The following is a 110,145-nucleotide window of genomic DNA, read 5'->3' on the forward strand; positions in this document are numbered from 1 at the left end:
TATCAATAAAATTATTTCATCTTTTCCGCGTAAGATTCGGATGTTTGACATGGTGAGCAACACCCTTATCATGGCCATTATTATCTACTTTGGATCTCTTATCCTATCACTACTAGTTGCATGGCTGATAAGTAAGTTTATTGATATAGATATCGTTTTTTATACACTTATTTTACCGACAGTTGCTGTAAGTATCACCGTACCAATTCTTAAAGCCGAAGGAGAACTAACTCGACGATTTGGTCAGGTTTTGCTGATGCAGGGTGCCATTGCCACCGTCATGAGTATCATCTTAATTTCCATTTACTCTGGTGTTTTAAAGAATGGCTTTCAGGTAGAACTCCTGCTATTCTCGGTTATTTTCATCGTTTTTGTTATCACTTATATTCTTGGTAAAAAGCTTTTGCAGAATCGGGTTTTTCAGAAGCTTCTATACACTTTGGAACACGCAGCTAGTCAGATCAGAGTTCGTGGAGCTGTGGTTCTTCTCCTTCTCTTCGTCATAGTGGCACACCTCATTGATACTGAATATGTGATGGGGGCCTTCTTTGCTGGAGCACTTCTAAGCATGTTTGTTAGCAAAGAAAGATCTGCTTTGCTATTTAAGCTGGATGGAATGAGCTACGGTTTCTTCATCCCAATCTTCTTCATCATGGTAGGGGTTAACCTGGATCTTTCAGCTCTAAGCAACTTCAAGGAGTCTATTCCATTGATACTCATATTGGTATTTAGCTTCTACTTTATTCAAGTACTACCGTCATTGGTAATGACTCGAATCTTCGGAGTGAAGCGAGCAATAGCTGGTGGAGTTTTAAATACCGCTCGAATGGGCTTGACCATTGCTGCTGCTCAGGTAGGTTTATCCCTTGGTGTAATTACCTCCGCCGACAATGCCGGAATTGTAGCTTCTTCCATTATTGTAAGTCTGATTTCTCCTTTGATCTATCAGATGTTTAGCAATAAAAAAGAGGAACATCATGGCATCTACATCTTTGGTGGAAGCAGAGCTAGTTTATTTTTGGCTGAGCGATTAAATATGCATGACTCATCATCCATTACCTACCTTCAAAATAAAGACATAATTCACGAATTCGACAAGAAAGGCATCAAACATGAAGATGTCGATAAAATAGATTCGCAGTTTTTAAATACCCTTCATTTTAGACCGACTGATTTGGTTATAGTGCTTATGGAGTCTCGATTGTTGAATTTGGAAATTACCAGATACATCAAAAATGAACTTAACCACACAAAGATTATTACCCGGAAACAAGGAGCCTCACATGATCTCATTGATCCGCAGGGTCAGTTAAAGATTGTCGATCACGATGAAGTTTTGGCAAGTCATATTGAAGGTATGGTCACCAGGCCTAATTCTGTTGGTACTGTACAAGAAAGCTTCGGAATGTATCGTGTGGAAGAAATTCAAATAACAAAAAAAGAAATCCACAGAAAGTTGGTAAAAGAAATTGCCTTCCCTCCATCTGGTTCACTCGTGATACAGCGACGTAAAGATGAAATTTTCATCCCGCATGGAGATACCCATTTGCTGATTGGCGATGTGATGACAGTTATTGGCAATACCACCGCACTCACTGATTTCAGAAAGATTCTGGAGCACTAACTATTCTCTTCGGATGGCCTCAACAGGATCCAATTTGGAAGCTTTCATGGCGGGGTAAGTTCCAAATACAATTCCAACTAAGATAGATACCGTCATAATTATAAAGAGCGTATCTAGTGTATAAGCAGCTTCAAAAGGCATCTTGGTGAGATGCTTTACTATTGGTACGGCGACCATAGTAAATAATACGCCAAGTAATAAACCCAGGAAACTTCCAATGAAGCTAATACTTAAAGATTCGGATAAGAACTGAACGACAATATCCTTGCGTTTGGCTCCTACAGCTTTCCGCACACCTATTTCAGCAGTTCGCTCAGTGACAGATATAAGTAAAACATTCATCACGCCAATACCTCCTACCAATACTGAGATACCAACAATTAATCCCATAATTAACCTAAAAACCAAGAACCCTTGATTGGCTTGTTCTACACGAAACCCATTCGTCACGACCCTGAAATCTTCCGCTTTTGATCCGAATTTCTGTTTAAGAAAATCTTTTACCTCATTCTCGATCTCTGGAACTTTCTCAACAGTTGCTGCCATAAGAACCACACCTGGTGGCTTATCCATTAATTCTTCATCAGAAATCAATGTGATGGGACAAAAAATTTCCAGATTATTGGATGGAGCATCTATAATCCCTACAATATTGAATTCTGATTCTTTGAAAGAAATTTTACCTATTGAAGTTTCTTTGGTTGTATCTAAAGCCATTGCAATTGCAAGCTCATTAGAGATCACAACGTTGGACAACTTCTGCTCTAAATCATCCGTAGAAATAAACCTTCCCGAAATTTGCCTTAATCGATCGTTCCATCTATCCACTATCCCAGTTAGCAGCACGCCTCTTTGTGTAGTGTCATTCAATTGAATAAATCCAGAATCCTGATATTTTAAATATCCCTCGACCCCATTAAGGCCATCTAGCATCTCAACAAAAACAGGATAATCGAAGTACTGATAGTCAGTTTTCTTTACATTGATATTGTCTATTCTTTTTGTTGTAATCGTTGATACCGTCACACTTTCCAGAGAAGTGGTTCTTGATATTTGATCATGTGCATACTTCTCCATTCCATCAATTAATGATAGAATTGCAACGAGAGCTCCTACCCCAATAACCATCCCAAGTACGGATAATAGCGTATGGAAAAGGTTGCTCCTAGCATTATGAAAAGCAGTTTTAAACGTGTGGATGATGTTTAACATATAGTCACGATGAGGTGAGCGCCAAAAATGTTACTAACCTGCCTTTACAAATGTGATTTTAATGAAATCTGTAGACGCGTCAGAAATTTTGAAAGCTTCAGAAATACGCTTACCAACTAGCCATGCAATTCTCTTTTTGAATTCTAAAACCAAAACGGCTTTCTTGGAGGCAAGCGGTATTTTTTCATCTATTAAATAATCACTGACTTTCTTCTCTCCTTTCATGCCTAAAGGTTGAAACCTGTCTCCTTCTTTCCATGAACGTATCAAAAATGGATAATGAAGTTTATTAGCATCGAAATGTGCAATATGTGAAGTTCCAAATACAACATCTTCTTTTGCAACCTTTTCTACAATAAACCTTCCTTCTTTTGTGGAATACTCCCCTGCTGAATCAATTACAATTTCTGCTGTTTTCTCCATATCATCTTTATCAATAAAAATGGTACTCCTATCCATCGTGATCAACCAATCGTTTACTGGAAAACTCTTCCCTGCCTTACCTCGTGCCTCAAAAATTTCCTTGGCAGTTACATAGTTTACTCCAAATGGCACCAGAAGTTCAGCAAGGACAAGCTCATCTGATTGCGTATTTATCCAACTTAAATCAAGCTGAAATCCACTACCTTCTTCAAGTAAGAATCGTGTTCTTACCTCTCCTACTTTTTGCTCCACAATCTCTGAAGTATATGTCAGCCTTTCCATCGTTAAGCTAAAGGTCTTAAGCAATGATGGATTTAGCCTGAGCAATTCAGGCACTACATTATGTCTTAGCAGGTTGCGATCATAATCTGTTTTAGTATTACTGGAATCTTCTCTCCATTCCAGCCCTTGATCCATCGCATAGTCGTGAAGTCTTTTCTTATCCGCAAAAAGTAGCGGGTGAATTACATTGGTATTTTTAACAGAAATGCCTGCAATTCCTCTGATACCTGTACCACGTGTAAGGTTGATCAAGAGGGTTTCCAAGGAGTCATTCAAATGATGTGCGGTAGCGACTTTACCAAAGCCATACTCAGAAATCAACTCACTAAACCACTGATACCTGGCATTTCTGGCATCCAGTTGTACGGATCCGTTACTTATATCAAATGCCTTAACGTGGCAATTGATATTGTTCTTATCCGCCCAGTCCATAACAAAAGCTTCGTCACCGTCAGACTCTTCACCCCTCAATCCATAGTTGCAATGTGCGATTGCAAAAGGTATTTCCACAGCAAGAAATAGATTGGCCATCACCATCGAGTCTAATCCACCACTGACAGCCAACAGCACTTTTTCGTCTTTCTTCACCAAATGATTGGTTATAATGAAATCATGGAACTGTTTTTGTAAAGATTGCACGACTTGATAAGTTAATTTTGCCGAATGCGGAAGTTAATCCAAACCATTTTTGTTTTCATCATTCTTCTCACCGCTATGAGTACCCAAGCTCAAAACGTGGATCGAATCAAATACAAAGCTGATGATTTATTTGAATTTCGAAAAAATGGCGAGAAGATCAGACGCCTCATTGGAAACGTGGTTTTTGCACAGAAGACCTCAACCATGTACTGCGATAGCTCATACTACTATGTAAAGGACAATGTAATGGAAGCATTCGGCCATGTACGCATAGTAGACGACTCAGTAACAATCACTTCAAAAAAGTTGATTTACAATGGGCAAGACAGAACTTCTAAGCTTAGAGAAAATGTCGTTTACACCAAGGGAGATCAACGACTTACTACCGATTTTCTCGATTACAACATGGATACAGAAGTGGGAAATTACTACAATGGCGGTAAGCTAAAAGACTCTGTAAATATCCTAACAAGTAACAGTGGATACTACTATGGTCTTCAGAAGTATGCAATGTTCTACAAGAGTGTAGTTCTAACAGCTCCAGATTATGTGCTGAAATCAGATACGCTCAGATATAATACGGCGCCCAAAATAGCAGTGACAGAAGGCAAGACCACCATTATTACTGAAGACGAATCCATTTTGCATGCCAAAGGTGGTACATTCCGAACTCAAATTGATCAATCCGAATTTGTGAGTGGAACCGTTGAGACGATCGACTACTACATGGAAGGCGATGCGCTATTCTTTGATGATCTTCGCAAATACTATAAAGCTAAAGGCAATGTTAAACTCACAGCTAAAAATGAAGACATTGTCATTACGGGTAATGATGGATACTCAGACAAAAACAATGGAATAAGTAAAGTGTATGGAAATGCACTTATGAAGAGGTACTTGCAGAAAGATACGCTGTATGTGGCCGCAGACACACTCGTTTCCATTGAAAGTGAGTATGATTCCTTGAAGAGAATATTAGCTTTTAATAATGTTAGAATCTGGAAAACAAACCTTCAAGGTCTTGCGGATTCCGCTTCCTATTTCCTTAAAGACTCACTTCTCTTCTTTTATGAGGAGCCAATTTTTTGGAACCTAAACAATCAACTTGAAGGTGACACGGTAGTGATGGAGGTGACGAAGAAGGAGATTAAAAATATGTCTTTGCTACAAAGTGCCTTTTTAGCTACTGAAGATACCATTCAGAACTATAATCAAATTAAAGGAAGAACCATGAAGGCCATTTTTAAACAATCGAAAATTGATCGAATCTATGTGAATGGCAATGGTGAAAGCATTTATTATGTGCTCGATGAAAATGATCCAACAAACATTTTCGTATTAGGTATGAATCGAATTTTGTGCAGTGATATGACAATTCGATTTAAAAATGAGAAGCTAGATAATATCTCTTTTTACATTCAGCCCGAAGCCCGATTTATTCCACCACACGAATTGACGACAGATGTCCAAAAACTAGGTGGATTCGAATGGAGAGGTGATCAACGCCCTGAGCTAAAAGATTTGCTATACGATGAAATTCCAGTTCCCAATAAACAAAAAGATGTTGTAGAGCCCATTCCAAATGAGAAAATTGATCTGGAACGTAGATCCAAAAAAGATAGTAAAATGTTAAAAACCCTTAAAGGCAAGGGTGAATGATTCAATCCTTGTTTCCGTTTAATGTATAAGTCCTTAGTTTTGCCGACCTATTAAAAAATTATGAGGGAAATTCGAATACTTTTCTTGTTGATCATAGCCGTGAGTGTAGTTGGCTGCAGCAAATTTCGCAAGATTCAAAAAAGTGGAGACTGGAAAGTAAAGTATGAAGCTGCGCTGGCATATTATGAAAAGGAAGATTATCATCGAACAATCATTCTCTTAGAAGATATTCTGCCGATTATCCGAGGTACAGCGGAGGCCGAACTTGGTAATTTCTATCTGGCATACAGTTACTATTATCAAAAACAATACATCCTCAGTGCTCATCACTTTGATGAATTTGTGCGAATTTATGGCCGCTCAGAATATGTGATGGAAGCAGCTTATATGCATGCGTATTCGTTATATCTTCAATCACCAGATTACCAGTTGGATCAGACGGTGACCTATGAGGCTGTGGCAGCAATGCAAAAATTTATCAATAAGTATCCTGCTTCTGATTACGCAAAGGAAGCCGATAAGATCATTGATGAACTGCAGCAAAAGCTTGAAAAAAAGGCGTATGAGCAATGTAAACTGTACTACAAGCTTAGAAGGTACAAAGCTGCGTTGGTAGTTTATGACAACTTCTCCAAAGACTTTCCAGACTCACATTACAACGAAGAAGTGAGCTATCTACAAATAGAAACTTCTTTCGATTACGCTAAAGAAAGTATCAGAAATAGACAAGAAGAGCGGTATAAAAACACAATAGAATTCTACTTGACATTCCTGGATAAGAATCCAAATAGCAAATTTTTAAAAGATGCAGAGAAGATTTATGCTAATTGCATCGAAGAAATAACTAAATTTGCCGATTCAAATTAAAAAGCACGAAATGCAGCACATTATTTCTTCACTAATTACAAGAGACAACCAAGATATTTTAGAGCCAACAGGCAATTTGTATGAGTCTTTGGTAATTGTCGCTAAGCGAGCAAGACAAATCAGCGCAAATCAAAAAGAAGAGCTTAATTCCAAACTTGCAGAATTTGCTTCTTCAGTAGATAATTTGGAAGAAATCTTCGAGAACAGGGAGCAAATTGAAATCTCAAAATTCTACGAGCGCATGCCTAAACCAACAACTTCGGCAATCGAGGAGTTTTTGAATGGTGAGCTTAATTTCAGATTACCAGAAGAAGTAGACGAGTCTGGTTCAGAATTAGCATAAATTAGTCGCCATGTTGGCGGGTAAGAAAATATTATTAGCGGTTTGTGGGTCAATAGCGGCCTATAAAACCGCTTTTTTTGTGCGGCTTTTGGTAAAAGAAGGCGCAGAAGTAAAGGTCGTCATGACCGCAAGTGCTAAAGACTTCATCACTCCTTTGACTTTAGCCACACTTTCTAAAAATCCTGTTCATTCCGAATATTTCGATAAATCCACTGGTGAATGGCACAACCATGTCGAGCTAGGTATGTGGGCAGACTTAATGCTCGTTGCTCCACTGAGCGCAAACACACTCGGTAAAATGGCCAATGGCATTTGTGATAACCTATTGCTGGCAACCTACCTCTCCGCCAAATGCCCGGTTATGGTAGCTCCCGCCATGGATTTGGACATGTACCAACACCAAACCACTCTGGAGAATTTAAAAAAGCTACAATCTTTTGGCAATGAGGTAATTGAAGCTCGCGACGGAGAATTGGCCAGCGGACTTTCAGGTCAGGGCCGTATGGCTGAGCCTGAAGAACTACTTGAGTTGGTAAAAAAAAAGTTTGTTAATGCGGAAGCTTTAAAAGGAAAACGTGTGCTGATCACCTCTGGCCCCACATTTGAAGCAATAGACCCTGTACGTTTTATTGGTAACCATTCTTCTGGAAAGATGGGCTCAGCAATAGCCAATGCCTTTCAACAAGCTGGTGCAGAAATAATCATGGTGTCCGGCCCCGCCACTTATTTTCCAACAAACGGAACTTTGATTAAGGTGGCGTCCGCCCATGAGATGCTAGCTGAAACCTCCAAACATCACAACAAAGCTGATATAGTCGTGTTTTCTGCAGCAGTATCAGACTATCGTCCTGAAAATCCCGCCAAAGAAAAAATCAAAAAGAAGGAAAACACACTTCAGATCAATCTTGTAAAGAATCCCGACATAGCCGCTGAGCTAGGCAAGAAGAAAAAGAATCAATTCCATATAGGCTTTGCTCTGGAAACTAACAATGAGGAAGACAATGCCAAAGAAAAACTGAAGAAGAAAAATTTTGATCTCATCGTCCTAAACTCTTTGAATGACAAGGGTGCTGGATTTCAAGGCAACACCAACAAAGTGACCTTTTTTGATAAAAACAATAACGAACACAAATTTGAGTTGAAAAGTAAGACTGACGTGGCGCAGGATATTGTTGATTATGTTATAAAAAACTTCAAATGAAAATTCTCGGACTCGCTTTAATCTTCATAGCCAGCATCTCATTTTCGCAGGAACTCAACTGTCGGGTAATTGTAAATGCCCTGCAGGTACAAACTACAGAACGTGCAGTATTCACAGAAATGGAAACTGAGTTTGCACAGTTTCTCAATACCACAAAATGGACAAATGATGCTTTTGAAGAAGAAGAGGTAATAAACTGCAATTTGGTAATTACCATATCGGAAATGCCCAGTATTGGTGTATTTAAAGCTTCTGTACAAGTGCTCTCCAGTCGTCCCGTTTATGGTTCGGGGTACGAAACTGTACTTATCAATTTTGCAGACAGAGATTGGGATTTTGAATATGTTCAATCGCAACCCTTACGATTCAATGAAAATACGTTCACTAGCAACATCACATCCATGTTGGCATATTACGCCTATATGATTATTGGATTTGATTACGATACTTTTTCTGAGATGGGAGGAACACCGCACTTTCAGAACGCTTTCAAAATTGTTAACAATGCACAGCAAACAAGCTACACCGGCTGGCAACAATTCAATAGTGTGAGAAATCGATACTGGCTCATCGAAAATGTGCAAAACCCACAACTGGAGCCGATAAGGAAAGCATTATACAACTATCACCGAAATGGTCTTGACATCATCACTAAGGATCGTCAGCAAGCAGAAAAGGTTATTTTACAAGCACTCTCAGATATCCAACGAGCCAATCGAGCCAGGCCGAGATCTATTCTTACCATAAGCTTCATGGATGCTAAGTCAGGTGAGCTTCAGCAGCTGTTTTCAGAATCAAACCTGGCAACACGGAGACAAGCTTACAATTTGCTCAGCAATATTGATCCTTCAAGAACCGACGAATATAAGGCGTTGATTGAGTAGTCTCTGATATCTTTGTGACCCATTTATGATCAAGTCGCTCCAGATAAAGAATTACGCCCTCATTCAGGAATTGGAAATGTCTCCTTCTCCCAAGTTAAACATCATCACAGGTGAAACCGGAGCTGGAAAATCTATTATGCTTGGTGCAGTAGGATTGCTTCTCGGTAAACGAGCGGATACCAAGGTACTCTTGGATGAAACCCAGAAATGCATAGTAGAAGGTGTCTTTGATATTTCTTCCTACACATTGAAAAAAATCTTTGATGCTGAAGATCTGGATTATGAAACAGAATGTGTCATACGAAGGGAGATCAGTCCATCCGGAAAGTCCCGAGCGTTTGTAAATGACACACCCACCAACCTGAGCGCACTGAAAGCAATTGGCGAAAAACTCATGGATGTGCACTCACAACATGAATCGCTTCAGCTCGGTAGTAATACATATCAACTCAGTGCGCTGGATGCTTTTGCATCTCACCCTGAATTAATTTCCACCTATCGAGAGGCATTTAGAAGTTATTCGATAGCAAAAAAAGAATTGGATAAGCTTGAATCGTTTGCCGCGCAAAGTGCTGAAGATTCCGACTACAAGCAGTTTTTGCTGAGTGAACTTCAGGAAGCGCAACTTGATGATTTAAATCAGGAAGAATTAGAAAGTCAGCTTGAAATTTTAGAGAATGCGGAAGACATCAAACTCAAACTTTCACAAATCATTCACCTACTCGATGAATCGGAGGTCGCTATTCTTCAGCAACTAACCGAATCAAAATCGTTGATCAACTCGATTTCATCCTATTCCAAAGAGTTGGAAGAGTTGAGCAACAGACTGGAAAGTTCTTCAATTGAATTGACCGACATTTTTGGTGAAATGCAGCGTGTCCAGGATAAAGTAGCGCACGACCCTGAAAAGATTCAGGAGTTAAAAGATCGTTTGGATTTACTATTTAGGTTACAAAAAAAGCATAGTGTCTTGACAGTTTCTGAATTAGTAGAAATTCGTGATGACCTTGACAAGAGCCTAAGCCAAGTAGCTAACCTCGATGACGCCATTCTGAAAGCCAGGAAAGTCCTGAAAATTGCTGAGAAAGAAATGCTACAACACGCTGGCAAACTAACAGAATCACGAAAACTTTTCTCACTCAATTTCGCTGATGAAATCGAGAAGATTATTCATCAGATAGGTATTGAAAATGGTACAATAGAAATCAAAGTGGGCCCAACCGATCCATCCCCTTCGGGTATGGATCTGATAGAAATGCATTTCAGCGCCAATAAAGGAATCAAACCGCAAGAACTTAAAGAAGTGGCTTCAGGTGGGGAATTCTCACGTTTGATTTTTGCAGTAAAATTCTTAATTGCTGACAAAACTGCCATGCCTACCATCATCTTCGATGAAATCGACACAGGTGTCTCCGGAGAAGTAGCGCTACAAATGATACGCATGATGAAGCATATGGCAAGAAATCATCAGGTAATTAGTATAAGCCACCTTCCACAATTTGCCGCTGGTGGCGATGCGCACTATTACGTTTACAAAGATCACAGTTCCGACCGATCAGTCAGTCGAATCAAAAGACTCGCTGATCAAGAACGAATTACAGAAATCGCAAAGATGATTGGTGGAGAAAACCCGGGAACTTCAGCCATGGAGAGTGCAAAGGAGTTGCTACAGCTTTAATCAATTCCTATTTAGAGTGTCATCCTGAATTTATTTCAGGGTCTGTTCATACTGAGATATATTTGGATTCTGAAACAAGTTCAGAAAGACTATCTATCAAGAATAATCAAGAAATAACATGTCACATAATCTACTGAAAGGAAAAAGAGGGATCATTTCTGGCGCTTTGGATCAAAATTCAATAGCCTGGAAAGTAGCTGAGAAAGCTCATGAACAAGGTGCTACATTCACGCTAACCAACGCTCCTATAGCCATGCGAATGGGAGAAATCAATAAGTTGGGTGAGCAATGTAGTGCGGAGATTATTCCAGCCGATGCTACCTCAATGGAAGATTTGGAAAATCTGTTCAACAAGTCTCAAGAAGCTCTTGGTGGTAAAATCGATTTCGTTCTCCACTCAATCGGCATGAGCCCGAATGTAAGAAAAGGGAAAGATTACGGTGACCTAAACTACGATTGGTTCCAGAAAACGCTTGACGTTTCCGCCTTATCTTTTCACAAGATGATGCAGACTGCCGAGAAGCTAGATGCAATGAATGAGTGGGGATCAATCCTCGGCCTATCGTATATCGCAGCACAAAGAACCTTCCCAGATTATTCCGATATGGCACAGGCCAAAGCTTTGCTTGAGTCCATAGCCCGAAGTTATGGATATAGATTGGGAGTAAGCAAGAAGGTACGGGTCAATACCATTTCACAATCACCTACGATGACCACAGCAGGGTCAGGTGTTCCTGGCTTTGATGTATTCTTCAACTACGCAGATAAAATGTCACCACTTGGGAATGCAGATGCAGCAAGCTGTGCAGACTACTGCATCACTATGTTCTCGGATCTTACCAAAATGGTGACCATGCAGAACTTGATGCACGACGGTGGATTCTCTGCTTCAGGAATCACAGATGCGATGGTTGATGAATTATCAAAGTAACAGGAGGTAAGCTATAAATAGCTAGTATCTCTAAACTTGCAACTAAAATGATCACCTTCCCCAATGCCAAAATCAATCTTGGGCTCAACATTGTGAGCAAACGGGAAGATGGCTATCACAACATCGAAAGCTGCTTTTATCCCATTCCCTGGTGCGACAGTCTGGAGGTGATAGAAGCAGCTTCTTTTGCTTTTCACAGTTATGGTTTAGACATTCCAGGAGATTCCTCTGCTAACCTCTGTGTAAAGGCCTATGATTTAATCAAAGAAGATCACGGCATCCCTCCTGTTGAGATTCACTTGCTGAAAAACATCCCGATGGGTGCAGGACTAGGAGGTGGCTCAGCTGACGGTGCATTCACTTTGAAAATGCTCAATGATTTGTTTGACCTCAATCTGACTGACTTGCATCTTGAGGATTATGCATCAAAGCTCGGAAGTGATTGTCCATTCTTCATTAAGAACCATCCTGCTATCGCAGAGGGACGTGGTGAAAAGCTGACTCCAATCGAGCTGAATCTTTCCGACTATCACATAGCACTTCACAATCCGGGCATTCATGTATCAACAAAAGAAGCCTATGCTGGAGTTGCGCCTCAAGCAAATGAAAAATCAATTGCTGACCTCATTCAAAATCCAATAAGCCAATGGAAGAATTCGATTGGCAATGACTTTGAAGACTCTATTTTTCCTAATCATGGTGAAATCGGGCAACTCAAACAAGATATGTACGATACTGGCGCCACTTATGCTTCAATGACTGGCAGTGGTAGTACCGTATTTGGAATTTTTGAAGAGCCAATTAAGACTTCAGACTGGAAGTGGATGAAATTGTAAAAACAACTCATCATGATGAAAAAACAATCCAAAAGTATACTTAAAATCATGTTCATTATTGCTAGTATAAGCTCCTTATACTTTGTGCCGTGGCTTTTGGTAAAAGCATGGATTCTGCCGCTTCCAGATACAATTCAAGAACAATTGGATGAAGCCATCAATCATGGATTTGAAGGAATGATTGTGTACGTAGATCAAGCTGGAAAAGCACCCGAATTTTATGCTGCAGGCTGGCATGATCGCGAAAAGAAAATACCTGCCGACCCAAATGCCCTATTCAAAATAGCCAGCATCAGCAAGCTATACCATGCAGTTACTGTGGCTAAGCTTGTACATGACGATAGTTTGTCTTTGGACAAAACACTTGCTACCTATTTTCCTGAACTTGTGGGAAGAATTGAAAATGCTGAGGCAATCACCTTGCGAATGATGGTCCAACATCGAAGTGGCATTCCCAACTTTACTGATGCCCCAGATTATTGGGCACACCCTGCCGAAAGCACTGAAGCGGCACTCGAATTGGCGCTTGACTTACCTGCATATTTCGAACCTGACGAAGGCTATGGTTATTCCAACACCAATTATTTGCTTATTGGAGAGCTTATAGATAAAGTATTGGGCTACAGCCGTCATCAATACATAGAGGAACAGATTCTAAATAGGCTTGGACTGGAAAACACCTTCAGTTCGCTTAGGGATGTGAATATGAAAGATGTGATGAGTGGCTATCATATTGGGCATCCGCACGATTTAAAGACAGACGATCTCGGTATGTTAGCGTCAGCAGAAGACGTGGGTATCTTCTTGAGGGCCTTAAACGACGGATCCTTGTTTGATGGAAAAGAACAAGAAATCTATTCGTCCATTTATGAGCATGAGCATAGCGGCTGGGTTCCCGGCTATCAGAGTTTTGCTAGCTATCATGAAGACATTGATGCAATCGTCATTCAATTTTATAGCACAACAGATCCTAAACTGCTTCTGTGGAATACATCTGAAATTGTAAATAACCGTATTGCGAAAATTTTGAGGAGGGAACTCGTTCGTAGGGATTAGAAGTTTCCTCTCTGCGAAAGTTTTTTACCTTCAAAGAGCCAAACGGAATCCAAGAAAAGCAGCCCTTTCGTACTTAGGTGAAAGGTAAGAACGTTCCGTTACCCTACTAAATATTCCTCCGGCAAAACTGTTGCCACCACGAGTCACATGAACGGTGCCTGAAGATGGCCCCTGGGGATCATTGCTGTGCCTTTTTAAATAATAACCCTTTCCATACCAATCCTGACAAAATTCTGATACATTTCCACTCATATCATATAACCCCAACACATTTGGTTGTTTCTGACCGATCGGAGATGTCTTGAATTCACTATTACGTGCGTGCCAGGCCACTTCGTCAATATTATCACTTCCTACGTACTTAAATCTATGTTCACCTTTAGTGTGGCCTCCACGTGCCGCATACTCCCACTCGGATTCTGTAGGCAAACGGTAATTCATGCCTGTTTGCAGATTGAGTTTCCCAATAAAGTCCTGTACCTCTTTCCATGTAACACTTTCAACAGGGCAATTAGGGCAATCATCAAACTTACTAGGGTTATTCCCCATTACAACTTTCCATTGCGCTTGAGTAACCTCATACTTTGAAATGGCAAAGCCGCTAACGTATACATCGTGGGCAGGCTGCTCATCTTCTTCACAATCTCCCCAACCTGGTCTGATAAAATTGATACAACCCATTGTAAAAGTGCCGCCGGACACATTCACCATATTATTAAAAATTTCTGTTAATATTTTATTTATTTTTTGTTCAACATCTTGTCTTGTAGTCTCCGAAACAGCAGCGTCTTGACCCTTGAGAGTCGGCTCTCTTATAGCTTCAGGGTAATTTTGATCCACTTGTGGTTCAAAAGTAACTAGTGCTGCCTTTGCATCCGAGATATACTCTCCTTCAGCAAATGAATTGATATAGTAATTATAGGATTTGATGGTATTCTTCTCCTTAGCAATCTCCCAGGCACTAGAGTCTTCCTTAATTTTTATGATTAATTTCAGTGATGTGATCTTTTTAATAAGTACCTCATCGTTTAGAAGTTCATTAGCCTCTTCGTATTCCTCAAGAGCATCTTTGTAATATCCTTTATTCTCAAGTTTTTCTGCTTGGCCAACCGATTCAGCATATTTTTCTTGCACGTCATAATCTATCGTAGATTCTGAAGACTTTAGTACTAATAGTAATCCTCCTCCAAGTAAGAGGATTAATAAGCTCAGTATCCATATTAATAGCTTACGATTCTTTTTTCGTACTTCTTTCATTGACGATTTCTCTTCCGATCCTATTTGATTCATTATTAATGTTTCGTTAATTCATTCAAAGCATTGCTACGCGACCTTTAACTTCCCATCTATACTAACACATTCTTTGGTTTGAAGATAGCAGATCAAGTCTCTACAACGTCTAAAAAATAGAAACGCTGTTCACAACATCATATTTCTTTCGCCTGATTGATCCTAGCCAATTATACCTTCATAATAATTAAGAGTTTGTCCCATATATCAGCAGAAGCGATGTACTCCATGAACAACAACTGCACACTTTCCACAGCAAACTCATTCAGCCTCCACTTTGCTCAGCCATATTCCTTCACCTTTGTATAGTTCCGATTCATCGTAGATATACGAAAGGAACTATACCTTCTGATTCATGGAAGTTTACAAATAATGTTGATAAATAATCATTACAATCACGCTAGTGCGAATTTGTAACTCGTGCTTTAATTGACCTTCCGAAGATGCCGGATCAGGACCGACATGACATATTCAACCAACAACTTTCTTAAACTTTTAATAGAATCTAACTTCTCCAACAATTCCCAAATCACTGATTCGATTGAAGTGCTTAGGAATGTTAAAAAATTACCCTAAATAATTAGCTAACATCGAGTGAAACTGATGAACACCTTGTTCGCGTTTTGGTGAAAATCGACCTGCAGTGTAGTACTTTGACCTGAGTCCTTTCTGCACACCTTCCACTACAAACTCATCTTCACGTTCCACTTTGTCCAGCAATGCTCCAGCACCTTTGTGCAGTTTTGATTCATCATAGATATATGAAAGGAACGATACCTTGGTCTGATTCAAAGAAAGTGGACGAATAATGTTGACAGACAATCCCCATGGATAAAAGTTGAACATCATATTCGGAAATACCCAGAAGTAATAGGCTGCCACACGTTTATTGGCATGAATATGATCCTTCGGAAGTTCGAACGTATCCTCCGCGCCTTCTGAATAACCTACCTGAACATTGAAATGCTCATGGAGAATCGTTTCGTAGCTCCCATAGTCCAAAGCTTCATTGAGATCACTATGAACAAATGGTATATGGAATCCCTCAAGGTAATTATCACAGTAAAGTGCCCAATGTGCATTCACCAGATAATCCTTTGACTGAACCTCGTTGTAGACAAATTCATTTAGCGGTAAGAAACCAACATACCGATTCATCTCTTCTATCACTTTTGAAAAGTCTACTTCACCTCCAAGCTTTGCAAAAAGCAGTGGTCCCCACTTCGTAGATTCGAATCTGTGCAAATCTTCACAAGCTCTTGGAAATTCTTTAGCCTCCTTAAATTCCGGCATGGATTCAAATGATCCATCCAACCCAAACTTCCTCCCGTGATACATGCACACCAGTTTGCGCTGACTTCCCGGCTGGTTAGCGACAAGGTTACCTCGGTGTGTGCATACATTGCTTAAACAATGGATATCCCCAGACTCGTCTTTTGTTAGCAACATAGGTTCAGTAAGATATCCATCCATTAAAATGAATGGGTGTGTATGCCTGGGCAACTGTACCAGATTTTCGTCACCAATCCACTGCCATGAATTATAGAAAATCTTTTCTTTGATCAGTTCGAATGTTGCCTGATCTCGATAAAAAAAAGCAGGCAAAGTCTCTGCCTTAGTAATGTCTGGATTGATGTGATACCTATTCATTTATTTAGGGTATATTTCAAAAATACGGTTTTTTAAATGACTCCAACTTTGAATTCATGAGTAGAAAAAAGCTCGGCTTCTGGACCAGCTCATCTTTGGTGGTTGGTAATATGATCGGTTCAGGGATTTTTCTTCTACCTGCTACACTCGCATCTTTCGGTAGTATCAGCTTAATTGGTTGGATTGTATCTGCCTTCGGAGCTGCTGCACTTGCATTTGTATTCATTGAGTTTAGCAAAATGCTGCCAGGAACGTCTGGTGGACCTTATGTCTACTCCAGAAATGGTCTTGGTGATTTAGCTGGCTTTCTGGTGGCCTGGGGATATTGGGTATCTATCTGGTGTGTCAATGCCGCAATAGCCATTGCTCTTGTTAGCTATCTCGGGGTGTTTTTTCCAGTCCTTCAAGATAACAATGTGGTCGCTATTTGTACCGGATTAGCCATCGTTTGGGGTGTTGTTTGGGTAAACACCCTGGGAATCCGAGAAGCTGGAATATTCTCTTTAATCACGAGCATATTGAAGATCACGCCATTGCTAGCTATTGGCATATTCGGCTTATTCTACTTAAAATTTGAGAATTTTAGATCCTTCAATATTAGCGGTGTATCGGATATTCAGGCCATTACTCAGGCAGCTACACTTACTTTTTTTGCTTATATGGGAATTGAATGTGCCACTATTCCATCCGGAGATATAGAAAACCCAAAACGCACAATTCCCCGATCCACTTACTTTGGACTCGGAGTAGTCACAGTGGTTTACATGCTTGGCACCACTTCGCTGATGGGCATTATTCCACCGGAGGAGCTACAATATTCTCAAGCACCTTTTGCGGATGCCGCAGCAATTATTTGGGGGCCATGGGCTGAAAGTCTGGTGGCTATTGGGGCTATTGTTTCTACACTTGGAGCCTTGAATGGCTGGATTTTAGTACAAGGTCAAATCCCAGCTGCTATTTCCAGAGACAAGCTTTTCCCAAAGGTATTTGCCAGAGAAAATAAGAACGGTGTTCCGGCTGTAGGGATTGTTTTGTCCAGCATTCTCATTTCTCTTCTCATGATCATGAATTATGCAAAAGGACTGGTTTCGGCATTCAAGTTTGCATTGCTGCTTTCCAGCATGACAGCTCTAATAGCTTATCTCTTTACTTCAGTGAGTTATGTCATGATTACAGCAAAAAAAGAAGGCATCATACATGGATTCAGATTCAAGGCAATTCTTGCTTCAATCGCATTCTTTTTCTCCATTTGGGCCATCGCAGGCTCAGGTATGGAAATTGTTTATTGGGGATTTCTCCTCTTAATCGGAGGCCTCCCTGTGTTCGTTTGGATGAAGATTAAGAATGACTCTTCAAAGTAGATCCAATGCTAGCTTTGGCTATATGCGAGAGTGACAATGGATAAATAATCATGCTATCCTTACTCTCCATCTCCGAATATTCTATCTTTGCGCGCTTATTTGAAAAGACCTATGAAAAGATTATTTCGAAACTTCACCTTTAATCCAAAAAATGATATTCTTTCAGGGCTTACTGTTGCACTTGCATTGGTGCCTGAAGCTGTAGCGTTTGCATTTGTTGCAGGCATTGATCCGATGGTTGGATTGTATGGAGCTTTCATGATGGGTATTGTCACATCTATGTTTGGTGGTCGACCGGGAATGATCTCTGGTGCTACTGGAGCCATGGCTGTTGTGATGGTACATATGATTCAAAAGGGGAACGAAGTAGGCAATACACTCAGCACACCGATCGATAATCTTGGACTTCAATGGTTGTTTATAACATTGCTTTTTGTGGGAGCCATCCAAATCCTTGCAGGTGTTTTCCGTTTGGGAAAATTTGTTCGACTTATTCCACATTCAGTAATGATGGGATTTGTGAATGGTCTTGCAATTGTTATTTTCCTCTCTCAACTCGGGCTTTTTAAAGAGCGAATCAATGGTGAATATCAGTGGTTGGGTGGCTCAGATTTATACATCATGCTCGGATTGGTCGGCCTTACGATGGCTATCATGTATTTTCTTCCAAAAGTGACCAAGAAACTTCCCGCTGCTCTGGTTGGAATTGTAGTAGTAGCATCCATAACCATTTTTGGTGGAATGGACGTGAGCACCGTTGGTTCATTCATTCGTGAAGGAGGTGGGAATGGATTGGAAGGAAGCTTACCGTCATTCCAAATGCAGATTTTCAGCCTTTTGGATACGCTTGAAGGCCATTGGGGATTAATTATCTCCAGTGCTGTTTTACTAGCGGCTGTAGGTCTTATTGAGTCATTGATGACGTTGAATCTTATCGATGACATGACGGAGACACGAGGCAGTGGTAATCGAGAGTGTGTTGCTCAAGGTGGCGCTAATATCTTAAATGGTCTTTTCGGAGGAATGGGAGGTTGCGCTATGATTGGTCAATCCATCATCAATGTAAGCTCTGGTGGTAGAGGACGTTTGTCCGGGATCACTGCAGCATTGGCTTTACTCTGCTTTATATTATTCGCAGCTCCACTCATTGAGCAAATTCCAATTGCTGCTTTAGTTGGTGTAATGTTCATGGTAGTAATTGGAACGTTTGCATGGAGTAGCTTCCGAATAATCAATAAAATTCCATTGGCAGATGCCATTGTTTTAATAACTGTTTCTGCCATTACCGTATGGCAAGACTTGGCAATCGCAGTGATTGTAGGAGTAATCATGTCCGCACTTGTGTTTGCATGGCAAAATGCGACTAAAATCCGTGCGCGTAAATCAATCAAAGAAGATGGCACTAAAGTGTATGAGATATGGGGACCATTGTTTTTTGGTTCAGTCCAGTCATTCAATTCCAAATTCGATCCAGCCAATGATCCTGAAAGTGTTGAATTAGATTTTTTGGAATCTCGTGTGAGCGATCACTCAGGCATAGAGGCAATTTTTGCATTGGAGAAAAAATATAAAGATTATGGGAAGAAAGTGAAACTTGTACATCTAAGTCCAGAGTGCAAGACGCTGCTTCACAAGGCCAGTCCTGATTTTGAACACATGATCGTATCTTCAATTGATGATCCACGCTACCATGTGGTAACGAATTTATTGGATAAAGAGGTTTAGGTGTAACCCTTGGCGATTCACTCTCGTCCTAAGGTTTTCAAAACCTAATCGCTAACTGATGAAAGCTATTCATTGCGCCACATACGGCTCAGCAGAAAACCTTAAACTAATTGACGTAGCAAAGCCCACTCCAAAGGAAAATGAGGTGTTGATAAAAGTGCATTACAGTGCTGTCAATGACTATGACTGGAGCATGGTTCGAGGCATTCCAGGCTTATACAGACTCCTCTTCGGCTTATTCAAACCCAAGCGTCCCATTCCTGGGATGGAGCTTTCGGGAACTGTAGAATCTATCGGAGAAGGTGTTACTAATTTCAATGTTGGCGATCCGGTCTACGGTGATATTTCTTATCATGGTTTTGGAAGCTTCGCTGAATATATCAGCATCAGTGAAAAAGCGATCGTTAGAAAACCAGACAACCTATCTTTCACAGATGCAGCTGCCTTATCTCATGCTGCTAATCTTGCGTGGCAAGGCTTAGTTGATGTAGGTCAGATCGAAATGGGTATGAAAGTATTGATCAATGGGGCGGGTGGAGGCGTAGGGACTCTGGGTTTGTTTATTGCCAAAACGTACGATGCTGAGGTGACTGGTGTAGACACAGGAGAAAAGCTCAAGACCATGGAGGAAATCGGTTTTGATCACATATTGGATTATAAAAAAACTGACTTCACAAAAAGTAAGGAGAAATACGATCTGATTTTAGACGCAAAAATGACGAGGCCACCTAAATCATATATAAGAGTCCTGTCTCCCAATGGAAAGTACGTGTCCATTGGTGGTGAAATCAAAAACTTACTTCAACTACTATTTGCAAGAAAAGTCAGAAAGAAACCTGTTTACATGGTTGGTCTAAAAGCAAACAAGGATCTTGATAAGATTCATGCACTTTATGAAAAAGGTTTATTAAAACCGGTGGTAGACGGACCATATCCATTGGCAAAAACACCTTGGGCCATTCAACACTTTGGTGAAGGTAAGCACGTAGGAAAAGTGATTATATCAGTAATGGAATAACTAATCCATCGCATTGTAGACTTTTCTCACCATCTCACCTATTTGCGAAGGTTCCAGCCAACGAGTAACTATTACCAGATCATTTTGCTCGTCTACTACTATGAAATTCCCTCCAAAACCCGCAGCATAATACAGGTGACTGGGCAATCCATCCCACGACCGTGGACCCTTATTGAGCCACCACATGTATCCATAACTTTCATAGGCTGAAGCAGACGTTTGAATCATCCGAGTCCATTCTTCTGAAATAAGTTGGTCATTGTTCCATTGGCCTTTTCTGGCAAATAACAACCCAAATCGTGCATGATCTTCGGTACTTATAAAAACACCTCCACCATGATGTCCACCTCCACTCACTACCTGCATTTGCTGGCCATCCAATGTCATCCATGAATTATCATATCCATACCATCTCCAGGTTGTGCTTGCACCAATTGGATCCATGATGCGCTCCTTGAGTACTTGAGGTAAAGGCTTTCGCCAAACATTTAAAAGGGAATATGAAAGCACATTGACGCGAACGTCGTTGTATTTGTAGCTGCTACCAGGCTCTTTGAGCTCTCTATATCTCCAGTCGTCCAACTTTCCTTCACGATCTGGCCTGTCTGCCCAGTCATACAAACCGAAAAGCGCACCTGACCAATCGGAGGTTTGCTGCAGTAAGTGCTCCCAGGTAATCTTTGAATTGTGCTCGCCTTCAAAAGTATCATCCCAAACATAGTCTTTCACTTTGTCTTTAACGGATGAAATTAGTCCATCGTCAACAGCAAGGCCAGCCGTTGTTGAAAGATAACTTTTGGTGACACTAAAGGTCATATCTACGCGTTTGGTGTCTCCCCAAGAAGCCACTATAAAACCATCCTTAATGATCATTCCTGCTGGCCCACCCCGACCTTTGGTAGGTCCCTGCAATTCGTGATACGGTTCTCTACTGAAGCTTTGAAGTATTGCGAGGCGCAAATCTTTTTGTCCTGAATATTCATGATCCATTGCAAATTGGACTGCATCATCTATTCCGGATTGCTTTAAGCCAACTTGTGAAGCAGACTTGCCTTCCCATTGACTTTTGGTAGGATAATATTGAGCGCTGAGTGTTAAAGAAATACTCAGCGCTAAAAATAGGAGTGTTTTTCTTGCCATATTGGCAAGTTAATAAATGGGTGATTAATCCAGTTTTACAGCTGTTCCGCTTGCACTGACCATCATCATACCTCCATCTCTACCCAGTGTTTCATAGTCAAGATCAATGGCAATAACTGCATTGGCACCCAAGGCTTGTGCAGCTTCCATCAATTCCTGAACTGCAATATTCTTTGCGTCCTTAAGTGATTTTTCATAGGCGCCAGACCGACCTCCGACTATATCAGTAATTGACGCAAAAATGTCTTTGAAAATATTAGCACCGATGATAGCTTCACCGGTGACCATTCCATAGTAAGTAGAGATACTTTTTCCCTCTACATTGTTCGTTGTTGTAAGTAGCATATTTATCTAATTATATCAGTGGAAAGCGCCTTCTTTTTATAACGCCGATTCAATAACGGGTAGAGTAGCACCGAGGTTAGGATCAAAAATGTTCCTAAGTAAAATCCTGGGCTCATCTCTTCGCTATCGCCGAAAATAATCAAAGCCAATACAATACCATACACTGGCTCAAGATTTACTACAAGGTTAATTGAGAATGCAGAAAGACGCTTCATGAGTTCAACAGAAATAGAATACGCATATACAGTACAAACAATAGCTAGAACTGATAAATAAAACCAGTCTTCTGGTGTTGGATTCAGCACCAGCGTATCAACAAAGAATCCGGTATAGATTGGAAAAAATAATACTGTAGCAACACATGCACCTACCATTTCATAAAATGTGATGACATACGGATCATAGGTTTTCGTCAACCGACCATTGATTACTGTGAATACTGAAGCGATAAAAGCTGATAGTACCGCTGTAAGTAGACCGGACAAATAGTCAATCTCCACATTGAAGATGACGCCTATGCCTATAAAAGCAATGATGCTAAGTAGTACTTCAAAAGCTCTGATCTTACGTCCTTGTGACAATGGCTCAATTAAGCTTGTCCAAAGTGAGCAAGTGGCCATCCCCGCAAGACATACAGAAGCATTGGAAATGCGTGCGGAGAGGAAGAAGAGAATCCAGTGTGCAGCTATCAAAACTCCTGTTCCCAGTATCACTAAAAAATGCTTTCGGGAGTGGATCACTAAAGAGCGCTTCCAAAACTTCAACACGATCCAAAGTCCAACAGCGGTTATCAGCGTTCTGAAAAAGACAACTTCAACAGATGGAATATTAATGAGTAATCCCAAAATCGCAGTGAATCCCCAAATCAAGACAATGAAATGAAGGGTTAAGAAATCCTTCTTTTCCTGAATCATCGAGGTACTGTTTTGTAAAGCAATGATGCCACGCCTGTAAAAATGATATTTGGCATCCAAATGGCCAAAATCGTATTCATGGAACCTGCTTCAGCTATGGCAGTTGCCAAAATAAACGTGATGATGAATGCAAAAGCGATGACAAAACCCAGAGCAATTTGAAACCCGGTGCCTTGTCGTGATTTTTTTGCAGAGACTATTACCCCTATTGCCATCAGTATGATAACTGTAAATGGAGACATATACCTCACATATTTTTCAATTTCAAAAATATGAACGTCATCTGCTCCTCGTGATTTTTGCAGCTTTATGTGCCTACCCAACTCATCCATTGTCATTGTCTCCCAAATTCGATCTTTATTGCCAAAGTCATTTGGAGTTAAATTCAGCAAGGTGTCAAGCTCGTCCCCTTCAGTGATTATTTCACGCTTATTCTTAATTTCTCTTCTTTGCCATCGTTTCAAAGTCCACCGTCCTGTGGTATCCCAATTGATCTGTCTTGCTGTGATTTTCTCTACCAACTGAGTGCCTTTCACTCTTTCTAAGGTGACAGAAGATCCTACATCCCTTCTTACATCGTATCGATACAGATAAATATAGTCTTCCAAACTATCCTGCTCTGCGATTTTAATATGGATGTGCTTATCAGTATTGTAAAATGGATCCTTGAGGTATTGTAGTTCGAACTCGAGGCGAAATTTATTCGCCTCGGGAATGACATAACTATTGAGGTAAAAACTCGCCGATCCTATTAGCACCGAAGCTATTAGGTAAGGAAACAGCATGCGTTTGAAACTAACACCACTAGCCAGAATTGCAACAATTTCTGTTTTAGCAGCCATCTTGGCCGTTACAAAAACTGTAGCAATAAATACTGTAATAGGTGTAAGAAGACTAGCAATGTATGGAATGAATGAAAGGTAATACTGCCAGATCAACCCAGAGCTTAGTTCATTTTTAATGAAATCGTCGTTCTTTTCCGTATAGTCAATAACGCAAATGATGAGCTCAAGTAATCCCACCACAAAAACAAATGTGATGAGTATTTTTTTCAATATGTACCAGTCGAGCTTTTTCATTTTTCTCGTTGAATCACAAACGTTGGCTTACTTTTTTCACCATTTTTTCTTTCCAACTCGCGAAGTTATCATTTATGATTTGCTTTCGGGCTTCCCCTACCAGCCAGAGGTAAAATGTAAGATTTTGGATGCTTGCAATTTGTGCGCCAAGAATTTCATTACTTGTAATTAAATGCCTCAAATATCCCTTGGTGTAGAAAGCACTCGAATATCCACCTAATTCATCATCTATGGGAGTGAAATCATCTTTCCACTTTTCGTTTCGAATATTGATTATTCCCTGAGTGGTGAAAAGCATTCCATTTCTGGCATTTCTGGTTGGCATAACACAGTCAAACATATCAACTCCAAGTGCAATACATTCTAAAATATTAGCTGGAGTTCCAACGCCCATCAAGTATCTCGGTTTATCCTTCGGTAAGATGCCGCACACATGATCTGTCATGGCATACATATCCTCCGCTGGTTCGCCTACAGACAATCCTCCAATCGCATTCCCTTCACGATCCTTGCTGGCTATGTATTCTGCCGATTGTGTACGGAGGTCTTTATAAACACTTCCCTGTATAATTGGGAATAGCGTTTGATCAAACCCGTATTTACCTTCTGTTTCATCAAATCGATTCACACAACGATCGAGCCATCTGTGGGTCATGTGCATAGATTTTTCCGCGTAATCGTATGCACATGGATATGGCGTACATTCGTCAAAAGCCATCACGATATCTGCTCCAATGATACGCTGAATATCCATGATACCTTCAGGTGTAAAAAAGTGTCGACTTCCATCTTTGTGTGATTGGAAATGAACACCTTCCTCAACAATTTTTCGGTTATCGGCCAATGAATACACCTGGTAACCGCCGCTATCCGTCAGGATCGGACGATCCCAGCCATTGAATTTATGCAATCCTCCTGCCTGCTCTACAATATCAAGGCCCGGTCTCATGTAGAGATGATATGTATTGCCTAAAATGATTTGTGCCTTAATATCATCTTTAAGCTCTCGCTGATGAACCGCCTTTACAGTGCCTGCCGTGCCTACTGGCATAAATATAGGAGTCTGAATCTCTCCATGTGCCGTTTTTACAATACCAGCTCTTGCCGCAGACTTGCTATCAGTATTTTGTAATTCAAATTGCATTGGGACGCAAAAATAAGTTTAAAACAGCTGGTTGTGCGGTAAATCAAAATGGTATTCCTATTGCCAAATGGATTTATTTACTTCACCAAATGATTTTTATTGTTTCGTGTGTATTTGGTTTTATCCATCTGGGTATTACGCTTTTCCTTGCACTTGCATTCAGAAGGTATCAATCAGGTGCCAGCCGAAAGCCAAATTCAATCAGCGTCGTGATAGCAGCTCGAAACGAAGAGTTCAATCTTAAACAACTTGTCCCTCTCTTACTTGAACAGGATTTTGTAGACTTTGAGATAATTATTGCTCTGGATAGATGCACAGACCTAAGTAAAGCCTATTTAGAAAGTCTCAATAACCCGAAAATTAAAATCATAGAAATCCAAACAGTAGATGTGAATTGGAATCCAAAGAAATTTGCGTTGAATGAAGCAATAACCAAGACAAAAGGTGATTGGTTGGTCTTCACAGATGCTGATTGCGCTCCCGCTACCAAGAACTGGCTCAACTCAATAAGTCATCACATGATCGACCATAAGAACATCATAATCGGAATTTCGCCTTACCGGGTAAACGGCTCACTCCTTTCCAATTTTATTCGATTTGAATCATTCATGACTGCTTTCATGTATATATCAAGAGCTCTAAGAGGAAAACCATACATGGCTGTCGGTAGGAATATGGCGGTAAGAAAATCCTTTTTTAAAAACTCTGGAGGATATGAAGCTATTAAATCTATTGTTGGTGGTGATGATGATCTATTTATTCAACGCAATGCAACCAAAGACAACACCCAGGTTATGCTAGGTGTCGATAACCTTGTCTTCACAATGCCTCATACTAATTGGAAAGCGTATTGGAATCAGAAAATCAGGCATTTATCAGTTGGGGCAAACTATAAGTTTTCAGATCAACTTTTTCTTGGTTTTTCACATATTAGTCATTTACTATTTTTAGTAATGATTATTTTTTCCGCCGCTCACTCTTTTTTCTTTCCGATGCTCCTTTTTTACCTATTTATTAAATTAGTGAGTTATAGATTTGCTGCGGGTAAAATGGGAATCAATATCAACTATATATTGCTTCCGCTCGTTGACATCTTATACGCAGTGTTAATTCCTGTAATTGCATTGTGGTCAAAACTCGAAAAGGACATTAAATGGAAGAACTAAATCGTCAGTTTTCTGATAAAGCTCTGCGGGACTTTAAGCTTATAGATCTTGCTACAGAGGGTGAAGATCAAGCGGCTTATGCAGAGTTGATGCAGCGCTACAAAAAGCCAGTGTATCACATGATCTTAAAAATGGTTAGAAATGTAGACGATGCTGAAGACCTTACCATTGAAGCATTTGCTAAAGCGTTTAAAAACCTAAGCAGGTTTAAGAAGGATTACACTTTTAGCACGTGGCTTTTCCGGATTGCTACAAACAATGCTATTGACTTCATTAGAAAGAAAAAATTAAACACCTTTAGTCTCAACAGCACATTTACTGATGATAGCGGGGAATCAGTGAATATTGATGTGCAGGACAAAAACCTGACACCTGACGAGGAGACCATCAAGGATCAAAAAATAGAGTTGGTTCGAATGTTCGTAGATAAGTTGCCAGCTAAATACCAACGCCTTGTTAAGTTGCGATACTTTGATGAGCTCTCATATGATGAAATTGCTAAAGAACTAGAAGCACCTCTCGGTACTGTGAAAGCCCAGCTTCACAGAGCGAGAGAACTAATGTACGAGCTTGTTAAGGATAAAAAGAAACATATCTAATCCTTGATCTTTCATTCTTATCTTGCCATTCGCATTTATTTTGGAATCTTTGTAGCATAATTATTTAAGCTGAAAGTAATTCAGCTAAAACCCAATTCTAGCGAAATCAAAATCATTCATAAATATTTTCCTGATCTAGACAGTAATCAGATCGAACAGTTTAAACAGCTTCAAGAGTTGTATGTGGAGTGGAATGCAAAAATCAATGTCGTCAGTAGAAAGGACATAGATCAACTCTACGAACGTCATGTGTTGCATAGTCTGGCCATTGCTCAGTTTATTTCTTTTGCTCCAGAATCCCAAATTCTCGACGTAGGTACCGGAGGTGGTTTTCCAGGCATTCCTCTAGCTATCTGGTATCCTGAGTGCGGCTTTCATTTGGTAGATTCTGTTGGGAAAAAAATTACAGTTGTGAAAGAAGTAGCGAATGCCATTGACCTTAAAAACCTTACTGCGGAGCATCAACGAATGGAAAAAGTAACTGGCAAGTTTGATTTCATAGTTTCAAGAGCTGTAGCTCAGACCAAACAGCTGTTTATCTGGGCGCACCAGAAAGTAAGCCAGGAGCAACGAAATGAACTAGACAATGGCATGATCTTTCTAAAAGGTGGCGACCTTACTCAGGAAATGAAAGAGTTTGGCCGCCGATATATCGAGAAAGACCTTTCAGATTACTTCACTGAGGAGTTCTTCGAAACAAAGAAAATTATTTATGTGCCGGTACATTAAGGAAAAAACTTTTTCATATTGAAAAAAGGAGTTTCTTAATTTTCCCAGACATTGGTACTAAAAGTATAGTCTGAAACTCCACTCAGATTTAGTGCTTTAGTACCGCAAACCCAGCCATGCAAATCATAAAAAGTATGAAGAGAGAAATTGTTCATTTTGTATTGAATATCTGTTTGATGACTGAATTTAAAATACAAGCCAAAAAAAAACCCTTCCAAATGGAAGGGTTTTTAGTTTCTTATCTAAGGTATACTTAGAATGCGAAAGCTATACCAGCGTTGATCACTAGTTGACCATCACCAGGTGTAGCATATTTAACTTGTCCGTTAGCGAATAGGTTATCGCTAAGTGGGTACATAATACCAGCACCAATGTTTAGTCCACCTTCAGTAGTAGAAGCAGAAAATCCGCCTGATTCAGCCTTAGCTTTCACTGAAGAAAAACCAGCAAGACCGTAAACACCGCTATCACCGAAGTAATATCTTGCATCTACGTTAATTGCGCTAAGAGAAAAATCAACACCACCTACAGAGCTCTTGAAGAAGAACGTGTAGCTAGGCGCTAGGCTAATAACATCAGTAATAAGGTACTCACCACCAACATTGATTCCAAGTCCAAGTTTCTCTGAACCGTCATCATCAACACCAGCTTTTGTTCCGATAGCAAGTCCGGCACCAACTCTGATGTCACCTTGCTCTTGTGCGTTTGCAGAGAATCCGAAAAGTACGAATGCAGCAAACAATGAAAGGATAGTAAATTTTTTCATAGGATTAATAAATAATTTGGTTGTACAATGGGTGCAATATAGGCATACCTAGCGAAGTATGAAATACCACCATGTGGGTATTTTATCCGCTTATGTAATTATCCAAATACGTGCCTCATTATCAATTAGATAGCTTTTCAATAAAAAACCTATGCTTTTATATTTTTTTACCTTGTCATTAGATGACCTATATTTAATAGGATTTATAAAACTCACTAAACACAACTTAGATTATGAAACTCAAGATTTTACTAATTTTTATAGCTTTTTCATGTATGTCATTCATTTCAGTCGCTCAAAGTCAGGGAGACGTTAGAGCCGGTGCTGGCTTAGGATTTGGTGCAGGTCCGTTTGGCGGTGATGGTACCATTGGATTTGGGGCAAATATTGAATACCTATTCAAAAGTGAAATGTCTGGCTCCCTGGAGTACTATTCATACACTAAAGATAGTTTTACAACAAATGTGCTTGGCATTGATTATCGTTACTATTTTGTAACAGGGTCTACTCAAGTGTACGGAACAGCCGGTCTTTCCAGCCTTGGCGGTGATGTGGATAGCACCCTTGGCATTAGCTTAGGAGCTGGAGCCATCTTCCCAATGACTAGTAATATTGGAATCTCGTCGGCACTCAATTATAATATGGCTAAACCAGATGGTGCAAATGATCCGTTTGGCTTCACTTTAAAAGCTGGTGTGCTATACACCTTTTAAGTAAAAAAATGTCACTAGAGCCTTGGTTGAACGATCAAGGCTTTTTTATTTCTACTAAAAACTGTCTTTGATGAAAAGAAAAAAGATAGCAGTCTTAACAGGAGCGGGAATTAGCGCCGAAAGTGGATTAAAGACGTTCAGGGATTCTGGAGGGCTATGGGAAGGCCATGATGTAACTAAGGTTGCTACACCAGAAGCCTGGGCTAGTGATCGTGCTTTAGTCCTTGATTTCTACAATCAAAGACGAAAGCAAGCGCAAGAAGTCAAACCCAACCAAGGACACTATGCACTTGCCGATCTGGAAAAATATTTTGAGGTCGTAATCATCACACAAAACATTGATGCATTACATGAAAAATCGGGAAGTACTCAAGTATTGCATCTTCATGGAGAAATAAGCAAGGTCAGAAGCACATTAGATCATGAATTAGTATATGAGTTGGAAGGTTGGGAACTTAAGGAGGGAGATAAATGTGCGAAAGGCTCACAACTGCGTCCACACATTGTTTGGTTTGGTGAAGCGGTACCAATGATGGAGCCAGCTATGCAAGAAGTCTTATCTGCCGACATTTTTATAGTAGCAGGAACATCCTTAGTTGTGTATCCCGCGGCTGGCCTTATTGACTTTATAAGTCCGGAAATACCTAAATTCATTGTAGATCCTAAACTACCTGCAATAGCTGATGATACCAATTTTCATCTATTTGAGGAAGCTGCAAGCACCGGATTGCCAAAAGTGAAAGAATACCTAATTGAAAATTACCTATGAGTAAGAATACCTTGGAAAAATTCTATAAGGCTTTTCAAGCCCATGATGCTAGAATAATGGCTGAATGCTATCACAAAGAAGTGGTATTTAATGATCCCGCATTTCAAAACTTGAATTGGAAAGAAGTAACTGCCATGTGGGCAATGCTGATTGAACGATCAAAAGGTAACCTTGAGATCACATACGATTCTGTCATGGGCGATGAAGAAATGGCGCAGTGTATTTGGGAGGCAGATTATGAATTTTCAAAAACCGGCAACACGGTTCACAACATTATTCATGCTACTATGGAATTCAAAGATGGCTTGATTATTAAACACACTGATCATTTTAATTTTTGGAGATGGTCCAAAATGGCGCTTGGGCTGCCTGGTGCTCTACTAGGCTGGACACCTATCCTTAAAGGCAAGGTTCGTAAAATGGCCCGAAAATCACTAGATAAATATATGGAGGAGAATTAATCTTCCTCCATCAATACTTTCAGGAGTTTCTTATTCTTGCTTTCACTCAGACCCAACCAATCCAGTGTGGATTGGTAAAATATATTATCCAGGTCTTTTTGCGGCAGATCCATTTCAGTTATGAACTGACCAATTTCTAAATCCCCAAGCGGGAATGGATAATCTGATCCTAGACATACCTTCTCCGACCCTATCAAATCAATAACATACTTGAGGTAAGTCGAATCATGAGTAATGCTATCTACCCAAAATTTACCCAAGTATTCTCGTGGATTTACATCGTTGTGAACAGCTACCAAATCCGGCCGACAATTGAAACCGTGCTCCAATCGACCGATTGTTGCCAGCAAAGATCCACCCGAATGAGCAAAGCAAACTCTCAACTTTGGGTACCTTTCAAAAACTCCCCCAAAAATCATAGATGCAGCTGCTCGTGCCGTTTCTGCTGGCATGCCGACTAGCCAAGGCAACCAATACTTTTCCATGTACTCTTTACCCATCATCTCCCAAGGATGAACCAATATGGCCATTCCTAAACTTTCACATGCTTCAAAAAATTCGAAGAAACGTGGTTTGCTTAGGTTGTGATTATTGATATTAGATCCAATCTGAACACCGGGAATTCCCAGCTTCTTAAGTCGTTCTAGTTCTTTAACTGCCAATTCCGGATCCTGCATAGGTACAGTCCCGAGTCCGATGTAGTGTTTTGGATTTTCATCTACAACTTGAGCAATATGATCATTTAAATACATGGAAAGATCAAGGCAATCATGTGCATCTGCCCAATAACTAAACATGACCGGAATAGTGCATACTACTTGCACTTGGGTATCAAACTTCTTGTACTCCTCTATTCTCCTTTTTTCATCCCAGCAATTTGACTGTATCTCTCTGAAAAACTTATCACCTTTCATCATCCTAGCGGCCTCTGGCTTGTGATGAAGCAGATGGATGAAATCTCCATAACCAAATTTTTCAGCAAAATTTGGAATACTGTGAGGAAGGATATGCGTATGCATATCAATTTTCAAACTTGTTTGACTTGCCATCTTACAAAGGTAAAAAGAAAATCACCTATTGGCTATCACAATGTTCTCCTATCATATCGTCCGCTTGCTTCATTCCAAGTCGGCTTGCCTTTTGAAGATATTGACAGGATTTTTCTGGTTCTTTCATGTTTAAATAAGCCATCGCCGCATTAAACCATACATTTTCATAACCAGCGTCTAGTGATAAATATTGCTCATAAAATCCAATTGCCTCCTTGTATTTTTTCTCGTGAAATAACGAGTTGCCTATTAAATAAAAAGCTTCCATACGTGTTGAGTTGAGCTGTAATGCTTTAATAAAATCCTGTCGTGCTTGACCATACGCCCCGGTTCTTAATAGCGCTTTACCACGATTGATATAAGCCAGGTCATCTTCTGGGTTAGCTTCTATAGCTTTAGTGTGATACATGGCCGCTAAATCAAACTCTCCACTCTCATAGGCATTGGCGCCTACTAAGTTGAGCATCGGAGTAAATTCTTGATTGGTCAATAATGACATTGGAAGCTGAGCTTCCTCATCTAAAATAGCCAAATTATACCAGGCGTGATAGTTTGATGAATCTAAGCGAATAGCTTCTTTCAAGTCTTTGATGGCGTCCGCTTCTCTACCCATTTTCACATATAGTTGGGATCTGTTTACAAAGCAGTCGGCCAGGGAATCGTACGCAAAAGCTTGTGAAAAATCACTTAGAGCTGCATTCCAATTGCCCATTTTTTGATAAGCCATCCCTCGATATTGATGAACTCGACTAATCATTGATTGAAGGGTTGTTAAAAAGGTGCCTTTAGATCCGAAAGGATCATTACCATAATAGATGGCTCGAGTTTCAGACCCACTTTGATTTTCTATCACATATGTAAAATCCTTGATCGCTTGATCCGTACTTGCTGAGTTGTAATAAATGACTCCTTTTTGAAAGTAAGCCTCCAGATTGCTGGGATCTTTTTGAATGACGGCTTCATAATCGGCTAAGGCTCTAAGGCTTTTGTTCTGAGCTTCATGAATCATTGCACTCAAAAAATAGTCATCAGCGTCAGGCTTTCGAGTAAGGTTTTTATCAATAAAAAAACGTGCCGAGTCTAAATCATTTTCATTGAACTTGGCTCTTGCCTGATCATGATAGTCTTGTGAAAAAACTTCAAATGCTCCACATATTAATAGGAATGAGATAAGAGCTTTCATAAGGTTGTAGGATTTTCAAAGAAATGAACGAACCTTAGCTCTTTTAGGTTATAACACGCGCTGAATTTGCATGCTGCTCTCTTTGCACAAATGTTCGAACTTTCCGCCTTCTAATTTGTAAAAACTAATTGCCATGACTAGAAAAAGTCCGGTACCTTCTGGGATAATTCTATTATCAATGGAGATCATTCCAGTCATTGGCTCTGTAGGAATCTTAAGTAATGGTAACATGGAACTTTCGTACGTTCCATACTTTCCATGCAGATCTTTATTTAGTGGCTTATAGCCACCAGCTTTTTGATCAAACTGATAATCTGACAGGGCGATTAAACGAGCTGTGATTTTAAAATTTGTGACTCCATTCGGGCTTTTGAAAGTTTTTTCAGGTATAAATGCCGGAAAATGAAGAATTACTTGTCCCCTCTGAGATCCTGGCTTCACAAAATATTTAGCTCCAAATATTTTTTCGTATGGTGCTTTTGAGTTGAATTCAAAGCCATTCAGTAAATGACCGTGCTTGCTTAAAAACAAAGGCCGAGTACCGGTCTTCCCTTCTTCCATTTTGGCAAGGTTTCGAAACTGAGCAGTCAATTTTCCTGAAACGTATGTTTCGCAAATCTCTGACATTCCTGTAGACAATGACTGGCGCAATGTTTTTGCCATCATTGACGCTACCCCAAATTCTTTCTGATTATTTCTAAGCTCTTTGTATGATGCTTTCGTCTTGATTTGCCTGGCTGTTGGCCCTCCCTTTTTTGCGATGATTTCGCGATCTATTCCCTTCAATTTATATCTTCTGTACCCTTTTGGGATTTCTATATCCATTGGAGTTCGAGGTGAATCTTTCATTTTGCTGGCTTAGGTTTTCAGGTTGATTGCTCTGATTTTGGTTAAGGGCTGATGAAGATAGTAAATTGACCCGTAACAACAAAATTTCAGATTCACCAATAACTTAACGAATCCAAATGCTAACCATTGAATACTACCTACTTATGAAAATGGCCTACATAAAATTTCTTACAACGAATTTGTAATATGATTTTTTTAGCGATCTGTCGTTGTGTAGTTTCGATTCTGTTATGCTTAGAAAACTGCTTTTGGCTATGATCATACTCATTGGGTGCATGTCTGTTCCGGCATGCAGCACAAGTTCACATACTGTAAAGGTGGTAAAACCAAAAAAACACTGGTTTCCTTACGACCAGAAAAAGCACCGAAAACGTAAGCGTACCAAAATTGTTCGAATGAAATCGTAACCCTATGAAGTTCTTAAAAATCTTATTCCTGCTAGCTCTTTGTGCATGTCAGTCTACACAGGTATCCACTCCGAAGGAACCTGAGATTGGCCCTTTGGGAGAGCAAGCCATGATATCTTCTGCCCATCCATTAGCTACGAAAATTGGTGTGGAAGTTTTGAAGAATGGAGGAAATGCTTTTGATGCAGCTCTTGCAGTGAAGTTTGCATTGGCAGTTGTATTTCCAAGAGCTGGTAATATTGGAGGTGGTGGATTTGCTGTATTCCGAATGAATGATGGCTCAGTCGGATCTATCGACTTTAGAGAGAAAGCCCCGACGGCAGGAAAGAGGGATATGTTTCTTGACTCTGATGGAAATGTCATAGAAGGATTGAGCACAAAAGGGCATAAAGCTGCCGGAGTTCCAGGCTCGGTAGATGGCATACTTAAGCTTCATGAAAGATACGGCAGCATGTCGCTGACCGAACTTTTACAGCCTGCAATTAACCTGGCATACTACGGCTTCACCATCACACAAGATCAAGCCGATGAGTTTAATCAAAAACGTGGTGATTTTATAGAGGTGAATGGATCAGATTTCTTTCTGGTGAAAGAAGTAGCGTGGCTGCAAGGTGATACAGTCAAATTCACGGAATTGGCGGGAACGCTCATTCAAATTAGGGATACAGGCAGGGAAGGTTTCTATGGTGGGATCGTAGCAGATCAAATAGTGAAAGAAATGCACCGTGGTGGTGGTTTGATATCAGAAGACGACTTAAAAAACTACAGTGCTCAATGGCGCGATCCAGTAACAGCTAATTATCGAGGGCATAAAGTTATTTCTATGCCTCCGCCCTCCAGCGGAGGAATTGCTGTTTTACAATTATTGCAAGGTGCAGAACTATATGACATCACCAAAATGGGTCACAATACTGCACAAACCATTCATCTCCTGACTGAACTCGAACGAAGGGTCTATGCTGATCGAGCAACCTATCTGGGTGATCCTGACTACTACGATGTTCCTGTTGATATGCTCCTAGATCCGGCTTACAACAAAGAAAGATTTTCATCCATCTCGCTTAAAAAGAAAACCAATTCACAAGATATTAAGCAAGGTGATGTTGAGGTGATAGAAAGTGTGGAGACCACTCATTTTTCAATCGTTGACCCAGAGGGGAATGCAGTTTCTCTTACCACCACTTTAAATTCATTTTTTGGATGTAAGGTCTATGTGAGAGGTGCCGGCTTTTTCCTCAACAATGAGATGGATGATTTCAGCGTGAAACCCGGCGTGGCCAATCAATTCGGACTGGTCGGCGGCGAAGCAAACGCCATCAAGCCGGAGAAGCGGATGCTTAGTAGTATGACTCCTACTATTGTGGAGAAGGATGGAAAACTAAAAATGGTTGTTGGCACGCCTGGAGGTGCTACTATCATCACATCTGTATTTCAGGCGATTATAAACGTAATTGATCATGACATGAGCATGCAGGATGCAGTAAATGCAACGCGAACGCATAGTCAGTGGCTACCTGATCGTATTTTGATTGAAGAAAGACCAATTGATCCTAAGGTGTTAAAGAAATTAGAGAAGATGGGACATGCTATCGAAAGGCGTAAAGCGATGGGACGAATGGACTGCATTCTACTAAGAGAAGATGGTATGCTGGAAGGTGGAGCTGATTATTCGAGAGGTGATAATTACGCCGAAGGCTATTAAATACAGATATCTACTCCAATATTTCCATCTGATCGAGTGATTATGCGCTAGGTAACAACTTTGACGGTGGAAAATGGGGAACTTTAACCCTTAATGAAAAAACTGGACGGATCTCTGCTCAGCCACCAAGACTTCATGAATGGAAGCGAGATTGTTTTTGAGATGATTAACATGCCTAAATGAAAAACTACATCACCAACGCAGCACTACCCAACACAGCTGCATCATTTAATGGCAACCCGGATTTCATAATCTGAATTTTATTTCTATATAGGTTGTGGACGTTTGCTTCCAACGTCTCTTTCAGGGAAGGAAAAAACAGGTCACTCGCCTGAGCAATCCCCCCAAAGAAAATAACCGCCTCCGGACTTGTATAAGTAGCTGCATCAGCTAACTTCAATCCTAGCCACTCTCCAGTTTTCACAAAAGTCTCTTTCGCGTATTCATCACCTAATTGTGCCTTCATGGCGATTTCCTGCGGTGTGCTAGCTTTGCCAACTCCAAAATCGTGATACGTCTCAAGCAATCCACGAATGGAAACATACGCCTCCAAACAACCCTTTCGTCCGCACGTGCAATCTCTACCTTCCGGCACCACAATGGAATGCCCCAGCTCTCCGGCAAACCCATCGTGACCATAAATCATTTTTCCGCCAGATACTATACCACTACCTAATCCAGTTCCAAGGGTTATCAGGATAAAGTCATTGAAATTTTTGGCTACTCCAAACTGCTTCTCACCTATTGCTGCAGCATTTGCGTCATTGGTAAGAACTGTGCGACAAGCATTCTTCTTCTCCAAATAAGCTGCAACTTCATGCACATCCTTCCATGGCATGTTTGGAGCATACTCAATGGTGCCTCGATAGAAATTTCCATTAGGCGCACCGATACCAACACCTTCAATTGGCTGTCCATATTTAGTTGATAGCTCCCGAATACCATTTGCAATAGCATCCAGAAAAGTCTCGATGGGACCTGAAGCAAAACCTTCAATCAGAATAACTAATCGATCCAGAATTATACCTTCCTCAGACACCAATCCTATTGTTGTGCTCGTGCCGCCAATATCTATTCCTACATAGTGCTTCATCCTCTTAATGCTTGTATCCTTTCCATCCATACCAGGCGATATAAGCGAAGCAAACGATGGTAATCAAGAAGGAATTGTGTCGACCAATAAAACTATCAGAAATGAGCCCCTGAACTAAAGGAATAATAGCTCCGCCTACTATTGAAGCAACTAAAATACCAGATCCTTTACTAGTAAGAGGTCCAAGATCTGCAATGGCCAAAGTGAATATATTGCTCCACATGATTGATAGAAATAATCCAGTTCCAATCAGTAACCACATCGCCAAGTAGCCATCTGAAATATTAAATACCAGCATTAAAATAATGCAAACCAATGAAGCATTGGTCAAAAGCTTTTGACTGCTTACAAATTTCAAAATATATGAACCTGACAATCGACCGACCATCAATCCTCCCCAATAAAATGGAAGGTATCTCGCTCCTATTTCCCGGAACCTGGCCATTTGATCTTCTTGCTCAGTTAAACCAGCTATGTAACTCTGAAATTCCGAGAGATTGGGGAAAATATTTTCACTGAGATAAATCACGAGAAAAGATGCAATGGTGACCTCAGCGCCTACATATAGAAAAATAGCCACTGCTCCTCTGACTAAATGTGGCTGCTTCCACACACTCTGATGTTCTTCATTTGCCGACGCCTCTTGGGTTTCTACTACTTCTGGTAACGCTAGAAAGCTGAAGATAATAGCCAATAACAACAGCAACGCTCCCAAGACTAAGTATGGTATTTGAACTGATTCTGCTTGCTCTGCGGGAGACAAACCCGCGAGCCCTCTAAGTATGAAATAGCTCCCAGCTAATGGTGCTATCATCTTCGCCACACTATTGAATCCTTGCGCTAGATTTAGTCTGTTAGAAGCCTTCTCTGGATCACCAAGTCGAGCGACATATGGATTGGCCGCTACCTGAAGTAAAGTCACTCCCGAAGCAAGTACGAATATTGCCCCTAGAAATAATGGATATGAGATGATCGCTGCAGCTGGATAAAAAAGCCAGCTTCCTAATGCCATCACCAATAACCCCACAACAATACCTCGATGATAGCCTATCTTATTGAGCAGCCATGAAGACGGAAGGCTCACGCAAAAGAAAGCAATGAAAAAAGCAAATTGTACAAGTTGAGCTTCAAAGTCACCTAACTGAAACAGTCCCTTCAAATAGGGAATAAGCGCGCCATCCAGTTCAGTTAGAAATCCCCAGGTGAAGAAAAGGACCAGCATATAGAACATGGAGGCTCCGTGATTTTGCTTAGCCATTCAAGTACGATTTAGCATCTATTAATTCATTTTTCCCATCGACCATTTCTGCGTAATTAAAACCCGGATGAATAGCGTAAGCACCCGTATTACCAGCAATGTCCATAGCGAGGTAACCTACCTGGAAAGATTTGTAATCCAGTTTGTCTACAATCCGCTGAATAGCATCTTCACACGCTTCCTGAGCTGCTGCTCCTTGCCTAATTAGTTCTACCACCAAAAAAGAGCCGAGTGTCTTCATCATGAGTTCGCCCATGCCTGTGGCAACAGCCGCACCATAATCATTATCCACAAACAAGCCAGCGCCTATGATCGGCGAATCTCCAACTCGTCCGTGCATCTTATATGCTAGTCCACTCGTGGTGCAAGAGCCTGAAAGGTTGCCTTGTGTATCCTGACAAATCAGCCCAATCGTGTCGTGATTTTCTACATTAATGATTGGATTATATTCTGCTGATTTCAGCCATTCTTCCCAGGCTTTTTTGGAGCTTTCCGTCAACAGGTTTTCTTCAGCAAATCCTTGGGCTAATGCAAAGCGCTTAGCGCCTTCACCGGCTAGCATTACATGTGGAGTTTCCTCCATCACCTTTCGTGCTACCGCAATTGGGTGCTTGATGTTTTGCAAGAAACACACCGATCCAGCGTTTCCTTCATGATCCATGATGCATGCATCTAAAGTCACATTTCCATCTCTATCTGGTAATCCACCTAAGCCTACTGAACTACCCTTGGGGTCGGCTTCCACTACCATCACACCCTTTTCAGCACCATCTAATGCGTTTCCTCCTTCAGCCATGACACGCATTGCTTCCTCATTGGCTTCTATTCCATGCACCCAGGTACTGAGTGCTTTAGGCTTATTTGAACGGACAACCGTAGTTTGACTAGTTTCCGCACATGCTGTGCCAACCAAACCCACTCCTGCTGTTGCTGCGAGTGAGTTTTTTAAGAATTTTCTTCTGGTACTCATCGGTTTAGTTGATTACGATTTCATCTGCAAAAATCCAGGATTTTCCTCCCGCTCCCTTGTGATCAGGTGGACAAACGCCTCGATTCTTGGCTACTATTTTAATGTATCTCCCATTGAAGGGTCGATTGATTTTAAAGTCTTTCAGAATGGCTCCTTTCTCTTTGTATGAAATGTCATTGCTATCCACACCCAATTCTTCGAAATTTTCACCATCGTTGGAAACATAGAATCTCACTTCTGTAGGCAAGAAAATCCAGGCGTTTTCATCTTGCAAGAACCCAATCTTTGCTACGGTATAGTTGCTCACTTTTCCCATATCTACCACAGCTTCAAGATCCACTCCCTCATATCCCTGCCAGGAACCTGTACGGAAGTCCTCACCTCCGCGAATGAAGTCAATCAAGGCCATATTTCCGCCAGCGGTGTAATGGTTCGCATACACTGTTGCTAAACTAATGCTTCGCTTCTCCGGGATTTTGTAAAAAGAACTCTTAGCTTTCAAGCTTTCCTTTCCCCCTTTCTCTGCCCACACATACAGATCAGTAGATCGATCTATTGTGAACGGCACTTCATATTCTTTCGCTTGTCCACCAGCGGTGAACGCATAGTAAATGTTAGCATTCGAAGTAGGTGTAGATAGCGTTATTTCTGTGCTTTCCATAAATGCATGATTTCCCGTTTCTAAAGCCGGAATAGCGATTGCTTCGGTATCAATTTTTGAAATTGGACGGTATTCTTTTTTGCTCCCAAATTCCGATGGTTTGGACCGCATAGTAAAGGTTAATTTTCCCCCATTCATAATATCCTCGTGAGTAATGAAAGAAAATGGATGATCTGCACCATTCAAATCTACAGTGGCTACATACATATTATCAGGGTTATTGCCGTTTGCTTCTATCACAAACTGATTTCCATTTTCCAGATTGATGGTCGCTTTTTCAAACCACGGACTGCCTAATATATATTTTGTACTTCCTGGCGTAACCGGATAGAATCCCATCGCACTCATTACTAGCCAGGATGACATCTGTCCACAATCTTCGTTGCCGGAAAGTCCGTTTGGTTGATCAGAATACAATTCATCCATGATCTGGCGAACTAGTTTTTGTGTTTTATCTGATCGCCCAACGAAATTGTAGAGGTATGGAATGTGGTGACTCGGTTCATTACCATGTGCGTATTGGCCAATCAGCCCAGTGATATCTGCCTGCTCCCGTCCCATTGTTTCTGAGCTGGCTAAGAAAATATCGTCCAGCTTTTGCTCCGCTGCTTCGTCACCACCCAATAGCTCAATCCATGTCTCCACATCCTGAGGTACGTAATAGCTATACTGCCACGAATTTGCTTCCGTGTAATTGAAGTTCACCTCTGCTGGCTCGAATGGATAGAACCAGCGGTTGTTGTTCCGGGCACGCATGAATCCGGTTGTTGGATCAAACACATTTTTATAATTCTGTGCACGTTGATAGTAGACAGCTGCTATTTCAGGCTTGCCCATTTTGTTGGCCATCTCTGCGATGGTCCAGTCATCATAGGCGTACTCGAGTGTTTTGGAAACACTTTCTGCTTCTACATCCGATGGGATATATCCAGACGTACGAAAATCATCGATTCCCAATCGATTTTGCATGGAGCTGTGGATCATGGCCTCCAGCGCCTTCTCTGTATCAAAACCAGCGATTCCTTTCATGTAGGCATCCGCAATAGTGGGGACTGCATGGTAGCCTATCATGCAATCGGTATAGTTGCCGGCCAATTCCCACATAGGTAGTCTACCACCATATTCATATTGCTTAAGGAACGTTTGAATGAAACTGGAGGTGCGGTCGCGCTCAATGATTGTGTAGAGTGGATGCGTGCTGCGGTATGTATCCCACAAAGAGAATACTGTATGATTGGTGAAGCTTGTATCCAGGTGCACTTCCAAATCTGTGCTACGGTATCTCCCATCCACATCGTGGTAGAGGTTTGGAGCAATCATGGTGTGATACAAAGCTGTATAAAACACCTCCATTTGCTGATTGCTTCCGCCTTCAACATTGACCTTGTTTAGTTGTGCCTCCCAGGCCTGACGAGCATCATTCCTTGCATCATCAAAATTCCAATCAAGTATTTCAGCTTCCAAATTTTTCTTCGCGCCTATTTCATCTACTGCAGAAATCGCCACTTTCACTTTTAGCTGATCGCCGTTGCCAAATGAAACTGCTGCTTTCACACCACTGCCTTCTCCGCCATATTCCATGGATTGAATCGGTTGATCAAAGATGATTCTAAAGAACACGTACTGCTTTTGTGCCCAGGCCTTGCTGTGGCGAAAGCCGGAAAGTTCATAGTCATTTACTTGCTTGAGACTTGACAGCAACACTTCATCCCGATGCGTCAGGTCGATGATTAGCTGACGATCTTTTGTTCCATTGAAATCATATTGATGAAAGCCCACACGCTTAGCGGTGGTGAGTTGCACAGCGATATCATCAGCCTTCAGATTGACTGCATAGTAGCCAGGCTCAGCTACTTCGGTTTCCTTTAAAAATGGAGAACCATAGCCTGGCTCGCCATCTGCACCATTGTTGTAAAAAACTTCTCCTGTGAATGGCATGAGTAGCACATCTCCATAATCTGGAATGCCTGTCCCACTCAGATGTGTATGACTAAAACCATAAACGACCGAATCAGTGTAGTGATAACCTGAGCAACCGTCCCAGCCTTCCAGTCGAGTATCCGGACTGAGCTGAACCATCCCAAAAGGCATGGTAGCACCCGGGAATGTATGGCCATGACCGCCCGTTCCGATGAAGGGATTTACATGTTCAAAGGGTGTTTTTGGAGATTGTTGCATGCACGAAAAGAGCATAGCTCCAGCTAAAAACCAGGCAAGGGCTGTTCCGATTAGGTTTCGATTCTTCATACGGATCGGAAATTAATGAAAATGGGATTAAGCAGTAAATGGTTAATTGGTGGATTTCCATATGCCGAATAGGGATTGTGGATGGTTATTTGGTGTTTTATCCTGGGAATTATGCTGTAATGCTGAAATCACGACGAAGAAAATATTCCAGAAACCACCAGCCAGAGCTTACAGCTGGTGTCTTATCTAATCGGGGGATTCCTGAATTTCGCCGTACTGTATCAGGAATGACAACCTAGGAACTCCCTATAATACTTCATCACCTCATCTGGCGCTTCTACCTGTGGGTAATGACCAATTCGATCCATTGTCCAGATATTTTCGCTGGAAATGATTTCACTATACCGCTCTACCATCACTTGTCCGGAAATGGGATCGACCAGTCCGTTGATTAAACCAAGTGGTTGTTTGAATTGCTGCAACGCTCCAACCCAACGTTCGCGGTTTTGTACACGCTCGCCCATGTACTTTATGATCAGGTGTGCAATTCGGTGGCCATTGTTTTTGGATACCAGCTGCCAGTAGGTTCTAAGCTCCTCTTTTGTGAGCATTGTATCTGGTCCGAAAATTCGACCAAAACTCTTTTCAAACTTCTTCTGATTGAGCAGCTTACTCAGAAGAAACCCAATAGGACTCATCAGCATTTTCTGTATCGGCAACGGATGATGTGATTCTGGAAAGATGCCACCATTTAGCAAACAGACGGTTTTCAGATCAAGACCATTTCCATCGGTGTGTCTGGCTATCAACTCCTGTGCTACTGTGTCTCCGTAATCGTGAGCGAGCAGATGACACTCTTTGACGTTGATGTGTTTGGTCAAGTCCTCCACCAGATTGGCCTGCTGCATGATGGAATACGGATATGGGTTGGGTTTATCGGAGTATCCAAAACCGAGCATATCCATAGCAATTAAGGAAAATTGCTCGCTTAATGGCTTCCATATTTTGAACCAATCATAGGATGCTGTAGGAAATCCATGTATCAATAACAACCAGGGGTTTTCATTTTCATGAATCTTATAGACAATCTGATATCCTTTCCAATCAAATGTTGATGCATCTTGATACCAGTCTTCCAGTGTGGGATTATTCATTGAATCGGGTCTAATGATTAGGTATACTAGGAACCTCTCTCAAGATGGATATATTTTGGTTTGAAATGAAAGCATGCTAATATTCATTTTTTAATACATCTTTGGGTCAAAGAAATATACGATCATGGCAAAAGGAAAAAACGCACAGAAAAGTGTAAAAAAAGAAGCGGCTAAAACGCCAAAGGAAAAAAAAGCTGAGAAGCGAGAGAAAAAAGCGAAAAAGAAATAACTCATCTCTAAGTACTGGCAACTCACTATTTCACATTGTCCAGATACTTTAGAAACTCATTCCGTTCGATACGCTCGGCACCCATGCTTGCCATGTGGTCCGTATATGCCTGGCAATCATACAATTGCCCACCCTCTTCCTTGAACTTCTGTATAAACAGAATTAAACCTACTTTGGAAGCATTACTCACTTTCGAGAACATGGATTCGCCACAATAAATTGTCCCGAGGTGGATGCCGTACATTCCACCAACCAGCTCTTTATCCTTCCATACTTCTACTGACTGAGCATGTCCCAATTTATGCAGTGCGATATATGCATCGACCATTTCTTCGGTAATCCATGTGCCATCCTGACCAACTCTTTGCATCTGTTTGCAGCAGTTAATCACGCCTTCAAAATCTTCATTATAGGTGACTTTAAATTCTTCTTTTCGCAAGACACTACGCATAGATCTGGAGACATAGAGTTTGTCCGGCAATAGCACAAAGCGCGGGTTGGGGCTATACCACATGATGGGCTCATCGTCGCTATACCAGGGGAAAATACCGGAATGATAGGCCAGCATTAGTCTCTCAGCACTCAGATCTCCACCTATAGCTACACAACCGTCTTCTTCAGCTTCTGTGACAGGTGGAAAAAACAATTCGTTAGTTAATTGATGGGTTGCCATTGATGTTGTTTTACTTTAATTGGAATGTAGACCAATTTATCTCAAAACAACAAATCTTATACTCATTGAGACCATAGGAATTGATTAAAAAACGGGATTATCTATCCCAGATATTTTAGAAACTCCGTTCTGTCGATATTCTCAGCTCCCATACTAACTAAATGTTCAGAATGTACCTGACAATCGAATAGCTGTCCACCTTCTTTTTGAAACTCCTGAATGAACCGAATCAGGGCCAGCTTTGACGCATTGCTTACCAACGAAAACATGGATTCACCGCAAAAGACCTTTCCCATATCCACACCATACATTCCCCCTACAAGCGCTTCACCTTTCCACACTTCTACAGACTTAGCATGTCCAAGTTCATATAGACGGATATAGGCTAATTGCATTTCATCGGTGATCCATGTGCCTTTCTGACCTTCTCTGGGCACCTTCTTGCATTGGGCAATTACTCCTTCAAAATCCTGATTGAAGGTTACTTTCAGCTCATCACTATTCAATACACGTCTCATGGATTTAGAGATATGCAGCAGATCAGGAAACAATACAAACCTAGGGTCAGGGCTCCACCAGATGATGGGTTCTCCTTCGCTATACCAAGGGAAAATGCCAGAATGGTAAGCGATCATCAATCGCTCAGGCAGGAGATCTCCACCTACGGCCACAATACCATCTTCTGCGCCTTGTACAGGTGGGAAAATAAGATCGTCTGTGAGTCGATAAATTGGCATGCAGAAGCAAAATTAAACCCACTTCTTAAGTCTGCTCCCATACCAGCTATGCAATTCGCCATCGACCAACTCACACGTAGTACCTGGCCACAATTTTTCAACTGTTTGAAGATGATCTTTAGTAAACGGATAGGGTTCAGAGCTAAATAAAATTTTATCTGGATTTAAGGAAGTTATTTGCTCTTCTGACAATTCGGGGTAACGCTCTTCAGTAATCAAATTCTGGTATCCAAGGTGAGTCAGCAAATGATCGATGAATGTATTTGATCCCGCAGCCATCCATGGATTCTTCCAAATGAGGTAAATGACTTTACCTGATTTTACTCCTTTGACTTTGTTTGTTGCTGATTTACACGCCTTCACAATTGATCGGGCTGATTCTTGCTTCTCACAAATACGTCCGAGAGCATTCATCATGGAAAATGAATCTTCAAGCGTATAAATATCACTCATCCACACAGGAAAGTCATTGCTCAGCACTTCAATCCCTTCCTGATAGTTTTCTTCCTTATTGCCTATAATTAAGTCGGGATTGAGGCTGCGAATCTCATCAAATCTAAAGTTCTTCGTTCCTCCAACGATAGGAATCTTGGACACCTTGCCTTTTGGATGTATACAGAATTTAGTGCGACCTACAACTGGCGCATCTATATCTATTAAAAATTCTGTTTGTGAAGGAACCAGTGACACGATACGTTTAGGCGGGAAGTGGATCTCCATTTCCCGTCCCATCATATCTTCTAGTATTCTTACATTCGACACATCAATGTCCATGTCCATCATGAGAGCCTTCCATTCGTGAAAGCAGCTCCAGCATATTCTCTTTATTGGTTTCTAATGAGCCACTTAGTCTTGGTGTTTCACTAGAAACAAGAAAATAGGTTTTGAGCGGATTGACCTTGCCTTCCCCGATGAAAATAGCTTGAAAAAGTTCATCACTTGACTTTTCGACACGCAGCTGAAATTCATGCGCTTCTGTGATTCTGCTTTCTATTAGTGAAAAACTCAGGAGACTATCGTCCCGATTTAGTTCATAAAGCAAAAATTCGTCAATACTGCTCAAATAACTCATCGCTTTATCGTCTCCCAGCCAAAGCTCCATATAGTCACCGCTCTCAGCATATGTATACCATTTTCCAGTAATTGGTTTGTGATCGCTAGTGTTGCAGCCAAGTAAGATGACTGCCATCAAAATAACAACAGTTCTCATTTGAAATAGGTGAAGTCCTGACCAGCTTTAATCTGAACCACTGTTTCGTAAATCAACTTGATCACATTTTCCACATCGTCTTTATGCACGGTCTCCACTGTCGTATGCATGTACTTCAATGGTAGTGAAATCAATGCTGATGCTACTCCAATATCAGAATAAGCAAACGCATCCGTATCTGTACCTGTCGTTCTTGAGGCCGCCATTCGTTGGTATGGAATCTTATTTGTATCAGCGACCTTTAAGATCATATCTCTTAGGTTATTTTGAACCGCTGGGCCATATGTTACCGCTGGGCCACTACCTGCAGTCAGGTCACCACTTGTGATTTTATCATACATTGGTGACTGAGTATCGTGGGTCACGTCCGTTACTATAGCAACATCTGGTTTGATTCTTCGGGAAATCATCTCCGCTCCTCTCAATCCAATTTCTTCTTGCACTGAATTCACAATGTACAGTCCAAACGGAAGCTTCACTTTATTCTCGGAGATTCTTCGCGCCACTTCGGCAATCATAAATCCACCAGCACGGTTATCCAGTGCACGTCCAACAAAGTATTTTTTATTCATTTCAAACAGTTCATCCTGGAAGGTAGCTACAGTACCCACGTGGATTCCCATTTTCTCTACTTCTTCCTTTGACTCTGCACCTACGTCAATGCAAATGTTTTTCAATGTCGGATTGTCTTCTTTGTCTTTTCGCACGTGAATTGCCGGCCACCCAAATACGCCTTTCACCACACCTTTCTTAGTGTGAAGGTTTACTCGCATTGAAGGAGCAATCTGATGATCCGATCCGCCATTTCTCACTACGTAGATGTAGCCTTTGTCGGTGATGTAGTTAACAAACCAACTGATCTCATCCGCATGTGCTTCGATCACCACTTTATACTTAGCTTCCGGATTCACCACCCCATAAACACTGCCATAAGTGTCTACTACATAGTCATCCACATATGGTTTTACATAATCCAACCATATTTTTTGTCCTTCCATTTCAAAGCCGGTTGGTGCCGCATTATTGAGGTATTTAAAAAGAAAGTCTCTGCTTTTCTTGTCCATATTTATATCGATTTAACAAGACCACCGTCAATAAGGAAATCTTGTCCTGTTATGTATTCTGATTTATTGCTTGCTAAAAATAATGCGAGTTCAGCTACCTCTTCGGGCGTTCCCTGTCTCAGCATCGGTATTTGATCAATGATTTTCTGCTCTGCCGGATAGCTATCAATAAAACCAGGCAGAACATTGTTCATCCGAATTTTATTGGCTCCATATTTATTTGCAAATAGTTTCGTGAAGGCGCTTAAAGCTGTACGCGCTACGGATGATATTGGGAAGCTTAACGATGGTTCTTTGGCTCCAAACGTAGAGATATTAACAATAGATCCTCCAGAACTCATGTGCGGAGTAACCAATCTTGACATTCTCACCACATTCATCAGTGCTAAATCCATTCCTTCCTTCCATTGCTCATCGGTCAATTCCAGCAAGTCTCCCTTTGGTGGATGTCCGGTATTGTTGATCACGACATCTATCTGTCCGTAAGTCTCTAATGTTGCATCCACTAAACGAGTAAGGTCTGCTACATTATCCGTAGATCCCTGCACTGCTATACCTCCCAACTTACTGGCCAAATCGTGGATTTCTGATGAGCGAGATAAGATGGCCAACTGATAGTTTTCTTCTGCTAACTTTTCAGTACAGGCCAAGCCCATTCCTTTGCTTGCGGCGGTTATTACAGCTACTTTTTCCATAATTGTTAATTATTAATTTTCAATCACCAATTATTTATAGCGGAATATTCCCGTGTTTCTTTCTAGGAAGTTTATCTACCTTGTTTTCCAGCATGCTAAATGCGCTAATCAATTTAGATCGGGTTTCATTTGGCATGATTACCTCGTCGACAAAACCACGTGCTGCAGCAATGTATGGGTTGGCAAACTTCTCGGTGTACTCATTGATTTTCTCCTGATGCATAGCATTCGCATCATCCGCCTTTTGAATCTCTTTCCTGAAAATAATTTCAGAAGCTCCCTGCGCGCCCATTACTGCAATTTCTGCAGTTGGCCATGCATAATTCATATCAGATCCAATGTGCTTCGAGTTCATCACGTCATAAGCTCCACCGTACGCTTTTCGAGTGATTACAGATATTCTTGGCACAGTAGCTTCACTAAAAGCATACAATAATTTAGCTCCATTAGTGATGATGCCATTCCACTCTTGGTCTGTGCCGGGCAAAAATCCCGGAACATCTACCAATACCAACAATGGCACATTGAAGCTGTCACAGAAACGAACAAATCGCCCTCCTTTAGTGCTTGAATGAATATCCAAAACTCCTGCCATGCTCATTGGCTGGTTAGCTACAATGCCTATGCTTCTTCCAGCTAATCTTCCAAATCCACAGATAATGTTTTCTGCAAAGTCCTTGTGAACTTCAAGGAAGCTATCTGAATCAATAATTCCTTTGATGACATCATGCATATCGTAGGGCTGATTTGGGTTTTCTGGCAAAACGTCATCAAGTTCTTTTCGAGATTCATCCCCTAATTCATAATCAACTCGTGGTGGCTCTTCCTCGCAGTTTGATGGTATATAACTCATCAGCTGCTTGATCTGGCGAATGCATTCGGCTTCATTAGCACATGCAAAATGGGTTACTCCACTTTTAGAGGCATGAGTCTGAGCTCCTCCAAGTTCTTCGCTGGTCACATCTTCTTGGGTAACCGTTTTCACCACGTTTGGTCCTGTCACAAACATATAACTGCTCTGCTCGACCATGAAGATGAAGTCAGTTATGGCTGGCGAATAAACTGCGCCACCAGCACATGGGCCCAGGATGGCAGATATCTGTGGTACTACACCTGATGCCAACGTATTTCGATAGAAAATATCGGCATAGCCACCCAATGAAACTACACCTTCCTGAATACGTGCTCCGCCAGAATCGTTTAAACCTATCACTGGAGCACCATTTTTCATGGCCATATCCATAATTTTCACAATCTTCTCTGCAAATGTCTCAGACAATGATCCCCCAAAAACAGTGAAATCCTGACTGAAGACATATGTGAGTCTTCCATTAATTGTTCCGTAACCGGTCACGACTCCATCTCCTAGAATTTTTTGTTTGTCCATACCAAAGTCTGTCGCACGGTGTGTCACAAACTTTCCTATCTCTTCAAATGAACCTTCATCCAGCAGTAAATCAATACGTTCGCGTGCGGTTAGCTTTCCTTTTTCATGCTGTTTGGCAATCCGATCTTCACCTCCTCCCTTGAGGGCTTCTTCATTCATCGACTCAAGTCGGGCATTTTTTTCAGCAATGGACTGTATGTTGGTAGCGGTTTTTGGTTTTTCTGTGCTCATATTCTTTTGAAAACGCCAAAGATAAGGTGAGCAATGGAGAAAGGTGAAATCGAACTTATCAATCCATTAAATCTAAAAAGTCTCAGTTCCAATTTGCTATATTGCGGCCGCTATGAACGTTGCAGTCATCGATTTGGGCACAAACACATTTCATCTTCTGCTTGCCAAAGCAGAAGCTAATTCACATGAAATTTTTCATCGTGAAAGAAAAGCTGTGAAAATTGGTGAAAAAGGGATCAACAAAGGCGAAATAACTAAAGAAGCGTGGGAACGGGCCATGGCCGCTCTCATAGACTTTAAAACCACGATAGATGCACATGACATCAAACAGGTTTTTGCCACTGCAACTAGTGCCATGAGAAACGCAAGTAATGGCTCAGATCTGGTTGCGGAGATTAAAAACCAAACAGGTATTGAAATTGAAGTGATATCTGGCTTACGAGAAGCCGAACTCATTCACTTTGGGGCAAGCAAAGCGCTTGACTTTGGAGTAGACAAAAACCTCATCATGGATATTGGCGGAGGCAGCATTGAGTTTATTATCGCCGATCAAGACAAAGCCTATTGGATGCAAAGTTTTGAAATTGGCGGTCAAAGATTGGTGGAGAAATTTCATAAAGCTGATCCGATCACTTCCGCAGAAATTGAAAAGCTTTACACATATTTTGATGCAGAATTGGAACCACTAATCAACGTCTGCATTGCGCATCAACCAAATACATTGATTGGCTGCTCAGGCACATTTGATACGCTCAGTGATATTTACTCTGAAGAAAACAATATTATAAGGAAAGAAGAGTCTACTGAATATCCATTTAGTATAGATGCATTCCGAAACATCTACCAGCAATTGATTACTAAAAACCGAGTGGAGCGTTTAGCTATTCCCGGAATGATTGAAATGCGCGTAGATATGATTGTGGTGGCATGTATTCTCGTTAGCTATCTGATTGAAAAACTTCAGTTGGAAGAAGTACGAGTCTCAGCATATGCGCTAAAAGAGGGCATTCTTTATGACGTTCTTGATCACCTTCAGACAAATACCTCTAATTAGGTATTGATAAAGCCTCACTTATTTTTAACTTTTACATCTAGAATAACCTTACCACTATGAAATATTTTCTGAGATCGTTTTTTCTTGTCATTGCTATTTCAAGTTTTGGACAGAATGCTGAGTTTAAATCTATTGTTTCTGAACTGCAAACCAACTTAATAGATGTCCAAACTGGCGATGAGACATACACCCATGAACTTGAACTTTTAGAACATTCCGTTCTTAAATACACGCTTGTAGAAGTAGACGAGAAAGGAAATAGAGAGGAACTTACCTATGAATTTAATGTGGCAGATCTCGATCCGTATGTCGTGCGCGAAGAGACAAAAAAAGACATTATATATCTCAGCTTAACTGTAGACAATGGTCAAAAATTTATAAAAAAATATCAAAATGGCGAAGTGAAAGGTTATGAGGAAAACATGCTCATGGTCACCAAAAACATTGATAACGCTCGAATAATAAAAGATTTAATCAAAAAATCTATTCCATTGGCGGAAGATATCATGAGTAAAAAGCTTTCGGTAGATACTTATCCTGAAATGGAAATCTGGCTTACTGAACATGTGGTTAACGCTGAAAGCAGCGGCAAAGCGTATAACCAAACATTGGTTGCTCTGGATGACTTTCCGGGTAATTTCAGATTAATACAGACGGAGATAACGGCCAAAACATCTCAAGAGAAACAATACATTTTCAACCTTGCAGACATCAATATCAACAGCTTGAAATTCAATATTTCTGGCTCTAGTTTTTCCTTAGACTTTGAGACTAATCGGAAACAAAAGTTGATTAAAGTGCTAGATAATGGCGCTCCAAAAGGATTTGATGATGAGATTGAAATTTTCACGAATAATGTAGAAGAAGCTCGAGATCTTAAAAACATACTTACCAAGGCAGTGCCATTGGCCGAAGATTTGGTTGAGGGTTCCATTCAAAAATTTGAAGAATTGCAATCTGCACTCGATTATTTGGGACAGTTCGTGCAGAACATAGATTACGGAGATGAATCGATGGAGCAGGTCGTAGAAGGAGATTGCCTTTTAAAGATCACTCAAGTAGATGCGGATGCAAAAAGCACGAAGAAGACAACAGCAGAATTCAACTTAATAGATGTCAATGGTAATCTCATCGATTTCGATGTTACCTCAGGAAAAATGTTTGTAGAGTTCACCACCAAAGAATCGCTTGATTTATTGAAGATGTATGAAAATGATGAGTTCGACGGTTACGATGATGAGTTGAAAATTTATGCAGAAAACGTAGAGGTTGCTCGACGAATCAAAGCATCACTGGAAGACGCTATCAGAATTTGCGAACGTGATTACATTGATCCATTTGCTGATATGTCTGTTGAACAAAAAATTGGGTGGTTGACGGAGAACATGGAAGAAGTACGTATCGGTGACGAAACGATAACTCAGACTTTCGAGCGAATCGACGAAACTGATCCAGAAAAAATCAAATTAACAAAACTTGAAGTAGATGCTAAAGGAGGACAGGAAGAAATTTTTGAGTTCAACTTTACTGATATCAATCCGAAGAGCATCCAATACAAAATAGGTAGCAAAACCTTAGCAATTTCATTCGAAACGAAGTTTAAAGAAGACATTGTGAAGTACTACAAAGACGGTGAAATTGAGAACTATCAGGACGGTTTTGACCTTAGTATGACAGATATTGAGGCGGCAAGGAACGTAATTTTAGTTTTCAATCAGATCATAGCAGAGCTAAATGAGTAATTTCGCCGCATGATTTTTTCGGCAAACCAACTTAAGCAATTTGTAACCAAAGTATTTATCAGCATCGGCTGTCCTGAAGCGGAAGCTCAGCAAGCAGCCGATGTTTTAGTTAGCGCAGATCTAAGAGGCGTGGATTCTCACGGTGTAGCCAGACTTTCTGGTTATATACGATTGCACGAGAAAAAACGTCTCAATACGACACCACAGATCAAGACCGTGCATGAAACTCCTTCCACAGCGGTAGTTGATGGTGATCTTGGTTTGGGCCTGGTGGTAGGTCCACATGCGATGAAGCTTGCCATTGAAAAAGCTAAAAACGTGGGATCAGGCTGGGTGGCAGTAAAGAATTCCAATCATTATGGTATTGCAGGATATCATGCGATGATGGCACTTGAAGATGACTGCATTGGCATTTCTTTGACTAATGCCAGCCCATTAGTCTCTCCTACGTTTTCAAAAGAAAGACTATTGGGTACCAACCCGATTTCGATTGCAATACCTACCAAAAATCAACCGCCATTTGTTTTGGATATGGCTACCACTACAGCCGCGAATGGAAAACTAGAGGTACTTCAACGCAAAGGCATGGAGGCACCAGAAGGATGGCTGCAAGACAAAGAGGGTTACATCACAACGGATGCTAAAGGTCTTATGAAGGGTGGTTCCATGAGGCCACTTGGTGGTGATCGTGAGCATGGATCTCATAAAGGTTATGCTCTTGGTGCCGTTGTAGACATTCTTTCTGCCGTACTTTCGGGCGCAAACTATGGACCTTGGGTTCCTCCTTTTGTCGCTTTTATTGATCCGGCTCCAAATCCTGTTGGAGAAGGATTGGGTCACTTTTTCGGAGCTATGCGAATAGACGCATTTCGAGATGGAGAAGAATTTAAATCTCACATGGACAACTGGATTGACCGATTTAGAAGTTCGGAGACCGTAAATCCTGGAGATAAAGTTTTGATCCCTGGAGATCCTGAACGAGAGATGACTGCCGAACGTCTCAAGAATGGCATTGACTTGCTCGAACCTGTAGTTGCAGATCTGAAAGAATTGGGAGAAAAATTGAGTGTAACTTTAGGTTAGTATTACAAATAACATCTCCCGATGGCAGAACTAAAAACTCAACCCAACGATCAAAGCGTTGAAGCATTCATTGAATCAATTGAGCCGGAATGGAAACGAGATGATGCACGTGAATTATTGAAATTATTGGGAAACATTTCAGGTGAAAAAGCTGTAATGTGGGGCGACTCCATTGTTGGATTTGGAAATTATCACTACAAATATGAAAGTGGTCGTGAGGGAGATTGGTTTCTCGCAGGATTTTCTCCACGTAAAACCAGCATGACTATCTATATGATGGCTGGTTTTGAAGGGCAAGATATATTGTTGGAACAACTTGGTAAACACAAAAAAAGTGTAGGGTGCCTTTATGTGAAAAAGCTGGCGGATGTAGATATCAAAGTGCTAGCTCAAATGACTAAAAAATCCATTGAAATGTTGAAGAAGCGATATGCGGATTACAATTAGTTTAATTCTTATTGCATCATATTTCTTTTCCTTTTGCCAGCGAATCTCCTTCGAAGATCCTGATCTTACATTTAGCTTCAAAAAACCAAAAAATTGGGAGGTCTTTGATGATGGCTATGTAGTGAAGGCAAGTCCGTCGGCAAGAGATTCAGCGGATACCTACTTTACAATTACCTATTTTGAATTTGCGCAGCCCTCCGGATCATTCCCGACTGCCAAACCTGTGATCGAGTCTTTTGATAAAGGTTTTACCAAAACCAAAATCAATGGTATTAAGGCAAAATGTATAGAAATCAAGAATGGAGAATACCGTACAAATGAATATGAATTCGTAAAATATGGTCAACGTTTTGAAATCAAAACCTCAGCGCGTGATCCACAAATCAATCGGATTTTTAGAAAAATTATTAGATCAATCCTAATAAAAAGATAAATTATCCTACTTACCGAAGCTTTTACTCAATTCGCCGACGATTCGTCTAACCTAAGCTAATCTATCTAACTAAGGGCTTTGGAGATAGTTTAACCTACTATCACCTTAAAGTTTTACCTAATGGATTACTTCAGAAAAGGCACCGACATTCTACCGGCTGTCATCATGGATTCGGGCTCAAAATCAGCGCTCATAAAGGGCGTTTCATTATGCGAAGACATTTCAATCTGTCAACAGATCGCAATAGACATTAAACAAAAATTTGAACGAACTCCGTACACAGATCTTAACATCCAGCTAAGTGTCTTTAATACTAAAGCAGCAAAATTGCTATTTGAAGTATTCAAGTCAATAAAAAAGAATCGTCCTTCCCTCAACGTTCATTGGCTATACGACCAAAAAGATGAGGAAATGAAAGAGATGGGAATGGATTACAGTGAGTTGCTGGAAATGGATTTTAATATTTCTCCTAACTAAAATATGCCTATGCCAACACCTGCACGTAGAACCCATGGGCTGTTGTATGGCCTTGGCACTTCCGATTCATCATATAAAACATTGTAGAGAGCCATCACATTGAATGAAGCTCTTCCGCCAATTTGCTCCGAATATCCAGCACCAATCATAAGGCTATTAAACGCAGATTTTTCTGTCTGCTCTGGAGAAAAAGAGGTCAAAAATTCAAATGTCAGTCGTTCAAACTCAGCATAAGCAAAAAACTGATTCGTCACATTGAATCGATTGAAAATGCTCCATCCAAAATTGGAGAGAGAGGTATTAATCGGCTGCTTAATTTTGACGTACTGATAGGTAATACCAATTCCAGCAGAATATCTATCTGTGATTTTGTAGCCTACCTGAGGAAATATGCTAATGTTCGTCTGATTGGAGCTGGTACTAAATCCTCCACCTCCGCCGAAGTAGATTTTATCTGCAAACTTGCTCTGCGCCGTAACGTTCAACGCTAGCCCGATTGTAACAATTGCTATTAGAGATTTCATGACTTTATCTTACGACAATGTAAAGGTCCTCGTTGGGTTTTTTCATCAGGTATTTTTCTCTGGCCATTTTTTCCAGAAGATCGGGATTGTTATTCAATGCGGCCTGATCATTCTTCACTTCTAAAATTTTGTCTTGATAAAACCGACGCGCATCTTCCAATTCGGCTTTTTTACTTGAAAGCTCCGCTTGCAAAAACAAGTCGTTACTGTCTACAAAAGCCAGCCAGACTATGAAGAATAGTATGGATAACACGTAGAAATTCTTAAAGAAAGGGGGAATTCGGTTTAATAAATTTTTCATCTGCTTTGAATTTTGAGGGTGGTTTGATTTTCAAAGCTTCAGCAGAGACCATGTAAAAATAGGGAATTAGCTTCTCATTTTAAAGTTTAGCCAATTTCCAATGGTTGGGGCTTTCATTCTCGTGTTCTCCAGATCACAACAACTGTCCAGTAGCTTGATTTTGCTTGTCTATTTCTCATAAAACATGTAGCCAGGGAACTCATTAATCTGATTAAACTCTGAATCACCCTTCTTCCATATAAAATTATTCAAGCCATTAGTGATGGCCAGGTATTTTGAGTTGAGAACCTTATTGTATTCTGCCACCTGATTCACAACTTTTTGGTCCAGTTTCACATTTGGCGATTTGCATTCCACCAGAAGAAAAACATTGCCTGCTCGGTCTAAAATGATAATATCTGATCGCTTTTGATTTTTAAAATACGACATAGAGTGTTCCAGCTTGAACATTCCTTTCGGATAGCCAAGATGTGCTATCAACAGGTTTATGAAATGCTGACGCACCCACTCTTCAGGGGTAAGCACGATCCATTTTTTACGAATCAGACAAAATATAGTATTGTCTTTACGTTTGACTTCAAACTCAGGCAGCTTGAGTGCTCGCATTTTTTAGTTTCACTTGTGATAGGAAAATGATTCCGATAATGAAGAAAGACGCCAATGCCAAGGTGCTGTTGCGCATACTTCCAGTAACCTGCTCAATGTACCCATACACAAATGTTCCAATAACTATAGACACATTATAAGTAACGTCATAAAAACTAAAAAATGAGGCCGTATCTACCGTATCCTGAGGCATGATCTTGGAATACGTAGCTCGAGAAAGTGACTGAATGCCTCCCATTACTAATCCAACAACTGCAGCTAAGGCAAAAAATTCCAACTCAGCATTCACAAAGTAGGCACCAAAGCAGCATCCTATCCAGATTACAATCTGTATAGAGAGTGAGTAAATATTCCCTCTTTTTTTAGATATATAGGCAAAAAGATAAGCTCCAGCAATAGCCACAAATTGTATTAAAAGGACTGTCATTATAAGCTTAGATGCCTCCATTTTCAATTCCTTAGAACCAAATGTTGCAGCTAAATACATAACCGTTTGTACGCCCATGTTATAAAAGAAAAAGGCTGAAAGAAATTTCCGCATTCCATCCATTTCTTTAAGTTGAATCCACACTTTTCGTAATTCTTTGTAGCCATTTGTTAAGTAGTGACCTTCTGGCTTTCTCCCATGCACGTTCTCGGGTAGCTTTGAAATGGCGTAAAGCGAGAATCCAATCCACCAAACTCCCACAGTAAGAAACGCTGCTCTCGACGCCACGCCTGCATCAGCAAAGCCAAAAGTGTCAGGCATCTGAACCATCACAAGATTGATTACTAATAGTATCACACTGCCGAGGTAGCCGTAAGAATATCCCTTTGCACTTACGATATCCCGCTTATCTTCAGTCACTATTTCACTCAGGAATGCGTCGTAGAATACCAAACTTCCGGAATAACCGACGCTTGCCAAAATGGAACAAACTATGCCCCATTCAATATTATCTCCAGTAAAGAAGAAGAGCCCTATGCAAGCAAATGAGCCAATGAACATGAACATCTTTAAGAAAAACTTCTTTTTGCCGGCGTAATCTGCAATGCCAGATAATATAGGAAGTATAATCGCCACCAACAGGAACGAAAGCGAAAGGGCGTATGAGTATAATACAGAATTCACTATCTCAATCCCAAAGGCTTGAATTCGGTCTCCTCCGTTTGCATTAACAGCCACACTTTGAAAATAGATCGGAAAAATTGCGGAAGTGATTGTAAGCGAGTATACAGAGTTCGCCCAGTCGTACATACACCAGGCGTTGATGATTTTTTTATCGTTCAGCATGTAAAGTCAAGTTGATGCGGCAATATAATGAATGCTTCTTTGACTACTTTTAGTTGATGGAAAAGAAGACTCAATTCAAGATCAGTCAAATACTGCTAGAAATAGTGGTAGTGACAGTCGGTATATTGATCGCTTTTCAACTAAACAACTGGAAAGAAGTAAGGGCATCTAAAGACAAAGAAGAAAAGATGCTCAAAGAAATTAAAACCAATTTAGCTCTTGATCTTATCGATCTTCGAGATAATTTCAGTGGGCACAGGATGGCACTCGAACATATTGAAAGTTTACAGAATAGCGATCCTACTTTCGAAAGAAATAAAGTAGGTGGAAAGTTCCATTCTGCATTCAGAGACTTTATTTTCAGCCCACAAACCAGTGCATTTGAAACGCTGAAAGCACGAGGTGTAGACTTGATCTCTAATGACAGCCTAAGAATCGAGATTCTCAGACTGTATGATTTTGACTATGTAATCATTGAAAAAATAGAGGAGAACTATGCTCCTAGTCAATTCACACACCACTACCAATACATTGTCCTCAATTATTACGACAAATTACAAAATGGAGACATCCATTGGATCTCTTCAGCTGACGTGCAGAATAGATTAAGCTTGGTGCGATTCGAACGTCAGTATGTGAGCCGGATTTATAATGAGTGCATTCAAAAAGTAGAGGTTTTAATTTCCAAGATAAATAAGGAGATCCAAAATGAATTTTGATAACAAACCTGAAGAACTACATCGTCAGAATATCCCTACCGCACGACTACCATCAGGTACGGTCATTGAAATTCCTATTCTATCATATGAAGCCAAAGCTGAAGGTCCTACACTATTCCTCATGGCAGGAATGCATGGGGATGAAATCAATGGTGTGGAGATAATACGGAGGATTATTACTCAGGGATTGTATAAAGTAAGTGCAGGCCGTGTCATATGTATTCCAGTCTTTAATGTCTTTGGATTTATCAATTTTAGTAGAGAGGTACCAGATGGAAAGGACGTTAATCGTTCATTTCCAGGGTCGCAGAATGGATCATTGGCGAGTCAGTTCGCTTATTTCTTAATGCAAGAAGTCATTCCTCACATCGATTATGGTATTGATTTTCATACTGGTGGCAAGCAGATTAATAATTTCCCACAAGTCAGGGCTATGCTTGAAGATCCTACCAACAAAGCACTTGCTAATGCCTTTGCTCCTCCATTCATTATAAATTCACCATTTCGTGAAAAGTCGCTAAGAAAAGAATCTGGGAAACTGGGAAAGAGCATATTGGTGTACGAAGCTGGTGAATCATTGAAATTAAGGAAGCCGGCCATTGATGTAGGTTTAAATGGAATGCTACGGGTAATGAAACATTTAGGAATGATTAAAGAAGCGCCTTCTCCAAAAAGTGCACCTATCACAATAAGTAAATCCAGTTGGACACGAGCAAGCAGAGCGGGCCTTCATTATGCCCAGGCGCGCAATGGTTCATTTGTGAAAAAAGGAGATATTATGGGTGTTATATCTGATCCATACGGAGAATACGAAAAGAAAATAAAAGCAACTCATGATTGCTATATATTAAGCGTCAACAATAATCCCGTCGTAAACCGCGGCGACGCATTATTTCATACAGGCGTGGTGGAATGATACGACTATTAGATCACAAAGTCGAATCAGAAGCTATAAGTATCCGACAGGTATTTCAAATTTCATATGCGATTGAAGCAGAACTCTTGCAAGCCAAGAATTTTCCACCACTAAAAAGACCGTTGGCGGATTTTATAGCATCAAACACTAGCTTTTACGGCTTCTTTGAGCAAGAAAACCTTGCTGCAGTGATAGAAGTAAAAAATGAAGAAAACAAAATCCACATTCATAGTCTGGTGGTTGCCCCTACCTTCTTTCGCAGAGGTATTGCCAGTAAACTGCTGAATTTCCTATTTAGTGAATTCGATGCTCAATTATTTATCGTGGAAACAGGCGCTGCCAATGGTCCTGCAATATCACTTTACGAGCGACATGGTTTCAAATTGGTGAAAAAGTGGATGACAGAAATTGGAATCGAGAAAGTGGCTTTTGAGCGGAAAGTGAATTAATCATCAACTACTTCAAACTCCACTCTTCTGTTGAGTTTTCTGGACTCTTCAGTTTCATTGCTAGCTATTGGCTCATTGCCTCCATACCCTTTCCCTGTAACTCTAAAAGCATTTATCCCTTGAGATAAAATGTATGCTTTCACTGTCTTTACTCGAGCATCCGAAAGCTGCACATTCTTTACCGGGTCGCCTGTATTATCTGTATGCCCTTTCAGCAGAATTTTGATGTTGGGATTATCATTTAAGACTTCCACCACCAGGTTTAGCTCTTTTTCTGAACCTTCTACCATCTCGGCAGTGCCACGGTGGAAAAGAACATGATCAAGTGTGATGATGCTACCCTTGGCGACAGATGAAAGTTTAATCATATTCTCACCTGGCTGTAACTGTTCATCGAGCATGATCACTGTGGGTAAATAGCCTGGCGACTTCAGTTCAACCTCATCGCCTGTTAAAGAATCGATCTCAAACAATCCATTCGGTCCAATTCTTTTACTATCGCCAAAAATCATTTCAGCCGGTAACTTTTCTCCACTTTTGGCATCTACCACTCTCAATACAATAGATATTGGGGTTTCAATTTTAACATCTTCTTTTACAAGGACTGACTCCACTACTTCTGTGGTGTCTTCTTCTATTTCTTCTTTGAACTTGATTCGCATGATGTCGCCATATCCATCACTATCCTGTGAGCTTACATAGTATGCCCATTCCTCCCCATCAATATATGCAAAGGAGGTTTCTGCTCCGGTCGTGTTTATTTGTGTCCCAAGATTTACTGGCTCGCTCCAATTTCTCCAGGACTCATCTTGTCTTACCGTATAAAAAAGATCGAAACCCCCTTGCCCTCCTCTTCCATTTGTAGCAAAAAAAAGTGTCCGGTTGTCTTCTGCTAGAAAAGGTGTGACCTCCTGAAACTCTGTGTTCAATTGGAAGCCCAGATTTTTGGCTCGATCCCAACTTCCATCTACCTTCTTTTTGACAATGTATAAATCTTCAACTCCATAGGAATTATTAGCCTCCAGGCTGAGAATCATATATTGACCATCCTTAGATAAACATCCACTTTGAATGGGCGACTTATTTTTTAGAAAAGGTATTTCTACGTCCTTGTCTTTTCCGTCGGTGATGTATTTCACCTTCCCATAAAACATACCCTTGTCAAATGTGACCTGACTATAGTACAACCCATCAGATGTAAAGCCGATTGGACTTAACATTCCTTTTTCTCCCAACCAATCTGAAAATATCAGAATACTTCGGCTTTCTCCCCCAATAGTTTGTTGCTGAGAAGTGTAAAGCTCAGTTGAGTTCGGGGCACCTCCACGTTCTTCTGTAAATGCAATTGATCGATCATGCGGACTTAGTACAAGATAGTTTTGTCCATTTGATGTATTGATAGAATCTACCGTTTCACCTTTTCCTTCAAATGCTACCTGAGCTACAGAAGCCAGACTCAGACACATTATAAATGTAATTATTGAACTTTTCAATTAATTTATTATATTTTTTTGTGAAAATTATTTGAATATATAAATATCCTAATATATTATTGTACTTGTAAAGTTTCTCTATTGGTTAGTTGGTGACAAAACTAAACAGCTAGTGAATTATAGTCCGGTATGGTTAGCCGGACTTTTTTTGTTTCACGGGTTTACTCACAAACTTACTATCTGCAATAATGAACCTCCAGGGTTTTAACGCATCTTCTTCTGCATATTCTACACCAATTCGAGTATCGGATAAAATCTCCACTTTTTCTTTCGGGCTACTACCAACGATCCAAATTTGATTGTCACATAAGTCTTCACCTGTCATCTTCACATGAATCCCCATCGCTTGAGAAAGCGTACCTGGTCCCGAAGTAAGTTTGGCTTTTGTGAAATTTCTCCTTTCTTTCATTATATCAATACCTTGAATTGGCTCCAAGGCCCTTATTAGCACTGCATCAGCCTTTCCTTCCACATTTGTCACTACATTAAATAGGTGATGGATGCCATAGCATAGATAGACATAGGCTCTTCCACCTTCACCATACATAATCTCGGTTCTAGGTGATCGCTTGCCGTTTGCATGGCAAGCTTTATCTCCTCTTCCGCAATATGCTTCTGTCTCTACTATTTTACCAGCAGTAAAATACCCGTCTATTTGTGTAACGAGCACTTTTCCCAACAAATCTTTTGCTATTTGAACGACATCTGGCTTTTGATAAAACGATCTCGGGAGTTTTTCGTAAACGGATGTATTAATTTCGAAAACCATAAAAACCTTTAAACTATGAAAAGAATCACAAATCTAATCGCACTATGCGTGTTAGTTACTTTTGGTGCAACAGCACAAATCAACACTCCACAGCCAAGTCCGGCAGGATCTGTAAGCTCTACAGTAGGTCTCACTGAGATTTCTATTGATTACTTCAGACCTGGCAAAAAAGGACGAGAAATCTTTGGCGATGGTGATAAGTATCTTCAGCCATTTGGCCAGATATGGAGAACTGGAGCGAATGCTGGAACCATCATTACATTCAGTACAGATGTGAAAATTGCTGGTCAGGATTTGAAAGCTGGAAAATACCAAATTGTTTCTATCCCGGGTAGCGACGAGTGGCAAGTAATGTTCCACACTGAAATGATCGGTGGCAACATGGGCAACTACAAAGAAGAAAATGTAGCTGCCAAAGCAACTGTAAAGACTATGAAGCTCAGCAATTCTGTAGAGCGTATGACTTTCCAGATTTCTGATATTTCTGCTGACAATACATCAGCAAACATTCACTTTGCATGGGACAACATGTCCTTCAAGGTTCCTGTTTCAGTGGATTTTCACGCGTCTGTAATGAGTGACATTACTGCAAAGACTCAGGTAAATCCGCAGAACTATGTTGCTGCAGCAAACTATTATTTGAATTCTGGAGAAAATCTGGAGCAAGCTTTGGAATGGATGAACAAGTACCTTTCAATGGGTGAAAACTCAGGACAGTTCTGGCATGTACACACAAAAGCACAAATTCTTGCTAAAATGGGAAATAAGAAAGAGGCTATAGAAACTGCTAAAGATTCCATGGAAAAAGCGAAAAACTTCGCCCAGGGAGATTTCGGCTATATCAAAAGAAACGAAGACTTAATTGCTTCTTTGAAGTAATTATTGGACAAGTAAGAATAAAAAGCGTGGGCTTAGCTCACGCTTTTTTTATTTCCTATCAATCCTTGCAGGATTATACTCAAAACTATTGTGCCTCCACAACCAATGAGATTATACCAAAGGTAACTTAGAGAGAATACTCCCGCCTCAGTCATGAAGTGTACAATAATGACGCTAGTTTGTGCAATAATTGCCGCTATAAATACTGGATTGCCTTTTACCCACTTAAAGAAGAACGCTACCAGAAATATACCCAAGACAGTTCCATAAAATATGGAGCCCACAATGTTGACCGCCTCGATTAGATTTTCTGAATTTTTCGCCAAAATGGCAAAGAGAATGGCCAGTACTCCCCAACCTAGGGTAAGCAACTTAGAGGTATTTAGGTAATGATGATCTGATGCTCCCTTATTGATTGCTCGTTTATAAAAGTCAACCGAAGTGGTTGAAGCCAATGCGTTCAGCTCAGACGAGGTAGATGACATGGCTGCCGAAAATATTACTGCAATTAAAAGACCTATTAGCCCATGGGGAAGGTAGGTGATAATAAATGTCAGGAATACATAGTCCGAATCCTTCGTTTCCAAAGTTTCATCGGCCTTCAGTATGACTTCTTTCGCTTTCTGTCGCAATTCTACAGACTTAGCATCAGCTATCTTGAGTTGATCTGCAAATACAGTTCGTTGTTGTTCTGAAACAGATTCGTTCGTTAATCCTTGTGCAGCCACCCTTCGCTCCTCCAAAGCATGTGAATATTCATGAGTGATAATCTCAAACTCTTCTGCATATTCTGAGTTCTCCACTATTTCTACAGAAGCTTCTTTAAAGTGAATAGGTGGGTTGTAGAAGATGAAGAACACGTAGACCATTACACCTACAAATAGGATAAAAAACTGCATCGGAATCTTAAGGATGGCATTGAACATCAAACCCATTCTACTCTCGGCAGCACTTGTACCTCCCAGGTAGCGCTGAACCTGAGACTGATCAGTTCCAAAATAAGAAAGCTGTAGGAAGAACCCACCGGCCAGACCTGACCATATGGTGTATCGTTCACCAGCATCCATGCTGAAGTTGACTGCTTCCAATTTTCCCAAATTTCCCGCAATCTCCAATGCACCCCCAAAGGAAGTGTGATCACCGATATATCCTAATGTCACAAAAAAGGCCGCAAACATTCCTGCCATAATTACGGCCATTTGTTGCTTTTGCGTAATTGATACTGCCTTAGTACCTCCAGATACCGTATAGATAATCACCAAAATACCTGTCCCCAGGATTGTGGCTGTAAGGTTCCAATGGAGAATTGATGATATAATAATAGCAGGAGCATAGATCGTAATACCTGCTGCCAGACCTCTTTGTACAAGAAAAATAGCTGCTCCTAAATATCTCGTCTTGAGGTCAAATCTTTTTTCTAAAAATTCATACGCTGTATAAACTTTAAGCCGATAAAATATAGGTATGAAAACAGCCGAAACTACTATTAAGGCAATTGGAAGTCCAAAATAATTTTGAACGAAGCCCATCCCACTTTCATAGGCCTGACCTGGTGTGGAAATGAATGTTATCGCACTAGCTTGTGTAGCCATCACTGAGAGTCCAATAGTGCCCCATTTCATGGAGTGCCCGCCGAGAAGATAACCCTCAATATCTTTTTGCCCTCTTGTCTTATAAACACCGTAGGCTACAATAAAGAGCAATGTGCCAAACAGCACAATCAAGTCAAGGTTGTTCATTTAGTATGCCGAGCTAAAGAAGTGAAATAAAAAGATAAGCACAGCCAACCATGCCGCAACAAAAATGTATAAGAATCGCCATTTTTTAAAGAATGGCGGCTTATCAATGTTTCTTTCTGATATCAATTCTGTCATTTACCCAATGAAATTAAGTTTACAAAAATCCTATATGCGCCCGGAACTCCCGCTGGCAGCTCTCTAAACCAGCTATAGCCAGAATACACATAATACCCTTTTCCATATTTTGCGACGAGTAGGCCGCCTGTTTTTGGACTTTCTCCCGGATCATTACTTTTAAGAATTGGTGTGAATTCCTCTGACCATTCATTTGGGAAGTACAAGCCTCTTTCTTGTACCCACCCTTCAAAATCTTTATCAGTGATTCTATTTGGAGCATTCATCACGGGATGATCAAACCCTATGATTTCTACTGGTGCCTGTTCCACCGCCACTCGATCTCTTGACAACTTGAGGTCATAAGGCGCAATATCTTGTGTGACTAATCTGTGACTAGTGTTGTACTGAATTATGAGGTTCCCTCCATTTTTTACGTACTCAAAAAGCTCTACGTTCTTATAAGAAAGCCAAGCCACGGTATTAAACGCACGAATTCCGAGAATAACCGCATCGTATTTCTTTAAATTTTCAGATGTAATATCATCCTTATTGAGTGTGGTTACTTCATATCCAATCTGCTCCAGATTTTGAGGTATTGCATCACCAGCTCCATCAATGTAACCGATTTGATTGCCTCTTTTCTCAAGATCCAACCTCACAACTTTTACTTCAGCATCCGGGTAAAGTGTTTGCTTGGGAATGTGATCATAGTCTATGATTGAAAGACCCTTTTTATAAGATTTACCGTCAATTGAGGTTTCTACTGAAACGATTCCTTCTGATGCTTCTTTGGGTGGTGTAATGATGAATGTGAAAACCTGCTCCTCTCTCTTTTGGGATAACTCAAATTTGTAATTGTCGGGAGTAACATTCCATCCATTTGGAGCATTTAGAGATACACTTCCACTGCAATTATTTTTTCCCGCGATGACTCTTATATCTACAGATTTAGAAGCGTTATCACCAAATACAAGCACACCTCCAGATATATTTGTCATGACAGGTGGTCCTATGGTAATTGGCTCTGTCACTTCCCCGTCAACAGGATCCGTACGCTTGAAAACAACGGGAACGTTCAATGTGATAGGTGTGCCGCTCAAGGAGATCATTACTTCACCAAAAATTGCTGGGTCATTTTCAGGTTTACCAATCTGCTCTTGATCCGTCACCTGATACATACCTAGCTCTCCTTGCTCTTTCAACCAGTAAGGATGCGCGTATTGCGTTCCAGGAGGAATGATAAAATTCATTTCAGAGTTAAAACGTTTGTTATTAAGGAGTTGCGCTTTAAATGATATTGGATTCACCCAATTCATAAACTTCACCTGGTCAATCTGAATTTCTGTTTTGCTACGATTGACAGCTTCCAAACCAATGGATATGGAATCACCAATCGCATAGTTTGGATGATCTGCGCGTAATGATAAATAGAGACCAGAGGCAGCGACAATTAGCTCATCAATCTCATTCTGTTTAATTTTTTTCCAGAAATTATCCTTAATTTTTTCCAATGCATTTCGAGCTCCCATCAGTGGCTCAATAATTAGTGATGGATCATTTTCATCATATACCTGAATAGCCTTTTTGATGAAGAAAGCTACCTCTTTAGAGCCCTTTACGCGTTCCCATGAGGTATCTACACCTTCAAATACTGTTTCACCTTCATCACCTCCCCATTGTTGCAAATATTCTATTTGATCACCACGAGAGCCCGATGAACCAAACCCTTGACTTTTGTGCATGCTTCTACTTTTTGCTGCCATTTCAGTATAGGATTCTCCAAGCAAAGGATTATAACCTCCCACATTAAGTTTGATTAATTTGGTGGTGTCTTGATCTGAATTTCTAAACCACCACCAGCCGGTGTTCCAAAAGATTTTTTTGGGTTGCCAGGTTTCTACATAAGTCAGTTGCTCTGGGAAAGCTTTGCTGTCACCGCTCAACTCAAATGCTTCTCGCGCCAGGATAGCGCTTGCCGTGTGATGCCCGTGGGATCTCCCGGTATCACTAAAACGTGTAATAATTACATCAGGCCTAAACTTCCTAAATGCCCAAACAAAATCAGCCAGGACTTTCTCACGATCCCAAATATTAAATGTCTCATCAGGGTTTTTAGAATATCCGAAATCGTTAGCTCGAGAGAAAAACTGTTGTCCTCCATCCGTTCTTCTTGCGGCCAATAGTTCCTGAGTTCTGATCAAGCCAAGCTCTTCTCTGATCTCTGGGCCAATTAAATTCTGGCCTCCATCTCCGCGTGTTGCTGATAAATATGCAGTTCGCATTAATTCGCCGTTTGCATAGTAGGCAATCAGCCGCGTGTTTTCATCGTCGGGATGTGCTGCAACATAAAGTACGGTTCCTAAAACATTTAATTTTTCAAGTTTTTGGCGAATATCTCCTGGCCTGTTAGATCTTGGCTCTTGGGCAAACAGACTTAAGGACAGAGCTAGTAATAAGTAGCTCAATAATGCATGGGTTTTCATAGAAAGGTTTTCGTTGCGCAATTGTTACGGGATAAAAGCCGGAAAGTTATGCGAATTGTATGAGCGGTAGAAAAGTTAGTAATCTTTAGTCTTCAGAAATTTTCTCTAGATTTAGATTACCAAACGCCTAGTTATTGAAAGCCTTAAAATATGCCCCCAGCTGCTATATAGGGAGTGATGAAGAAAGTGTCGCTTCGGTAATTAATATTGGCTATTTTCTACTTCCTATATTCCTCATTGTGGTCCTTATCCGCCAACTGATACAAGGTGATATTGATTTGGCAATTGTCATTGGCGTCAGTCTTTTTTTTAGTCTTTATGTTCGCCATCAGTTCTTAAATGGGCATTTGCGACGATCAGTCGTGTCCGTGGTGATTTTTTTCAATCTTCTTTTGACCGTTGCATGTTCGCTGGGCAATGGCATCAATGACATTGGTATTATTGGCTACCCTATCATTATTGGATTTTCAGGAATCACTCTGGATCAAAAGAAACTCGCAATGACGTCAACCTTAAGCATCATTGGGATCGTTTGGCTTGTTGCCGCCGAACGATTTGATATTTATGAATCAATTCCTGTTCCCATAGGAAGTGGTGGTGACTTTTTAGTATCCTCACTTCTAATAATCATTGGTGGCTTTGTCGCTTTTAGTCTCACCAGTAATATGAAACGGGCGCTGAAATCAGCACAAAACGAAATTTTTATAAGTAAAAATGATGCAGAGAACCTTGAAAGGGAATCAAATGAGAAACTTGAAATAATTGAAGAAATTCACCGTGCTGTCATCAACAGTCTTCAGCATATTCAGCAGCTCATTGCACACAAGCAAAACAATGCGAAAGAACTAACTCCAGTTTATACCAGTCTGAAAAGAAAAGTGTTGGTAATAGAGGTTGCTCATAACATTCTCCTTTCGGATCAAGCTCCAATTATGCTGGACATTCGAGAATTGACTCGTCAACTTTTAAATGAATATGAAAAAGATTTAAAATCCCCAGCAATTCACATTGATGCCGGAAATATCTCACATTTGGTACGTCTAGATTTGGCAATAAACTATGGGATTTGTCTTCTGGAGCTAATCAATGAAGTAGATAACTATGATAATGAAATGTTGAGGGCAAAACTGACAATTGCAAAAGAGACAATCAACGTAAAACTCACTGGGTTTAAGACAACTAATGAGCAGCAAGGGATAGTTATCGAACTATTAACTAAGCAGTTGAAAGGCTCATTGATTAAGAACACTTCCGAATATCACCTGACATTTCCAAACGAATAAAATAATGAGGTCAATTTGGCTACCATATGATGAATCGCTAGATGAGTACTCTCAAAAGGAAGTCACAAACCTTATGCGCACTTTCCTATTTATCATTCCTGGCATAGCTGTGATACTTGCTTCGCTTGACTTCATTTTCGGATATACCAGTATTGCATTAACCACTCTTTCAGTACCTTTTTTTTGCTGGGCTTCCATGTATTTTCTGAACAGGGGGCAAATAAATTCTGCAATGATTATCATCACCACTTTGATGATCATAGCCACAAGTATCATATGTTTTCTGGGAGCTGGGATACATGAAGTTGGGATAATTATCTTCCCTGTAATTGTATTTTTCTCGAGTTTGGTAATGAACGTGAAAGGCGTAATAATCACATCATTTATTGTGGTAATATGTCTGATCCTGATAGTTATTGAAGAACAGCTTAATATTTTTCCTAGTTACGCTCCAATAACAAAGTGGGTAGACTTAACAGTTGCACTTTCTGTTTTGATTATTCATACTTTCATGACTTTTAGTTTTTCAAGTATCACAAAAAATAATCTTTTGAGAATCCGAGATGAATTAGAAAACCAAAAAAAATATAAATCTGAAATAGCAGAAAATCTTGAAGAGAAAACTGAACTTCTCAGATTAGTGCATCACCGTGTGAAAAACAACTTGCTACTCATCAATAGCTTAATTGAGTTGGAAACCTACGGTAAGCCTGATGTCAAGGAAGAGATGAGTGAAATAGCAGACAGTATTCATACCATAGCCAGAGCTCATGATCCACTATATCATACCGATGACTACAAGCAGGTCTCAATAAAGCCCTATCTAGAAAAACTGATTGCTACTTTCGCACAATCCAGAACAATTAAAGCTTTGAATGTGGAATTTGAAGATTGCCTAATATTTCATGAAAAAGCTCTTCTACTTGGTATTGTTTTACAAAAACTACTTTCTAGCATTATGTCACTTGAAACGATGGATTTAGGTATTGTCCTTAAAAGCAAAGGACTAAATCATGAACTGGAGTTATTTGCGAATAATCAAAAGACTATGGCTTTGGAGGATAGTTCTTTAGCAGAATTACTCACCCAGCAGATCGGAGGAAAATTAATGATTACAAAAAATAAGATTGGAATTTCCTTTCCAGCAGAAAGCTAAATCGATTTTAAAATTATCCGAGTTTGCTGAAATCTTTTACGTCTGCATCCGTCTTCAGAATTCGCTGAAAGATGCTATTTAAATCATCAAAATCCCATGGTTTAGTCACAAAATCGTGAATACCAAAATCTCCAATAGTTTCATATAGATCAGCTCTTTTTATAAAACCGCTAAGAATCATTCGTTTGATATCCGGCTTGAAAGTAAATACATCTTTCAAAAGCTCTACCCCAGACATATGAGGCATTCTGTGGTCTGTTACAATCAGGTCTATTTTTTCCTTTTTGATAATTTCAAGTGCCTCATGTGGGCCTAAAGCAGTGTGAACATTATAAAGTCTTCTAAATGTAGATTTAAACCCTCTAAGATTTGGCATCTCATCATCAACATAGAGTATGGTATACTCTTTATCTACTTTATTAGCTTGTCTAGCAGCTCTTCTTGCGGCTCTGCGTTCTGCTCTTTCTTCTGCTGTAAGTGTTTCCATAAGCACTAATTAGGTATTACAAAAATACAAGAATTAACGAGTATCATGTATCTATTTTTTGTTAGGTAAAATACTTATTCTGTAGCGTTTCAAAATAATAACAAGCATTATGAATTAGCACTTTGAACCGACTAAAAGAATTCTTCGTAAGCATAGGTATGAAAAACTTACACTATCCTTTATTGATCGTAACACTTTTCTGTTGCTCATTTACACAAGAAAACAATGCTCAGCAACCAAGTTGCGAGTGGTGTGGTGCAACTGAAGCTCCTTCCAATATTACATCTAGCACAACTATAGCTGACTCAAGTGAAAAAGGGGAACGTATAAAAATCAGTGGAACAGTATATCAACCCGATGGTCGTACACCAGCCGGTGATGTTATTCTTTATGTATATCATACAAATACGGAAGGCGTATATCCTAAAAAGGGCAATGAAACTGGAAATGGTAGAAGACACGGATATCTTAGAAGTTGGATTAAAACTGGAAGCAACGGCAACTATAGTTTTGAAACAATCAAGCCTGAGCCTTACCCTGGCAGAACTGTACCGGCACATATTCACATCACAGTAAAACACCAATCAAAAAAAGAATATTGGTTAAAAGATTTCTTCTTCTACGGGGATAATCTCCTTTCCGAAAAAGACATCAAAAATGAAACTGGAGAAGACAGATTTAATCATGTCATTCGCCTGATAAAACAAGGGGAATTACTCGCTGGAAAAAGGGATATTCTTTTAAAGAATTAACCTGCCAGCTTCAAGGTGAAACTGAAAACGGTTCCTTTACCCACTGGATTATCTTCTACCTCTAACGACCCGCTATTTTGAGAGATGAGATCATTGCAGATGAATAGTCCTACACCTGAACTTTTCTCATTTTCAGTGCCCGGACGTTTGTTGTCTTTCTTCATTTCAAATAGGTTTTCCTTCATTTCCTGAGGAATTCCAATTCCTGTATCAATAAATTTTATAAGTATTTCTGAAGATCTCCTTTCAATGTTCATGGACACATTACCACCCTTCTCGGTAAATTTAACACCGTTAGAAAGTAAGTTTCGTAGAACCACTTTCAAAGCATTTTTATCAAATAAGCAAACTGCTTCGAGATCGCCGTTGATGCTAAAGTTCAAATCCTTAGCTTCTATATTGGGTTTCATCTGATTTACTACAGGATCAATAATCGTCTTCAGTACAATCTCTTCTTGTTCAATCCGCTTATTTTGGGAGGCCGCATGTCCCCACTCCATCAACTCATCGAGCATTTGAATGGTATGATCAACTCCTTTATCTATTGTACTCATAAACTCTTTGGCCTGGTCAATGCCCACTTGATCCTCCCTAACAAGAGTGATCACACTCTTTAAATTACTCATAGGCCCGCGGATATCGTGACTTACAATTCGAATCAGCGTATCTCTTAATAAGCTTGCTCTTGTGATTTCTGAAGTCTTCTTATCTACTCGTGTTTCTAAGTCTCTATTAAGCTCTTGATTCTCCTTAAATGAGCTTGCGAAAATTTCAGATAGGGCTACAGATTGGAAAAAAATAAATATCACGAAACCAGTATTAACTAGATTAGGCCCGGCATCAATAAAAACTATTCCAGCTATTTTAAGCAACTCTGCAATGACAAACATGAAGCAAAGAACTGTTCCAGTGAGCACATACATTGCACCTACTTTTTTGTTCAAAACTGCCTTTATCAAAATGATATACATCAGAACATAGGATCCAAGTATTACTAAATGATATGCATCAAGGGTATGATAAAAGAAATCGTATGAAGTAAACAAAACGATTACTAAAAAGACGCCTGCGATGGCAACGAATACTTTGACATACTTTTTAAGACTTACGAGTGGATATAAGGCGTAGCTGAAGAGAACTGAAAGTGGAGCTCCCATATAGCTACTGAAATATTCTATCTTTCTCCCAAGATTTAATGATAGCTCTGGAAAAAATGAATAAAAAACCATTGAGCCATCGTCAACCAATGTTGCCCTAAGAAAAATGAAAAATGACATAAGTCCCAGAAATAGGTAATACCTTCTTCTGACCTGACTATATAAGACTAGATTGTACGCCGCAAAAATTGCAATACTACCTATCTCCATCAATTCAATCTGATGTTGCATAAACTTTCTTTATAGCTGAGTTTAGAAGTAATTAAAGAATCTGTTCGAAAATAGTCAATAGGCTGTCGTAAATTTTCGACCATTCGCTTTCATATCTACATATTTCTATATCTTTAGCTATCCTCAAAAGTTCGAATTATGTCAATGTACTGTCTTGCCTGGAAATACAAAGTATCATCAAATCAAGCCAAATTTGAAGAAGAATATGGCCGTAATGGTGGCTGGTTTAAGTTTTTTGAATCTTCAGACGATTACTTAGGTAGTGAGCTAATGAAGCACGCAGATGGGAAAACATATATCCTTATTGACAAGTGGATGTCCAAGGCAGACTATCAAGACTTTATCGACGAAAATAAAGCTGATTACGACCAGCTTAATGATCAAAACAAAGCATTGTATGAAGAAGAAGAAGACCTTGGAGAATTTGACCTAATGCAATAGGCTCCAACTCTTTTTTCCTTACTGCGTTTGAGATTGGAGAATTAAAATCCAACTCAATCATGAAATCAACACTCAAAATCACTAGTATTCTAGGGCTTATTGCTCTATTTATTTTTTCATTTATCTCTAAACCTGTAGAAATTACCGCTGAGGAAGAAGCTGTTAAAAAGGTAGTATTTGAATCCTATGTAAATGGCGCATTCAACGAATTAGATGCAGAGTCCATGGAAAAAGGTTTTCACAAAGATTTTTCTATCTATACCGCAAAGGGAGAAGAAATAAGCAAGTACCCAATTGCTGATTGGGTTGCTGGAGTAAGGAAAAGAAAAGCAGGCGATTACGATTCAAAAAATGAAAAAAACGTTTGGGATCATAAATTCGCCATCCTGGACGTAACAGGAGGAGCAGCCCAAGTCAAAGTTGAATTAAGAAATCAAGGTAAGCATGTATATACCGATTACTTAAGCTTATTAAAATTTGAAAGTGGATGGAAGATCGTCGCCAAAGTCTATCACAAACATTAAAAACTCAAGCTCTGATTTTCAGGGCTTTATTTTTATCCTATGGAAATTAGAAAAGCCAAAAGAGCAGATGTGGCATCTATAGTTGCTTTGCTTGCCGATGATAAACTGGGTAGTAAACGAGAAATGTATATTGATCCGTTACCTCAAGCGTATTATGATTCTTTTACCCAAATTGATCAAGATCCTAATCAGTATTTAATAGTAGCCGAGGAAGATGAAGAAATCATTGGAACGGCACAACTTTCTTTCATTCCATATTTGACATATCAAGGAGGGATTCGTTCTCAAATCGAAGCTGTGAGAATAAAATCTGACAAGCGAGGAACTGGACTTGGCGAAACACTTTTTAAATGGATGATTGGCAAAGCGAAAGAAAATGGTGCACACTTACTTCAATTAACCACAGATAAGCAAAGGACTGATGCCGTACGATTCTATGAAAAACTAGGATTCAAAGCCACTCATGAAGGAATGAAAATGCATTTTTAAAAGCTACTTTTACTCCTATATGGTACTATTAAGTGGTCTTGCATCGGAAGTCAATTTATTATTGATAATCAGCCTTCTGATTGTTGTTTTAGGCCTAATCCTTAGACGATTCAATCAACCATATATAATCGCTTACATTTTATCAGGAATCATTCTCGGGCCGCATGGGCTGGCCATTGTGACTGACATTACCATTGCCCAGCATTTAGGAGATATTGGACTTATCATACTGATGTTTTTCATAGGTATGGAAATTTCCCTACCAGATTTTCTTAAGCGCTGGAAAGTTGCATTCTTTGGTACGGGTATGCAGGTTGTTTTCAGTGTAATTCTTATGTATATCCTCGGGACCTTTTTAGATTGGTCTTTCAATCGAATGGTTCTACTTGGGTTTATTATCTCAATCAGCAGTTCCGCTGTGGTAATTAAATTAATCCAAGATCAGACTGACCCTACGAGTAAGACCAGCCAGAATGTAATAAGCATACTTCTCACCCAGGATATACTTATCGTTCCAATGATCATTGTACTCTCGTTGCTCGGAGGAGATTCATTGGATGTAAAACAAGTTGCGCTTCAGATTACGGGAGGTATCTTGATTATTATCACTATGATTTATCTGATCAAGAAACAAAAAATCAAGTTGCCTTTCGAAAAAATTCTTAGTGACGATCATGAACTGCAAATTTTCGCAGGACTCATCGCATGTTTTGGCATTGCATTGTTAACATCTTTATTCGAATTATCGGCCAGTTTAGGTGCCTTAGTTTCAGGGATTTTAATCAATGCTTCTGACTCAAATAAATGGCTTCACGACAGCTTGCATTCTTTTAGGGTAATCCTCATCTCAATATTTTTCATTTCGGTAGGTATGCTCATCAATCTAACCTTTCTAAAAGAGCATTGGCTCGCCGTGTCTCTTTTGGTACTTATTGTTTACATATCCAATCACGGAATTAATGCAATATCGCTCAAGCTTCTTGGGAACACCTGGAGAGAGAGTCTGATAGGCGGCTCATTCCTCGCTCAAATCGGGGAATTCAGTTTTGTGCTTGCTACCATTGGCCTACAACAAGGCATCATTTCTAACTATGGATATCAAATTACCATTATCGTCATCGCGATTACTATTTTCATAAGTCCATTTTGGGTTTTATTAACTCACAAAACCATTGGAATAGTTGAATAATAATTTTCCTTCCAACGCAAGTTTTTTTTTCAAAGAGCATCCAAATGCTAACCCCCTAAACTGTTCTTGAGCAGGGTTGTGCGTCTAGTTTTACTACGTCAACTATCAACTCGTGAAAGAAGCAGACTTCAGGGATATCGTAAATGAAAACCAAGATCGTGTGTATAATACATGTCTGGGGTTTATGAAAAATGCAGTAGAGGCTCAAGATATGGCTCAGGAAGTCTTCATACACGTATATCAAAACATTGCCAAGTTTAAAGGTGACTCTAAACTTAGCACATGGATCTATCGGATTACCACCAACAAATGCTTGGAAGAAATACGACGGAAAGGTCGTAAGAAAAGATCCGCACAGCTTTCGGATATATCAGACGAAGCAATTCAAAATCAAGCACCCGATTTTTTTCATCCCGGTGTAGCTATGGAAGACAAAGAACGAGCAGCTATTCTTTTTGAGGCCATTGAGAAATTGCCTGATCCGCAACGTGTAGCATTCACTCTTTCCAAAATCGAACAGCTCTCTTACGAAGAAATAAGTAAGGTTATGGAGAAAAGCATTAGTTCAGTAGAATCATTACTTTTTCGAGCTAAGAAAAATTTACAGAAATTGCTTACTCACTATTATGAAACCATCTAACATTCCAAGAGAAGTAGAGCTTACTTTGACCAGCCTTGATCGGCTAAGGAAAGCAAATGCACCTACAGGTTTCGCGAATGATTTGGTTTCAAGAATGATCTTTTCCCAAGATCAAGTAAGATGGATCAACAGAGCCAAACTAGCATTGGTGGCCATGGTGGCCATGGCAATCCTGAATGGAATACTTATGTATAAGAATCAGATCAACCAGCGCAGCGTGATGTTAGACTCCATCGCGCAAGAATACCACCTAACTGGAAACCTTTAGATGAAAAAAGCCACCGTCCGCCTAATTGTAATAGCCGTAATTGTGATGATCATCCTCAATGGAATTCTAATTTCATTACTGTGGACCAAGCAGTCTCCAACCAGGAAACAGATGCGACCTTCTATTTCTGAAGTCAATGAATTTATAATAAAGGAGATGGGGTTTGATGAAAAGACTGCCTCTGAATTCAGATCAATAGCAGCTCGTCATCATGAAAATCAACTTCTACATCAATTACGCTACCGAGAGATTAAAAGTCAACTGACCCGAGCAATGATTAATCAAAATCGGGAAGACGCTGAACTTTTACTCTCTGATCTACTAGAAGTTATAAAAGGCAAAGAACTAGAGCTTTACCGATTTTTTAGTGACGTTAAGAACATAACTAACGAAAAACAGCAAGTAGAATTCGGACGGATTTTTAGGGAAGCTACCGGAGCACCGGAGTATGAGAAAATCCCAATGAATGGAGCATCTAATCGCCCACCCCTCCCCAGACCATAGACTTAGCATATTTTAAATAACCCCGATCAATAATAATTGGTGTGGTGATATTATTATGATAGAGGCCACCTGTGCCTAATCCATGATAGATTCCATCCGAAGGATACTGACTTGCAAACTGGGCGATTGCATTCAACCCGATGTTTGATTCCAAATAGGAAGTAATCCACCATTCTATACCATGCATCTCTGCAAGATCAATCCATTCGGTTACTGATGCAAACCCTCCATGGAGTGTAGGTTTTAGTACCAAATACTGAGGTTTTAGTTCTTGCAAAAGATCTATACGATCCCTTGATGAGTGAATGCCTATCAACTCTTCATCCAAGGCAACGGGTATTTCACTTCTATTGCATATCAGCTCCATAGCCTCTGGCTGCATGGGCATAATGGGCTGCTCAATGGAATGAATATTAAATTCACTTAGTGCTTTTATTTTGGATAATACCTCATTTGTTTGAAATGCCCCATTGGCGTCGAGTCGAATGATTAAATTTTCAGAAATCCTCCTCAGAGATCGAATGATACGTAACTCAGAATCGAAATCCAGCGCTCCTACCTTCAGCTTTATGCAACTAAATCCCGCGTCAAGTTTACCCTTTATTTGCTCTTTCATGAAGGCCTCATCACCCATCCAAATCAGGCCATTTATTGGTAATTGAATTTTACTCAGGTCTTCTGTGAAGATGTGTTTTTGACCACCCCGTAGTATGTCTAGAAATGCCATTTCAAGTCCAAAACGGACACTTGGAATAGAAGAAGGTATCAATTTGGCCACTAATTCATACACCTCTTCCTTAGAAGAAGGCAACTGAATATTTTTAATTGTGTCTTCTAGTTGATTTAAAAACTCAGGTATCTCTTCAACTACTTCAGGACTTAACCTGTGAATGGGAGCCACCTCTCCTAAACCAGCAGTTCCATTCTCTCCATGAATTTTCAAAAACCATACCTTTCTATCTTTCATCTCTCCACGACTGGTGCGTGCAGAAAATTTAAAATCAAGGACATACGGTATAACTTCGAGGCGCATTATGGATTTAAAATTAGACGATTTTCTTTTTGAACTTCCTGAAGACAGGATTGCAAAACACCCACCGAAAGAAAGAGCTGATTCAAAGTTGCTCTATTATAATCAGGAGAATATTTCACATCACGAATTTAAAAGTATTGCATCGCTAATACCTGATCAATCACTGCTTGTTTTCAATGACACTAAAGTGATTCCTGCACGGATCATTATGCATAAAGAGAGTGGGGCTCGAATTGAAATATTTCTGCTTGAACCATTATTACCTTCCAAAGTCCATGAAGAAGTAATGAGCAGTTCGTCAGAATGTACCTGGAAGTGCATGATCGGAAATGCCAAAAAATGGAAGACGGGCACATCTCTTCATTTATCTTCACTTGACTTAGAAGCTATCCGAACTGCAAACGATGAGGTTACTTTCAGATGGGATCCTAACCTAACTTTCTCGGATCTTCTGACTGAGATAGGTAAAATACCTCTTCCTCCATATATCAATAGAGAAGTAGAAGAAGCTGATGAAGATCGCTATCAGACAGTGTATTCTAAAATGAAAGGTGCTGTAGCAGCACCAACTGCTGGACTTCATTTTACAACGGAAATAATTGAGGCCGTTAAAGCAAATGGCATCCAAACTGATTACCTGACCTTGCATGTATCAGCGGGCACTTTTCAGCCCATTAAAAGTGAAAACATCGCCGATCACCCCATGCACAATGAGCAGATTTGGGTAAGTAAACAAAATATTGAAAACTTGATCAACGCTAAAAAGGTAATTGCTGTCGGTACCACCTCAATGCGTACCATGGAAAGTATATATTGGTTCGGCGTAAAACTTCTTGAGGGAAAGTCCGATTTTTCAATTGAAAAAGATGATCCATATATTTTCAAGGCCAGGGATCGAACAGATGTTCTATGTGCAGTCTTAAGTCACATGAAGCAGACTGGGAAGGAAAAGATTGGCGGCCAAACCGAAATCTTCATTTACCCCGGATACAAATTTCAAATTTGCGACGGACTGGTCACGAACTATCATCTTCCGGGATCAACACTTATTCTACTTGTAGCCTCATTCATTGGGAGCGACTGGCGCAAGGTTTATCAATCTGCTTTGGAAAATGATTATCGTTTTCTAAGCTATGGAGACAGTTCACTCCTTTTACCTTAAGCCGATTTTACCTTCACACGTTGAGCCATGATGTAATCCAATGAAAACTTGCCGCTACCTGTAATTGCTACAAGGATCAGCAACACCAAAATTGACATTGCCATTGGAAATTCCATATAATTATCAGCTGTGAGCATCTGCTTGTAATTAAATATTACCGCACCAGCAAGTATCGGTATGTTCAATAAGCACATCCAACGAGTGATTGCTCCACACATCAAAATTATCCCACCAGCCATATGGATAAAAATAATAGCATGTGCTAAGTGTGCTGCCACAAAAATCCAGCCCACCGACTGAATGTTTGCTGTGAAACTGTCAAAGTTGCTCGCAAAAACAATTCCCTTATAAGTGATGAATCCACCCAAAGCAATGCGAAGAATATCTATCAAGAGAGGTGGCCGAATTGATTCGATTTTTTGAATGATACCCATGATTTTGCAGTTTGGTTACTCTTAATTTACTGAAAATCAGCTTTAAATGCAATTTGTTGGTGTTGATGGATGTTCCTTGCTTATTCATCGAATAGGGATAAAATACCCTGTTTAGGGTATTGATTCAGGAGCAAAAACCTACTTGCTTTGTATGTTCCAAACTGTTGCTACAACTGCTATGAGTCAAATAATTAAAAGCTTATCAATCCAACGTATACATGTTGAACTCGCTGGAAAATTGTTCTTGCTTGTTTTAATACTTGCGTTGTTGATTGGTTGAGATCGCTCTGTGTCACCGCACAAATACCGTTAAACATTAGAAGCGCCATCCGGCGCTTTTTTTATGCTTAGTTCTCAAACGGATTTTGCTATTTTCGTTGACCGTTTAATCATCCAAAGTATGCTCATATTCAAGCGCCTTCTAATTATTCTTCTAATATTGACTGTTTCATCCTATATCGGTCTTTCTTATTTCCTTTCCAATCGGGTATTGAATACGAATAGCTCATTTCAAAAAACATTGGATGATATTAAAAACTATTGGGATAAGAGCTATGAAGAAATGATCACACTGCTTCCTCCTCCTACTGACTTTAGCTTACAAAGTGAAGATAATATTACAATTAAGGGCAAATACTTTGCAGTATCAGATTCAGCTACCTGTCTATTCATTTTCGCACACGGATGGGCTCGTAGCTGGCAAAATATGCTCAAATACTATCCAATCGTGGATGAATGCGGATGTGATGTCATCATGTATGACCACCGAGCTCATGGAGAAAGCGGCGGTGAGTATCCTACTGGAGGTATCATGGAATCGAAGGACTTACTGAGCGTAACAGCGTGGGCTTCTCAAAACAAGCAGTTTACATGGAATCAGATCGCCTGGGTAGGTAGTTCATGGGGCGCTGGAGCTGCGATCATTGCAGGTGCAGATGACAGAAATCCAGCTTTTATATTTATCGACTCTCCATATCAAGATTGGTACACTGCCATTTTTGAAAGAGCAATCGAGGACTATGGGACATGGATCAACGGGATTGCTCCAGCAGTTATGTTATGGGTAAACACAAGAGCTGATGTCAATTACAAAGAAGCTAGTCCTATGGAAGCTATGAAGAGAGTGACCGAGCCGGTTTTTATGATTCACTCAAAATCAGACCCTGAGACAAATTCGCAACAATCCGTCAATATATCTCAAAACCTAAATAGTTTGTCGGAATTTCACCATACCGAATGGGGAAATATACATGTGATGGATGTGATTAGTAATAAAAAAGAGGTGAAAGAAATGCTGAAAAACTTTATCCAAAAAAATAATATTAGCGCATTTACAGGAGATGATAAAGCTGAATAACATCTGTTCATTCCCGCGAATGAACGATATTGTAGACTAAAATTTAAGACAATGCTTCTCCGAAGAATTAGACAAAAGCTTATGAAAAAGAATAGGTTTACCTCCTACCTCCTCTATGCATTAGGCGAAATTCTATTGGTAGTTATTGGCATCTTGATCGCAGTTATTCTCAACAATCGAAATAATGAATTCAAACTTGAAAAGGTCGAAAAACTTTCATTAATTCGACTGGCTGAAGACTTAAAAGATGATATAAGAAGATATGAATTCTTAGACTTTCGCTTGGAAGAGCGCATCAATAGATGCGACTCGACTCTTTACCTAATTGAAGATCAAAAAAGTGTTGCAGATCGATTAGGTATTATTTCTATCCATCAAATCAACTTCTTCCTTGTAGAAGCCAATACAACTACCTATGATGAAATGCTAAACACTGGGCGACTCTATTCTATGAACAACAAAGATCTGCGCGCAGCAATCATCCGATACTACCGAGATGTGAATAAATGGAGCACATATATCAAGCAAAATAATCAGCAATTAAGGACAATGATGACTCAACCAAACTTCAATGATTATTGGGTGATACAAGAATACATTTGGGGAGATAAAATGGTCAATATCGAAAAGTATCCTTGGGTATCAAATCGATATTCTCGTGAACTCAAGGATATTGAAGCACTTATTCAACAAGCAGAAGATGTGTTTAAATCCAATAAGGGAAACATTAGCTATTTAAAAGGAGAAGCAGAAACCCTTCTTTCACAACTAAACGAGTCTGAATGACTTAATCTTTTAAACCAATGTCAGACGCACATTATTCAGCTCCCGAAGAAAGACTCAATGTCCTTACTCACGGTTTCGGCATCCTTGCTAGCATTATTGCCATGATAGCTATGCTACTAAAATCTACTTCGTTTATTGAATCTTTCTCCACACTTATATTCAGCAGCAGCCTGATTCTCCTGTACGGTGCCTCCACATTTTACCATGCATCAAAAGATCAAAAGCTAAGAGCTAAGCTACGAATTCTTGACCATGCAGCCATCTACATCCTTATTGCTGGCACTTACACTCCTGTTTGCCTAATCACGCTTGAGGAGAATGTAGGTCACATATTATTGTTCGTCATTTGGAGTATCGGAATAGCAGGTGTTATTCTCAAATTATTCTTCACAGGAAGATATGACAGACTATCTACCGCCATGTATATCGCAATGGGATGGATTGCCATTTTCGCTCTTAAACCAATCCTAACGTCAATGGATACAGAAGGGCTATTATGGTTGTTATCTGGTGGTATCTTTTATACAACAGGAGCTGTACTTTACAGTATCCGATCAATCCCTATGAATCATGCAATTTTCCATGTTTGTGTTCTATTAGGGAGTTTCAGTCATTTTATGATGATTTATACCAGTATACTTTAGTCATTCAACGTAATACTTTGATCAGGTACGATTGTGTTTTAGACGAAACGTTGTAAATACATGATTTCTTAGACCATAATGCGGAATTGATTTTTTAATTTAATGGACTGATACTGCCAAATGAATCATTATTTGAAATGGATAATGGCATCTTTAATCGGTTGCTTCAAATCAAGCAAAATCATCGTTTCATTGATGAACGTGATTCTGTTGATGGCTATAGATGGCTATGGTCAGAGCAACCTTAATCAAAACAAGAGACTAAGCCAGCTAGTTCTGCGAAGTTGGAATACTGAAGACGGTCTTACTTCGGAGTCTGCAAATGATCTGATTCAGACGAAAGATGGATATATCTGGATTGGAACATATACGGGGCTTCATCGATTTGACGGTAAAAACTTCACACTATTTAATAATCAAAATAGCTCAATACCCTCTTCAAACGTGTTGAATTTAGAACTCAGCAAAAATGGGGAATTATGGATCGGCACTCTTCACGGTATTGCAAAATATGAAAACGGTGAATTTATCACGCCAAAAGAATTGGAAAAAGTAACAAGTTTCAGCATTGAGGAGCTGTTGATTACTAACTCTGACGAGCTTTGGTTTAGCACCAAGTCAAACCACTTATTCCGATATCACGATGGAACCCTTAATGAATTTACTCACATATTCGAAATAGGAAATAGTACTGTCAAAAGTATCTTAGAAGGTACAAATGGGGATATTTATTTCGGAACAGATGATTCTCAGCTTATTGTTTATTCCACATCGAAAGAAATAAAGAAAATTCAACTAAACTCCGACATCAATGGTGTAAATACTCTTTTTACCCATGATCATTTGATCTATATAGGTACAGGCCGAGGACTTTATGTTTGGAATTGTGGGCAAATCACAAAAAGTCCGATTCTTTCAAACACTACAATAAATACCTTGATTGTTGACGAAAATAGCACACTTTGGATCGGTACCATGAGAGGTCTTTTTCGATATCAAGAATCCACTAATCAGCTAGACTCACTCACTGAGGAAAGTGGAATGCCAAACAACATTGTTCAGGATTTACTTTTTGATCAACAAGGAAATTTATGGGTCGGAACTTATCGGAGTGGTGTCTTCTTTCTGGCAGACGGATCGATCACAAGTTTTACAAAAAACGATGGTCTTGCTACCAATATCATTAGTAGTGTGACCGAAATTGGAAATGAAACATTCTTACTGGGAAACGAAAATGGAGTTCTTAATAAACTGAAAAATGGTAGAATATCAACTTTCGAGCCACCTATGCCAATTCCTTCCGAACGATTAAAGAACCTTTTCACTGACAAAAATGGAAGGGTCTGGGTTAGCACTTATGGTGGACTTATTGTTTTGGATGGCGACAACAGCCGGCACTACAGCATAAGCAGCGGCTTTCCCGATAATTTTATTCGATTAGCTTATCAAACTAAGGATGGTGCCATTTGGGTTGGCACAAAAAACGCTGGCTTAATCATTTTCAATTCACTCAATGAGTGGCACCAAATAACTATCGATGATGGCCTCAGCTCTAATTACATTCTCTCAATAGAAGAAAATGAAAGTGGTGATATCATTGTTGGCACAATCAGCGGACTTAACATAATTAAAAACAGAAAGGTTGTTAAAACGGTCAAAGTAGAGGATGGTCTTCCCTCCAACTTTATGTTTGCTACACTTCATACATCAAACTATATCTGGATTGCTTCCAATGATGGTTTGACTGGCTACCGTGATGATAAAGTTGTCAACTTTAATACGGAGAATGGAATGACATCCAACATTGTATACGATGTACTGCTAGACCCAAACGGCACCTTATGGATGCCTTCCGAAAATTCCATACTGAGTGTTGAAATGAAAGATCTTGAAGCAGCTGCAGAAGACCCTTCCAGACAAATCAAAGTAAGACAGTTTGATAAAAGCTATGGAATGAAAAACAGCCATTGTTTAGGTGCGGTCCTCTCCTATTCTGACACTAAAGGTAATTTTTGGATTCCTACGCTTGGAGGAATTGTAAGACTTAATCCCGATGAGGTAAAAGTTCCAAATTTTAATCCAAAGACAATTATTGAGAATATTTATGCGGATAATCAACGCATTCCGCTTCAACAAAAGGTTCTAATACCATCTGGCACCAATAGACTGTTAATAGATTTTACTGGAATCAGCTATACGCAAACTGATTTGTTGCAGTTCAGATATCGCCTGGCGCCATTTGACAAGGAATGGGTATATGCGCTGGAAGATCGTAATGGCCTGTATACCAATCTTGCTCCCGGAGCATATACATTCCAGCTTCAGACCGGAATCGATGACAATTTTTTCACAGATGTACTTTCTCAAGAAATTGAAATCGAAGCGGCTTGGTGGCAAACCTTTTGGGCTAAAATTTTAATTGGATTCCTTATCGCGCTAATAACTCTTGTCATTTATTGGTTGCGTTTGAGATCACTTAAAGCTAACAATTTGAGGCTGGAAGAGACCGTTTCTGAGCGAACTACGGACCTTGAGCTGCAAAAACAAGAATTGAAGAAAGTCATAAAACAACTAAAGAGCGCCCAGGAACAGATGATTCAATCAGATAAGATGGCATCTTTGGGAATCCTAGCAGCAGGTGTTGCGCATGAAATCAATAATCCACTAAACTTCATTCAAGGTGGTGTAGAAGGGTTGGAACAAACATTGAAGCGAAGCAGGAAAATCAAAAAAGAAGAATACTCAGAATTACTAAAAGCTATTAAAGAAGGGATCTCTAGAGCATCCACCATCGTAAATAGCCTCAACGAATTCAGCCATTCGTCAGATAAAAAACTTGAACCTTGTGATATTTATCATCTCATTGAAAATTGCCTTACAATGATTCGCTATCGATTAAAGAATGGAATCGAACTTAGTAAGGAATTTGAAGATGAGAACGCACTGGTATTAGGAAACAATGGCAAGTTGCATCAAGCATTTCTTAATATTCTCACCAACTCCATTCAAGCAATTGATAAGAAAGGTAGTATCACCATCCGAACGAAAACAACGAACGGTGACATCTCTATTGAATTTATAGACTCAGGTCATGGAATTAAACCAGAAAATCTTAAGAAAATCACCGAACCATTCTTTAGTACAAAAGTGCCAGGGAAAGGCACAGGTTTGGGGCTTTCTATCACTTACGCTATAATTAATGAACACCGTGGATCTTTACGTTATAGCTCTGAATGGGGAAAGGGAACTACAGCGACAGTGAAACTCCCTTTGATCAAAGAATAGAATTTCACTTACCAGTACTCATATTCATAAGTAATGGTATACTCAGGTTCATTGTATCTATTAAATATCTCCGTTCGGTCTTTAAGGCTATTTTTGTAGTAGTGAATACGTGTATTGATAACCTCTCCAGACTTGACGTACTCGGATTTTATCATCAGATTATTTTCATAATAAAATCTTCTTTCTGAATCTCCCCGTTTAATAATTGTTAGTAAATCTCCTTCATAGATATATTGGGATGCCAGTTTTTTCTGACCAGAGTTTGCTCTTCTCTCGTCAAGAATTGCTTTTTGCTCCTTTGTAAAATTCTTATTCACCAATTCTTGTAGTTCTTTAATAGTTTCATTAGCATCATCAATCTGAAGATATTCAGTTTTTAAAAAAACTTTAACCACTTTTTCATTTTCATATTCAAAATACTCTGTCACATTAGGCGTTCCAAAATCGACAATATTACTGTCATATTCATGCTTAACCTGAATTTCCGTCGGAAGCACTTCGCTATCTACTGTGATAGTTTTCTGCCACCAGGGAAGGTCAATCGACTGATTTTTTGCACTTAAGTGCTTATAATAAGCACTGGGCCAATCGTGACCGTACAGAAAGCTCTTTTCTGCCGTTCCAAGTGATAAGCCATCCATGACATAGGGTATGCCCGATTTTTCAGGTGCCTCCCAGAATACTTTTTTTACTTCGAACTCTCGATCATAAGGATATGAAGTTTGTTCAACAAGCTCTTCTAAAGTGCCATCCGGTGAGAAGCTGGCGATTGCTACAATCTTGCCTGTTTTCTGTTGTGTGTCCGTTTGATGGCTAACAAATCGTGTGGTAATAGATTTCACATCATTCATTCGCTCAATCATCACTTCTGATGAGTTGATATTTTCACAACTGATCGTAAAAAACAAGCCGACTACCGAAAAGAAAGTAAGAATGGAAACCCAATGATTGTGACGAACAGTTTTTGTCAACGCCAATATCCTAGATCTTAAATGAAATGCTCCAAAATGATTCATAATGGCAGAGTCCTTCATATTACTAGAAAGGGAAAGCAATGTGTTGGCGTAATTAATAGCATCCTTTTCTCGAAGCATGTGGATATCAACCTCAAGTTCAGTATTCAATCCAATAAGTTTCTTTAATACCCAACTAAAGGGGTTCATCCAGAAAAGCGCACGATAGATATGACTAAGCAGGATATCAACACTATGTCCCAACTTAGCATGCACCCGCTCATGCTGGATGATTACATCACGATCTGTTTCAATTGATCCACCAATGAAAATCCAATTGAAAAATGAAGCTCCCTTAAACGAAGAACTATTTACCTGAAAGACAGAGTTCTCATCTGGCAATACACTGGAAACCAATCTCAACCTGATGATTTGTACGATTCCTATAATAATCCTAATTAAATAGAAGACCGATATTACTAAATAGCAAATTGAAAAGACAAGCCTCCAATTTACTTCAGTTTGGGACTCATTATTTGATAGAATGACCGTCTTAGAATCTTTTACTCCTTCTTCAAATGATTCATTATTCTGATTGAATTTCAAGTCAGGCTTCGGTTTTGGTTGGATTGAGGACTCTGACATTATCTTAGTCACACTTAGATTTGGCAATCTATCTAACTCAATATTGATCAACGGCAGAGAAACCGAAAAAACCATCCAGGACAATAGGTAGAAACGTTTAAAAGTCGGGGTTGTGTGATCCTTAATTATCAAATAAACTAAATAGAATATGGAAGATGCAAGGAGAAACTCAATACCAAATACTACTAACTGATTCATGAATCTTTATTTAAAAGTGCTTTTAATTCATTAACCTCTTCTTGCGAAACTTCCTCATCTTCCAATATCTGTGAGAGCAACCCCTTGTATGAGCCATCAAAGTAATCTACTATCATGTTTTTAAGCATATGCTTTCGATATTCGCCACGTTTTACTAATGGGAAATACTGATGTGTTCTGCCAAATGCCTTATGCCCTACCATACCCTTTGACTCCAATATCCTGACCAATGATGATACTGTATTATATGGGGTTCCATCAGGTAAGTCCTCTACAATCTCTTTCACAAAAACATCACCCTTATCCCAGATGATTTTCATGATTGGCTCTTCTGCTTTAGTCAATCTGTCCATAAAGTGAATGTATAACGGATTTTTTAGTTATACAACTATAAAATCAGTTTTATAACTAAATAATCAGTTTTATTAGTCTTATATTATCTAAAGATTGCTGAAATGAAACTTAAAGTACCTATCCTAAAATTTGAATCAGACCTTTGGAGCTATTACCTAGCTATTCCAAAAGCAATAGGTGAACAGCTCATAGAAGGCGAGGATCGTCGTGTCATATGCACGATAGGCGATGGGAAACCCATTCATAGCGCACTCATGCCAAAAGGTGATGTCTACAGTATTTATGTAAAAAAAGACTTCATGAAAAAACATGGACTAGCAGAAGGAGATACAGTTGAGGCAACTATGGAAAAAGATCGATCAGAATATGGCATGCCTATCCCGGAATCATTTCAGGTGCTTCTGGATCAGGACACAGAAGGAAGTGAATATTTTCATATGTTGACAAAAGGAAAGCAACGGACGCTGATTCATTTAGTCGGAAAAGTAAAAAACGTGGACAGTCAACTAGCAAAAGGATTGGCCATCATGCATCACTTAAAAGAGGAAGGAGAACTAGACTTCAAAAGACTCAATGTCCTGATCAAAGAATACAACAATCGTAAATAATTCGCATCAATATTTGAGCGTTTTGCATCATTACAATTCAAGCTGGAATAAGTCCTGAATAGTGCTGAGAAGGTTTCCGTAGAACTATAAAAAAACTTTCATGCGAAACCTAACTCTTCTATTAACATTATGCTCCTTAATGAGCCACGCTCAAGAAGTATCAAGGATAAATAATAGTTCGATTGCATTCACACTTCCAGAAAAAGACCTACTCCCAGAAAGCATTGCATACGATCCACAAGAGCAGGCGTTTTACATTAGCAGCACACGAAAAGGCAAAGTAGTCAAAGTAGATTCTGGAGGCAATACCTATGATTTCATTACATCAAAACAAGATGGATTGTGGATGACCATTGGTATAAAGATTGATGCCCAACGTCGCATTCTCTGGGTATGCAGTTCTGGTGGAGATAATCTGATTGGTTATGATCTAAAAGATGAATCCGACGGTAGACCAGCTGGTATTTTTAAATTTGACTTAAGTACGGGTAAGCTCATTCAAAGATTCACATTTGAACAAAAAGGAGAAATACATTTTATCAACGACCTAGCCATAAATAAGCAGAATGGTGATATCTATTTCACACATATGTTTAGCGATCATGCCATCTATAAAATTGGATGGAATGGAAAACCTGAGCTCTTCATTACGGATAATAATATGCCATATCCCAACGGAATAACAATTAAAGGTGATCAATCAATATTCGTAGCTCACGACAATGGAATTAGCAAGGTTGATCTACAGACTAAAGAAATCATTAATCTCAAAGTACCCGAAGGTCAGGACATTACTGGACGAAAAAGTATCGATGGACTCTATTATTATAAATGGAAGCTCATAGGTGTTCATCCAGGCTCATCGACCGTTTCAAAGATGCCATTAAATGATACTGGTGATGGGTTGGAAAAGGTGGACATTCTTGAACAAAATCATCCAATAATGATGAATCCTACGACAGGCGTTTTAGTCCATAACGAGTTTTACTACATCTCAAATGCACAATTTGGTAGTTTTTATGAAGATGGTTCGCTCTGGCCTAAAGAACGACTTTACGAGCCAGTAATTTTAAAAGTAACGATCGATTAATATGAGAAATATAATTATCATTATATGGCTGATGAATGCTCTCATCGTACAATCGCAAACAGATATGGTAACCCTCCTCAATTTTCCGGTTGGAGGTACCTGGCTTTCAGAAAACATCCAGAATGATGGAAAACCTAACAGTTTCGCGGCTTTTTCCATGCAATTTAAAACCTGGTCTTCTGAATCATCAGTGCTTGGAAACATCTATGGCATAAAAAATAATGGTGATACCATTCAACTAATGGAGGTTTGGAACTTCATAGAACCCGACGGTAAAAGTGCTTTTTTAGTGCAAAGAGCTAGCTGGGGAGGAAGAAGCGTTGGAAGTGTGGTACCTTATGAAGGTACACATCTGGATATTCAGTTTAAATCAACCAGCGATATTGGAGATGAGTATTTTACCCGAGATATTCATTATGTCATCTCAAAAAATGAAATGAAATCTGTAAGCTATCACAAAAGAAATGAAGATAACGAGTGGCAACTTGCCGGAGAATCGATTTGGAAAAGAAAAGAATTATGAAACACTTGACTGTACTATTTATTATGTTTAGTACCATCTTAAGTGTTGTAAACGGCCAAACGAAAACCGATCCATTGGCCGTTTTCGAATACTATATGGGAAAGTGGATTCCTCCTCTTGATCACCCGATGGCTCAAAATCCCAAGCTCATCCACTTGCAGGTTATTGACTTTGAATGGGGTGCAAGTCGGATGCTCATTCGCTCTAAGACCGGCATTCACTCTCCTGAATACAACATCCCATTTTCTGAAGGAACCATTACATACAACCCTCTGACTGAAAAGATCATATGGTTAGAGTATCAGTACGATGGCGATTTATTATTCGAAGGAGAATACATAGCGCTAGAAAACGGTGGCTTACAAAGAATTTACACAGTGTATTATCAGGAAGGGTATGAAGCCATTCCAAATCCAAAGGAGGAAGGATGGACTCGTTTATACAAAGAAACATTTACTCCAATCGGTACAGATACGATCGATTGGAAGACAGAAACGTTCATAAATGAAAAGTGGATTAAAGCTGGATCACCTGGTGGATTTAAAGCGGTTAGGAAAAAAGATTAAATACAAGGATCATGAATAGAAAACAATTTATCTCAGGAATAAGCTTGGTAAGTACCGGGCTTATCGTTGCCCCAAATACCATCCTGGGTCAGGAGAAGCCTGCATCCTATCAGAAAGATGTAGTTTCATCATTTGTAGGAGCTGGACACAGTAATCTTGACAAAGTGAAAGAATTACTTGAAGAATTTCCAAATCTCATATATAGCTCATGGGATTGGGGCGGCGGTGACTTTGAAACCGCAATTGGCGCAGGCGGACACGTCGGGCATAAGACGATGGTAAACTTTCTGATTTCTAAAGGTGCACGCCCGACATTGCATGCTTTAACTATGCTAGGTAAAACAGATTTAGTAAAACCGGCCCTTGAGACCTATCCTTCTCATAAATTCTTTGGGACCTCACGGATTTACCTTTCTTCACCATGCACAGCGTGGCGGCGATGATGCGAAAGACCTATTGGCATACTTTGAAGAGAAGGGACTTACCAAGACGAAAATAAACTTGTGGGGTTAACTTTCGTAGTTTTTCAACTTCTCAAGAACAACACTTTTATAATTTCCTCCGATTGGTATTTCAGAGTCTTCTACTTGGATGAATGAGGAAGTATATGATCTGATTTTCGATCTCGAAACGATAAATGATCTATGGATTCTAAGAAAGTGTTGCGTAGGCAGTACGCTCTCTAAGTAGCTTAGTTTTTGATAACTGATAACCATCCGATCTCTCAAATGGATTTTTACATAATTACTGAGTCCTTCGATATACAAAATATCGTTAAGCATAATCTGAACCATTTTCTTATCTGCTTTTAAGTAGATATATGATTCCTCTTTAGCTACTGCTAAGGTATTATTGGTGGTCAGCTTTTGAATCGCTTTCATAAAGCGTTCGATCGGAATCGGCTTGAGTAAGTAGTCTATTACGTTTAACTCAAAACCTTCGAGAGCAAAATCTCGGTAAGCTGTAGTGATTATCACATTGGGTGCATTTTTTAAGTTGGCTAAAAAATTCAATCCACTTACTTGTGGCATTTCAATGTCAAGTAAGGTTAGATCAACAGTTTCTTTTTGTAGGAAATTGTTTGCCTCAATAGCATTGATACAGGTTCCTGCAAGCACCAAATTGTCTATTTGATCAATATATCTAACAAGAATATCTTGAGCTATTGGCTCATCATCCACTACAAGACATTTTATTCTTTCCTTCATAATTCCAGCATTAAGTCAACTTTATAGCCCTCTTTACAGTCACCAAATTCAAGTTTATGCCGCTCTGGATATAGAAGCTCGAGCCTTCGTTTCACATTTTCAATACCCAATCCACCTTTGGTTGACACCGTCTTTACACCCACGCTATTTTGGATGGTGAATCTCAGCCAATCTTCATTTATGACTATGTCTACCTTGATCCAAGCCCCTGAAGAGGATGTATTCACCCCATGTTTAAATGCGTTTTCCAGAAATGGAAGAAGGAGCAATGGGGGCAAGCTTACTTTTTCTGGTGAACCATTAATTACTAAATCACAAGTAAATCTTCCATCAAACCGCACCTCCTCTAGTTCGATATAATTTTTAATGTAGTTAATCTCTTTTTCAAGATCTACTGCACTTTGTTTGGTATCATACAGCATGTAGCTCATTAGCTCTGAGAGCTTCATCACGACCTCTGATGTTTTGTCAGACTTGGATAGAGCGAGTCCATACAAGTTGTTTAATGTGTTGAAAAAGAAATGCGGATTGATCTGGTTTTTTAAATACAGAAGTTCCGCTTTTGTTCGCTCTTCCGCAATTAAAGCAAGCTTTTTTTGAGATTCTACCAGCCGATAAACAACCGTGATTCCAATCAGAAAAATCATTGGTGAGGTAATGATCATGCCCGCTTGCACAAACTTGTATAACTGCCAAAAACTGCCCTGATTCCAATCGGGAAATATTATTTCATTTATGTATTGATACATCACAAAACGATGAATCATAGCTGCAGCAAGGATGCTAATAAAAGTTCTCAATATGTAGCCAACGATTCTTCCTTTGAGTAGAAGCTTTGGCATAAAAACAAAATAATTGAGATATATGACAACTAGCCGAATAGGAAAATAGGCAGCTTCAATCAGGAATGCTTCTCGAAACTGGTTGCTGTAGCCACCTTCCACAAAAGTGAAAATTGACATGTATACAACCCAAAACAAAGCATGCCATAGTAGGGTCCTTCTTATCATCTTTTTAAAGATAGTTTTTACACTTCAAACGCTGGTTTTTATAATAAGACAGAATTTATAGTTTGAGCATAGTACACATAGAGAAAGCATGGATAAGCACAATAAAAATGAAAATCGGCATAAATTAGCGACATGAGAAATATACTACGGCTCCTTACCTTACTATTCGCCACTTCAGTCATTGCACAAGACCAGCTGTATAAAGTAAGCTTGTTAAGAGCTAAGCCAGGAGAACTTTTAAATCTAATTGATCAAATCAATGAGGACATTGTCAAGTACGAATCCTATTTGGAAAACAAGCCATATCTGCTTCGTCATAGTCAGGGCGATCACTGGGACCTCATGCTGATTCATCCGATTGATCAATTGAGCACCTACTTCTCAGAAGATCAGACAGAGAGAAGAACTCATTCAAAAACAATAGAAAAGCCTTATGGAGATTCGTTTTACCACATTGTGTCCTTTCAGGAAGAAGCAATAGTCAAAGGACCTCCTATTAATGCATTTATTGAATCATTCGAAAAATATAAACTATTTCACATCGAAATATTTACTGCATTGGCTGGAAAACAGGATGAACTTCTTGATCAGAGATTAGCAGAGAATCAATTCTATGCAGGAATCGAGCATCGACCCAATTTTATATTTATTCGGGTGCTTGGCCCTAGCTGGGACAACTTTACCATTGGTTTCTATGAAGACATGCACGATTTTGCGGGACCTGAGGTATCATTCGAAAAAGAAGATGAGGCTGCTAAAGAGGCAGGATTCGATGGCGTGAACTATATAGGAAGCTATTTACGTTCCCTGCTGGCAGAGCATCATGACACACTCGCCTGGAAAATTGATTAACTAAGAAGATGAAAATAGATCTAAACTATAAAGGGGATGAGGAATTCACCTCAACCAATGAAAATGGAAACAATGCTGAGATTGACATGCGATCGGCAGATCTAAAGCAACACCAATCACCTACCGAACTGCTACTTTCTGCGTTAGGTGCCTGCGCAGCTGTAGAAATCGTGTCAATGGTAAAAAAACGGAGGAAAACATTCGTTGATTTAAGTGCTGAAATTAGCGGGGAACGAAGAGAAGAGCACCCACGAGGATTTACTAAAATCCATTTGAAGTACGTCATTACTTCTCCTGATCTGACGGATGAAGAAGCTGATCGAATTGTAAATTTAGCCACTACAAAATATTGCTCCGTTGCAGGATCATTGAGCGCAGAACAAACCCATTCATTTGAGATCAAGCGAAACTAGCCTTCTATCATTTTGTTGAGAACGTCTGTAAGCTTATCAAATGAGCCCATTTCATACATTATCAAAATATCCCCACTGATGTTTTTCCCGCGGATTGCAAAATTAGTGTGACAAACGAGCACCTGATTGTAGCGATCTTTATCTAGCTGTCTATAGATTCCCTTTACGTCCCCTTGATAGCTTTTCGGCATGTGATATTCCAAAGGAGCATCAAGTATATTACCGAACGATCCCATAATAGCATTGAGAATGATGTTGCCTACTTCTATCATTAATCCGTCTTTCATCTCAGCTATTGCTGCTGAATCTGGATCTTCATGAATGAGCAAGGAAGCTAGCTGCTTAGAGCTTTCGCCAGGTAAAATTACATTGGCACTACCTTCATATTCACCTGAAAATCTCATCTCTACAGAGTGTACACTATCTCCACCGCCTAATTTTTCTATTTCAGAAAGCACATCATCAAATGTGATGACATTTACGTATGGCACATTGAGCAAGATCTCACCGCCAATCATCTGACTAAGCGAAGCGGATCCCTTCCCAACACCAATATTTATGATCTCAGTAATCGCATCTATTTGTTTTGCACTTAACATATCCGTATCGCTTACTTAAAAATGTTATTTAAAATTGAAACCAACTCATCCTCGGAAACAACTTTATTCATAAATGCAGTAGCTCCTAATTCCAGACTCTCTTCTTTTCTTGCTTTTTGAATGTCCGCCGTAATTACAACTACCGGAATCTTATTTTCCCTTTTTTGAAGTTCCTTCAACACGTCAATTCCTGACATCCCCCCCATTAATAAATCTAGAAAAATGCAATCGTAAGAGTCATTCAGTTGCTCAAGAAGCGCCTCACCAGAAGGTACCGCCTCAGATTCATGCCCTAACTTATTGAGAATATCCTGCAACGTTTTACGCTGAAAGAATGAATCATCTGCTATTATTATCTTTTTCATCAACCTTTCTTTAAAATCAAATCAACTTGAGTTCCTTTCATTTCCTCACTTTTTACTATCACTTCACCATTATGAAGCTTCATAATCTGGCGGACAATGGACATCCCTAAACCATGCGTTGGCTCACCTTTAAGCCCATTTCTCTTGGCTTCCCCAAACTTCACAAAAAGATTATCCAAAATTCTCTCACTCATTCCAATACCTTGATCCGTAATGTTTAAAAACACTTTATCGTTTTCCTCTCTTAATGTGATTGTAATCTGAGTCCCTTCCTCACTGAACTTAACCGAATTCGTCATCACATTATCGAGTGCCCTTGTCATCGTGGACTCATTGAGCATTGCTGATGCATCTGTGTGGCTGTCAAAAACTACCTGAATTCGTTTTTTTAATGTGAGCAACCTATGCGTATCTAGGTACCGCTGCACAAAGTCTTTTGCAACAACTTTATCAGTCTTTAACTCATAAGTTTCTGACTCTATCTTGGCTAGTTCCAATATTTCACTTGCAAGATTCATTGCTTTGTCAGTACTGAATTTGATCATATCCAGAAAAGTGACCAGCTCATCAATATCGATTTTTGAGTCAGATTTAATAGTGTGCTGCATCAAATTGACAACACCTATTACAGAGCCTAGCGGTGCTCTAAAGTCATGCGCTGCATTTTGCAAATAACGTATTGAATTATCTTTTTCAGGAACAACCACCCAAAGGCCTCCTATTTTATCATCCTTTTTTTTTGCACAGCACTTGATGGTGATTTTCTTACCCAGATAATTTAACAATATGAAGGCTTGGTTGACAGAATCAGAAATCGATTCATGAAATTCTTTGACTACTTCTAACTGAACTTCATCAATAATTTCAATTAGATTAAACTCACCTTCTGGAAGTAAAAAGTCTTTGCTTCTTTCGACAACACACACCTTTTCAAGGTCATTCCAGGTAATGCTGGCATGAGATACAGTGGACTCGAAAAGCTGAAGTCTCTGGCGTAAATCCTCCTCTTTTAATACACTCATCAGGCAGTGGTTACATATGCAAGATAATTCCAATTATTTTAGTGTCATTAAGAATCGAATTTAGTGACAATGAAATCCACTCTAAAAATAGCTTTAGCCCAAATCGCACCCGTCTGGCTCAATCGAGACAAAACACTTAAGAAAATCATTCAATGGACTATTAAAGCTGTGGCTAAAGAAGCTAAGTTGGTCATCTTTGGTGAGGCGCTACTTCCTGGATATCCGTTTTGGCTTGACAAATTGAATGGCGCAGCCTTTAATTCTTCAATTCAAAAAACCATTCATGCACATTACATGGATCAGGCGGTATGCATTGAAAATGGTGATTTAAATCCACTGTGTACCGTTGCTAAAGAAAATGAAATCGCAATTTACCTGGGCATTATAGAGCGACCAAGTGATAGAGGTGGACATAGTCTCTATTGTTCCATTGTGTATATCAGTGAAAATGGTGAGATTAAATCAGTTCATAGGAAACTAATGCCTACTTATGAAGAAAGGCTTTCATGGAGTCCTGGAGATGGTAATGGGTTGGTTACTCATAAGTTGTCTCCCTTTACTGTTGGGGGATTAAATTGCTGGGAAAATTGGATGCCTATGGCCAGAGCAGCCATGTACGCCCAAGGTGAAGACTTGCATGTATCTATCTGGCCCGGAAATAAAAGAAATACAGAACTGCTCCTTCCTGTGATTGCACAAGAGTCTCGTTCATATGTGGTAGGAGTTTCAGGTCTTTTTCGGCCGGAGGACATTCCTGATGATTTTCCGCACGCTAAAGAGATGCGCGCTGCAACGTCAGATATTTTAGCTGATGGAGGATCTTGTCTGGTTTCGCCAGACGGCTCCTGGCTAGAGTCGCCTCTAGTCAATGAAGAAAAACTTATAGTAGCAGAAATAGACCATCAAAAAGTAAGAGAAGAACGTCAAAACTTTGATCCTTCTGGCCACTACTCAAGACCAGATGTGCTTAGCTTAAATGTGAATAGAGAAAGACAATCGGTAATCCATGATGCTAAGAAATAAGTTTCTAGCTGTTTTATTACTTCCCTTTTTTGCTTTTTCTCAATCTCCTGAAGAAGATGAGGTGAAGTTGAAATCGGCACTGGAGTGGCTAGACAGCAAGCTCAACTACATCTACTATGACGATGCTGGAGAGCAGTGGTGGACCAACACTTTTTATGTGAATGATAGTTATGAAATTACTATTAAACACATTGCCTCTGATCGGCCAAATACTGGCTACATCAAGGAAAAAACATATACAATTAGAAGGTTTCAAATCCAGGACATCAATCCAAATAGCTTAAAAATTACTGAAATTAAGGAATCAAGAGGGAGGATAGTAAAAGGTCAAATGTTAGAACTTCGGACATATGGCTTTCAGGATTTAATACATAAGGCTATCAATAAACGAAAGGCAAGTAGCACTTCGTTTCTATTTTTATCATTCCCGGAAACCCTTATTGACAGTCTATCAAACTACGCCGAAATTGTTAAGTCAAAGTTTGAGGAGGCAATTTCAGCAAGCTCTCAAACCTATGCTGCGGGTGATGCAGCAGATGTGAAAACAGTATTATCAACACTCACGGGTAGCTTTAGATCTAGTGATGGTAGCAAATGGATAGCTGAAAGTGTTCAACCTAATGTTTTAAAAATTGAACGTGGAAATGATACTATTGAATATTTTGGTTATGACATGAATGAAAAGAAATTTTATCTCTTGACTATAACTGATCAGGGCCTTAATAAGAAGCAATTTATCCTCGAGGAAGCTTTAAAATTGAAATTGTCTACTGAAAAAAAAATAGATGTTATACAGATTGAAACACCGCATTCATTTACAATAAATGGACGAACATTTTTCAGGCAATAACATTTTGATTAAGTAGCTCTTCAGCGAATTTTTTATACTTCCTTCCGATTGGAATTGACAGATCTCCGATTGAAACCTCCTCTTTATTAAAGCTAGATACTCGATCTTTATTGACAACAAATGATCGATGTATCCGGATAAATGAATCAGGTAATCGATCATTCAAACTACTGATCTTTTCTTTGGTAGTGTGGGATTCGGAGAGTGAATGAATTTGAACATAATCTCCCAGACTCTCTACGTACAGAATAGCATTTAGAGGCAACACGACTTGCTTTCGATTGGATCGTATAGATAACATTTTTTGATGCTCTTTTTCCAATTTAATTTTAAATTCATCAACTTCATTAGCCTTTTCTCTAAGTTTTTGAATGGATAAAATAAGTCCCTCCACTAAAACTACCAGATATAGAACCACAGTGAGTAAATAGATATCACCGGCAATCTTGCCCAAGTTTTCTATTTGATAGTCAGCCAGTATGACAAATGCCACAACCATCACTAATAGCTCTAAATAGATAGATACAATTAACATATAAGCGAAATAGATAGTGAATTTCATCTTCCGATTCATTAGAAGAAATCGAGGTAGCAAAAATCTATTGAAAAAGATGGATGTAGCTATAACCACCGGCATGAGTATAGTTACAAAATAGAACGACACCATGAAGCTTTCTATAGAAGAGCTGAAAAGGAGGGTGAGAATTACCCATACAATGGTCCAAAAAACAAATTCTCTTTTAGTAAACATTGAGTCGAAGATGAATCTTTTTGATCAAATTTGATAGAAAAATAGGTAAACAACAGGTTTCGATAGGGATACAACCTTTCATTGATACAGCACACTGGCTTGCTTTGCCAGGATGTTTAACTAAATGAAAAAACTATGATTGAATTATTTCAAATGGGCGGAATGCTCTTCATGAGTATCCTCACAATCGAACTATCAATGGTATTATTTTTTACCGTAAAAGCATTTTCAAATAAAGAAGGCTATGCCGGTAAAATCAAATCGACTGGGCTCTTAGCTGCAATTACAGGTATTCTCGGCCAATTAATTGGGTTATTCTCGGCGTTCGAAGCAATCCAGCAAATTGGTGCAGTTTCACCTGCAATTCTTGCCGGAGGCCTTAAGGTATCAATGATTACAACTATTTACGGGGTGATTATCTACATGATAGCCATTCTATTATCGCTCATTATTAAAATGAGAAAATAAGATTAAGGCCGGTACATCCGGCTCTTAATTTTTGTTTAGTCAAAAATCGTTTTTAGTATATTGAAATTTGCTTTTTTACTAGTAACTATTAGTTGGTAGTACTTAAAAATGGAATCAAAATGGAAATTGCTAGATTTGGGCAATAAACAGTCCTGACATGAGCATATTTGATATTATCGCCGTTCTAATATTTTTCTCAGGTGTATTCCTTTTTATTAATACCTTTTATTTAAAACTACCCTCTTCTATTGGCCTTACCATATTGGCCTTAGTGCTCTCATTGCTTGTATTCATTTTCGGTCAATTGTTTCCTGAATTTCACCTCGCAGAGCAAGTAAAAAAATATGATTTTGCTGATGTTCTTTATCGGTTTGTTTTAAGTGTAATGCTCTTCGCTGGAGCCTTAAATGTTGACTTCAGAAAGCTTGGTAATCAGTTAATTCCTGTTCTCGTTCTATCTTTTTTTGGTGTTCTAATCTCTACAGTAGTCATAGCAACGCTAATTTATTTTACGGCTGATGCTATGGGTGTTGCATTAAGTTATATAGCCGCGCTTGTATTCGGAGCGCTCATTTCATCCACAGATCCAGTCGCAATTACAAAAACTATTCAGCGCTTCCGAATGTCAAATGAATTAGAAACCAAAATTTCTGGTGAAGCCTTGCTGAATGGCGGAATAGCAATTGTCTTGGCATTAGTACTTGTTAATATTTACCGAGAAGGTGTTGCTGAAGGATCGCTAAACTTTACAGGAGCAGCATGGGTTCTGATCAGGGATATTGGAGGTGGGGTTATTGGCGGACTGATCTTTGGATGGATCGGATATAAGCTGCTTGCATACATAGACAATGATGATGTAGAGGTCGAGGTATTAGTAACGCTAGCACTGGTAATGGGTGGATCATATGTCGCAGATCTGTTTTCTGCATCCTCAATGATGGTAGCAGTTACTACAGGACTTATCCTTGGCAATTTTGGGAGAGATGAGCACGGAGAAAGTGCAGTTGGGGCCTACGTCTATAGATTTTGGCAATTAATGGAAGACACGCTTGCCGCAATGCTTTTTGTACTAATAGGTTTTGAAATGCTAGTCATACCGCTACGACTGGACTATTTTGCCTTAGGCTTTTTTGCTGTGAACTTCGCGTTATTCGGACGGTGGATAAGTGTTTTCATACCAATCCGCATGATGTCTAGAAATCGATCATTTGATACTGGCACAATACCTGTACTTTCTTGGGGTGCACTTAGAGGAGGGCTTCCTGTTGCTGTGTCACTTTCACTCACAAATTTTCCGGGTCAGGAACTGATCGTAACTATGACTTATGTCGTGGTTGTTTGCACTGTATTATACCAGGGACTTACTTTGACAAAGGTCATGAAGGTGTACAATACAAACCCTCAACAATAATATTGGGCTAAAATTTAATCTTACTTCCAAGTTCCATATCACTAAGCTCTATATCCAGAGCTTTTGTAGATAGCTGTATTTCTCTCACAGATATAATAAGTGATAACAGAAGTAAAACAAGTGAAATTCCAAAAATAGCACTCCCCCATTCTCCAACTTTTAAGTAGATGAAAAACATGGCCAATACACACAAAAGCAAACTCAACACTCCAAATAATTGCATCGCTCTTATTAGAAACAATCTTTTCCTGAGATTCTTTAGCTGGCCTTCCAACACACTTTTCGGATTATCTAAATAGCTTTTATGTAGCTGACGAATTAAGGTTGCAATTGCAAGAAATCTATTGGTATAGGCAAGCAATAACAGAGATATTGCAGGAAAAAGTAAAGCCGGTGTTGTAAGTGTTATCTGCATATTTATAATGAGTGGATTTATCAAATATCGGAGTAATATTAGTCTCTAAATTTCGATCTTTACAATCTTTGAATAAAGAGTTAACTGTAGAGATTATAGAATCATAAATATGCAAGCAATTATTTTGGCAGGTGGGAAAGGAACCAGACTTGGTGAGTTAACAAGAGAAATTCCTAAGCCCATGATTCCGGTCGGTGGAAAGCCATTAATTGAGCATCAGATAACTCTTTTGAAGAAAAATAACATTACTAACATTATAGTAACAGTCGGTCACCTGGATGAAAAAATAATTGAATTCGTTGAAAGCAAAAATAATTTTGATGTCTCCATTAGCTTCTACAGAGAAATTGAGCCGCTAGGAACTGCTGGTGCTATTCCCCTTTTACATAATCAACTCGAGTCTCAATTCCTTGTGTTGTATGGTGATGTAATGATGGATGTTGATCTTAATAAGCTAATCAATTTTCATAAAGAGAAAAAAGCAGATATTACACTTGTAGTACATCCAAATGATCATCCATATGACAGTGACCTTGTAGAAATTAACTCAAACAAACAAGTCACTAAATTTCTTCCAAAGCCTCATCAAAATGAGTCCATTTATAAAAATCTAGTAAATGCGGGACTTTACATGTTAGACAAAAAGGCCGTTTCACATATCCCTAAAAGAAACAAAATCGACTTTGGTAAAGATATTTTTCCTGCCTTATGCAACAAGCTCAAAATGTTTAGTTACAACACCCCAGAGTACCTTAAAGACATGGGCACACCGGATCGTTTAACGGATGTTGAAAAAGACTATTCTTCAGGAAAGATCCAGCGGAAAAACCTTTCCTTTCCACAAAAAGCAATTTTTCTGGATCGCGATGGTGTCCTGAATGAGGATCGACATTTGATATATAAAATTGAAGACCTTGTATTGTATGATTTTACTAGTGAAGCCATTAAAAAAATAAATCATTCGGATTTTTTAAGTATCGTGGTAACAAACCAATCAGTTGTCGCTCGCAATCTTTGCACCATTGAGGAGCTGGAGAACATCCATAAAAAATTAGATACCGATCTGAGCAAGGACGGTGCAAAACTTGACGCTATATACTACTGCCCGTATCATCCCGACAAAGGATATCCTGAAGAAAATAAAGCATATAAAAAAGATCATCCATGTCGCAAACCTAAACCAGGCATGCTTCTGGAAGCTGCAAAGGATTTTAATATTGATTTAAGCAAATCATATATTATTGGTGATAGGTCAACGGATATTGAGGCAGGAAAAAATGCTGGAGTAAGTACCATCGGTGTTTTGACTGGTAATGCGTTAAAATCTGGAGATGCAGAGCCAGACTATATTTTTGATAATATCGCTACGGCTATAGAATTTGTTTTATCAGAGCCTCTTGACAAGATCTACAAAGAAGTTTCTTCAATACATTCTAAATCAGCATCAAAACCGTTTGTTATTGCTGCTGGTGGGCAATCGCAAAGTGGTAAAACAACCTTAGCTACATACCTAAAAAAGAGATTCGTTCAGGATGGGTTTCCAACATTGGTTATTTCACTAGACAATTGGCTACTTCCTTCTGAGCAAAGGAAAAAAGCTAATGATGTATGGGGAAGATTTAACATTGATAAAATCAATGAAGATATTGAGGCCATTTTAAATGGTGATACAGTCCATTTACAAGCTTACCATAAAAATCCAGCCAGCTCTTCCAGACAGGTGAATTACAAACTAGAAAATGAACCTATAGTAATTATAGAAGGCGTTGTTTCTTTAAACATTGATAAAATCATCAAGCGAGCTGACTACTCATATTTTACAAAAATCAATATAAATCAATATAAAAATCAGTTTTATAAACTTTACAGATGGAAAGGGTACGAAGATTCAGAAATCAAAATGCTATTCAATCGAAGATTGGATGATGAATTTGAACCAGTAGAACCAACTATGTCTAACGCCAAAAACGTGATCTCAATACTATGATAATTACCCGTACTCCATTTAGAATAAGTTTCGTTGGTGGTGGTTCAGACTTGCCTGCATTTTACAAGCAGCACGGTGGTGCAGTTTTAAGCACTACAATTAATAAGTATATGTACATCTCATCTCATAAATACTTTGAAGCAGACAAAATTCGAGTAAAATACAGTAAAACCGAAACAGTGAATAGCATTGATGATCTACAACATCCAATTTTTAGAGAAGCACTCAAGAAATTTCAAATAAATGGCGGAATAGAATTCTCCTCAATCGCTGATGTTCCGGCAGGCACCGGTATGGGATCCTCATCTTCCTTCACAGTTGGACTTTTACAAAACATCTATGCCACAAAAAATCAATTGATCTCAAAAGAGAAGTTAGCAGATGAGGCATGCCAGATGGAAATCGATATATTGAAAGAACCAATAGGCAAACAAGATCAATATGCAGCAGCTTATGGAGGGCTAAACGTGATGAAATTCCACTCAGATGATACGGTAACAGTTGAAAATCTCTACATAAATACAGAGGAAAAAAGAAAGCTTGAAGAGAATCTTGTACTATTTTATACAGGTCAGCAGCGCAAAGCCAACAAAATCTTAGCAGAACAAACTGCTCATTCACAAAGGCCCGATAAGGTGAAAGTGCTGAGGGAAATGACACAACTTGTAGATGAACTTAAAAATGCCTTGCTGAAAAATGATTTTGAAGACTTTGGCAAACTACTTAATATCAACTGGGAATTGAAAAAAAGCCTTACGGATAAAATCACCAATAGAGAAATCAATGAGGCCTACGAACTTGCTTTGAAGCATGGAGCATGGGGCGGCAAATTGCTCGGAGCTGGCGGAGGTGGGTTTTTACTCTTTATGTGTCCAAAAGAAAAACAATCAGAGCTGAGTCAAGCATTAGGCCTGAGAAGCTTTGACTTCAAGTTTGATGAAGAAGGATCAAAAGTGATTTACTTTGCAGATGAATAGCTATTCTTTAGAAATGGAAAAATCGTACAAGCAGTATAGCACCAATGTGAAAAATGTCCTTGATAAGATAGATTATAACGATCTATTGACAATAGAACAATTACTTATTGGCGCACGTGATAAAGGAAACAAAATATTCATTTTTGGAAATGGAGGTAGCGGAGGTAATGCATCACATATTGCCGGAGATTTCGTGAAGGGAGCCAATTATAATCAAGACAAGAAATTCAAATTTATCTGCTTAAATGACAACTATTCAGCTCTATCCGCTACTGCCAATGATATCACCTACGATGAAATCTTTGCCCTTCAGCTAGATGCATTTGTTGAACCGGAAGATCTGGTAATTGGTCTTTCAGGTAGCGGAAATTCAGAAAACGTCCTACGCGCTATAAATCTAGCTAATAAAAACGGGGCAAAAACTGTTGGCTTTAGTGGTTATACAGGAGGCAAGCTAAAAGACATAGCCCATCATAGCTTTCATGTTCCTATTAATGATATGGAGATAACAGAGGACCTCCACTTAATGGCCTTTCACATGATCAAACAGTCGATTGTGTTGAAGCAATCTGGCACATTAAACGATATGGGAGCACAGTACAAAAATCGAATTACATAAAATCGAATTACTCAGGACTATCAGGTCCTTCTTTTTTTATTGTGAAAATTCCCTCAGATTTCTTTAGGACATAGACGAAATACCAATTTTTGATGAATCCAAAAGCATATGCTGTAAACTGAACCAGTAATGTTGGTACGATCAGTAAACCTACCCGAAGTGATTTGTTCTGAATAGTTCCAATAATTAAATTCATTAGAAGATATGCTGTTAATCCAAAACTCCATAGTTGGAATAATCGAACATTAAATAGTAAAAACGGACCTGCTAAAAGAGCTATCAAAAAAAATAGCGGGAAGTAAAAGGCTATCCGATTTTCTCCCTTGTGATTTTTTCCTAATAAGATTCGAGCCGCACCAAACCGAAATACTTGATTATAAAATTTTTTCAAGTTGACTCTCCTCTTATGATAAACAAAAAGTTCTGGAATCAATCCGCTTTTATACCCTCTATTTATCACCCGGATACTTAAATCAATATCTTCGCCTACCTTAAGATTCGAATTAAAGCCATCTACCTCATCAAATATTTTTTTCTTAACCCCCATATTAAAGCCTCGTGGCTTGAATTTGCCAACACGTACTTTTTTGCCCCTAATCCCTCCGGTGGTTAAAACTGAAGTCATACAATAACTTATTGCTTTTTGAACAGGGTTAAACGATTCATGCGCACAGTCAGGGCCGCCAAACATGTCATAATTAATGCTGCCGAGTGTTTCATCCAAGACATCAAAATACTCAGGTGGAATGATTACATCGGAATCAAAAAAAATCAAAAACTCTCCTTTGGCTATCTTGGCTCCAAGATTTCTAGAGTCACTAATACCTAAATATGGCTTGTGAATTCGCTGATAGTGAAATTGGAAAGATCCGTTAATAACAGTTTGATCAATATCTTTAAGAACATTATCTGGACTACCATCAATAAGCAAAAGTTCAATTTTCTTATAAGAAGAATCACCTAAGCTCTCAATAAGCTCCAAAACTTCCTCTTTCCTATTATAGATTGGAATAATGATGGAATACTTAGGCATTGCCCTGATCATCAGTTCTCTCAGAAATTAGGTAATCACCTTTCTTTTGATTGACTTGGATCATCATTTCCGCTAAAAAACCAGCTAGAAACAGCTGCATTCCTACAACTAAGGCTACCAAAGCCAAAAAGAATAGTGGCTGATCTACCACATCTCTAACTTCCATTTTTTGATACTGCCGATACAGTTTTTCTCCAATCACCCATATGGTAATAAGAAAACCACCAATAAATGAAAGAGACCCGAATACACCGAAAAAATGCATTGGATTCTTCTTAAACCTAGAAACGAAGGTAACGGAGAGCAAATCTAGGAATCCTGTAATGAAACGTTTCATGCCATATTTTGTAGTACCGTACTTTCTTGCACGATGTTCAACTACTTTTTCACCGATCCTATTAAACCCATTCCATTTAGCAATTAGAGGGATATATCTATGCATTTCTCCATACACCTGAATATTCTTCACAACATCTTTCCGATAAGCTTTGAGACCACAATTAAAATCATGTAGCTTAATTCCAGATACTTTGCTTGTCACGTAGTTAAACAACTTAGAAGGTACTGTCTTACTGATTGGATCATGTCGCTTTTTCTTCCATCCAGATACTATGTGGAGATTCAACTCATCAATCATATGTATAAGTTCAGGAATTTCATCCGGACTATCTTGCATATCCGCGTCCATAGTAATCACAATTTCACCCTCAGCGACATCAAATCCCGTTTGAAGTGCGGCCGATTTACCATGATTACGATTGAACTTCAATCCGACGACCCGCCCATCCTTTTTTGATTTCTGTTCTATAACAGACCAGGAAGAATCAGTACTTCCGTCATCAATCATTAATATTTCTGTCGAGATACCATGACTGTCTACAACGCGAAAAATCCACTCCAAAAGTTCTGGAATGGATTCCTCCTCGTTATAAACAGGTACGATTATAGATAAATCTTTATTCAAGCTCAGGTTCTTTCTTTTTAATTATTGCACCAGTAATTAGTGACAAAATTGCATAGAAAATTAATCCCACTAAGAATCCTTTGATTGATCCCATTACTGTGAATCTATCCAAGGTATCAGTTCTTGTTTTTTCTAATGCTTCATCCATTTGATCTTCTGGCATTCCAAATCTTGACATCATAGCTTCTGCATTTTCAACAGATTGGTCTGCCAACATTGATGGCAATTCAGGATCAATAACATTGTATAACAATATATTGAAAATGGTGGCTACTATACCAGCAACTACCAATAACTGCATAGAATAAATCCATGCCTTTCCGAAAGCCATATAGCCCCCAATTTCTTTTCTATGCTGTATTCCAAAGTAGGAAACTAGTACAATAAAGATGAGGAAAAATAAAAGCATCCACATTGATACTAAAAAAGTAGGATCAACAATGTAGATTAAAAGAGTAAGGACAATGCCTATTACACCGAGCATAAGTCCAGACTTGATTGCGTGATTGTTCATAGTTCTTTAGGTTTTTTTCTTAAAATTATTGATACAACAGGTGTTATTAGGAATCCTGCTCCAATTTTCTTCCAAAAGGTACTAAACATTAGCTGAGTTGTTGTTATATCATCCACAGCGGCAAGCTGTTCATCCAATTGTTCTTGAGAAAATTCATTTAGAAAGATATCCTTCCTATCTAACAGAAATGCCTTTGCACCTTCTTTGTATCCATTTATTAGTTCCACATTCGTTTCAAATATTACATAAAACACAAAAGAAAATAGTATAACCGCGGGAATTAGCACAATAAGCCCAATACTTATCCCTTGCCAAAAGTGTAAAAAACCATTATTTCTAAAATCTTTGTATTCCTTCCCAGCAAAAAATATAAACAAGAAAAACACACCCAAATCAAAAATGAAATGGCGAAAATCCAACAAAGGATTGCTTCCAAAATTGATAGAAATAAAAAATAGCCCTATGAGGAATACACCACAGAGTATCGAATACTTTAGCGTTGGTTTTATCACTGGTTAAAAGTTGCTTTAGACCCATTTATTGTCCCCACCACACTACCCGTTAGTTCTGCATTCCAATAAGGAGAATTTTGAGATTTTGATAAGTTTGTATCAGTATCAAACTTCCAAATAGCATGAGGATCCAGCACAGTAAGCTTAGCTGATTGATCTACATCTATTTTTATATTTTCTAATCGAAGGATCGACCTTGGACCATTCGTTACTCTTTCTATCAATGTTTCTAGCGGAATATCCTCAGATATGCGGAGAAGTGAGGCATAGAAAGTTTGAAGAGAGATATTTCCAGGATCTGCTAAATCGAACTCGAGTTGCTTACACTCCTGGTCAAAGGGGCGATGATTGGAACATAAAGCGTCAATAACACCCTCTTTAACCCCCTTTACAAGGGCTTTTCTATCCTTTTCAGACCTGTAAGGAGGTATTACTTTAAATATTGAATCAAACTCACCGATCGACTCATCGGTAAATAGTAGGTGATGGATTCCAACGTCACATGTTACCGATAGGCCAGCCTTCTTAGCTGACCTAATAAGATCAACACTTTTAGCAGATGATATTCTCGAAAAATGCAAATTACCTCCACTATACTTTAGGATCTCAATGTCCCTTTGAATGATTAACTCCTCAGATAACGAAGGCTCTCCTCTTAATCCTAAATTAGTGCTTACCCTTCCTTCATGCATTTGAGTATTAGCAGAAATATGAGCATCTCTAGCATTTTGAAAGATGGATACTTTCATACTATTTGTATACTGTAAAGCTTTCAATAGTAATTCAGCATTCCAAATTGGAAAATCACCGTCAGAAAAAACATTTGCTCCTGCCTCATGCAAATCCATCATTTCTGTCAGGTTTTCCCCTTTCAACCCTTCACTTACTGCAGCACCAACATGAAGATTTAGTTGGGGTAGAGTCTTCTTTAATATATAACTAACATCACTTTTAGTTTCGATGGGTGGATAAGTTTCCGGACTTAGACATACGTCTGTAAATCCTCCAGCTTGGGCAACTTTAGTACCAGAAACAATGTCTTCTCGATATTCAAATCCTGGATCATGAAATTGTGCATTCAAGTCAACCCATCCGCTAGTAACGGTTTTTCCCTTTAAATCATACTCTTTTGAAGCCGACTTACCATTTAAGGAAGTAATAATACCCTTTTCAATAAGAATGTTTGATTGCTTGCCGTGAACAGGTGAGTTTAAATCAAGTACAAGTACATTTTTTAGCAATATGCTCATCTAAGATATCTATGCAGTACTGTTTCAGTAAGGATTAAAAACACTGCCAAAATTAATGCATATTTCCATAAGCTAGATTGAGAACCCGTTGCAAAAACAATATCATCACTATCAATAATTTTAGAGACGGATACATTATTTAAATCAGCTAAAGCCCTTTTCATTTCCTCAAAATTAGGTGCCTTCATTATAGACTCATCCTTAGGAATATTAATTGAGATTCTACGTAGGGTATCTTGATTTCGCATCAGTGTATATTTCCCTTCTAGTAAGTCATCAGGTAATTCAAGTATAATCTGAGAACCGTTCGAATTAAATGCTGGTATTATTTCATAGTTATTCCTAACTAATTTGATGGGAATGTCAGTCGCCTTTGCAGATACTATTATTCTTTCTCCAGGATAATAATAAGGAGTTTCCATGCTTCCTGTTGCTGAAAAAGCAATTTGATACAAGATGGGGAGAAATAACGCATTTGATTTAAATCCACCAGAATTTGATTTAAATGAAGAGTTAAAGAAATAAACATTTTTCTTTTTCAATAGAAATGTATTTCCACCTCTAAATTGAATGACAGGCTCAAAATTTCCTTTTATTTGAAATAATGAAACTTCCGACGGCATCAATCCATCCTTAAGTTTTTCTTCAAATACGCCTTTAAGTAAAGGGTGATTAGAGTCAATTGAGATTTCGGATAAAACCCTTTCACTGCTTAACATTGAAACATCAATAAAATCCTCATAAGAATCCACATCAATTGAATCCGAAGGAAAAATGATAAAACTTACGTTTTCAAGCTGATTTCTTAGAGCTTCAGGTAATGAATTCTGATTAGTTATCACAACCAAATCAGATTCCTTTAACCTTTCAAAATCTAAATTAGTTACATCTTGTTCCTCAACTTCAAACAATTGGCTATTGCGATAAACTGCTCTGATAATATCCCTTTTTTCAGAGCTCAAGATGGTTATCCTTGATTTAAGTCTTTCCCCAATTGTGAAATGAAAGGTGTTATCAAAGCTTACATCATCTCCATCAATTACTATTTCAAAGTCACCATAGTTATCTTTAGATATATCAAATCGAACAACATCTAATTCAGTTACATCCTTTACTACCGAACTTAGTTGTCTCGTACCCTTCACTAATTTCACAACAACGCTACCACTTGCCATGTTGAAAACTTTGAAACGGACCAGAATAGATAATTCTGATAGATTGTCTTGATTGGGTATCAAATACAAGCTATCAATGCTCACATTCTTCATCTTACTCAGATCATTCGTCAGAATAAGGTGATAACTTTTCAAACTATCTACAAAGTTTTTTTTTAATTCATCAACATCGATTGTTTGAAAGTCAGAAAATAAATAATGAGTCGTTAAGCTATTCTCATTAAATAAATCAAACACATTAGCTAAACTTATAGAGCGCGGTGTTTTATTATTTGAAACAGAAACAATTGAATTCTTATCTATGAAAGATTTGCTTTGGTTGTTAAATAACAACATAGCCCCAGCTTCTTGTTTAATTTGTCTTAATCCATTTTCAACCTTGACATCTGCATTGCCTAATGATGAGCTAATTGAATTATCAAAGTGAACTCCTACTAATCCTTCAGCCCCGCTACTAAATTGTTGCTTAGCTAATAATATTACAATTAATACTATTAGTGATGAGAATATTAAAATCCTATTCGACAGAATTAAGAAGTACTTAAGTCGAGTATTGGACTTTGTTTTAGACGCGAAATTAATAATATACTTAACAGATGAAAAATGAAGCTTTCGTGCCTTTCGAAAATCAAAAAGGTGTACCAAAATTGGTACGAGAAGAAAGAGAATGAAGTACCACCAAAAATTCACTTAATATTTTTTTGACTTTTAACGATCTATCCAGGTAGCAAGTTATATAAAACAAAAAAAGGGTATCACCTTACGGCAATACCCTTTAATAATAAACTGGCAACGACTTACTCTCCCACCTGTTACGGCAGTACCATCAGCGCTGACGGGCTTAACTTCTCTGTTCGGAATGGGAAGAGGTGGACCCCGTCGCTATAATCACCATAAAATTTGCCTATATCCATATAATAGGACAGGACTTAATGTCTTGACATTAAAATGAAAGATTCACATGAAAAACGCGAGTTTATCGAAACGCTTCAAAAAAGTTTACGAGTAATTAGTACTGCTCAGCTTTGACATTACTGCCTTTACACCTGCAGCCTATCTACGTCCTAATCTAGAACATCTCTTAAAAGAAATCTCATCTTGTAGTGGGTTTCGCACTTAGATGCTTTCAGTGCTTATCCCTTCCCAACGTAGCTACCCAGCAGTGCTCCTGGCGGAACAACTGGTACACCAGCGGTTAGTCCAACTCGGTCCTCTCGTACT

Annotated in this window: 111 protein-coding genes and 2 rRNA genes (1 of these 113 cut by a window edge); 59 read left to right on the plus strand and 54 right to left on the minus strand. The window is 39.3% G+C overall.

The annotated features are described in order from the left end of the window. Positions 1–1,624, plus strand: partial view of a cation:proton antiporter gene (locus ABJG98_RS08945; RefSeq protein ID WP_348279162.1) — the 3' portion only. 230 nt of this gene lie to the left of the window's left edge; 1,624 of the gene's 1,854 nt are visible here — the last part of the coding sequence; its start codon lies beyond the left edge, outside the window; it ends in the stop codon at positions 1,622–1,624. On the opposite strand, the gene ABJG98_RS08950 is transcribed toward ABJG98_RS08945, so the two are convergent. Further along, positions 1,625–2,836 carry an FtsX-like permease family protein gene (locus ABJG98_RS08950; protein ID WP_348279163.1) on the minus strand — a complete coding sequence of 404 codons (1,212 nt, stop codon included), beginning with the start codon at positions 2,834–2,836 and terminating at the stop codon, positions 1,625–1,627. Between the two features lie 33 nt (positions 2,837–2,869). Beyond that, positions 2,870–4,129 carry a tRNA lysidine(34) synthetase TilS gene (gene tilS, locus ABJG98_RS08955; protein ID WP_348279164.1) on the minus strand — a complete coding sequence of 420 codons (1,260 nt, stop codon included), beginning with the start codon at positions 4,127–4,129 and terminating at the stop codon, positions 2,870–2,872. A gap of 75 nt (positions 4,130–4,204) precedes the next feature. Here tilS and ABJG98_RS08960 point away from each other — a divergent pair, with 75 nt between their 5' ends. The 9 genes from ABJG98_RS08960 to ABJG98_RS09000 all read left to right on the plus strand — a co-directional run bounded on the left by ABJG98_RS08960 (position 4,205) and on the right by ABJG98_RS09000 (position 13,635). Next, positions 4,205–5,839 (plus strand): OstA-like protein, encoded by a 1,635-nt coding sequence (locus tag ABJG98_RS08960; protein WP_348279165.1) that lies wholly within the window; start codon positions 4,205–4,207, stop codon positions 5,837–5,839. Between the two features lie 60 nt (positions 5,840–5,899). Continuing rightward, positions 5,900–6,706, plus strand: coding sequence for an outer membrane protein assembly factor BamD (gene bamD, locus ABJG98_RS08965; RefSeq protein WP_348279166.1), 807 nt, complete (start codon positions 5,900–5,902; stop codon positions 6,704–6,706). 10 nt (positions 6,707–6,716) lie between these two features. Continuing rightward, positions 6,717–7,049: a DNA-directed RNA polymerase subunit omega gene (locus ABJG98_RS08970; RefSeq protein ID WP_348279167.1), complete on the plus strand. Its 333-nt coding sequence runs from the start codon at positions 6,717–6,719 to the stop codon at positions 7,047–7,049. Between the two features lie 10 nt (positions 7,050–7,059). Continuing rightward, on the plus strand, positions 7,060–8,250 hold the full coding sequence (gene coaBC / locus ABJG98_RS08975; RefSeq protein ID WP_348279168.1) for a bifunctional phosphopantothenoylcysteine decarboxylase/phosphopantothenate--cysteine ligase CoaBC: 1,191 nt from the start codon (positions 7,060–7,062) through the stop codon (positions 8,248–8,250). After that, positions 8,247–9,134 (plus strand): DUF4835 family protein, encoded by an 888-nt coding sequence (locus ABJG98_RS08980; protein ID WP_348279169.1) that lies wholly within the window; start codon positions 8,247–8,249, stop codon positions 9,132–9,134. Before coaBC ends, ABJG98_RS08980 begins: the two co-directional genes overlap by 4 nt. A 25-nt stretch (positions 9,135–9,159) precedes the next feature. Further along, positions 9,160–10,812 (plus strand): DNA repair protein RecN, encoded by a 1,653-nt coding sequence (gene recN, locus ABJG98_RS08985; protein WP_348279170.1) that lies wholly within the window; start codon positions 9,160–9,162, stop codon positions 10,810–10,812. 118 nt (positions 10,813–10,930) lie between these two features. Next, a complete protein-coding gene (locus ABJG98_RS08990; RefSeq protein WP_348279171.1) occupies positions 10,931–11,743 on the plus strand; it encodes an SDR family oxidoreductase in 813 nt (270 codons plus the stop codon). A gap of 47 nt (positions 11,744–11,790) precedes the next feature. Then, complete coding sequence (gene ispE, locus ABJG98_RS08995) at positions 11,791–12,579, plus strand: 4-(cytidine 5'-diphospho)-2-C-methyl-D-erythritol kinase (protein WP_348279172.1); 789 nt, start codon at positions 11,791–11,793, stop codon at positions 12,577–12,579. Positions 12,580–12,591: 12 nt separating this feature from the next. Beyond that, positions 12,592–13,635 carry a serine hydrolase domain-containing protein gene (locus ABJG98_RS09000; RefSeq protein WP_348279173.1) on the plus strand — a complete coding sequence of 348 codons (1,044 nt, stop codon included), beginning with the start codon at positions 12,592–12,594 and terminating at the stop codon, positions 13,633–13,635. Positions 13,636–13,665: 30 nt separating this feature from the next. On the opposite strand, the gene ABJG98_RS09005 is transcribed toward ABJG98_RS09000, so the two are convergent. After that, on the minus strand, positions 13,666–14,925 hold the full coding sequence (locus ABJG98_RS09005; protein WP_348279174.1) for a formylglycine-generating enzyme family protein: 1,260 nt from the start codon (positions 14,923–14,925) through the stop codon (positions 13,666–13,668). A gap of 567 nt (positions 14,926–15,492) precedes the next feature. Beyond that, complete coding sequence (locus tag ABJG98_RS09010; protein ID WP_348279175.1) at positions 15,493–16,575, minus strand: SRPBCC family protein; 1,083 nt, start codon at positions 16,573–16,575, stop codon at positions 15,493–15,495. Between the two features lie 56 nt (positions 16,576–16,631). Here ABJG98_RS09010 and ABJG98_RS09015 point away from each other — a divergent pair, with 56 nt between their 5' ends. From ABJG98_RS09015 to ABJG98_RS09025, 3 genes are all read left to right on the plus strand, one after another. After that, positions 16,632–17,936, plus strand: a complete 1,305-nt coding sequence (locus tag ABJG98_RS09015; RefSeq protein ID WP_348279176.1) for an amino acid permease — start codon at positions 16,632–16,634, stop codon at positions 17,934–17,936. A 111-nt stretch (positions 17,937–18,047) separates the two neighbouring features. Beyond that, complete coding sequence (locus ABJG98_RS09020; protein ID WP_348279177.1) at positions 18,048–19,661, plus strand: SulP family inorganic anion transporter; 1,614 nt, start codon at positions 18,048–18,050, stop codon at positions 19,659–19,661. Between the two features lie 58 nt (positions 19,662–19,719). Further along, positions 19,720–20,679 (plus strand): NAD(P)-dependent alcohol dehydrogenase, encoded by a 960-nt coding sequence (locus tag ABJG98_RS09025; RefSeq protein ID WP_348279178.1) that lies wholly within the window; start codon positions 19,720–19,722, stop codon positions 20,677–20,679. Here ABJG98_RS09025 and ABJG98_RS09030 read toward each other — a convergent pair whose 3' ends face one another. Genes ABJG98_RS09030 through tgt form a run of 5 tightly spaced genes read right to left on the minus strand, consistent with a single transcriptional unit; the run spans position 20,680 to position 25,301 of the window. Beyond that, the gene (locus ABJG98_RS09030; RefSeq protein WP_348279179.1) at positions 20,680–21,819 is read right to left on the minus strand and encodes a serine hydrolase; all 1,140 of its coding nucleotides are present in this window, start codon (positions 21,817–21,819) and stop codon (positions 20,680–20,682) included. A 24-nt stretch (positions 21,820–21,843) separates the two neighbouring features. Then, a complete protein-coding gene (locus tag ABJG98_RS09035; protein ID WP_348279180.1) occupies positions 21,844–22,164 on the minus strand; it encodes a heavy metal-binding domain-containing protein in 321 nt (106 codons plus the stop codon). Between the two features lie 2 nt (positions 22,165–22,166). Then, positions 22,167–23,078 carry a DMT family transporter gene (locus ABJG98_RS09040; RefSeq protein WP_348279181.1) on the minus strand — a complete coding sequence of 304 codons (912 nt, stop codon included), beginning with the start codon at positions 23,076–23,078 and terminating at the stop codon, positions 22,167–22,169. Beyond that, positions 23,075–24,157, minus strand: a complete 1,083-nt coding sequence (locus tag ABJG98_RS09045; protein WP_348279182.1) for an LptF/LptG family permease — start codon at positions 24,155–24,157, stop codon at positions 23,075–23,077. The genes ABJG98_RS09040 and ABJG98_RS09045 overlap by 4 nt, the downstream gene beginning before the upstream one ends. Positions 24,158–24,170: 13 nt before the next feature. Continuing rightward, complete coding sequence (gene tgt, locus ABJG98_RS09050; protein WP_348279183.1) at positions 24,171–25,301, minus strand: tRNA guanosine(34) transglycosylase Tgt; 1,131 nt, start codon at positions 25,299–25,301, stop codon at positions 24,171–24,173. Here tgt and ABJG98_RS09055 point away from each other — a divergent pair. From ABJG98_RS09055 to rsmG, 3 genes are all read left to right on the plus strand, one after another. Then, positions 25,301–26,467: a glycosyltransferase gene (locus ABJG98_RS09055; RefSeq protein ID WP_348279184.1), complete on the plus strand. Its 1,167-nt coding sequence runs from the start codon at positions 25,301–25,303 to the stop codon at positions 26,465–26,467. The two genes, tgt and ABJG98_RS09055, sit on opposite strands and share 1 nt — an antisense overlap. Beyond that, a complete protein-coding gene (locus ABJG98_RS09060) occupies positions 26,455–27,066 on the plus strand; it encodes a sigma-70 family RNA polymerase sigma factor (RefSeq protein WP_348279185.1) in 612 nt (203 codons plus the stop codon). Before ABJG98_RS09055 ends, ABJG98_RS09060 begins: the two co-directional genes overlap by 13 nt. A gap of 150 nt (positions 27,067–27,216) precedes the next feature. Beyond that, on the plus strand, positions 27,217–27,795 hold the full coding sequence (rsmG, locus tag ABJG98_RS09065) for a 16S rRNA (guanine(527)-N(7))-methyltransferase RsmG (protein WP_348279271.1): 579 nt from the start codon (positions 27,217–27,219) through the stop codon (positions 27,793–27,795). Positions 27,796–28,048: 253 nt separating this feature from the next. On the opposite strand, the gene ABJG98_RS09070 is transcribed toward rsmG, so the two are convergent. After that, positions 28,049–28,561: an outer membrane beta-barrel protein gene (locus ABJG98_RS09070; protein ID WP_348279186.1), complete on the minus strand. Its 513-nt coding sequence runs from the start codon at positions 28,559–28,561 to the stop codon at positions 28,049–28,051. A gap of 233 nt (positions 28,562–28,794) precedes the next feature. On the opposite strand from ABJG98_RS09070, the gene ABJG98_RS09075 reads away from it, so the two are divergent. From ABJG98_RS09075 to ABJG98_RS09085, 3 genes are all read left to right on the plus strand, one after another. Then, on the plus strand, positions 28,795–29,274 hold the full coding sequence (locus ABJG98_RS09075) for a hypothetical protein (RefSeq protein ID WP_348279187.1): 480 nt from the start codon (positions 28,795–28,797) through the stop codon (positions 29,272–29,274). Between the two features lie 70 nt (positions 29,275–29,344). After that, the gene (locus tag ABJG98_RS09080) at positions 29,345–30,043 is read left to right on the plus strand and encodes an NAD-dependent deacylase (protein WP_348279188.1); all 699 of its coding nucleotides are present in this window, start codon (positions 29,345–29,347) and stop codon (positions 30,041–30,043) included. Beyond that, positions 30,040–30,504 carry a nuclear transport factor 2 family protein gene (locus tag ABJG98_RS09085; RefSeq protein WP_348279189.1) on the plus strand — a complete coding sequence of 155 codons (465 nt, stop codon included), beginning with the start codon at positions 30,040–30,042 and terminating at the stop codon, positions 30,502–30,504. Before ABJG98_RS09080 ends, ABJG98_RS09085 begins: the two co-directional genes overlap by 4 nt. On the opposite strand, the gene ABJG98_RS09090 is transcribed toward ABJG98_RS09085, so the two are convergent. From ABJG98_RS09090 to ABJG98_RS09100, 3 genes are read right to left on the minus strand one after another with little or no spacing between them, the layout of a single operon-like run. Then, the gene (locus ABJG98_RS09090; protein ID WP_348279190.1) at positions 30,501–31,553 is read right to left on the minus strand and encodes an amidohydrolase family protein; all 1,053 of its coding nucleotides are present in this window, start codon (positions 31,551–31,553) and stop codon (positions 30,501–30,503) included. The genes ABJG98_RS09085 and ABJG98_RS09090 overlap by 4 nt on opposite strands. A gap of 25 nt (positions 31,554–31,578) precedes the next feature. Next, on the minus strand, positions 31,579–32,736 hold the full coding sequence (locus tag ABJG98_RS09095) for a tetratricopeptide repeat protein (RefSeq protein WP_348279191.1): 1,158 nt from the start codon (positions 32,734–32,736) through the stop codon (positions 31,579–31,581). Between the two features lie 48 nt (positions 32,737–32,784). Next, positions 32,785–33,585, minus strand: a complete 801-nt coding sequence (locus ABJG98_RS09100) for a hypothetical protein (protein WP_348279192.1) — start codon at positions 33,583–33,585, stop codon at positions 32,785–32,787. Between the two features lie 411 nt (positions 33,586–33,996). Between ABJG98_RS09100 and ggt the strand changes: the two genes are divergently transcribed. Further along, the gene (ggt, locus tag ABJG98_RS09105; RefSeq protein ID WP_348279193.1) at positions 33,997–35,694 is read left to right on the plus strand and encodes a gamma-glutamyltransferase; all 1,698 of its coding nucleotides are present in this window, start codon (positions 33,997–33,999) and stop codon (positions 35,692–35,694) included. A gap of 187 nt (positions 35,695–35,881) precedes the next feature. Here the strand turns inward: ggt and ABJG98_RS09110 are convergent, their stop codons facing one another. The 12 genes from ABJG98_RS09110 to ABJG98_RS09165 all read right to left on the minus strand — a co-directional run bounded on the left by ABJG98_RS09110 (position 35,882) and on the right by ABJG98_RS09165 (position 49,171). Further along, on the minus strand, positions 35,882–36,787 hold the full coding sequence (locus ABJG98_RS09110; RefSeq protein WP_348279194.1) for an ROK family protein: 906 nt from the start codon (positions 36,785–36,787) through the stop codon (positions 35,882–35,884). A 4-nt stretch (positions 36,788–36,791) separates the two neighbouring features. Further along, positions 36,792–38,045 carry a sugar MFS transporter gene (locus tag ABJG98_RS09115; protein ID WP_348279195.1) on the minus strand — a complete coding sequence of 418 codons (1,254 nt, stop codon included), beginning with the start codon at positions 38,043–38,045 and terminating at the stop codon, positions 36,792–36,794. After that, positions 38,038–39,015: a N(4)-(beta-N-acetylglucosaminyl)-L-asparaginase gene (locus ABJG98_RS09120; protein ID WP_348279196.1), complete on the minus strand. Its 978-nt coding sequence runs from the start codon at positions 39,013–39,015 to the stop codon at positions 38,038–38,040. Before ABJG98_RS09120 ends, ABJG98_RS09115 begins: the two co-directional genes overlap by 8 nt. A gap of 4 nt (positions 39,016–39,019) precedes the next feature. After that, positions 39,020–41,923: a GH92 family glycosyl hydrolase gene (locus tag ABJG98_RS09125; RefSeq protein ID WP_348279197.1), complete on the minus strand. Its 2,904-nt coding sequence runs from the start codon at positions 41,921–41,923 to the stop codon at positions 39,020–39,022. Positions 41,924–42,144: 221 nt separating this feature from the next. Beyond that, complete coding sequence (locus ABJG98_RS09130; RefSeq protein WP_348279198.1) at positions 42,145–43,017, minus strand: alpha/beta hydrolase; 873 nt, start codon at positions 43,015–43,017, stop codon at positions 42,145–42,147. Between the two features lie 254 nt (positions 43,018–43,271). Beyond that, entirely contained in the window at positions 43,272–43,919 is a 648-nt protein-coding gene (gene aat, locus ABJG98_RS09135; RefSeq protein WP_348279199.1) for a leucyl/phenylalanyl-tRNA--protein transferase, read from the minus strand. A gap of 101 nt (positions 43,920–44,020) precedes the next feature. Continuing rightward, the gene (gene aat / locus ABJG98_RS09140; protein ID WP_348279200.1) at positions 44,021–44,656 is read right to left on the minus strand and encodes a leucyl/phenylalanyl-tRNA--protein transferase; all 636 of its coding nucleotides are present in this window, start codon (positions 44,654–44,656) and stop codon (positions 44,021–44,023) included. A 12-nt stretch (positions 44,657–44,668) separates the two neighbouring features. Further along, positions 44,669–45,439 carry a helical backbone metal receptor gene (locus ABJG98_RS09145; protein WP_348279201.1) on the minus strand — a complete coding sequence of 257 codons (771 nt, stop codon included), beginning with the start codon at positions 45,437–45,439 and terminating at the stop codon, positions 44,669–44,671. Continuing rightward, positions 45,420–45,866, minus strand: coding sequence for a hypothetical protein (locus tag ABJG98_RS09150; protein ID WP_348279202.1), 447 nt, complete (start codon positions 45,864–45,866; stop codon positions 45,420–45,422). Before ABJG98_RS09150 ends, ABJG98_RS09145 begins: the two co-directional genes overlap by 20 nt. Next, the gene (locus ABJG98_RS09155; protein ID WP_348279203.1) at positions 45,863–46,930 is read right to left on the minus strand and encodes a M42 family metallopeptidase; all 1,068 of its coding nucleotides are present in this window, start codon (positions 46,928–46,930) and stop codon (positions 45,863–45,865) included. Before ABJG98_RS09155 ends, ABJG98_RS09150 begins: the two co-directional genes overlap by 4 nt. A 2-nt stretch (positions 46,931–46,932) precedes the next feature. Further along, positions 46,933–47,625: an SDR family oxidoreductase gene (locus tag ABJG98_RS09160; RefSeq protein WP_348279204.1), complete on the minus strand. Its 693-nt coding sequence runs from the start codon at positions 47,623–47,625 to the stop codon at positions 46,933–46,935. A gap of 34 nt (positions 47,626–47,659) precedes the next feature. Continuing rightward, positions 47,660–49,171, minus strand: coding sequence for an acyl-CoA carboxylase subunit beta (locus ABJG98_RS09165; RefSeq protein WP_348279272.1), 1,512 nt, complete (start codon positions 49,169–49,171; stop codon positions 47,660–47,662). Positions 49,172–49,355: 184 nt separating this feature from the next. Between ABJG98_RS09165 and ABJG98_RS09170 the strand changes: the two genes are divergently transcribed. The 6 genes from ABJG98_RS09170 (at position 49,356) to ABJG98_RS09195 (ending at position 54,479) form a co-directional block, all read left to right on the plus strand. Beyond that, entirely contained in the window at positions 49,356–50,297 is a 942-nt protein-coding gene (locus ABJG98_RS09170; protein WP_348279205.1) for an exopolyphosphatase, read from the plus strand. Between the two features lie 56 nt (positions 50,298–50,353). After that, on the plus strand, positions 50,354–52,039 hold the full coding sequence (locus ABJG98_RS09175) for a hypothetical protein (RefSeq protein WP_348279206.1): 1,686 nt from the start codon (positions 50,354–50,356) through the stop codon (positions 52,037–52,039). A 9-nt stretch (positions 52,040–52,048) separates the two neighbouring features. Beyond that, positions 52,049–53,122 carry an Ldh family oxidoreductase gene (locus ABJG98_RS09180; RefSeq protein ID WP_348279207.1) on the plus strand — a complete coding sequence of 358 codons (1,074 nt, stop codon included), beginning with the start codon at positions 52,049–52,051 and terminating at the stop codon, positions 53,120–53,122. A gap of 21 nt (positions 53,123–53,143) precedes the next feature. Next, positions 53,144–53,569 carry a DUF1801 domain-containing protein gene (locus ABJG98_RS09185; protein ID WP_348279208.1) on the plus strand — a complete coding sequence of 142 codons (426 nt, stop codon included), beginning with the start codon at positions 53,144–53,146 and terminating at the stop codon, positions 53,567–53,569. Beyond that, the gene (locus ABJG98_RS09190) at positions 53,553–54,002 is read left to right on the plus strand and encodes a hypothetical protein (protein WP_348279209.1); all 450 of its coding nucleotides are present in this window, start codon (positions 53,553–53,555) and stop codon (positions 54,000–54,002) included. The genes ABJG98_RS09185 and ABJG98_RS09190 overlap by 17 nt, the downstream gene beginning before the upstream one ends. A gap of 120 nt (positions 54,003–54,122) precedes the next feature. Then, positions 54,123–54,479, plus strand: a complete 357-nt coding sequence (locus ABJG98_RS09195; protein WP_348279210.1) for a SiaC family regulatory phosphoprotein — start codon at positions 54,123–54,125, stop codon at positions 54,477–54,479. On the opposite strand, the gene ABJG98_RS09200 is transcribed toward ABJG98_RS09195, so the two are convergent. The 4 genes from ABJG98_RS09200 to ABJG98_RS09215 form a co-directional block, all read right to left on the minus strand. After that, the gene (locus ABJG98_RS09200; RefSeq protein ID WP_348279211.1) at positions 54,476–55,003 is read right to left on the minus strand and encodes a hypothetical protein; all 528 of its coding nucleotides are present in this window, start codon (positions 55,001–55,003) and stop codon (positions 54,476–54,478) included. The genes ABJG98_RS09195 and ABJG98_RS09200 overlap by 4 nt on opposite strands. Before the next feature lie 4 nt (positions 55,004–55,007). Continuing rightward, entirely contained in the window at positions 55,008–55,304 is a 297-nt protein-coding gene (locus ABJG98_RS09205) for a septum formation initiator family protein (RefSeq protein WP_348279212.1), read from the minus strand. 168 nt (positions 55,305–55,472) lie between these two features. Then, positions 55,473–55,910 carry a type I restriction enzyme HsdR N-terminal domain-containing protein gene (locus ABJG98_RS09210; RefSeq protein ID WP_348279213.1) on the minus strand — a complete coding sequence of 146 codons (438 nt, stop codon included), beginning with the start codon at positions 55,908–55,910 and terminating at the stop codon, positions 55,473–55,475. Then, a complete protein-coding gene (locus tag ABJG98_RS09215) occupies positions 55,888–57,183 on the minus strand; it encodes an MFS transporter (RefSeq protein WP_348279214.1) in 1,296 nt (431 codons plus the stop codon). Before ABJG98_RS09215 ends, ABJG98_RS09210 begins: the two co-directional genes overlap by 23 nt. Before the next feature lie 56 nt (positions 57,184–57,239). On the opposite strand from ABJG98_RS09215, the gene ABJG98_RS09220 reads away from it, so the two are divergent. From ABJG98_RS09220 to ABJG98_RS09230, 3 genes are read left to right on the plus strand one after another with little or no spacing between them, the layout of a single operon-like run. Then, positions 57,240–57,902: a DUF6090 family protein gene (locus tag ABJG98_RS09220; RefSeq protein ID WP_348279215.1), complete on the plus strand. Its 663-nt coding sequence runs from the start codon at positions 57,240–57,242 to the stop codon at positions 57,900–57,902. After that, a complete protein-coding gene (locus ABJG98_RS09225; protein WP_348279216.1) occupies positions 57,892–58,818 on the plus strand; it encodes a succinylglutamate desuccinylase/aspartoacylase family protein in 927 nt (308 codons plus the stop codon). The genes ABJG98_RS09220 and ABJG98_RS09225 overlap by 11 nt, the downstream gene beginning before the upstream one ends. After that, on the plus strand, positions 58,815–59,267 hold the full coding sequence (locus ABJG98_RS09230) for an N-acetyltransferase (protein ID WP_348279217.1): 453 nt from the start codon (positions 58,815–58,817) through the stop codon (positions 59,265–59,267). The genes ABJG98_RS09225 and ABJG98_RS09230 overlap by 4 nt, the downstream gene beginning before the upstream one ends. Here the strand turns inward: ABJG98_RS09230 and ABJG98_RS09235 are convergent. Both ABJG98_RS09235 and ABJG98_RS09240 read right to left on the minus strand, forming a co-directional pair. Then, positions 59,264–60,760: an OmpA family protein gene (locus ABJG98_RS09235; RefSeq protein ID WP_348279218.1), complete on the minus strand. Its 1,497-nt coding sequence runs from the start codon at positions 60,758–60,760 to the stop codon at positions 59,264–59,266. The two genes, ABJG98_RS09230 and ABJG98_RS09235, sit on opposite strands and share 4 nt — an antisense overlap. A 133-nt stretch (positions 60,761–60,893) precedes the next feature. After that, complete coding sequence (locus ABJG98_RS09240; RefSeq protein ID WP_348279219.1) at positions 60,894–61,529, minus strand: DNA-3-methyladenine glycosylase; 636 nt, start codon at positions 61,527–61,529, stop codon at positions 60,894–60,896. Positions 61,530–61,544: 15 nt separating this feature from the next. Here ABJG98_RS09240 and ABJG98_RS09245 point away from each other — a divergent pair, with 15 nt between their 5' ends. Beyond that, entirely contained in the window at positions 61,545–62,408 is an 864-nt protein-coding gene (locus ABJG98_RS09245; RefSeq protein WP_348279220.1) for a DUF2911 domain-containing protein, read from the plus strand. Positions 62,409–62,440: 32 nt separating this feature from the next. Here ABJG98_RS09245 and ABJG98_RS09250 read toward each other — a convergent pair whose 3' ends face one another. Then, positions 62,441–64,147: a sodium:solute symporter gene (locus ABJG98_RS09250; protein WP_348279221.1), complete on the minus strand. Its 1,707-nt coding sequence runs from the start codon at positions 64,145–64,147 to the stop codon at positions 62,441–62,443. 131 nt (positions 64,148–64,278) lie between these two features. Then, a complete protein-coding gene (locus ABJG98_RS09255; RefSeq protein ID WP_348279222.1) occupies positions 64,279–66,747 on the minus strand; it encodes a PIG-L family deacetylase in 2,469 nt (822 codons plus the stop codon). 134 nt (positions 66,748–66,881) lie between these two features. Here ABJG98_RS09255 and ABJG98_RS09260 point away from each other — a divergent pair, with 134 nt between their 5' ends. Next, entirely contained in the window at positions 66,882–68,030 is a 1,149-nt protein-coding gene (locus tag ABJG98_RS09260) for a hypothetical protein (RefSeq protein WP_348279223.1), read from the plus strand. Between the two features lie 4 nt (positions 68,031–68,034). After that, a complete protein-coding gene (locus tag ABJG98_RS09265) occupies positions 68,035–69,186 on the plus strand; it encodes a histidine kinase dimerization/phosphoacceptor domain -containing protein (RefSeq protein ID WP_348279224.1) in 1,152 nt (383 codons plus the stop codon). A gap of 13 nt (positions 69,187–69,199) precedes the next feature. Here the strand turns inward: ABJG98_RS09265 and ABJG98_RS09270 are convergent, their stop codons facing one another. After that, the gene (locus ABJG98_RS09270) at positions 69,200–69,673 is read right to left on the minus strand and encodes a response regulator (protein WP_348279225.1); all 474 of its coding nucleotides are present in this window, start codon (positions 69,671–69,673) and stop codon (positions 69,200–69,202) included. 158 nt (positions 69,674–69,831) lie between these two features. Between ABJG98_RS09270 and ABJG98_RS09275 the strand changes: the two genes are divergently transcribed. After that, complete coding sequence (locus tag ABJG98_RS09275; RefSeq protein ID WP_348279226.1) at positions 69,832–70,425, plus strand: intradiol ring-cleavage dioxygenase; 594 nt, start codon at positions 69,832–69,834, stop codon at positions 70,423–70,425. On the opposite strand, the gene ABJG98_RS09280 is transcribed toward ABJG98_RS09275, so the two are convergent. Then, the gene (locus ABJG98_RS09280; RefSeq protein ID WP_348279227.1) at positions 70,422–71,813 is read right to left on the minus strand and encodes a sensor histidine kinase; all 1,392 of its coding nucleotides are present in this window, start codon (positions 71,811–71,813) and stop codon (positions 70,422–70,424) included. The genes ABJG98_RS09275 and ABJG98_RS09280 overlap by 4 nt on opposite strands. 138 nt (positions 71,814–71,951) lie before the next feature. Between ABJG98_RS09280 and ABJG98_RS09285 the strand changes: the two genes are divergently transcribed. The 7 genes from ABJG98_RS09285 to ABJG98_RS09315 all read left to right on the plus strand — a co-directional run bounded on the left by ABJG98_RS09285 (position 71,952) and on the right by ABJG98_RS09315 (position 75,868). Continuing rightward, a complete protein-coding gene (locus tag ABJG98_RS09285) occupies positions 71,952–72,254 on the plus strand; it encodes a hypothetical protein (protein ID WP_348279228.1) in 303 nt (100 codons plus the stop codon). A gap of 59 nt (positions 72,255–72,313) precedes the next feature. Beyond that, on the plus strand, positions 72,314–72,778 hold the full coding sequence (locus ABJG98_RS09290) for a nuclear transport factor 2 family protein (RefSeq protein WP_348279229.1): 465 nt from the start codon (positions 72,314–72,316) through the stop codon (positions 72,776–72,778). 39 nt (positions 72,779–72,817) lie between these two features. Then, positions 72,818–73,267, plus strand: coding sequence for a GNAT family N-acetyltransferase (locus tag ABJG98_RS09295; RefSeq protein ID WP_348279230.1), 450 nt, complete (start codon positions 72,818–72,820; stop codon positions 73,265–73,267). Between the two features lie 19 nt (positions 73,268–73,286). Then, positions 73,287–74,456: a cation:proton antiporter gene (locus ABJG98_RS09300; protein ID WP_348279231.1), complete on the plus strand. Its 1,170-nt coding sequence runs from the start codon at positions 73,287–73,289 to the stop codon at positions 74,454–74,456. 112 nt (positions 74,457–74,568) lie between these two features. Continuing rightward, complete coding sequence (locus ABJG98_RS09305) at positions 74,569–75,096, plus strand: RNA polymerase sigma factor (RefSeq protein WP_348279232.1); 528 nt, start codon at positions 74,569–74,571, stop codon at positions 75,094–75,096. Next, complete coding sequence (locus ABJG98_RS09310) at positions 75,083–75,364, plus strand: hypothetical protein (RefSeq protein ID WP_348279233.1); 282 nt, start codon at positions 75,083–75,085, stop codon at positions 75,362–75,364. The genes ABJG98_RS09305 and ABJG98_RS09310 overlap by 14 nt, the downstream gene beginning before the upstream one ends. After that, positions 75,365–75,868 (plus strand): hypothetical protein, encoded by a 504-nt coding sequence (locus ABJG98_RS09315; RefSeq protein WP_348279234.1) that lies wholly within the window; start codon positions 75,365–75,367, stop codon positions 75,866–75,868. Here ABJG98_RS09315 and menC read toward each other — a convergent pair. Next, on the minus strand, positions 75,840–76,901 hold the full coding sequence (menC, locus tag ABJG98_RS09320) for an o-succinylbenzoate synthase (protein WP_348279235.1): 1,062 nt from the start codon (positions 76,899–76,901) through the stop codon (positions 75,840–75,842). The genes ABJG98_RS09315 and menC overlap by 29 nt on opposite strands. A 1-nt stretch (position 76,902) precedes the next feature. Here menC and ABJG98_RS09325 point away from each other — a divergent pair, with 1 nt between their 5' ends. Beyond that, the gene (locus ABJG98_RS09325) at positions 76,903–78,063 is read left to right on the plus strand and encodes an S-adenosylmethionine:tRNA ribosyltransferase-isomerase (protein WP_348279236.1); all 1,161 of its coding nucleotides are present in this window, start codon (positions 76,903–76,905) and stop codon (positions 78,061–78,063) included. Here ABJG98_RS09325 and ABJG98_RS09330 read toward each other — a convergent pair. Continuing rightward, a complete protein-coding gene (locus ABJG98_RS09330) occupies positions 78,060–78,497 on the minus strand; it encodes a DoxX family protein (RefSeq protein ID WP_348279237.1) in 438 nt (145 codons plus the stop codon). The two genes, ABJG98_RS09325 and ABJG98_RS09330, sit on opposite strands and share 4 nt — an antisense overlap. A gap of 400 nt (positions 78,498–78,897) precedes the next feature. Between ABJG98_RS09330 and ABJG98_RS09335 the strand changes: the two genes are divergently transcribed. The 4 genes from ABJG98_RS09335 to ABJG98_RS09350 all read left to right on the plus strand — a co-directional run bounded on the left by ABJG98_RS09335 (position 78,898) and on the right by ABJG98_RS09350 (position 84,569). Further along, complete coding sequence (locus ABJG98_RS09335) at positions 78,898–79,854, plus strand: alpha/beta fold hydrolase (protein ID WP_348279238.1); 957 nt, start codon at positions 78,898–78,900, stop codon at positions 79,852–79,854. Between the two features lie 81 nt (positions 79,855–79,935). After that, positions 79,936–80,640 (plus strand): DUF6090 family protein, encoded by a 705-nt coding sequence (locus ABJG98_RS09340; RefSeq protein WP_348279239.1) that lies wholly within the window; start codon positions 79,936–79,938, stop codon positions 80,638–80,640. A gap of 17 nt (positions 80,641–80,657) precedes the next feature. Further along, positions 80,658–81,284 carry a hemolysin III family protein gene (locus ABJG98_RS09345; RefSeq protein ID WP_348279240.1) on the plus strand — a complete coding sequence of 209 codons (627 nt, stop codon included), beginning with the start codon at positions 80,658–80,660 and terminating at the stop codon, positions 81,282–81,284. A gap of 144 nt (positions 81,285–81,428) precedes the next feature. Then, positions 81,429–84,569, plus strand: a complete 3,141-nt coding sequence (locus ABJG98_RS09350) for a two-component regulator propeller domain-containing protein (RefSeq protein ID WP_348279241.1) — start codon at positions 81,429–81,431, stop codon at positions 84,567–84,569. An 8-nt stretch (positions 84,570–84,577) separates the two neighbouring features. Here the strand turns inward: ABJG98_RS09350 and ABJG98_RS09355 are convergent, their stop codons facing one another. Together ABJG98_RS09355 and ABJG98_RS09360 are read right to left on the minus strand one after the other, a co-directional pair. Next, positions 84,578–86,365 (minus strand): M56 family metallopeptidase, encoded by a 1,788-nt coding sequence (locus tag ABJG98_RS09355; RefSeq protein ID WP_348279242.1) that lies wholly within the window; start codon positions 86,363–86,365, stop codon positions 84,578–84,580. After that, positions 86,362–86,718 carry a BlaI/MecI/CopY family transcriptional regulator gene (locus ABJG98_RS09360; protein WP_348279243.1) on the minus strand — a complete coding sequence of 119 codons (357 nt, stop codon included), beginning with the start codon at positions 86,716–86,718 and terminating at the stop codon, positions 86,362–86,364. The genes ABJG98_RS09355 and ABJG98_RS09360 overlap by 4 nt, the downstream gene beginning before the upstream one ends. A gap of 102 nt (positions 86,719–86,820) precedes the next feature. On the opposite strand from ABJG98_RS09360, the gene ABJG98_RS09365 reads away from it, so the two are divergent. The 5 genes from ABJG98_RS09365 (at position 86,821) to ABJG98_RS09385 (ending at position 89,949) form a co-directional block, all read left to right on the plus strand. Then, positions 86,821–87,327 (plus strand): DUF1905 domain-containing protein, encoded by a 507-nt coding sequence (locus ABJG98_RS09365; protein WP_348279244.1) that lies wholly within the window; start codon positions 86,821–86,823, stop codon positions 87,325–87,327. 100 nt (positions 87,328–87,427) lie between these two features. Continuing rightward, a complete protein-coding gene (locus ABJG98_RS09370; protein ID WP_348279245.1) occupies positions 87,428–88,417 on the plus strand; it encodes an SMP-30/gluconolactonase/LRE family protein in 990 nt (329 codons plus the stop codon). A gap of 1 nt (position 88,418) precedes the next feature. After that, positions 88,419–88,940: a hypothetical protein gene (locus ABJG98_RS09375; RefSeq protein ID WP_348279246.1), complete on the plus strand. Its 522-nt coding sequence runs from the start codon at positions 88,419–88,421 to the stop codon at positions 88,938–88,940. Continuing rightward, entirely contained in the window at positions 88,937–89,506 is a 570-nt protein-coding gene (locus ABJG98_RS09380; RefSeq protein WP_348279247.1) for a hypothetical protein, read from the plus strand. Before ABJG98_RS09375 ends, ABJG98_RS09380 begins: the two co-directional genes overlap by 4 nt. 11 nt (positions 89,507–89,517) lie before the next feature. After that, complete coding sequence (locus ABJG98_RS09385) at positions 89,518–89,949, plus strand: hypothetical protein (protein ID WP_348279248.1); 432 nt, start codon at positions 89,518–89,520, stop codon at positions 89,947–89,949. A gap of 66 nt (positions 89,950–90,015) precedes the next feature. Here the strand turns inward: ABJG98_RS09385 and ABJG98_RS09390 are convergent, their stop codons facing one another. Continuing rightward, positions 90,016–90,714: a LytTR family DNA-binding domain-containing protein gene (locus tag ABJG98_RS09390; protein WP_348279249.1), complete on the minus strand. Its 699-nt coding sequence runs from the start codon at positions 90,712–90,714 to the stop codon at positions 90,016–90,018. Then, positions 90,711–91,676 carry a histidine kinase gene (locus ABJG98_RS09395; protein ID WP_348279250.1) on the minus strand — a complete coding sequence of 322 codons (966 nt, stop codon included), beginning with the start codon at positions 91,674–91,676 and terminating at the stop codon, positions 90,711–90,713. The genes ABJG98_RS09390 and ABJG98_RS09395 overlap by 4 nt, the downstream gene beginning before the upstream one ends. Positions 91,677–91,856: 180 nt before the next feature. Here ABJG98_RS09395 and ABJG98_RS09400 point away from each other — a divergent pair, with 180 nt between their 5' ends. After that, positions 91,857–92,576, plus strand: a complete 720-nt coding sequence (locus ABJG98_RS09400) for a hypothetical protein (RefSeq protein WP_348279251.1) — start codon at positions 91,857–91,859, stop codon at positions 92,574–92,576. Between the two features lie 8 nt (positions 92,577–92,584). Next, positions 92,585–92,989, plus strand: coding sequence for an OsmC family protein (locus ABJG98_RS09405; RefSeq protein ID WP_348279252.1), 405 nt, complete (start codon positions 92,585–92,587; stop codon positions 92,987–92,989). Here ABJG98_RS09405 and ABJG98_RS09410 read toward each other — a convergent pair. The 3 genes from ABJG98_RS09410 to ABJG98_RS09420 are packed head-to-tail and all read right to left on the minus strand — an operon-like array spanning position 92,986 to position 94,975. Beyond that, a complete protein-coding gene (locus tag ABJG98_RS09410) occupies positions 92,986–93,588 on the minus strand; it encodes a hypothetical protein (protein WP_348279253.1) in 603 nt (200 codons plus the stop codon). The genes ABJG98_RS09405 and ABJG98_RS09410 overlap by 4 nt on opposite strands. A gap of 11 nt (positions 93,589–93,599) precedes the next feature. Further along, on the minus strand, positions 93,600–93,953 hold the full coding sequence (locus ABJG98_RS09415) for a response regulator (protein ID WP_348279254.1): 354 nt from the start codon (positions 93,951–93,953) through the stop codon (positions 93,600–93,602). Continuing rightward, positions 93,953–94,975 carry a HAMP domain-containing sensor histidine kinase gene (locus tag ABJG98_RS09420; RefSeq protein ID WP_348279255.1) on the minus strand — a complete coding sequence of 341 codons (1,023 nt, stop codon included), beginning with the start codon at positions 94,973–94,975 and terminating at the stop codon, positions 93,953–93,955. Before ABJG98_RS09420 ends, ABJG98_RS09415 begins: the two co-directional genes overlap by 1 nt. A 69-nt stretch (positions 94,976–95,044) precedes the next feature. Here ABJG98_RS09420 and ABJG98_RS09425 point away from each other — a divergent pair, with 69 nt between their 5' ends. Both ABJG98_RS09425 and ABJG98_RS09430 read left to right on the plus strand, forming a co-directional pair. After that, positions 95,045–95,998, plus strand: a complete 954-nt coding sequence (locus tag ABJG98_RS09425) for a carbon-nitrogen hydrolase family protein (protein ID WP_348279256.1) — start codon at positions 95,045–95,047, stop codon at positions 95,996–95,998. Continuing rightward, positions 95,982–96,848, plus strand: a complete 867-nt coding sequence (locus tag ABJG98_RS09430) for a hypothetical protein (RefSeq protein ID WP_348279257.1) — start codon at positions 95,982–95,984, stop codon at positions 96,846–96,848. The genes ABJG98_RS09425 and ABJG98_RS09430 overlap by 17 nt, the downstream gene beginning before the upstream one ends. Here ABJG98_RS09430 and ABJG98_RS09435 read toward each other — a convergent pair. Continuing rightward, positions 96,838–97,599, minus strand: coding sequence for a LytTR family DNA-binding domain-containing protein (locus ABJG98_RS09435; RefSeq protein ID WP_348279258.1), 762 nt, complete (start codon positions 97,597–97,599; stop codon positions 96,838–96,840). The genes ABJG98_RS09430 and ABJG98_RS09435 overlap by 11 nt on opposite strands. Before the next feature lie 135 nt (positions 97,600–97,734). On the opposite strand from ABJG98_RS09435, the gene ABJG98_RS09440 reads away from it, so the two are divergent. Then, positions 97,735–98,067, plus strand: a complete 333-nt coding sequence (locus ABJG98_RS09440) for a MotA/TolQ/ExbB proton channel family protein (RefSeq protein WP_348279259.1) — start codon at positions 97,735–97,737, stop codon at positions 98,065–98,067. A gap of 157 nt (positions 98,068–98,224) precedes the next feature. Further along, entirely contained in the window at positions 98,225–99,478 is a 1,254-nt protein-coding gene (locus tag ABJG98_RS09445) for a cation:proton antiporter (RefSeq protein ID WP_348279260.1), read from the plus strand. A gap of 7 nt (positions 99,479–99,485) precedes the next feature. Here ABJG98_RS09445 and ABJG98_RS09450 read toward each other — a convergent pair whose 3' ends face one another. Then, the gene (locus tag ABJG98_RS09450; protein WP_348279261.1) at positions 99,486–99,893 is read right to left on the minus strand and encodes a DUF2721 domain-containing protein; all 408 of its coding nucleotides are present in this window, start codon (positions 99,891–99,893) and stop codon (positions 99,486–99,488) included. A 109-nt stretch (positions 99,894–100,002) separates the two neighbouring features. On the opposite strand from ABJG98_RS09450, the gene ABJG98_RS09455 reads away from it, so the two are divergent. The 3 genes from ABJG98_RS09455 to ABJG98_RS09465 are packed head-to-tail and all read left to right on the plus strand — an operon-like array spanning position 100,003 to position 103,476. Next, the gene (locus ABJG98_RS09455) at positions 100,003–101,880 is read left to right on the plus strand and encodes an HAD-IIIA family hydrolase (protein WP_348279262.1); all 1,878 of its coding nucleotides are present in this window, start codon (positions 100,003–100,005) and stop codon (positions 101,878–101,880) included. Then, positions 101,877–102,857: a hypothetical protein gene (locus ABJG98_RS09460; RefSeq protein ID WP_348279263.1), complete on the plus strand. Its 981-nt coding sequence runs from the start codon at positions 101,877–101,879 to the stop codon at positions 102,855–102,857. Before ABJG98_RS09455 ends, ABJG98_RS09460 begins: the two co-directional genes overlap by 4 nt. A gap of 13 nt (positions 102,858–102,870) precedes the next feature. Next, the gene (locus ABJG98_RS09465; RefSeq protein ID WP_348279264.1) at positions 102,871–103,476 is read left to right on the plus strand and encodes an SIS domain-containing protein; all 606 of its coding nucleotides are present in this window, start codon (positions 102,871–102,873) and stop codon (positions 103,474–103,476) included. Positions 103,477–103,483: 7 nt separating this feature from the next. Here the strand turns inward: ABJG98_RS09465 and ABJG98_RS09470 are convergent, their stop codons facing one another. The 8 genes from ABJG98_RS09470 to ABJG98_RS09505 all read right to left on the minus strand — a co-directional run. Next, the gene (locus ABJG98_RS09470; RefSeq protein WP_348279265.1) at positions 103,484–104,509 is read right to left on the minus strand and encodes a glycosyltransferase; all 1,026 of its coding nucleotides are present in this window, start codon (positions 104,507–104,509) and stop codon (positions 103,484–103,486) included. Continuing rightward, on the minus strand, positions 104,502–105,473 hold the full coding sequence (locus tag ABJG98_RS09475) for a glycosyltransferase family 2 protein (protein WP_348279266.1): 972 nt from the start codon (positions 105,471–105,473) through the stop codon (positions 104,502–104,504). Before ABJG98_RS09475 ends, ABJG98_RS09470 begins: the two co-directional genes overlap by 8 nt. Beyond that, entirely contained in the window at positions 105,466–105,987 is a 522-nt protein-coding gene (locus ABJG98_RS09480; RefSeq protein WP_348279267.1) for a DUF4199 domain-containing protein, read from the minus strand. Before ABJG98_RS09480 ends, ABJG98_RS09475 begins: the two co-directional genes overlap by 8 nt. Next, on the minus strand, positions 105,984–106,499 hold the full coding sequence (locus ABJG98_RS09485) for a DUF4199 domain-containing protein (RefSeq protein WP_348279268.1): 516 nt from the start codon (positions 106,497–106,499) through the stop codon (positions 105,984–105,986). The genes ABJG98_RS09480 and ABJG98_RS09485 overlap by 4 nt, the downstream gene beginning before the upstream one ends. After that, on the minus strand, positions 106,496–107,749 hold the full coding sequence (locus ABJG98_RS09490; RefSeq protein ID WP_348279269.1) for a dihydroorotase: 1,254 nt from the start codon (positions 107,747–107,749) through the stop codon (positions 106,496–106,498). The genes ABJG98_RS09485 and ABJG98_RS09490 overlap by 4 nt, the downstream gene beginning before the upstream one ends. Next, entirely contained in the window at positions 107,746–109,614 is a 1,869-nt protein-coding gene (locus tag ABJG98_RS09495) for a BatA domain-containing protein (RefSeq protein ID WP_348279270.1), read from the minus strand. The genes ABJG98_RS09490 and ABJG98_RS09495 overlap by 4 nt, the downstream gene beginning before the upstream one ends. Positions 109,615–109,708: 94 nt before the next feature. After that, positions 109,709–109,820: ribosomal RNA gene (rrf, locus tag ABJG98_RS09500) — 5S ribosomal RNA — on the minus strand. Positions 109,821–109,912: 92 nt separating this feature from the next. After that, a 23S ribosomal RNA gene (locus ABJG98_RS09505) occupies positions 109,913–110,145 on the minus strand; the annotation flags it as partial.

Source organism: Ekhidna sp. (assembly GCF_039960695.1).
GTDB lineage: Bacteria > Bacteroidota > Bacteroidia > Cytophagales > Cyclobacteriaceae > Ekhidna.

Excerpts from the sequence above, each read along its gene's own strand:
- ABJG98_RS09245 (WP_348279220.1), top strand. The coding sequence starts at position 61,545 with ATGAAAAGAATCACAAATCTAATCGCACTATGCGTGTTAGTTACTTTT.
- coaBC (WP_348279168.1), top strand. The coding sequence starts at position 7,060 with ATGTTGGCGGGTAAGAAAATATTATTAGCGGTTTGTGGGTCAATAGCG.
- ABJG98_RS09070 (WP_348279186.1), bottom strand. The coding sequence starts at position 28,561 with ATGAAAAAATTTACTATCCTTTCATTGTTTGCTGCATTCGTACTTTTC.
- ABJG98_RS09425 (WP_348279256.1), top strand. The coding sequence starts at position 95,045 with ATGAAATCCACTCTAAAAATAGCTTTAGCCCAAATCGCACCCGTCTGG.
- ABJG98_RS08980 (WP_348279169.1), top strand. The coding sequence starts at position 8,247 with ATGAAAATTCTCGGACTCGCTTTAATCTTCATAGCCAGCATCTCATTT.
- ABJG98_RS09200 (WP_348279211.1), bottom strand. The coding sequence starts at position 55,003 with ATGAAATCTCTAATAGCAATTGTTACAATCGGGCTAGCGTTGAACGTT.
- ABJG98_RS09490 (WP_348279269.1), bottom strand. The coding sequence starts at position 107,749 with ATGAGCATATTGCTAAAAAATGTACTTGTACTTGATTTAAACTCACCT.
- ABJG98_RS09350 (WP_348279241.1), top strand. The coding sequence starts at position 81,429 with ATGGCATCTTTAATCGGTTGCTTCAAATCAAGCAAAATCATCGTTTCA.
- ABJG98_RS09310 (WP_348279233.1), top strand. The coding sequence starts at position 75,083 with ATGAAACCATCTAACATTCCAAGAGAAGTAGAGCTTACTTTGACCAGC.
- ABJG98_RS09025 (WP_348279178.1), top strand. The coding sequence starts at position 19,720 with ATGAAAGCTATTCATTGCGCCACATACGGCTCAGCAGAAAACCTTAAA.
- aat (WP_348279200.1), bottom strand. The coding sequence starts at position 44,656 with ATGCCAATTTATCGACTCACAGACGATCTTATTTTCCCACCTGTACAA.
- ABJG98_RS09155 (WP_348279203.1), bottom strand. The coding sequence starts at position 46,930 with ATGGACAAGAAAAGCAGAGACTTTCTTTTTAAATACCTCAATAATGCG.
- ABJG98_RS09165 (WP_348279272.1), bottom strand. The coding sequence starts at position 49,171 with ATGAATGAAGAAGCCCTCAAGGGAGGAGGTGAAGATCGGATTGCCAAA.
- ABJG98_RS09430 (WP_348279257.1), top strand. The coding sequence starts at position 95,982 with ATGATGCTAAGAAATAAGTTTCTAGCTGTTTTATTACTTCCCTTTTTT.
- bamD (WP_348279166.1), top strand. The coding sequence starts at position 5,900 with ATGAGGGAAATTCGAATACTTTTCTTGTTGATCATAGCCGTGAGTGTA.
- ABJG98_RS09345 (WP_348279240.1), top strand. The coding sequence starts at position 80,658 with ATGTCAGACGCACATTATTCAGCTCCCGAAGAAAGACTCAATGTCCTT.
- ABJG98_RS09280 (WP_348279227.1), bottom strand. The coding sequence starts at position 71,813 with ATGCAACATCAGATTGAATTGATGGAGATAGGTAGTATTGCAATTTTT.
- ABJG98_RS09365 (WP_348279244.1), top strand. The coding sequence starts at position 86,821 with ATGAAACTTAAAGTACCTATCCTAAAATTTGAATCAGACCTTTGGAGC.
- ABJG98_RS09465 (WP_348279264.1), top strand. The coding sequence starts at position 102,871 with ATGGAAAAATCGTACAAGCAGTATAGCACCAATGTGAAAAATGTCCTT.
- ispE (WP_348279172.1), top strand. The coding sequence starts at position 11,791 with ATGATCACCTTCCCCAATGCCAAAATCAATCTTGGGCTCAACATTGTG.
- ABJG98_RS09210 (WP_348279213.1), bottom strand. The coding sequence starts at position 55,910 with ATGCGAGCACTCAAGCTGCCTGAGTTTGAAGTCAAACGTAAAGACAAT.
- ABJG98_RS09005 (WP_348279174.1), bottom strand. The coding sequence starts at position 14,925 with ATGAATCAAATAGGATCGGAAGAGAAATCGTCAATGAAAGAAGTACGA.
- ABJG98_RS09460 (WP_348279263.1), top strand. The coding sequence starts at position 101,877 with ATGATAATTACCCGTACTCCATTTAGAATAAGTTTCGTTGGTGGTGGT.
- ABJG98_RS09300 (WP_348279231.1), top strand. The coding sequence starts at position 73,287 with ATGGTACTATTAAGTGGTCTTGCATCGGAAGTCAATTTATTATTGATA.
- ABJG98_RS09130 (WP_348279198.1), bottom strand. The coding sequence starts at position 43,017 with ATGAATAATCCCACACTGGAAGACTGGTATCAAGATGCATCAACATTT.
- ABJG98_RS09395 (WP_348279250.1), bottom strand. The coding sequence starts at position 91,676 with ATGTCAATTTTCACTTTTGTGGAAGGTGGCTACAGCAACCAGTTTCGA.
- ABJG98_RS09370 (WP_348279245.1), top strand. The coding sequence starts at position 87,428 with ATGCGAAACCTAACTCTTCTATTAACATTATGCTCCTTAATGAGCCAC.
- ABJG98_RS08960 (WP_348279165.1), top strand. The coding sequence starts at position 4,205 with ATGCGGAAGTTAATCCAAACCATTTTTGTTTTCATCATTCTTCTCACC.
- ABJG98_RS09275 (WP_348279226.1), top strand. The coding sequence starts at position 69,832 with ATGAAAAACTTACACTATCCTTTATTGATCGTAACACTTTTCTGTTGC.
- ABJG98_RS09250 (WP_348279221.1), bottom strand. The coding sequence starts at position 64,147 with ATGAACAACCTTGACTTGATTGTGCTGTTTGGCACATTGCTCTTTATT.
- ABJG98_RS09030 (WP_348279179.1), bottom strand. The coding sequence starts at position 21,819 with ATGGCAAGAAAAACACTCCTATTTTTAGCGCTGAGTATTTCTTTAACA.
- ABJG98_RS09295 (WP_348279230.1), top strand. The coding sequence starts at position 72,818 with ATGGAAATTAGAAAAGCCAAAAGAGCAGATGTGGCATCTATAGTTGCT.
- ABJG98_RS09150 (WP_348279202.1), bottom strand. The coding sequence starts at position 45,866 with ATGAGAACTGTTGTTATTTTGATGGCAGTCATCTTACTTGGCTGCAAC.
- ABJG98_RS09190 (WP_348279209.1), top strand. The coding sequence starts at position 53,553 with ATGCGGATTACAATTAGTTTAATTCTTATTGCATCATATTTCTTTTCC.
- ABJG98_RS09390 (WP_348279249.1), bottom strand. The coding sequence starts at position 90,714 with ATGAAGGAAAGAATAAAATGTCTTGTAGTGGATGATGAGCCAATAGCT.
- ABJG98_RS09220 (WP_348279215.1), top strand. The coding sequence starts at position 57,240 with ATGGAAAAGAAGACTCAATTCAAGATCAGTCAAATACTGCTAGAAATA.
- ABJG98_RS09270 (WP_348279225.1), bottom strand. The coding sequence starts at position 69,673 with ATGGAAACACTTACAGCAGAAGAAAGAGCAGAACGCAGAGCCGCAAGA.
- ABJG98_RS09110 (WP_348279194.1), bottom strand. The coding sequence starts at position 36,787 with ATGAAGCACTATGTAGGAATAGATATTGGCGGCACGAGCACAACAATA.
- ABJG98_RS09230 (WP_348279217.1), top strand. The coding sequence starts at position 58,815 with ATGATACGACTATTAGATCACAAAGTCGAATCAGAAGCTATAAGTATC.
- ABJG98_RS09085 (WP_348279189.1), top strand. The coding sequence starts at position 30,040 with ATGAGTAAGAATACCTTGGAAAAATTCTATAAGGCTTTTCAAGCCCAT.
- ABJG98_RS09385 (WP_348279248.1), top strand. The coding sequence starts at position 89,518 with ATGAATAGAAAACAATTTATCTCAGGAATAAGCTTGGTAAGTACCGGG.
- aat (WP_348279199.1), bottom strand. The coding sequence starts at position 43,919 with ATGGCAACCCATCAATTAACTAACGAATTGTTTTTTCCACCTGTCACA.
- ABJG98_RS09440 (WP_348279259.1), top strand. The coding sequence starts at position 97,735 with ATGATTGAATTATTTCAAATGGGCGGAATGCTCTTCATGAGTATCCTC.
- ABJG98_RS09015 (WP_348279176.1), top strand. The coding sequence starts at position 16,632 with ATGAGTAGAAAAAAGCTCGGCTTCTGGACCAGCTCATCTTTGGTGGTT.
- ABJG98_RS09040 (WP_348279181.1), bottom strand. The coding sequence starts at position 23,078 with ATGATTCAGGAAAAGAAGGATTTCTTAACCCTTCATTTCATTGTCTTG.
- ABJG98_RS09325 (WP_348279236.1), top strand. The coding sequence starts at position 76,903 with ATGGATTTAAAATTAGACGATTTTCTTTTTGAACTTCCTGAAGACAGG.
- ABJG98_RS09020 (WP_348279177.1), top strand. The coding sequence starts at position 18,048 with ATGAAAAGATTATTTCGAAACTTCACCTTTAATCCAAAAAATGATATT.
- ABJG98_RS09445 (WP_348279260.1), top strand. The coding sequence starts at position 98,225 with ATGAGCATATTTGATATTATCGCCGTTCTAATATTTTTCTCAGGTGTA.
- ABJG98_RS09455 (WP_348279262.1), top strand. The coding sequence starts at position 100,003 with ATGCAAGCAATTATTTTGGCAGGTGGGAAAGGAACCAGACTTGGTGAG.
- ABJG98_RS09170 (WP_348279205.1), top strand. The coding sequence starts at position 49,356 with ATGAACGTTGCAGTCATCGATTTGGGCACAAACACATTTCATCTTCTG.
- ABJG98_RS09000 (WP_348279173.1), top strand. The coding sequence starts at position 12,592 with ATGATGAAAAAACAATCCAAAAGTATACTTAAAATCATGTTCATTATT.
- ABJG98_RS09405 (WP_348279252.1), top strand. The coding sequence starts at position 92,585 with ATGAAAATAGATCTAAACTATAAAGGGGATGAGGAATTCACCTCAACC.
- ABJG98_RS09360 (WP_348279243.1), bottom strand. The coding sequence starts at position 86,718 with ATGGACAGATTGACTAAAGCAGAAGAGCCAATCATGAAAATCATCTGG.
- ABJG98_RS09075 (WP_348279187.1), top strand. The coding sequence starts at position 28,795 with ATGAAACTCAAGATTTTACTAATTTTTATAGCTTTTTCATGTATGTCA.
- ABJG98_RS09290 (WP_348279229.1), top strand. The coding sequence starts at position 72,314 with ATGAAATCAACACTCAAAATCACTAGTATTCTAGGGCTTATTGCTCTA.
- ABJG98_RS09175 (WP_348279206.1), top strand. The coding sequence starts at position 50,354 with ATGAAATATTTTCTGAGATCGTTTTTTCTTGTCATTGCTATTTCAAGT.
- ABJG98_RS09450 (WP_348279261.1), bottom strand. The coding sequence starts at position 99,893 with ATGCAGATAACACTTACAACACCGGCTTTACTTTTTCCTGCAATATCT.
- ABJG98_RS09330 (WP_348279237.1), bottom strand. The coding sequence starts at position 78,497 with ATGGGTATCATTCAAAAAATCGAATCAATTCGGCCACCTCTCTTGATA.
- ABJG98_RS09145 (WP_348279201.1), bottom strand. The coding sequence starts at position 45,439 with ATGATGGACATGGACATTGATGTGTCGAATGTAAGAATACTAGAAGAT.
- ABJG98_RS09010 (WP_348279175.1), bottom strand. The coding sequence starts at position 16,575 with ATGAATAGGTATCACATCAATCCAGACATTACTAAGGCAGAGACTTTG.
- ABJG98_RS09355 (WP_348279242.1), bottom strand. The coding sequence starts at position 86,365 with ATGAATCAGTTAGTAGTATTTGGTATTGAGTTTCTCCTTGCATCTTCC.
- ABJG98_RS09205 (WP_348279212.1), bottom strand. The coding sequence starts at position 55,304 with ATGAAAAATTTATTAAACCGAATTCCCCCTTTCTTTAAGAATTTCTAC.
- ABJG98_RS09255 (WP_348279222.1), bottom strand. The coding sequence starts at position 66,747 with ATGAAAACCCATGCATTATTGAGCTACTTATTACTAGCTCTGTCCTTA.
- ABJG98_RS09160 (WP_348279204.1), bottom strand. The coding sequence starts at position 47,625 with ATGGAAAAAGTAGCTGTAATAACCGCCGCAAGCAAAGGAATGGGCTTG.
- ABJG98_RS09415 (WP_348279254.1), bottom strand. The coding sequence starts at position 93,953 with ATGAAAAAGATAATAATAGCAGATGATTCATTCTTTCAGCGTAAAACG.
- ABJG98_RS09340 (WP_348279239.1), top strand. The coding sequence starts at position 79,936 with ATGAAAAAGAATAGGTTTACCTCCTACCTCCTCTATGCATTAGGCGAA.
- ABJG98_RS09400 (WP_348279251.1), top strand. The coding sequence starts at position 91,857 with ATGAGAAATATACTACGGCTCCTTACCTTACTATTCGCCACTTCAGTC.
- ggt (WP_348279193.1), top strand. The coding sequence starts at position 33,997 with ATGAAGTTCTTAAAAATCTTATTCCTGCTAGCTCTTTGTGCATGTCAG.
- ABJG98_RS09225 (WP_348279216.1), top strand. The coding sequence starts at position 57,892 with ATGAATTTTGATAACAAACCTGAAGAACTACATCGTCAGAATATCCCT.
- ABJG98_RS08970 (WP_348279167.1), top strand. The coding sequence starts at position 6,717 with ATGCAGCACATTATTTCTTCACTAATTACAAGAGACAACCAAGATATT.
- ABJG98_RS09480 (WP_348279267.1), bottom strand. The coding sequence starts at position 105,987 with ATGAACAATCACGCAATCAAGTCTGGACTTATGCTCGGTGTAATAGGC.
- ABJG98_RS09120 (WP_348279196.1), bottom strand. The coding sequence starts at position 39,015 with ATGAGTACCAGAAGAAAATTCTTAAAAAACTCACTCGCAGCAACAGCA.
- menC (WP_348279235.1), bottom strand. The coding sequence starts at position 76,901 with ATGCGCCTCGAAGTTATACCGTATGTCCTTGATTTTAAATTTTCTGCA.
- ABJG98_RS09125 (WP_348279197.1), bottom strand. The coding sequence starts at position 41,923 with ATGAAGAATCGAAACCTAATCGGAACAGCCCTTGCCTGGTTTTTAGCT.
- ABJG98_RS09195 (WP_348279210.1), top strand. The coding sequence starts at position 54,123 with ATGGATTACTTCAGAAAAGGCACCGACATTCTACCGGCTGTCATCATG.
- ABJG98_RS09265 (WP_348279224.1), top strand. The coding sequence starts at position 68,035 with ATGAGGTCAATTTGGCTACCATATGATGAATCGCTAGATGAGTACTCT.
- ABJG98_RS08950 (WP_348279163.1), bottom strand. The coding sequence starts at position 2,836 with ATGTTAAACATCATCCACACGTTTAAAACTGCTTTTCATAATGCTAGG.
- ABJG98_RS09090 (WP_348279190.1), bottom strand. The coding sequence starts at position 31,553 with ATGGCAAGTCAAACAAGTTTGAAAATTGATATGCATACGCATATCCTT.
- ABJG98_RS09285 (WP_348279228.1), top strand. The coding sequence starts at position 71,952 with ATGTCAATGTACTGTCTTGCCTGGAAATACAAAGTATCATCAAATCAA.
- ABJG98_RS09470 (WP_348279265.1), bottom strand. The coding sequence starts at position 104,509 with ATGCCTAAGTATTCCATCATTATTCCAATCTATAATAGGAAAGAGGAA.
- ABJG98_RS09095 (WP_348279191.1), bottom strand. The coding sequence starts at position 32,736 with ATGAAAGCTCTTATCTCATTCCTATTAATATGTGGAGCATTTGAAGTT.
- tgt (WP_348279183.1), bottom strand. The coding sequence starts at position 25,301 with ATGCAATTTGAATTACAAAATACTGATAGCAAGTCTGCGGCAAGAGCT.
- ABJG98_RS09335 (WP_348279238.1), top strand. The coding sequence starts at position 78,898 with ATGCTCATATTCAAGCGCCTTCTAATTATTCTTCTAATATTGACTGTT.
- ABJG98_RS08990 (WP_348279171.1), top strand. The coding sequence starts at position 10,931 with ATGTCACATAATCTACTGAAAGGAAAAAGAGGGATCATTTCTGGCGCT.
- ABJG98_RS09240 (WP_348279219.1), bottom strand. The coding sequence starts at position 61,529 with ATGGTTTTCGAAATTAATACATCCGTTTACGAAAAACTCCCGAGATCG.
- ABJG98_RS09045 (WP_348279182.1), bottom strand. The coding sequence starts at position 24,157 with ATGAAAAAGCTCGACTGGTACATATTGAAAAAAATACTCATCACATTT.
- ABJG98_RS09115 (WP_348279195.1), bottom strand. The coding sequence starts at position 38,045 with ATGGCTAAGCAAAATCACGGAGCCTCCATGTTCTATATGCTGGTCCTT.
- ABJG98_RS09035 (WP_348279180.1), bottom strand. The coding sequence starts at position 22,164 with ATGCTACTTACAACAACGAACAATGTAGAGGGAAAAAGTATCTCTACT.
- ABJG98_RS09315 (WP_348279234.1), top strand. The coding sequence starts at position 75,365 with ATGAAAAAAGCCACCGTCCGCCTAATTGTAATAGCCGTAATTGTGATG.
- ABJG98_RS09185 (WP_348279208.1), top strand. The coding sequence starts at position 53,144 with ATGGCAGAACTAAAAACTCAACCCAACGATCAAAGCGTTGAAGCATTC.
- ABJG98_RS09080 (WP_348279188.1), top strand. The coding sequence starts at position 29,345 with ATGAAAAGAAAAAAGATAGCAGTCTTAACAGGAGCGGGAATTAGCGCC.
- recN (WP_348279170.1), top strand. The coding sequence starts at position 9,160 with ATGATCAAGTCGCTCCAGATAAAGAATTACGCCCTCATTCAGGAATTG.
- ABJG98_RS09410 (WP_348279253.1), bottom strand. The coding sequence starts at position 93,588 with ATGTTAAGTGCAAAACAAATAGATGCGATTACTGAGATCATAAATATT.
- ABJG98_RS09375 (WP_348279246.1), top strand. The coding sequence starts at position 88,419 with ATGAGAAATATAATTATCATTATATGGCTGATGAATGCTCTCATCGTA.
- ABJG98_RS09380 (WP_348279247.1), top strand. The coding sequence starts at position 88,937 with ATGAAACACTTGACTGTACTATTTATTATGTTTAGTACCATCTTAAGT.
- ABJG98_RS09180 (WP_348279207.1), top strand. The coding sequence starts at position 52,049 with ATGATTTTTTCGGCAAACCAACTTAAGCAATTTGTAACCAAAGTATTT.
- ABJG98_RS09100 (WP_348279192.1), bottom strand. The coding sequence starts at position 33,585 with ATGAAAGATTCACCTCGAACTCCAATGGATATAGAAATCCCAAAAGGG.
- ABJG98_RS09435 (WP_348279258.1), bottom strand. The coding sequence starts at position 97,599 with ATGTTTACTAAAAGAGAATTTGTTTTTTGGACCATTGTATGGGTAATT.
- ABJG98_RS09420 (WP_348279255.1), bottom strand. The coding sequence starts at position 94,975 with ATGAGTGTATTAAAAGAGGAGGATTTACGCCAGAGACTTCAGCTTTTC.
- ABJG98_RS09060 (WP_348279185.1), top strand. The coding sequence starts at position 26,455 with ATGGAAGAACTAAATCGTCAGTTTTCTGATAAAGCTCTGCGGGACTTT.
- ABJG98_RS09215 (WP_348279214.1), bottom strand. The coding sequence starts at position 57,183 with ATGCTGAACGATAAAAAAATCATCAACGCCTGGTGTATGTACGACTGG.